We start from the raw sequence: 111,797 nt of genomic DNA, 5'->3' as shown, positions 1-111,797 counted from the left end.
TCGTCGCCGTCGAGATCGACGACCGGGTTGGCTACCTTGATCTTTTGCATGGAATTCCTCTTGGACGTAGAAGGGACCTCAAGGTCCCGACGGGTGGACACCAGTGGGTGCGCTATAACATCGCCGGGCCGGAACGCAAAGGTATTGAGGCCATCATATGCGGCTTTTCATGCGAGAAATCGCGGTGCGTCCGGACCGGCGGACGATTGCCCTTGCCAAACCATAATGCCTGATTAATGTCCGGCCAAATCGCTCTCCAACTGCCGGATTTGATCTCATGCGGACCTTGCCGCTTGCCCTTGCCTTTTCATTGATCTCGACCTTCGTTGCGGCGGCTGATGTGACCGATCCCGTGAAGGAGGTGATGAAGATCACCGAGGACAACTGGAATACCGTCGACAGCGAATGGAAATACATCTTCGATACCGATCCGTTGTCGCGCCTGTTCAGCAAGAAATTCCAGGGCGCCTATGCGGAAGCCGCCAAGCACCCGGCATACGACACGGAGAACAACCAACCCGGCGATCCCTTCGGCTACGACGTGATCACCTCGTCGCAGGACGGCTGTCCGCTGAAGGACATCAAGACGACCTCGGCACAGGGCGCCAACGGCATGACCGATGTTACCGTGACCTTCAAGATGTGGACCTGCGTCGATGAGGCGGCGGTGAAGGACAGTGTCAACGAACTGCATTTCGACATCATCCAGGAAGCCGGCAAGCCGGTCATCGACGACATCCACCGCGTTGCAGATGGCGAGCGGGATTCGGTGATCGAAGAGATGCAGTCGATCGCCAAGGGCGAGTAAGCCGCCGGTGATCGGGCGGCCCGCCGCTCTCTCGATCGTAGCCCCCGGGCCTATGCACGGTATCGCCAAACTCTGTCCAGGCGATATATTCGGCGGCCAGAAGCGGGTGTCGTCATCCGCCCGGGGTGATCGATGACCTTTGCCGCTAAGATCCGAGACTGGCTGCTCGCCAACGACCCGGCGCTGTCGCGCCTGCGCATGGGCGGACGCGTGACGCTGACCGTCATCGCCTCGGTGGCATGTCTTGCGCTCGTCCACATCGCGGGGCTCGCGCTACCGACGATCGCCTACGGGCTTGCGATCATCCTCTCGATCGAAGGCGGCGTCGCGGTGCGCGACCGGCTGCCGTCCGACCAGTTGAAGACGCGGCTGATCGGCGGCGTGGTCAGCCTCGCCTGCGTCGGGTTGGCTGCGGTGCTCGAAGACTACCGCTACATTTCAGATCCGATGTTCCTGGTCGTCATCACCGGCGCAACCGTCGGGCGCGTCTACGGGCCGCGTGGGTTTGCGGTCGGCATGTTCGCGTTCACGTCCTATTTCATGGGCGCCTATCTGAAGCCGAACCTTTCCGACCTTCCTTTGGGAGCCATCGGTCCGGTGATCGCGGTTGTCACAGGCCATCTGGTTCGCACCTATCTCCTGCCGGACGATTGGCGGCGCGATCTTCTGCAGTCGCTGGTGGCGATCCGGGGCAGGGTGGGCGATATCCTGATGAAGCTCGCGGTTCTGTCGAGCGGCGGGACCATGACCGACAATGACCGGCGCGACCTGCGGCAGCTCGAGGAGCGGCTGAAAGACGTGGTGCTGATGGCGGAAGGGTTCCTGCCGCGTACCGGTGACGGCACGATCGATCCGGAGGATGAGGCGGTCACCGCCCTCACCATGAAGATTTTCGACGTCCATCTCGCTGCGGAAAGCGCGATCGTTCTGTCGTTCGAAGCGCTGCCCCCCTTCATGCTCGTCCACGCGCTGATCGAAGAGGATCAGGATATGGCCGAGAAGATCGCGGCCAGCCCCGCGGTTACTGGCGACGACCGGATGACGGAGAGCGCCCGCGCCCTGATGTGGCTGCAGAAGGCAAGGGTGGGGCTGACGGAAACGATCGAGGAGGGGCGGCGCGATCGGTTCCGGTCGATCGAGGACGCCCGCGCGGCGCCGGCGCCGGCCAGGATCGATTTCTCGCTCAAGAACCCGGTGATGCGGTCCGCGGTCCAGATCACTGTCGCATCTAGCCTTGCGATGGTCTTCGGCCTGATGCTGTCGCGCGACCGCTGGTTCTGGGCTGTTTTGACCGCCTTCCTGATCTTCACCAACACCAAGTCACGCGGCGATACGGCGATCAGGGCCCTGCAGCGCTCGGTGGGTACGCTGCTCGGCATCGCAACCGGTCTGGTGCTTGCGACACTGATCGGCGGTTATCCGCTTCTCGCCGCACCGATCGCGGTGCTCTGCATCTTCCTCGGCTTCTATTGCCTGCAGATCTCCTATGCGGGGATGACCTTCTTCATCTCGATCGTGCTTTGCCTGATCTACGGCATGACCGGCGTGCTGACCCTCGACCTCCTGCAGCTTAGGATCGAGGAAACGCTGATCGGCGCGCTTGCAGGCACGGTCGTTGCCTTCCTCGTCTTCCCGGCGCCGACCCGCTCGACCCTCGATCTCGCGCTCGGGCGCTGGTTCGACGGGCTGCGCGAGCTTCTTTCCGCGGTGAAGGAGGGCAGGAGCGATTTCGAGATCATCGCTATCTCCCGCAAGCTCGATGTCGCCTATCGCGAAGTCACGCTCGCAGCCCGCCCGCTCGGCACGAGCTGGTCGGTGGTCACCCGGCCGGGACAGGTCCGCCAGACGCTCGCCATCTTCCTCGGCGCTACCTATTGGGCGCGGATCTTCGCCCGCAACGCGGTTCAGGCGGGACACAAGCCGGAAGGCGAGGTGTTGGCCGCGCTGGAGGATGCGTTGGGCACCATTGACACGCTTTCGGCCCGCGGTTCCGAATGTTTCGTGGTCAAGCGCAGGACGGGCAGAAGCGCCGGCCGGCACCTGCCGATCTTCAAGCATGGCAGCCGCGTTGGCGTCGAAATGATCGGCACCATGCTGGGCAGGCTTTATCCCGCAACGGCATAAGGCTTGCCGATTGCCCCGGTCACCGCTATTCCGGCCTTGGATTTGAATACGGAATTAGAGATGTCAGGCACGAACAGCGAGCGCGAACTCATAGCCGAGGGGCCGGCAATCATTCTGGTCGAGCCGCAGCTCGGCGAGAATATCGGCATGGTGGCGCGCGCCATGGCCAATTTCGGCCTCGCCGAACTGCGCCTCGTCAAGCCGCGCGACGGCTGGCCGAGCGAAAAGGCCCGTTCCGCCGCCTCCAAGGCCGACCACGTCATCGACGGCACGAAGGTGTTCGATACGCTCGAAGAGGCGATCGCCGACCTCAATTTCGTTTACGCGACGACCGCGCGCGAACGTTACGGCTTCAAGCCGGTGCGTTCGCCGGTGACCGCTGCCGAGACGCTCCGCACCAAGTTCAAGGCCGGTGAAAGGACCGGCATTCTTTTCGGCCGTGAGCGCTGGGGCCTCACCAACGAGGAGGTGGCGCTCGCCGACGAGATCGTCACCTTTCCGGTAAACCCTGCCTTCGCCTCGCTCAACATCGCCCAGGCTGTGCTGTTGATGTCCTATGAATGGATGAAATCCGGCATGGACGATCTGGCCGAAACAGTTTTTCTGCCGATCGAGCAGCGTCCTTCCACCAAGGAACAGGTGATCGGCTTGTTCGAGCACCTGGAAGAGGCGTTGGACGCCCGCAATTATTTCCATCCGCCCGCGAAAAAGCCAAGAATGATCGACAACCTCCGCGCCGTCATCTCGCGGCGGGGTTTTACGGAGCAGGAGATCAGCGTGTTCCGGGGCGTCATCAACTCGCTCGACCGTTTTCCCCGCGGATGGTCGAAAAAGGACGGGCCGAAGCCTGAAAAGGCTGATCTGCCCGAAGGGGTATCAGGGGAGACTACGGGGAATGACGCAGACGAATGAATCGAAGCCCGTGCTGATGTTCGATTCGGGCATTGGCGGGCTGACGGTGCTGCGCGAGGCGCGCGTGCTGATCCCGGAACGCGGCTTCATTTATGTCGCCGACGATGCCGGTTTTCCCTATGGCGATTGGGAGGAGGCGGCATTGCGCGAGAGGATCATCTCGCTCTTCGCAAAGCTCCTCGACGAATACGATCCCGAAGTCTGCGTCATCTCCTGCAATACCGCCTTCACCCTGGTCGGCGCCGACCTGCGCGAGACCTTTCCGAAGATGACCTTCGTGGGCACGGTACCGGCGATCAAGCCGGCCGCCGAACGCACCCGCTCTGGCCTCGTCTCGGTGCTTGCCACGCCGGGCACCGTCAAGCGCGCCTATACCCGCGACCTCATCCAGTCCTTCGCCAGCCAATGTCATGTGCGCCTGGTCGGTTCGCAGAACCTGGCCCGCATGGCGGAAGCCTATATCCGCGGCGAAACGATTTCCGACGAGGCCGTGCTGGCCGAGATCGCGCCGTGTTTCGTCGAAAAGGACGGCCGGAAAACCGATATCGTCGTGCTCGCCTGCACCCATTACCCCTTCATGGCTAATGTCTTCCGCCGGCTTGCCCCCTGGCCGGTCGATTGGCTCGACCCCGCCGAAGCGATAGCCCGGCAGGCGCGCCGAAAAGTGCCGCTGGTCGAGGGCGCCGAGCATCCCGACAATTATGATTTCGCCGTGTTCACCTCCGGCAATCCCGACTTCGCCACCCGCCGCCTGATGCAGGGCTTTGGTCTCAGGGCCTGAGCGCTACCGAGCAATGTGGCTTATTTGCCACGTTTTTTGGTGATGAGTGCAATTCGCGATTGTGCGCTTGCTCATCCGGCGATCTCGTGTATTATTTATCTATTCCGCAAATCGAACACAGGAGGCGTGAAATGAAGTTCATTACCATGTTTATGCGCCTATCTGGCGGAACGGCTATTGTGGCCTCGGTGTCTCGCACATCGATGCCGGCCGGCATGTGCTTCCAGTCTCTATAAGACTGGATTTCCGCCGTTTTCGGCATTTTTCCCATTGATCTGACGTGACCGGCTGACGACGCGGTTTACCGCGTTTCCTCGTCCGCATCCGCACGTCTTTCTTCATCTCAGAGGACCTGGTCGCGACATGCGCCGGGACGGAAAATCATGCGTGAATCACAATTTATAGTTGCTGATACGCTTTCGGCTGCGGTTCATGAACTCTGCCGCGAACATGGCGTCTGGAAGACTGCCGGTGCACTGCTCCTGGCAGCCTGGAGAGGTCGTCAAGAACGGAACCAAGTCTCTGATCTCTCCAATCGGATGCGCCGCGATATCGGGTTCCCCGAACTCGAGGACGACCGCCGAAATGTCCGGTTCAGCCCCTGGGATATCCGGCTGTGAAACAATCTGCATAGGGTCTCCGGCGGTTTGCCGCCGGGGCCGCTCCTGCAGGGATACGAGTTTGGAGCTTAAGGAATGGTCGTATTTCGCAAACTTGGCCATGACGATATGCCGGCTGCGGCTGGGGTTCATCGCACGTCTTTTGATACGCGGCTGCCCTGGTTGGCTCAGCTTCACACGCCGGAGGAGGATCGCGGATACTGGAGCGGACCCCTCTTCGCCACTTGCGACATCTGGGGTGCCGAAAGGGACGGCGCTTTGCTCGGCATCATCGCCTTCCGCAAGGACTGGATCGACCAGCTCTATATCCTGCCGAACGCACAAGGGCAGGGGATCGGCTCCCGGCTGCTGGACATCGCCAAGGGAGCCCATCCGCAGCTCTTTCTCTGGACCTTCCAGCGCAATACCGCAGCCCGCCGTTTCTACGAGACGCGTGGTTTCGTCGCGATCGAGGAGAGCGATGGCTCAGGCAACGAGGAGAAGGAGCCGGACGTGCTCTATCGCTGGGTGCGCGAGGACTGAATAAACACCGCTTGCAAACTGAAAAAATCGGTGGCTTGCTCCCTCCATTCGGTGGAGGAACATTCGCATGTCGCTTGAACACTGGCTCGCTTTCGTCGCCGCCTCGTCGGTTCTCTTGGCAATTCCGGGGCCGACGATCCTGCTCGTTATTTCCTATGCGCTGAGCCATGGCCGCAAGGTGGCGTCCGCCACGGTCGCCGGCGTAGCGCTCGGCGATTTCACGGCGATGACCGCCTCCATGCTCGGTCTCGGCGCACTGCTCGCGACCTCCGCGGCGCTCTTCACGGTGCTGAAATGGGTGGGGGCCGCCTACCTTGTCTATCTCGGCATCAAGCTGTGGCGCGCGCCGGTTTCAGAACAGACGGCCGAGGTGGGAGAGGGGGAGGCGGACGCGGCTTCGGCAAAGCCCCTCCGGATTTTCCTGCACACCTATGTGGTGACAGCATTGAATCCGAAGAGCATCGTCTTCTTCGTGGCCTTCCTGCCGCAGTTCCTGGACCTCGGCCAGCCGCTGTTCTTCCAGATGGCCGTCTTCGAAGTCACCTTTCTGGTGCTCGCGACACTGAACGCCACGCTCTACGGCGTGCTTGCCTCGATGGCCCGCAACACCATCCGCAAGCCGAAGGTCCAGCGGATCGTCAACCGCACCGGCGGTTCGCTGATGATCGGCGCCGGCCTGCTGTCGGTCGGCTTGAAGCGCGCAGCCGCCTGAGCTTTATCGGGGAGGAATAGCTGATGATCACCGGACGTTGCCATTGCGGCGAGACCGTTTTCGAGATCAAGGGAGAACTGCCGCAGGCGCTCACCCGCTGCACCTGCACCTTCTGCTCCAGGCGCGGCGCATTGCATGCCTATTACGAGCCGAAGCAGGTGAAGGTCACCGCCGATGCCGCGAGCGACAGGGTCTATCGCTGGAATTCGAAAATGGTGGCGCATCATTTCTGCGGCACCTGCGGCTGCACCACCTATAGCGACAGCCCGGATTTCCAAATGGACGGTACCTGGGACGGCAAGACCCGGCGTATCGGCGTGAATGCCCGCCTGTTCGACGATTTCGACGCCGAGGAATGGCCTCACACGGTCATCGACGGCCGGAACCTCTGGTAGGAGAGATATATGAGTGACGTTACCCTGCTTGCCTTTGCGATCGTCGCATTGATTGGCATCGCCACACCCGGACCGACCGTGCTGTTGGCTCTCACCAACGGCTCGCGTTACGGCCTGCGCCGCGCTCTGCCGGGCATGGCCGGCGCGATGATCTCCGACTTCGTGCTGATCGGTGCCGTGGCGCTCGGCCTCGGCGCGCTGCTGGCGGCCTCCGAATTCTGGTTTTCGGTCGTCAAATGGCTGGGCGCCGGTTATCTCGCGTTTCTCGGGTTCATGCTTCTGCGTTCGAAAGGCTCGCTTGACGTAACGGCAGGCGATGCTGCGGCCGGTTCGGGTTCCGCAACGTCGATCTTCCTGAAGAGCTTCCTCGTCGCGGTCACCAATCCCAAGGGCTACCTGTTCTTCTCGGCTTTCCTGCCGCAGTTCATCGCGCCGGACGCACCGCAATTTCCGCAATACGTGGTCCTGGCGCTCGTCTTCGCGCTGATCGATTTCGCCGTCATGTTCGGTTATGCGCTGCTCGGCTCGCGGGCAGTGCACCTGTTGAAGAAGAAAGGCGCGCTCTGGCTCGACCGGCTCTGCGGCGGCGCGCTTCTGGCGCTCGCGGGGTCGCTGGCACTCTACCGAAGGGCAGCTTCGTAAAGGAGGAACATGATGTCGGATCCTGTGAAATCCGTCCGGCCGTTCCTGATGTTTCAGAACGGTCATTGCGAGGAGGCGATTACCTTCTACACTTCGGTGCTGCCGGCCGGCAGGATCACCGACATGAAGCGTTACCGGCCGGGCGAGGCGGGGCCGGAGGGCAGCGTGTTTCGAGCCACCTTCGAGCTTGCCGGCCAGCAGGTGGTCTGCATCGACAGCCCCGTCAAGCATGTGTTCGATTTCACGCCGTCCTTTTCCTTTTTCGTGGAATGCGGAACGGAGGAGGAGCTCGGGCGGTTGGCCGAGGCTCTGAGCGAGGGCGGGATGTTCCTGATGCCGCTCGACAATTATGGTTTCAGCCGGAAATTCTGCTGGCTGCAGGATCGTTTCGGCATCTCCTGGCAGCTCAATTTCGAGTAGTCGCCAAAGGTCTGTGCATTTTCGATCTTGCCCGGCGAAACGAATCCCGATCTCTGTTAGAGTTCCGGAGTCGCGGCCTCAACGGTCACCGCGAAGAGACAGCATACGGGGTAAGTGCATTGCAGGTCGGCATCGATATGGGAATTGTGTCCGGGGGGGATCCGGCCAAGCTCGATATCGAGGAGCTTCTGGCGACCCGCCTGCTCGTGCAGGGAAATTCCGGCTCCGGCAAGTCGCATCTCCTGCGCCGCCTGCTGGAACAGTCCGCGCCCTGGGTGCAGCAGGTGGTGATCGATCCGGAAGGCGATTTCGTCACGCTCTCTGAAAAATTCGGCCATGTCGTGGTGGATGGCGAGCGCAGCGAGGCGGAGCTTGCCGGCATTGCCAACCGTATCCGCAAGAATCGCGTCTCCTGCGTCCTGACGCTGGAAGGCCTCGATCTCGAAGAGCAGATGCGCGCCGCCGCCGCCTTCCTGAACGGCATGTTCGATGCCGACCGCGAATACTGGTATCCGGTCCTGGTCGTCGTGGACGAGGCGCAGATGTTCGCGCCGTCGGTCGGTGGCGATGTATCGGAAGATGCCAGGAAGCTTTCACTTGGTGCGATGACCAACCTGATGTGCCGTGGCCGAAAGCGCGGGCTTGCCGGCGTCATCGCCACCCAGCGGCTGGCAAAGCTCGCCAAGAACGTCGCTGCGGAAGCCTCGAACTTCCTGATGGGCCGCACCTTTCTCGATATCGACATGGCCCGCGCCGCCGACCTGCTTGGCATGGACCGCCGCCAGGCGGAAATGTTCCGTGACCTGAAGCGCGGCAATTTCGTCGCCCTCGGCCCGGCTTTGTCGCGCCGCCCGTTGCCGATCATCATCGGCGCGGTCGAGACCTCGGCGCGCTCTTCGAGCCCGAAGTTGATGCCGCTGCCGGATGCGCCTCAGGACGTCGAGGACTTGATCTTCACGCCGGATCCGGAAGAATTCACCCGGCCTCTCGTCCGCCGAGCCCCGCCGGCGCCGCGGCCGACGACCGATATTCTGGCCGAACTGTCGCGCTCGACACCCGCCGCCGTGCCGGCGCCGCAGGAGCCGCGTGTCGCCCAGCCGGAATTGTCCGCCGAAGAGCGCGAAGAACGGCTGTCCGCCGTGCTGTCGGAGATTCTCGACGATCCGCAATCCGCCTACCGGACGGATTCCGTTCTCTATCAGGATTTTCTGGTGCGCGCCCGGATGCGGCGCCTGCCCGGACCGCCGCTGTCGCTCGGTGAATTCCGCCGGCGCGTGGCGATCGCCCGCTCGGGCGTCGATGTGGAAACCGCTTCAAGCGAGGCCTGGGCGACGGCGCTGTCGCTGTCGTCGGGCGTTTCGGATGACCTGCAGGGCGTTTTCCTGCTGATGGCGAAGGCGGCGATATCAGGGGAACCATGCCCCTCGGACGCCAGGATCGCCCGGGCCTACGGCACCCACTCGGCGCGTCGCGCCCGTCGCCTGCTCGGTTATTTCGAGGAACAGGGACTGATCGTCGTGCACGCGGATTTCACGGGCAAACGTATCGTCGCCTTCCCGGATCTCCAAGCCGAAACCGCCCCCGGTAGCGCCGACGCGCCGGATGAGGGCGAGGCGAGGGCCGCTGCCGAATAAGCCGTCAATGGATGTGAAAATGCGCTTCCACCGCCGCGGCGATAAAGGCGCGCCGCGCTTCCGAAGGCTTCGATTTTCCCTTTAATGCCTCGTCGCAGACCTGCTCGGCCAGATGATGCTGGCTGCCGTGATAGGCCGGCCAGAAACGGTCGAGGACGGTTTTTGCATCGCGTGCCGTCTTGACGGTGCGGACCATGCCGGTTTCGGGGTTTTCGATCCTGATCGGGCTGCTCCAGAGTTTCGATTTCATGACACAACACCTCCTTTCTTTAAGATGGTGCTAAGTCTTGCCTCGTCAAAAAAAGCCTGCAGACAGCCTTGCCGAGAGGTTAAGACGCAGGCGCAGTTGACATTCCTGTGACATCCGCCTAAACACCGCGCCAACGCCGGGCCGAAAGACCCGGTGTTTCACTGACATGTCCCGTGGTTTTCTCCGGACGCTTTCGTGAGAGACCTGTCAGAGCTCTTGAACCAGGGCTCAGAGGAGGGCGTGTTTCCTTGATCCGGCTTGGCAACAAGTCGGTGTAACCGTTTGATAAGGAAATACGATGAGCAAGCGCGAATCGTCCAAATACAAGATCGACCGCCGTATGGGCGAAAACATCTGGGGCCGTCCGAAGTCCCCGGTGAACCGCCGCGAATACGGCCCGGGCCAGCACGGCCAGCGCCGCAAGGGCAAGCTTTCCGACTTCGGCGTGCAGCTGCGCGCCAAGCAGAAGCTCAAGGGCTATTACGGCGATCTGCGCGAAAAGCAGTTCCGCGCCATCTATGACGAAGCCAACCGCCGCAAGGGCGACACTTCGGAGAACCTGATCGGCCTGCTCGAATCGCGTCTCGACGCGATCGTCTACCGCGCCAAGTTCGTCCCGACGGTCTTTGCTGCCCGCCAGTTCGTCAACCATGGCCACGTCACCGTCAACGGCATCCGCGTCAACATCGGTTCCTACCGTTGCAAGGCCGGCGACGTTATCGAAGTCCGCCAGAAGTCCAAGCAGCTCGTCACGGTTCTCGAAGCCGTTTCGCTCGCTGAACGCGACGTTCCGGATTATATCGAAGTCGACCACAACAAGATGGTTGCCACTTTCGCCCGCGTTCCGGGCCTGACGGACGTTCCCTACGCCGTCATCATGGAACCGCAGCTGGTCGTCGAATTCTACTCGCGTTGATGAATTGCCCTTCGGGGCGGTTCTGCGACACCAAAGAAAAGCCGCCTTTCGGGGCGGCTTTTTTCGTTTGATCGGACGGTTTGGTTGGAGCTACCGCCTCACTTTGAGGCGGCTTTTTTCTTCTCGAAGGCAGGTTCCGTGGTCGTCGCGGCCGTGTCTGTGGACTGCGAAGTTGCGACCGGCGCTTCCTTCGGACCTTCGCCCATGCGGTTCCAGGCGTCGAGGCCGGCGATCTTGTAGGCTTCGGCGAGCGTCGGATAGTTGAACGTGTTCTCGACGAAATATTCGACCGTGCCCTTGAGGTTCAGGACTGCCTGGCCGATGTGGACGAGTTCGGTAGCGCCTTCGCCGACGATATGGACGCCGAGCAGGCGGCGGGTCTTCAAGGAGAAGATCAGCTTCAGCAGGCCGGTGTCGAGGCCCATGATATGGCCGCGCGAGGTCTCGCGGAAGCGGGCGATGCCGCATTCATAGGGAATGCCGCGCTCCTTCATTTCCTCTTCGGTCAGGCCGCAGGTGGAGATTTCCGGCACGGCATAGATGCCGTAGGGGAAATATTTCTGCGGTTCCTTGGCGATCGCGCCGACGGCGACGCGCGCGGCGACGCGTCCCTGTTCCATCGAGGTCGAGGCAAGACTCGGAAACCCGACGACGTCGCCGGCGGCATAGATGTTGGGAACGGAGGTCTCGAAGGTTTCCGGATTGACCTTGAGGCGGCCGCGGCTGTCGGCCTCGAGGCCGGCTGCTGCGAGGTTCAACGTATCGGTCGCGCCCATGCGGCCGGCGGCGAACAGCACCATGTCGGTGGCGATGCGACGACCGCTGTCCACGTGCACCAAAACCTTGCCGTCCGGCAGGCGCTCCACCTTGTCCGCCTTCTGGCCGAGCAGCAGCTTCATGTTGCGGTCGCGCAGCTGGTAGGTGAAGTCCTCGACGATTTCCTTGTCGATGAAGTCCAGCATGGTCGATTTCGGGTCGATGACGGTGACGGCGGTATCGAGGGCACTGAAGATCGTCGCATATTCGATGCCGATAACGCCGGCGCCGATGACCACCATCGAACGGGGGAGCTGTTCGATTTCGAGCAACTCGTCGCTGTCGAGAACCGTCTTGCCGTCGAAGGGAATGTAGTCGGGGCGGAAGGGCTTCGTGCCGACCGCAAGCAGGATCGACTTGCCCATGACGTGCATGACGTCGCCGTCGTCCTTGGTAATCGCCATCGTGTCGGGCGTGACGAAAGTCGCCTTGCCACGGATACTCTGGACGCGATTGCGGGCGAACTGGTGTTCGAGCACTTCGACTTCATGATCGAGCGTGATCAGCAGGCGACGGCGCAGGTCCTCTGCGCTGATCTCCTGCTTGACCCGGTACGCCTTGCCGTAAAACCCGCGTTCGCGCCAGCCGGACAGGTTGAGGGCCGTTTCGCGCAGGGTCTTGGACGGGATCGTGCCCGTATGGACGGAAACGCCGCCGACCCTTTTGCCCTGTTCAACGACCAGAACCTTCTTGTCGAGCTTGGCTGCCTGGATGGCGGCGCGGCGACCGGCCGGTCCGCTGCCGACGACGATGAGGTCGTATTGGTTCATGGGGATGCTCCGCTCCAAATCTGACGGCTGCCGCGATGCAGCAGCACTCACGAATCCCTTTGTAGCCGCCTATTCTAAAGTTTTGATTGCGGCTCGTCCAAGCCTTGATTTCAACCTCTATGCATCAATTTTGTGCATTGCAAAAATTGCCGAAAAATTAACTTGACGGAGGTCGGGAAATACCGTCCATTCGGACCAATTAAAAATTGGTACGACAAATGGTACAGGATAAGGCCGGCGAGGCTCATGACAATTCGAGCTACGCGCTGGATCGTTTGAGAGAGCTTCTAAAGGCGGGGGAATTCGGTTCCGAGGGCCGCCTGCCGACCGAACGCGCTTTGAGCGATATGCTCGGCATCAGCCGGCGCGCGGTCCGGCGAGCACTCGAAGTGCTTGAATCCGAAGGCCTCATCTGGCGCCGCCAGGGCTCAGGCACCTTTCTCGGCGAAAGACCGAGCGAATGGAGCAACCATGTGGGCGCAATCGTCGCCGGCACGGATTTCATGGAGATCATGGAAGTCCGTTTGAGGATCGAACCGCAACTCGCCCAGCTGGCGGCAATGCGGGCCAAGCCGGCGGATATCGCCAAGATGCACGACATCGCCTTGAAGATCATCGAGAGCAGCGATGCCGACGCCCGCGAATTGTGGGACGGGACGTTGCACCGGCTGATCGCCCAGAGCGCCGGCAACCAGCTTTTCCTGTCGATCTTCGATGTCATCAATCGTGTCCGCCAGGACGAGGCATGGCAGGCGATCCGCGAGCGCGCCCGTTCGAGCGGCAACGCGGTCAACATCTCGTTTGCCCAGCACAAGACCATCATCGAGGCGATCGCCGCCCGTGATCCGGTGCGGGCGGGGGAGGCGATGCGCGAACATCTGCTGATGCTTCAGGAGCGGCTGATCCGGGCGACGTCCCTCGGCCCAACGGAGCCGGGGCCGCTGAGCCAGGTAAGTTGATCGGCCGTCGCTACCAGAAGCCGGAAAACCGGCCAAGACTAAAAACAGGAACCTGAAAACAAGAGAGGAATGTTCATAATGATGCGACTTACCAAGCTTACGACCGCGCTGCTGGCCGGCGCGCTTTTCGCCTTTCCGGCGCTCGCGGTCGATTTGCGCATCGGCCTCCAGGATGATGCCGACGTTCTCGACCCGGCCCAGTCCCGCACCTTTGTCGGACGTATCGTCTACACCGCGCTGTGTGACAAGCTGGTCGATGTTTCCCCTGACCTGAAGATCGTTCCCCAGCTCGCCACCGAGTGGAAATGGTCCGCCGACGGCAAGGAACTGACGATGAAGCTCCGCGAGGGCGTCAAGTTCCATGACGACACCCCGCTCGACGCCGCAGCCGTCGTCGCCACCATCGAACGCAACATGACCCTGCCGGAATCCCGCCGCAAAAGCGAGCTGACCTCCGTCGCCAAGGTCGAGGCGTCCGGCCCGCTGGAAGTCAAGTTCACGCTGAAGGCCCCGGACGTGACGCTGCTCGCCCAACTTTCCGACCGCGCCGGCATGATCGTATCGCCGACCGCCGCCAAGGCGCTTGGCGCCAATTTCGGCTCCAAGCCGGTCTGCGCCGGCCCGTTCAAGTTCGTCGAGCGCGTCCAGCAGGACCGTATCGTGCTCGAAAAATTCAAGGATTACTGGAACAAGGACAAGATCTTCGTCGACAAGGTCACCTATCTTCCGATCCCGGATACGACCGTGCGCCTCGCCAACCTGCAGTCGGGCGACCTCGACTTCATCGAGCGCCTGGCTCCGACCGATGTTGCTGCCGTCAAGGGCAATTCGGGCCTGAAATACGATGCGACCGTCAATATCGGCTACATGGCTCTCTACGCCAACGTCGGCAATGGTCCGCGCGCCGACAACCCGTTCGGCAAGGACAAGCGCCTGCGCCAGGCCTTCTCGCTGGCGATCGACCGCGATGCAATGAACCAGATCGTCTACGAAGGCACGGCCGTCGGCGGCAACCAGCCGTTCCCGCCGAACAGCCCGTGGTTCAACAAGGCGATCCCGGTTCCGGCCCGCGACGTCGCCAAGGCCAAGGCCCTCATCAAGGCCGCCGGCTTCGACCGTGTCCCGGTCGAACTGCAGATCCCGAACAACCCGGTCGCCCAGCAGATGATGCAGATCCTGCAGTCGATGGTCGCCGAAGCCGGCTTCGACGTCAGCCTGAAGTCGACCGAGTTCGCCACCCTGCTTGAAGAGCAGACCCGCGGCAACTTCCAGCTCAGCCGCTCCGACTGGTCCGGCCGCGTCGATCCGGATGGCAATATCCATCAGTTCATCACCTGCAAAGGTGGCATCAACGACGTGAAATACTGCAATCCGGAGGTCGACAAGCTGCTCAACGAAGCACGCGCCTCGACCGACGATGCGGTCCGCAAGCAGAAATACGATGCAGCGGGCGTAATCCTCAACGAAGACCTGCCGGTCATCTATCTCGGCCATCAGTCGTGGATCTGGGCCTACAAGAAGAATGTCACAGGGTTCGTGCCCAGTCCTGACGGCATGATCCGCCTGCAAGGCGTCAAGAAGGGCTAAGCTCCTCGTGCCGCATGGGAGTGGACCCATGCGGCACTTTTCCGCATCGCTTCGTAACAATGTTGCTCAACGGGGGACGGCGTCATGCCTGTCTACATCGGAAAGCGTCTGCTGGTCGCCATCCCGACCTTGCTGATCATCTCCATTTTTGTCTTTTCACTGCAGAAATTGTTGCCCGGCGATCCGATCCTGGCCATGGCCGGCGAGGAGCGCGACCCTGCGGTCATCGAATTCCTGCGCGACAAGTACCGGCTGAACGATCCGGTCGTGGTGCAATATTTCTACTGGCTCGGCGGCGTGCTGGTGGGCGATTTCGGCATCTCGTTGCGCACCAACCAGCCGGTCCTGGAACTGATCCTCCAGAAGCTGCCGGTGACGATACAGCTTGCCGTCATGGCGATGGTCTTCGCCATGCTGATCGGCATTCCGATTGGCATCCTTGCGGCGGTCAAGAAGAATACGTTCATCGACTACATCGCCAACGTGCTGGCGCTGACCGGCCTGTCGATCCCGAATTTCTGGCTCGGCATCATGCTGATCCTGCTGATCTCGGTGCAGCTCGGATGGCTGCCGGCCTCAGGCTACGAGTCGATCTTCGTCGATCCGGTCCGGTCCCTGCAGACCATGGTCATGCCGGCCTTCGTGCTCGGCAATGCGCTGGCGGCGACGCTGATGCGCCATACCCGCTCGGCGATGATCGGCGTGCTCAGCGCCGACTATATCCGTACCGCCCGTGCCAAGGGCCTGTCGCCGCGCGAAGTGGTGCTCAGCCACAGTTTCCGCAATGCGCTTCTGCCGGTCGTGACGCTGTCGGCGCTGCTGTTCGGGGAACTGCTCGCCGGTGCGGTGTTGACCGAACAGATCTTCACCATTCCAGGCTTCGGCAAGCTCATCGTCGATGCCGTCTTCAACCGCGACTATGCGGTGGTGCAGGGCGTCGTTCTGTGCACGGCCGTCGGATTCATCCTGATGAACCTGATTGCCGACGTGCTTTATGTCCTGCTCAATCCGCGTCTGAGGGCCACCCTATGACCACGATCGACCAAGCGCAGCCGGTGGCGGCGGCAAAGCGCGACAAGAGCCGCGCCTGGCGCAAGATGAAGAAGAACCGAAGTGCGCTTGTCGGCGCCGTCATCGTCCTGTTCTTCGCAATCCTGGCAGCCTGCGCGCCGATCCTGCCGATCATCGATCCGGTCGCCACGAGCTGGACGGCGATCCGCAAGGCGCCCTCGGCCATGTACTGGCTCGGGACCGACGACCTCGGCCGCGATATCCTGTCCCGCATGATCTGGGGCGCCCGGGCATCGCTGATGGCAGGCGTGTTCTCCGTCGCCATCGCGGTCGGCATCGGCGTGCCCTTTGGCCTGATCTCGGGCTATTTCGGCGGCTGGGTGGACATGGTGATCTCGCGGATCACCGAGGCGCTGCTCGCCATGCCCTTCCTGATCATGGCGATCGCGCTCGCGGCATTCCTGGGCCCGAGCCTGATGAACGCGATGATCGCCATCGGCCTGTCCGCTATGCCGATCTTCGTGCGGCTGACCCGCGGCCAGGTTCTGGCGGTCAAGACCGAGGATTATGTCGAAGGCGCGCGCGCCGTCGGCCTGAACCACTTCGAAATCATGACCCGTTACATCCTGCCGAACGTGGTGGCGCCAATCATCGTCCAGGCGACGCTGACGATCGCAACCGCGATCATCGCCGAGGCGAGCCTTTCCTTCCTTGGCCTCGGCCAGCAGCCGCCGGCTCCATCCTGGGGCTCGATGCTGAACGTTGCCAAGAATTTCCTGAGCCAGGCTCCCTGGATGGCGATGTGGCCGGGTGCGGCGATCTTCCTCGTCGTCATTGGCTTCAATCTCCTCGGCGATGGCCTGCGCGATGCGCTCGACCCGCGCGAAGCATGATCTGAAAGGATTTATACCCATGACTGAATTCACAACACGGCCGGAAATTCTCGGCACATTCGGGGTCGTTACCTCGACCCACTGGATCGCTTCGGCCGTCGGCATGGCAATCCTCGAAAAGGGCGGCAACGCCTTCGATGCGGCGGTTGCGACCGGCTTCGTGCTGCAGATCGTCGAACCGCATCTCTGCGGCCCTGGCGGCGACATGCCGGCCGTCTTCTATTCGGCAAAAAAGGACAAGGTTGAAGTCATCTGCGCCCAGGGGCCTGCGCCGGCTGGTGCCACCATCGAGCACTACACGTCGGAAGGCCTGAAGCTGATCCCCGGCGACGGCCTGTTGGCGACTGTCATCCCAGGCGCCTTCGACGGCTGGATGCTGATGCTGCGCGACTACGGTACGATGAGCGTCCGCGACGTGCTGGAGCCGGCGATCTACTACGCTGAGCACGGCCACCCGATGCTCGCCCGCGTTTCCGCCACCATCAAGGGATTGGCGAACTTCTTCGAGACCGAGTGGCCGACCTCCTACGCGACCTGGCTACCGGGCGGCGTGGCGCCCGGGGCGCAGAGCAATTTCAAAAACCCGGTGCTTGCCGAGACCTGGAAACGCGTCATCGCCGAGGCCGAAGCCAGGACCGGCCGCGAAAACCAGATCGAAGCCGCCCGCGACGCCTTCTACCGCGGCTTCGTGGCCGAGGCGATCGACCGTTATGTCTCGACGGCTGAGGTGATGGATGCGAGTGGCGTCCGCCACAAGGGCGTGCTGACGGCCGACGACATGGCAAACTGGCAGGCGACCGTCGAGGCGCCGCAGACCTATGACTATCACGACTGGACCGTTGCCAAGACGCCGGCCTGGGGACAGGGGCCGGTGCTGCTGCAATCGCTGGCGCTGCTGAAGGGCTTTGATCTCTCGGCGATGGATCCGGCCGGACCGGATTTCGTGCATGTCGTCGTGGAAGCCATGAAGCTCGCCTTCGCCGACCGCGAAGTTTATTACGGCGATCCGGATTTCGCGCAGATCCCGACCGAATACCTGCTGTCGGAAGGCTACAATGCCGAGCGCCGCAAGCTGATCGGCAGCCAAGCCTCGCTGGAGCTGCGGCCGGGCCGGGTTCCCGGTTACGACCACCAGTTCGACCTCACCATGGGCATGCTCGCCGAAGTCAGCGGCAAAGGCGCGGTTTACGAGCCGACCATGTCGCACCTCACCGAAAAGCGCGGCGACACGGTGCATATCGACGTCATCGACCGCTGGGGCAACATGGTGTCGACCACGCCCTCCGGCGGCTGGCTGCAGTCCTCGCCGATCGTGCCCGGCCTCGGTTTCGCGCTGAATTCCCGTGCCCAGATGTTCTGGCTGAAGCCCGGTCTGCCGACCTCGCTGGAACCGGGAAAACGCCCGCGCACGACGCTCACCCCATCGCTCGCCCTGCATCAGGGTCGCCCGACGCTGGTGTTCGGCACGCCCGGCGGCGACCAGCAGGATCAATGGCAGCTGCCCTTCTTCCTGCGTTACGTTCACCACAAGCCGAACCTGCAGGCGGCGATCGACATGCCGCTGTTCCACACCACCCATTTCCCCGGCTCCTTCTATCCGCGCACCAGCCAGCCGGGAAACATCATGGTGGAAAGCAATATCGGTGCCGACGTGCTCGCCGAGCTGCGCAGCCGCGGCCACCAGATCACGGTCGCGGATCCCTGGAGTGTCGGCCGTTTGACCGCGGCGCGCCGCGATGCGGACGGTTTGATGCGGGCAGCCGCAACGCCGCGCCTCATGCAGGCCTATGCGGTCGGGAGATAAGCCATGACCTGGTCCATTGTCGCGCGCGATCCGGAGACGGGTCACTTGGGGATCTCGGTTGCCAGCCGCTTCTTTGCGGTCGGCGCCGCGGTGCCGCATATCAAGGGCAGGGTGGGCGCCGTCGCCACCCAGGCCTTTGTCAGCCCGCTCTACGGCACCGACGGACTGAAGCTTCTGGAAGAGGGCAAATCGCCGGAAGAGATCATCGAGGTAATGACGGCGCGCGATGACGGCCGTCGCCAGCGCCAGTTTCATCTGATCGACGCCAATGGCCGCAATGCCGCCTATACCGGCGAGATCTGCGTCGATTGGGCCGGCCATCTGGTCGACGACAACGTCTCGGTTGCCGGCAACATGCTGGCCGGACCGCAGGTGATCGCCGAGACGCTGCGGGTCTACAAGGAAAAGGCGGCCGAAGGCGCGCCGCTCGCCGAACGCCTGCTCACGGCCATGGATGCCGGAGAGGCAGCCGGCGGCGACAAGCGTGGCAAGCAGTCCGCCGCGATGGTTCTCTATCGCGATCAGGATTATCCCTGGCTGCGCATCAACGCCGACGACCACGCCGATCCGCTCGGCGAACTGCGCCGGCTCTACGCGGTGGCGCAGGAGCGTTTCCTGCATGTCGCCGAAACCATGCCCACCCGCGAAAACCCGCACGGCATGATCGACCGCCGGATCATCGACCAGAAGATCGCCGAGCTGGAAGCCGCCCGCGAGGCGGAAGGCCGCGCATCGGCCTCCTTTGCCACCCCCTGGAAGCCCCAATGACGGAAGCACTGATGACCGAGACTCCTGTTCTTTCCGTCAGGAACCTGACGACATCCTTCCTGGTCGACGGCGAATGGAAAAGCGTCGTCCGCGACGTCTCCTTCGACGTGCACCCGGGCGAGACGGTGGCGATCGTCGGCGAAAGCGGCTCCGGCAAGAGCGTCACCTCGCTGTCGATCATGCGGCTTTTGGCGGCCAATACCAGCCGCATCGAAGGCAGCATCCTGCTCTCGGGCCGGGATCTCCTGGCGATCTCCGAAAAGGAGATGCGCGGGGTGCGCGGCAACGATGCCTCGATGATCTTCCAGGAGCCGATGACCTCGCTCAACCCGATCTTCACGATCGGACGGCAGATCTCGGAAGTCCTGACGCGCCACAAGGGCTTATCGAAATCGCAGGCACGAGCGGAAACCGTGCGGCTCCTTGAAAAGGTCCGCATTCCGAATGCCGGCGCCCGGTTCGACGATTATCCCCACCAGTTCTCCGGCGGCATGCGCCAGCGCGTCATGATTGCCATGGCGCTTGCCTCCAAGCCGAAGCTGCTGATCGCTGACGAACCGACCACCGCGCTCGATGTCACCATCCAGGGACAGATCCTCGACCTGATCAAGGTTCTGCAGGAAGAGGAGGGCATGTCGGTCCTCTTCATCACCCATGACATGGGCGTGGTCGCCGAGATCGCCGACCGCACCATCGTCATGTATCGCGGCGAGGCGGTCGAGAGCGGTCCCACCGAAGAAATCTTCCATCGCGGCAAACATCCCTATACCCGTGCGCTCCTTTCTGCCGTGCCGCGGCTCGGCTCGATGCAGAACCGCAAATGGCCGACGCGTTTCCCGGTCGTCGACATCAATACTGGCGAGACCGCCGAGCCGAAGGAAGTCGCCGGTACCGTCGATACCCGCAAGACCCCGGTTCTGGCCGTGAAGAACCTCGTTACCCGCTTCGCGGTCCGCTCCGGCCTCTTTGCAACGCAGACAGGGGCGGTCCACGCGGTCGAGAACGTTTCCTTCGATCTCTTCCAGGGCGAGACCTTGTCACTGGTCGGTGAATCCGGCTGCGGCAAGTCGACGACCGGCCGCTCGATCATGAGGCTGATCGAGCCGACCGGCGGCGACGTGGCACTCGACGGCTACGATGTCCTGCGCCTCGATCAGACCGGCCTGCGCAATATGCGCAAGACCATCCAGATGATCTTCCAGGATCCGTTCTCGTCGCTCAACCCACGCATGACGGTCGGCGCCGCAATCTCCGAACCCTTCGTCAAGCACAAGCTCGGCAACGCGAAGGACGCCAAGGAAAAGACCGCCGATCTTCTCCGCAAGGTCGGTCTGTCGCCCGACATGGCGGGCCGCTATCCGCATGAGTTCTCCGGCGGCCAGCGCCAGCGCATCGCCATCGCCCGTGCTTTGTCCCTCGATCCGAAGGTGATCGTCGCCGACGAAAGCGTCTCGGCGCTCGACGTCTCGATCAAGGCGCAGGTCTGCAACCTGCTGCTGGACCTGCAGCAGAGCCTCAATCTGGCCTTCCTGTTCATCAGCCATGACATGGCGGTGGTCGAGCGCGTCAGCCATCGCGTCGCTGTGATGTATCTCGGCGAGATCGTCGAGATCGGCCCGCGCGCCGCGGTCTTCGACAACCCGCAGCATCCTTATACGAAAAAGCTGATGGCCGCCGTTCCCGTGCCGGATCCGGCCCGCCGCGGCATCCGCCGGGGCATTTCCAACGACGAGCTGAAGAGCCCGGTCCGCCCGATGGGTTTCCAGCCGCCGGCGCGCCAGTATCGCGAGGTTTCCGAAGGCCATATGGTGCAGGTGACGTGAGTGGTCACGAAACGGCGGTTATCTGGCCGCCCTGCGGCTCGCGATCAGCGCCTTCAGCCGCTCCGCATCGTCAACGGTTGCCGGCGTGAAAATAACCAGGCCCAGATCAGGTCGGCCATCCACGGCAAAGGATGAATATTCGAGTGCGAGGTCTCCTGCCGTCGCATGGCGGACGTGCTTGAGACCTTCTCCGTAGTTCTGAACCGCGTAGTCCCGCCATATGGCCTCGAATTCCGGGCTCGATCGGCTGATGTCGGCGACAAGCGCCTGGATTTTTTCTGTATTTCCGGCCCGTGCCGCTTCCGACCGGAAAGCCGCGACCGCGGAGCGGGCATCTCTCTCCCAATGGATCATATGCGCGCGGGCAGGCGAATTGCCGAACAGAAGTTTCAGGATGTTGCGTTGTTCCGGCGCAAGCTTCGCATAGTCGGTGAGCGTAGTCGCGGCGGCATCGTTCCAGGCGACGACGTCCCACAGCGCTGTCCTGACGATAGCCGGGCTGAACTCCAGCGAATCCAGCACCCGTTGCAGCTGCGGCGTGATCGGTTCAGAGTGTTCGTATCGCACTTCGGGCGGCCGGTGCTGCGCCAGCAGAAAAAGGTGCTCGCGCTCGGCGTCGTTCAGCGAAAGTGCCTTGGCGAGCCGGTCCAGCACGTCCGCGGAAGGAGCGCCGCCGCGGCCCTGTTCGAGCCAGGTGTACCAGGTGGCACTGACATTGGCGCGCTGCGCCACCTCCTCGCGTCGGAGACCGGGCGTGCGCCTGCGCGTCGAAGGAATGCCGAACGCGGCCGGGCTAAGTTTCGCGCGGCGGTCCTTCAGATAGTTTCCGAGAAGGTTTTCGTCCTCAAGTGTCGGCATGCTCAGCCTGTTAGTGCGTATACCGGTAAAACGTCACGGCTTTTTCGCCATTTGGAAAACCCTATCACAGCCTCGTCAGACAACTGAAGAGGACAGTCATGCGTGTTTTTGTAACCGGCGCGACCGGGTTTGTCGGCTCGGCCGTCGTCAGGGAACTAATCGAGGCGGGCCATCAGGTTCTCGGCCTTGCCCGTTCGGATTTTTCCGCCGCAGCGTTGACTACCGCCGGCGCCGACGTCCATCGCGGCACGCTGGAGGATTTGGACAGCCTGAAAAGCGGAGCTGCCGCCTCGGATGCCGTCATCCATACCGGCTTCATCCACGACTTCTCGAAATTTAAGGAAAATTGCGAGATCGACCGGTGCGCCATCGAAGCGCTCGGCAACGCACTCGCTGGCACCGACCGTCCTCTGATCGTCACGTCCGGCACCGGCCTTCTGTCGCCGGGCCAGCTGGCGACCGAAGAAACGCCGCCCGCCTCCGGCTCGCCAGTTCCGCGCGTCTCGGAACAGACGGCATTTTCGGTGACGTCAGGCCCACGCATCTCGGTCATCCGCCTGCCGCCTTCGGTGCATGGCGACGGCGACCATGGGTTCGTCCCGATCCTCATCAACATGGCGCGTCAGAAAGGTGCCTCAGCCTATGTCGGCGATGGGGCCAACCAGTGGCCCGCCGTGCACCGGTTCGATGCCGCCCGCCTTTACAGGCTCGTGCTGGAAAAGGGTGTCGCGGGCGCCCGGTATCATGCGGTTGCGGAGGAGGGCATTCCGTTCCGGGACATCGCGGGCGTGATCGGAAAACGCCTGAACCTGCCGGTTGTCGCAGAGACCCGCGACGAGGCTGCCGAACATTTCGGCTGGTTTGCACATTTCGCGGAAATCGACAACCGGGCTTCAAGCGCAGCTACCCGGGAACAGCTCGGCTGGGAACCCACCGGACCGGGACTGCTCGCCGATCTCGATCGGGAAGCTTATTTCGCCGGTTGAGGCTGCGGGAACTCAGATCAGCCTGAGACCCTTCAGGCTGACATGCCCGTCCTTGCCGATGATGATGTGGTCGTGCACCGTGATACCCAGGGGTTTCGCGGTGTCGACGATCGTCTTGGTCATGTCTATATCGGCGCGGGAAGGGGTGGGGTCGCCGCTCGGATGATTGTGGACGAGGATGATCGCGGTGGCCGACAGTTCAAGCGCCCGGCGCACGACTTCGCGCGGATAGACCGGCGTATGGTCGACGGTACCATGGCCCTGCACCTCGTCGGCGATCAGCGCATTGCGCTTGTCGAGGAAGAGGATGCGGAACTGTTCGCGGGGCTCGTAGGCCATGATCGCATGGCAGTAATCGATGACGGAAGACCACGACGACAGGACCTGCTTGCCGCGCAGCTCGCTCTTCAGCATCCGATGACCGACGGTCGCGACGAGTTTCAGGTCGAGCGCCACCGCTTCGCCGACGCCCTTGACCTCCTGCAGCAATCCGAGCGGCGCTCCCAGAACGCCGGCAAGCGTTCCAAACCGGGCGATCAGCGCCTTGGCAAGCGGTTTCGTATCGCGGCGCGGGATCGACCGGAACAGCAGGAGTTCAAGGATTTCGTAGTCGGCAAGCCCGGTGTCGCCATGTTCGCGATACTTGGTTTTGAGGCGCTCGCGGTGACCGTGGTAATGCGCGCCCGGCTCTTCGTCGTCCATCGAGGCCGGTTTCTTGATGGCTTTCGGCTTGGTCAGCTGTTCGGCGAAAAAGCCGCGCTCGTCCTGGGTGAAGGACGTCTGTTCGTCCGGTGGAGGAGCGGAGCGGCTGGCCATCCGTTACCTCGAAAGCGGTGGCAGGCCGGGTCGGTCGAAACCGCCGGGCGACAAGGTGAAGATTTCGCAGCCGGTGGCAGTGACGCCGATCGCATGTTCGTATTGCGCTGACAGCGACCGGTCGCGGGTGACCGCCGTCCAGCCGTCGGACAGCACCTTCACATGCGGCTTGCCGAGATTGATCATCGGCTCGATCGTGAAGATCATCCCTTCCTTCATCTCCGGGCCTTCGTCGGCGCGGCCGTAATGCAGGATGTTCGGCGAGTCGTGGAAAAGCCGGCCGACGCCATGGCCGCAGAAATCGCGCACCACCGAGCAGCGTTCCGCTTCCGCATAGGTCTGGATCGCTTCGCCGATCGCCCCGGTACGGGCGCCGGGACGCACGGCCTCGATGCCACGCATGAGGCATTCATAGGTGACTTCGAGTAGGCGCTCGGAAGCTCGCTTGATCTGCCCGACCGGATACATGCGGCTCGAATCCCCGTGCCAGCCGTCGAGGATATAGGTGACGTCGATATTGACGATATCGCCTTCCCGCAACGGCTTGTCGTCGGGAATACCGTGGCAGACGACATGGTTGATCGAGGTGCAGGAGGATTTCGTATAACCGCGATAGTTCAGCGTCGCCGGCAGCGCGCCGTGGTCCATGCCGAACTCGAAGACGAAGCGGTCTATCGCGTTGGTGGTGACGCCGGGCCGCACGATCGTTGCAAGCTCGTCGAGGCAGCGCGCGGTGAGCAGGCAGGCCTTGCGCATGCCGGCAAAATCGTCCGCACTGTAGAGGCGGATCGCACCCGTATTCTTCAGGGGGGCGGAAACCGCCTCGATATAGCTGACCATGGTTCTTCTCTCGCAATCTCTCTGTTCATAAAACAGCCGAGCCCCGTTCGTCCATGGCGATCAGCCCCGCGGGCGCGATTTCCTCCGGTGAAACGCGGCAATGGACGGCATAGGCCTCGACGCCGCGGGATTTGGCACGCTCGAAGGCGAGCGCATAGAAAGGGTCGAGATCTCCGCAGATGCGGAAACGCGAGCAGTCGTGGCGCTGGATGAGATAGACCATCACCGCGCGGTGACCGGCCTCCGCCATGTCGCCCAGTTCCTCCAGATGCTTGGCGCCGCGCTTGGTCACGGTGTCGGGAAATTCCGCCAACCCCGGCTCGCGGCAGAAGTGGACGTTTTTCACCTCTACATAGGCATTCGGCAGGTCGCCGCCCTGAAGCAGGAAGTCGATGCGGGAATTGCGGCCGTAGCGCTGTTCGCGCAGGATCGTCTCATAGCCGCCAAGGCTCGGGATCAGCCCGGCGCGGATCGCTTCTTCCGCCAGCCGGTTCGGCAGGCCGGTATTGATCCCGACGCGCTCGCCGTCCACTTCGACCATCTCGAACATGTGCCGGTATTTGCGGGTCGGGCTGTCATGCAGCGACACCCAGATTTTCGAGCCCGGCGTCGTCAGCCCGCGCATCGAACCGGTATTCGGGCAGGAGCCGGTAAACGGCGTGCCATCCTCGAGCACGGCGTCGAACAGGAAACGTTTGTAGCGCTGCAGGAGGGTGGCAGGCACCAGTGGGGGATCGAAGCGCATCTGCGAATAGGATCAGATGCGTTCCAGCACATAGGTGCCGGGCGCATCGGCAATCGCATTCAACGCCTTGCCGCCCGGCTTGCGGGCAGGCACGCGCTCATCGTCCTTGGCCTCGACCCAGGCATGCCAGTGCGGCCACCAGGATCCCTTGTTCTCTTCGGCGCTCGTCATCCAGTCCTCGTATTGGCCTTCGGCCTTGCCGCCGGTCCAGTACTGGTACTTCTGCTTGTCGGGCGGGTTGACGACGCCGGCAATGTGGCCCGAACCGGTCAGCACGAAATCCACAGGTCCGCCGAACAGCGAGGAGCCGAGGAAGACCGATTTCGGCGGGGCAATATGGTCTTCGCGGGTGGCGAGATTATAGACCGGGATCTTGATGTCCTTCAGCGAGATCGTCTTTCCCGCGAGCTTCATTTGGCCCTTGCTCAGGTTGTTGTCGAGATAGCAGTTGCGCAGGTAATAGGCATGGTTGGCCGCCGCCATGCGCGTGCTGTCGGAATTCCAGTAGAGCAGGTCGAAGGGCATCGGTTCCTGGCCCTTCAGGTAGTTGCTGACCACATAGGGCCAGATCAGCTCGGAAGCGCGCAGCATGTTGAAGGCGGTCGCCATCTTCGAACCGTCGAGATAACCGACCGCGTTCATCTGCTTTTCCATGGCGGCGATCTGCTCTTCGTCGACGAAGACCTTGAGATCGCCTGCATAGGTGAAATCCACCTGGGTGGTGAGGAAGGTCGCCGATGCGATGCGGCTGTTCTTCTTCTGGGCATGATAGGCAAGGGTGGCGGCAAGCAGCGTTCCGCCGACGCAATAACCGATCGCGTTGACCTGTTTTTCGCCGGTCGCCTTCTCGATCGTCGTCAGCGCGAAGTCGATCCCCTCGCGCATGTAGGATTCCCAGTCCTTGCTTGCATGCCGCTCATCCGGATTGACCCAGGAGATCACGAACACCGTGTGGCCCTGATCGACACACCACTTGATGAAGCTTTTCTGCGGGTTGAGGTCGAGAATATAGAACTTGTTGATCCAGGGCGGGCAGATGAGGAGAGGGCGCTTCAGCACGGTTTCGGTGGATGGTTCGTACTGGATGACCTCGCAGACCTCGCTCTGTGCGATCACCTTGCCCGGCGTCAGCGCCATGTTGCGGCCGATCGCGAACTTGGTCGCGTCCGTATGGCGCAGCCTCAGATCGCCGCCTCCGGCGGCGATGTCCTCGGCGAACATCTTCATGCCGGCCACCAGGTTGGCGCCGTTGCTGGCGACCGTCTCGCGATAGACTTCCGGATTGGTCAGCGCGAAATTGGCCGGCGAAAGGGCTGCCGTCACCTGCTTCACGTAGAAGGCGGCCTTGTGCCGCGTGTGCTCGTCGAGCCCTTCGGCTTCGTTGACCAGCTTGTCGGCCCAGGAGGCGGTGACCAGATAGAGCTGCCGCAGGAGGGCAAAGAACGGGTTCTTCATCCAGTCGTCGTCGGCGAAACGCTTGTCTTTCGGCAGGGTATCGGCTTCGGGGGCGACCGGTTGGCCGGAGAATTGGCCGAGAGTGCGGGTCCAGATGCCGATATAGCTCGAGAAGAGCAGGGTCTGCGCCTCGAGCGTCCGCTTCGGATCCGAAATCCAGTATTCGGTGACTTTGGAAAGGGTCTTCACGAGATCGGTCACCGGGTCTGCGACCGAATCGCCGATCTCGCCGCGTTCGCGCGGACCGAGCCATTCCGATGCCGCCTTGCCGAGATTTTCAAGCGCCCGGGCGAAGTTCATGGCGAGCGCCTGCGGGTCCTTGACCACGTAGGCCTCGACCGATTTGGGGTCGAATCCCGGAAATTCCTGTCCGGCCTGCCCTTTATCGTCGGTCTTTTCCGCCACGCGCAGCCTCCCCACAGTTTGTTGGTTGTTTTCGTTTGTACATTGTGCCTGAAAGCGAATACAAGTGCCAGCGATCGGCGCCTTCAGGTGCATTGGCCGATGACGGAAACTGGGTTACGGAAATGGAAAAACTGAGGCATCGGGTCGGCAGCTTACCGCTTTTCATCGGTCTTGGCGCGCTCTCTCTGCTGGCCGGCTGCAACGGCAACACCTTTGCTCTGGATGACGGTATTCCCAACACCGCACCGCCGGCCGTCATCGTCCAGAACAAGACTGCGCCGCCGCCAGGCCCTGTCACCAGGCAGAACACCGGCACCTATCCGAGCTTCGATCCGACGCTGCGCGCTGCGGCCGAGCAGATCGAGGACGAGGATTACAACAAGACCGAACCGCGCCTTGCGTCGCTCGCCCGCCTGCGCAGGTCGGGCTCGATCTCGGAAGCCGAATATCAGCGCCGGGTCGCCGAATACCGCAAGCTCGCCGCCGAGCACGGCAAGGACGCATTGGCCAATATCGCCAAATAGTCCGGACAAACCAGATCATCTAGGCGATCGGTATCGGCAATTAGCACTTGCGTTTCGGCGTTTTTGGTCGCAAAGCAAAAAATCGCCAATCATGCGACACCGGCGCGTCGCGTCTGACGTTGCGCGCCCTCCACGGGGAGAAAGATGGAAGAGTTTCATAAAGTCCGACGCCTGCCGCCATACGTCTTCGAACAGGTCAACCGTTTGAAGGCCAGCGCGCGAGCGGGTGGCGCGGACATTATCGATCTCGGCATGGGCAATCCCGACCTTCCGACCCCGAAGGCGATCGTCGACAAGCTGTGCGAAGTGGTACAGGACCCGCGCACCCACCGTTATTCCTCTTCCAAGGGCATTCCCGGCCTGCGCCGCGCCCAGGCGGCCTATTACGCCCGCCGTTTCGGCGTGAAGCTCAATCCGGATACCCAGGTCGTTGCGACGCTCGGCTCCAAGGAAGGCTTCGCCAACATGGCGCAGGCGATCACCGCGCCTGGCGACGTGATCCTCTGCCCGAACCCGACCTATCCGATCCATGCCTTCGGCTTCCTGATGGCTGGCGGCGTGATCCGCTCCATGTCGGTCGAGCCGGACGACAGCTTCTTCCCGCCGCTCGAACGGGCGGTGAAGCATTCGATCCCGAAGCCACTGGCGCTGATCCTCAACTACCCGTCCAACCCGACGGCGCATGTCGCTTCGCTGGACTTCTATAAAGAGGTGGTGAGCTTCGCCAAGAAGCACGACATCATCGTGCTGTCGGACCTTGCCTATTCGGAAATCTATTTCGAAGGTGAGCCGCCACCGTCCGTGCTGGAGGTGCCGGGCGCGATGGATATCGCCGTCGAATTCACGTCGATGTCGAAAACCTTCTCCATGCCCGGCTGGCGCATCGGCTTTGCGGTCGGCAACGAGCGGCTGATCTCTGCGCTGACCCGCGTAAAATCCTACCTCGATTACGGCGCCTTCACGCCGATCCAGGTTGCCGCGACCCATGCGCTCAACGGCGACGGTTCCGACATCGCGGAAGTCCGCAACGTCTACAAGCGCCGCCGCGACGTGATGGTCGACAGCTTCGGCAAGGCCGGTTTCGAAGTGCCGCCGCCGGCCGCCACCATGTTCGCCTGGGCGAAAATCCCGGAAAAGTTCCGCCACCTCGGCAGCCTCGAGTTCTCGAAGCTCCTCGTCGAAAAGGCCGACGTCGCGGTCGCACCGGGCATCGGTTTCGGCGAGATGGGCGACGACTATGTTCGTCTGGCGCTGGTCGAGAACGAACACCGCATCCGCCAGGCGGCACGCAGCATCAAGAAGTTCCTGTCGACCGCCGACGAGACGATGCACAACGTCATCTCGCTCAACACGCGCCGCTGATCGGACCAGCATTTCCGGCGGCCCATGCGGGCCGCCACCTCCCAGGCAATCAGGAAGAATAGCATGGCAGATGCCCTCAAAGTCGGCATTGCGGGTCTCGGCACTGTGGGTGCCTCCCTCGTCCGGATCATCCAGAACCGCGCGAACGAATTGGCGACCACATGCGGCCGTGCGATCGAGATTACTGCGGTCACGGCACGCGACAGGTCCCGCGACCGTGGTATCGATATTTCCGGCATCACCTGGTTCGACACGCCTGAAAGGCTGGCCGCTGAGGCCGATATCGACGTCTTCGTGGAGCTGATAGGCGGTGCCTCGGGCGCTGCCGCCGATTCCGTCAAGGCAGCGCTGACCCGCGGTCTCCATGTGGTGACGGCCAACAAGGCGCTGCTTGCCGCCTCCGGCGTCGAACTCGCCAGGATCGCCGAAGAAAAGAGCGTCCTCCTCAATTTCGAAGCGGCCGTCGCCGGCGGCATTCCGGTCATCAAGGCGCTTCGCGAGTCCTTGACCGGCAACACGGTGTCGCGCGTCTACGGCATCATGAACGGCACCTGCAACTACATCCTGACCCGGATGGAAAAGGAAGGCCTGTCGTTTGCCGATTGCCTCAAGGAAGCCCAGCGGCTCGGTTATGCCGAGGCCGACCCGGCCTTCGACATCGAGGGCAACGACACGGCCCACAAGCTCGCCATCCTGACGACGCTTGCCTTCGGCACGCAGATTGCCGCCGACGAGATCTATCTCGAAGGCATCACCAATATCTCGATCGAGGATATCCACGCCGCGGCCGACCTCGGTTACCGCATCAAGCTGCTCGGCGTCGCCCAGTTGACTGACAGCGGCATCGAGCAGCGCGTACATCCGACCATGGTGCCGCATGACTCGGTCATCGCCCAGGTCGATGGCGTCACCAATGCGGTGGCGATCGAGTCCGATATCCTCGGCGAATTGTTGATGGTCGGCCCCGGCGCCGGAGGCGATGCGACCGCGTCTGCCGTTCTCGGCGATATCGCCGACATCGCCAAGAGCAGCCCGGGCGCGCAGCGCGTTCCGGTCCTCGGCACCCCGGCTGCTTCCCTGGCGCCTTACAAGCGCGCCCGCATGCAGAGCCATGAGGGCGGTTACTTCATCCGCCTGACGGTCGCCGACCGCACCGGTGTCTTTGCCAGCATCGCCGCCTGCATGGCGGAGAACGGAATCTCGCTGGAATCGATCATGCAGCGCCCCAAGCCGGATGCCGCGACCGACACGCCGAAGACGATCATTCTCGTCACCCATGCGACCACCGAGGATTCGGTCCGCAAGGCGGTCGATGCGATCAAGGCCGAGAACTATCTCGTCGGCGAGCCCCAGGTGATTCGCATCGAGCGACCCAAGGCTTTCTAAAAACGGCAGCGCTCCAAAGCCGATCCTGCTGTTTTCTGTGGGAAACGCAGGAACCTTTCGAGAACGTCTGCGAAAACGAATGCCGCAGAGGCTCCTCGACTGGCTGCTGAGGGGCCTCCGGACGTAGATTGTCAGTGGCAATCACCGTCGAGGAGGCTTGCGCGATCGCTATGAATACGCGGGCTATGGATACGCGGAAAATCAGCACGCGGAACAAGGGGTACCGGCTGCAACTCGGCGAGGCCCGACCCAGGCCACATGGCTGCCGGCCCGTTCGTCTTGTCCACGCCAACGATCAGGCGAGCGGCGACGGTTTTGACGGGCGATGGAGTTTTGCCTTCCTGCTTGTCTTCTTCGCGGCTGCGGCCAGCATCAGCGGCTCGGCATTTGTCTGGTCGCTGCTGTGATGGGTCGCCAATCGAAAGACGGCCCGATCCATCCGCCGATCTCGTCAAATCGATTCCTCCCGCACCCGCGATACGCTAGAAGCGCTCCATGACCAGAATTTTCTCCGCGCTTTCATCCTCGGCGGAAACGGTTGATCCCGTCCCGCGCGCATTCCTCGGCGTCGAACGCTCCGCGGGCGATCAGCGGTGGGTATCGCGTCTCGATCAGGCAGCCCAGAACCGGGCCTTGGCGATCGCCCAGATCCACGGCATTCCCGATCTCGTCGCCCGGGTGCTTGCCGGTCGCGGCGTGGCGCTCGATGATGCCCCGGCCTTCCTCGACCCGACGATCCGCTCGCTGATGCCGGATCCTTACACGCTCACCGATTGCGAAAAGGCGGTGCACCGGCTCGCCGACGCGATCGCCAGGCAGGAAAAGGTCGCGATCTTCGGCGACTACGACGTCGACGGCGCGTCTTCTTCGGCATTGCTCTACCGGTTCCTCCGCCATTTCGGCGTCGAGGCGGAAATCTATATTCCCGACCGCATCTTCGAAGGGTACGGCCCTAATCCGACGGCGATCCGCCAGCTGATCGCCAATGGTGCGCGCCTCGTCGTCACCGTCGACTGCGGCTCCACCAGCCATGATGCGCTTGCCGCGGCCCGCGACGAAGGCTGCGACGTCGTGGTCATCGACCATCACCAGCTCGGCCACGAACTGCCGCCGTGCCTGGCGCTCGTCAACCCCAACCGCGAGGACGATCTTTCCGGCCAGGGTCATCTCTGCGCGGCGGGCGTCGTTTTCCTGGTTCTGGTCGCGGCCGCGCGGCATTTGCGTGAAAGCGGCGACCCGCGGGCCAGATCGCTCGACCTGCTCGCCTGGCTCGATATCGTGGCACTGGCGACCGTCTGCGATGTGGTGCCGCTGAAGGGGCTCAATCGCGCCTACGTGGTCAAGGGTCTGATTGCGGCCCGCCATATGGGCAATTCCGGGCTTGCGGCGCTGTTCCGCAAGGCGGGGCTGGGTGGCCCGGTGACGCCCTATCATTTCGGCTTCCTGATCGGCCCCCGCATCAACGCGGGCGGACGGATCGGCGATGCGGCGCTCGGCAGCCGTCTGCTGACGCTGGAGGATCCGATCGAGGCGGAGGTGATCGCCGCTCGGCTGGACGAGCTCAACCGCGAGCGGCAGGCCATGGAGGCGGCCATGCTCGCAGAGGCGGAAGCCGAAGTGCTGGCCGAATACGGCAACGGCGAGGGGGCCAACGTCATCGTCACGGCGCGCGACAAATGGCATCCCGGCATCGTCGGGCTGATCGCGGCGCGGCTGAAGGAGAAATTCAAGCGGCCGGCTTTCGCGATCGCCTTCGATCCCTCCGGCAAGGGTACCGGCTCCGGCCGCTCGATCAACGGCTTCGACATGGGCCGCATGGTCCGCGCGGCCGTCGATACCGGCCTGCTCGTCAAGGGCGGCGGCCACGCCATGGCGGCCGGACTGACGGTCGAGCGCAGCAATCTCGGCCGCCTGCGCGCCTTCTTCGAGGAAATGGCGGGCGAGGGCGTACCGGCACTGGTTGCCAATCACGTGCTGAAGATCGACGGCGCGCTTTCGGCCTCCGGCGCGACGCTCGAACTCTTCGACCAGCTCGAACAGGCTGGCCCCTATGGTTCGGGCCATTCCCAGCCTGTCTTTGCCATCCCCGCCCACCGTTTGAAGGATGCCCGCCTCGTTGGCACGGCGCATATCAAGGTGACGCTGGAGGCAGCCGACGGCTCGCGTCTTGAAGGGATCGCCTTCCGGGCTGCGGAAACGCCGCTCGGCAACATGCTGTTGAACTCGAGGGGCGCGCAGATCCACGCTGCAGGATGCCTCACGGCCGATCAATGGCAAGGCACCCGCCGGATGCAGCTTCGCCTGCTCGACGCTGTGAAGGCGCCATAGGAAGAAATCCGGTTTTTGGGGAAGAATCTGCTTTTGCGGAGAGAGGAAGTGGCACGCCCTAGGGGAGTCGAACCCCTCTTCCCAGAATGAAAATCTGGTGTCCTAACCGATAGACGAAGGGCGCGTGCGCTTCGTGGTGGCGCCCTTATAGTCAGGGTGTTTCTATCCCGCAAGCGCAAAATTGCATTTTTAAGCGCTTGCGAACGCAAAAAATCACGCGGCTGAAAAACGGCGCGCGGAAGCTGGATACGGAAACGAAAACAAAAGCTTGGGGAGATGGAAGTGGCACGCCCTAGGGGAGTCGAACCCCTCTTCCCAGAATGAAAATCTGGTGTCCTAACCGATAGACGAAGGGCGCCTGCGCTTCGTGGCGCTCTTATAGAGAGGGGATTTCTTTCCCGCAAGCGCCAAAGCCATCTTTTTTACAAAAAAATGACGGCTTTTCCGGCGCCGGCTGTTTGAATGAAAATAGCGTCAAATCAGCAGCTTAAAGGAGCGCCCTGAGCGTCGGTCCCGCAGGTTGCGGCGGGCATGGCCTGCGGCATGCTGTAGACGCTGGCGGTGGTGGCGTTGAAATTCCGCCGCGGCAGATTGGCCGGAACCGGTCCGCTGCCGGATGGGGCGGCTGCAGCCATCGGCGGGTTCGCCGAAAAGATCGTGCCGCTATCGGCGCGCACGCCGGTCGCTTGCGTCGAAAGGCCGGCGATCGAGGCCTGCTGCGGCTGTGCGGGTGCCGGCGGGAACGTATTTTCCGCGGTGGGAACGGCGGCCTGCGTGGCTGCGGCCGGTGCCTGGGCTGACTGCGCCTCTGCCTTGGGGATGGCCGGATCGGCACGGCGGTTCGAAGCCGTGATACCGCCCTTGGCAGGGATGCCCTTGGCGCTCGCCGCCACCGTGGTGCGCGGTGCCGGCGTCGTGGCGTCAGCGGTCTTTTTCGTGGTGGTGCAGCCGCTGATCGTCAGCGCGGAAAGGCAGACGATTGCCAGCGTCATGCGGGCGTTCGAACACAGGAAAGGTGTTTTTGGCAAAGGCATGCCCCGTCGGCTCCTATCGCGGGCGTCATGCCGCGAATCATCGTGCCCAAGCATCTCGCGGAAGAGCGCCATGGACAAGCCGGCCGGGGCAGGTGACGTCAGCCTGGGGCAAGGCTGGAGAAAGAACGCGGCGGTTGAATAAAAAGGAAGCCGCCGCGTTGAAAAGTTTTACCAGCTGCCGATATTCGGAGCTGAAGCCCAGGGTTCGGCGACCGGCAGGTTGTCGCCCTTCTGGAGGAGTTCGATGGAAATGCCGTCCGGCGAGCGGACGAAGGCCATCCGGCCTTCGCGCGGCGGACGGTTGATGGTGATGCCGTTGTCGGAAAGGTGCTGGCAGAAATCGTAGATGTTATCGACCTCATAAGCGAGGTGACCGAAGTTGCGACCGCCGGTATAATCCTCGGTGTCCCAATTGTAGGTCAGCTCGACGCAGGGGGCGAGAACGTCCTTGGCTTCGCTGAGATCGTCGGGGGCAGCGAGGAAGACCAGCGTGAAGCGGCCCTTCTCGTTGTCGATGCGCCGGACCTCTTTCAGGCCGAAAACGGTTGTGTAGAAATGAAGCGAGGCGTCCAGGTCTTTCACCCGGACCATGGTATGAAGATAACGCATTATGGTGTCTTCCTCCGATAAATCCAGTCGTCGATAGACCGCGTTCGGGTCCTTGCTGGATATGGCGCAGACGCCAGCCTGGAGCAAGCCACTCTATATAGAGATGAAGGTGGATAAAGCCAAGGCAGGGACTTGCGCTAGATGGTTAGCAGGATGTTAATCTATCCTCTAAGAATCAGTTGATCGTCACGTCGTAACGCGTAATCGAGGGGCCGACAGGATATGGCAGACAGAATGTCATCGAAAGACGTTGGCAGTTTCGAAGAGCTCCCGGGCGAGCCGGTCGAGCTGATCGAAATCACTGGCGTCGTCAAATGGTTCGATGTGGCGAAGGGGTTCGGCTTCATTGTTCCCGACAACGGCATGCAGGATGTGCTTCTGCACGTGACCTGCCTTCGTCGAGACGGATACCAGACCATTCTGGAAGGCACGCGCATCGTCGCGATGATCCAGAAACGGGACCGCGGCTATCAGGCGTTCCGCATCCTGTCCATGGATCAGTCCACCGCCGTCCACCCCTCGGATCTTCCACCGGTGCGCACCCACGTCCAGGTGACTGCAACCAGCGGCCTTGAACGGGCTCTGGTGAAATGGTTCAACCGCACCAAGGGTTTCGGCTTCCTGACGCGCGGCGAGGGAACGGAAGATATCTTCGTCCACATGGAAACGCTGCGCCGCTTCGGCCTTACCGAGCTGCGTCCGGGCCAGGTCGTGCTGGTGCGTTTCGGACCGGGTGACAAGGGCCTGATGGCGGCAGAGATCCACCCCGACAATCCCAATCCCGTGAGCCGGTCGCACTGATGCGTTTCTTGTTTCCATCGTTTCTGAAAAGCGCCCTTGCGGCGCTTTTTCTCATCTTGGCGGGCAGCGCGGTTGCCCAGGATGTGACGTTTCCACGCGACGAGCTTTCGATCAGGACGGCAGCCGGCCAGACCTACAAGTTCTCCGTCGATCTGGCCTTTACCGATGCCCAGCGCGAGCGGGGGCTGATGTACCGCAAGGTGATGGCGCCGGATGCCGGCATGCTCTTCGATTTCGGCATGCCGCGGCCAGTCTCGATGTGGATGGAGAACACTATCCTCGCCCTCGACATGCTGTTCATCCAGGGTGACGGCACGATCTCGCACATCCGCGAGAACGCGGTGCCCTATTCGCGTGACATCATCGATTCGCGCGGGCCGGTGAAATTTGTGCTGGAGCTCAATGCGGGCCGTGCGAAGTCGCTTGGGATCAAGGTGGGCGACAAGGTGATCAGCAAACGCATAGGCAATCAGTGGTGATCGCCTGAGGTTATCCTCGGCTTGTTTGCTTTAGCGTAACCGCGGTTCCATTTTGCTGTTGCGGCACAAGGGGGAACCGTGTATCTCGCAACCAACGTAGGAACGGAGTGTAGCGCAGTCTGGTAGCGCATCTGGTTTGGGACCAGAGGGTCGGGAGTTCGAATCTCTCCACTCCGACCACGCTTTCAGCAGGGGCTCCTCATCCGTTCCACTCCATGGAGCGTTACAGGAATGGCCGCCAAGATCTATCGTCCCGCAAAGACCGCCATGCAGTCCGGCAAGGCCAAGACGCATCTCTGGGTGCTGGAATTCGACCAGGAACAGCCGCGCCGCATCGATCCGATCCTTGGCTACACGTCCTCAGGCGACATGAAGCAGCAGGTCCGGCTGACGTTCGAGAGCCAGGAACAGGCGGAAGCCTACGCCAAGCGCGAGGGCATCGAATACCGCGTCATCCAGCCGAAGGATCCGAATCGCCAGATCGTTTCCTACACCGACAACTTCCGTTTCAACCGCAGCCAGCCCTGGACGCATTGATTTTAGCCGCTCGGGCTTTCCCGGGCGCCGCTGCCGAGATCGGCCCCTTAGCTCAACTGGATAGAGCAGCTGCCTTCTAAGCAGCAGGTCGCAGGTTCGAGTCCTGCAGGGGTCGCCAGCCTTTTTCGAGCCTCACATCTAGGCGGAATAGCTTCAATCGATCCGGAACCTGGTGGCAAATTTTACCGCCTCCCTTCGGCTATTGCTGTTGGGACTTCTCCTGCGCACGATGGGTCGCTCGAACTCGGTTCCCGATCCGATGCCTCTTTGATCGTTCTTACTTTCCTGGCTGCGCTCTATGTTCCTCGGGATTGAAGATCGCGAGTTCCAGCAAACTCTGATTTTGAGAAGGTCATCGATGCCTGCCCAATACTAGGATGGCATGTGTGCGGCCAGCGTGGGAGCGGCCATCATTACCGATTTGTTCGGGTGGTTACGCCGCATTGAAAGCGGTTTCGCGACCGCATCGACGTAGTCGTCGTACCGTGTTCTCGGCATGGACTTACGTTGTGGGCTGCGCGGTCTGTCCAAACCAAACAACCGAGTAACGTTCGCCTGCTGATATCGGCTGCACGCCGTGCAGGAACTCCGAAAAGAACAATAAAAGTGACCCGGCCTTAGGCCTCAATGAAACGCCGAATTTCGGGAAATAGATTTCCCCACCCTCGTACTCTTCGTTGAGATAGTAGACGCCTGTAAAAATCCTGGAGGTGTTATAGAAGTCAGTGTCGGTATGAGGCTTGATGTGACATCCGGGCGTGTACTTCGATGCCACGTAACGTGAGGCGATCACATTCGACAGGCCATATAGAGAGCGAGCTTCTTGCAAAGCCCGGTCGATCCCAAGGCAACTCTCGTTATCTGCTGAAAGAGAGGATCGATTTACTAGGACGTCGCGAAGCTCTTTGACTTCAGTCGATGAAACGAGCTTATCGTCCTTGTACTTCCCAGCATGAGCTGGGAGCCAATCGGACCACCCGTCAATCTCTGTCAATATCGATGACTTATGCGCCGAACTCAGAAAGCTTGGCGCATAGAAGATGTAGGGAGCGAGCTTTTCAAAGGCGTTTAGCTGCAATTTGTGCCACCTGGCAAAATCACCTGATTGAGGTTTTCGGAAAGCTCCTCGGGAAGGGCGATAACAAGGGAAGAGGAAATCGAACCATCAACCTCTATCCCGTTTGCGCTGAACACATCCGAAACAGCGGAATTGAGAGCGCTAAGGGCCTGAGGATTGCTTTTGAGCCTTGCGCGGATAGCTGCGATCTCACCGAGACGTTCTGAGTCATTGAGCGTTGTCATGATCATGCCTCTTCAAGTTGAGTTCGCACATTACGTGAAATCTAAAGGATGTAAATAATCCTTATGGTTGCTTTCTGAAGGTTTGCAACGGTCTCGCCTCATCACTACTGTTAACCATACATTAATCCTCCCGGTCGGGTGGGATTGACTCTAGGACGGTTTTTCCCCGATCTTCCCTCAAGGCGTCCCAAAACAGGACACCTTCCACGGATCGTTTACCGATCCATCGATCTACGCTTGCGCCAACGGCACCGCCTGATCCACAAAGGCAGCCGCTTCGGACTCAACGAACGAGGTGAGACGTGCAGCAGATAGACCGAATATGCTGGCCTTCGCGGGATGACCGCTCGGCTTTTTCGGCTGCCTGACACCACGTCGGCCCAGCCGCTCCTGGCTGTGCTTTTCATCCCACCTTCCGCATGATGCGAAACAGGTGGCCCATGATCTCCAAACCCTACAACTCGTTCGTTATCACGGGACATCTGTCCCATCGCTCCGAGGTGCTCTCCATGTCGTACCACCAGAATATACGCGTCTACCGGCGAAAATGACCGGGTGTGCCACCTCCGCTGTCGGGAGGTGATTGCCCTCGGTTGTTCCGATTGCGGCCCGGATTGCGGCTGCAGCGTAACGCTGGAGGTGTGTTGTGAAGACGCATTTTTATCCGTTCACGGATCAGGCAAAGCCGATTCCGTTGAACGTCCTGCAGGCTCTCGGAGTCCCGGCAACGACCGTGGCGGAGCTTAAGCGCTTTGGTGCCATCCCGGCAGCGGTTCCGTCCGTGAAGGGAGGTAACCGTGGCTAAAACAGCTCCCGATCTCCTGGAAACGATCTTCGCCGACGGCCATAAGCCCGTCCGCAAGGTCGGTCGCGGCATGTATCATAGTGGTCAGGCGATCTCGTTTCCGACAAACAAGGTCGGCAGCGGCATCGTGCGTGCCCGGTCGGCTTTGATGGCCGACGGCCTGCTCCACCTCGACACCGATCCGAACGTCGTCCATCTGTCGCCTTATCCGATGGAAGTGGCCTACTGGTCGACCTTCGATGGCGAAACACCTGCAAAGCGTGACCATATCCCGGACATGGCAATCTTGCTCCGTGGCGGAGACGTCGTCTTCATCGACTACGTACCGTTGCTCGAACAGATCGAGACGCGGCGCTTCCGCAACCGTGTTGTCGAGCGCGTGCGCCATTTCCGCGAGGAATTCGACGCTGCCTATGTCGTTCACGATGAGCGGTCGATCCGCATCGAGCCTCGCCTTTCGAACCTGCGCCTGATGTGGACCCACCGGGCTCGCCGCACCGAACCCGCATCTCTGGCTCACGCACGTCAGATCATCCGCGAGGCTGGGCTGCCGGTCAGCATTCGCGCGATTGCGGACAAAGCAGATTTCGCCCGTCAGGCAATCATCTGGGAGGACGACGAAGCCCCAACCGTGGTGGTGGAAACCAACCTGATCTTCACAGCGGTCATGCAGTTGGCCATGCGGGGCGAAGTCCGCCTTGATCTCGGCAAGCGCCTGACGCTCGACTCCATGATCTTCGAGGTGGCTGCATGACCATCAATTCCAAGCACTTCGAGTTTCTGCTGAAGGGTTCGATGCGCCTGCTGACGACAGAGCAGATGAACATCCCGCAGACGCCGCAGCAGCATGCCAATGCGCCTGCCCAGGATATTATCCCGGGCGACCAGTACGCGATCTATGCGGAGGGCGATCACGGGACCTACGGCATTTATACGGCGCAGGCCTGGGCCAATGGCTCTCCGCAGACACCACGGCGTCTGACGCTGCTCGACGCCCGGTACCAGACGCCGATCTGGTTGTCGCCGTGGCAGATTGATTGGCTTTGCAGCAAGGGACGTATCCGCCCGGTCCATTTGGAACCACGAAGCCATCGCAAGACGGTACTCCCCGGTTGCAGCCTGAGCTTGACGGAAGGGCAGATCAAACGGTCCCACCAGCTGCTGGAATATATCGACCACTATCATCGCCTCTGCCGCGATGAAAATTTCGGTGTCGCCAACGTTGCGGTTCTCGACCGTGCCCGTGACGAGGTGGCCAAGCGCCGTGGCGAAAAGCCTGTTGGCAAGACGGCGCTGTACGAAGCCATGGCGAAGCTGAAGGATCGCCGCAACATGGACCGCGTCCTGGCGCTGGCCCCTTTGCCGAACAACGGCAATGCCATCGAGCGCTTCAACCCGCGCCTGGAAGAAGCGCTGCAGACGGCGGTGAAGACGGCCTGGTCGGACCCTCGCGGCAGCTGGCTGACGGTGAAGGCACAGCTCGAATTCCTCTGCTCGACAGAGGGGCAGTTTTCCGACCAGGCCGAGGCGAGTACCAAGGTGTCAAAGAGCACCCTGCAGCGGCGCTTCGCCAACGTCGATCTCTATACCCGCACGTTCCTGCGGTACGGAGAAGAGGAAGCCAACCGCCTGTCAATGCAGGCTGCGCGTGTCGCCCGGCCGGAGCATCCGTTGGATGTCGTCGATATTGACCACACGGAACTCAATGTCGTGGTCTTCGATGACCTGGTACCGGTCGCATTCGGCAAGCCGGACATCATCGTCTTCCGTGATCGCCATTCCGGCGCGGTGATCGGCTTCCATATCGGTTTCGAAGCACCGTCCTTCGCCGGGTTCGTGGCGGGCCTGAAACACTCGGTCTACCCAAAAGACCCGCGTTCGCTGCCGGAAGGGGTGACGTTCCCATGGTACGGAATGCCGACACGGTTGGGGGTCGACCACGCCAGCCACTTTGTCGGCGGCAGCATGGAGCATGCGGAACGCGAACTTGGTTTCCAGGTGATCGAGTATCGCCCGGGACGGCCGTGGGAAAAGGGCGCGATGGAACATCTGTTCTCCGTCCTTGGAATGCAGCTGACGGACCGCTTGGCCGGGACGACCACTCGCTCACCGGACGAACGCAAGAAGTTCGACAAGGACGACGATATCGGAAAACCGGTGCTGTCGATCCGCGAGCTTTACGGCTTCCTGCTCTACTATTTCGCTGAGGTCTATAACCGGTCCTTGCACGCGGGCCTTGGTGCCTTGCTCACTTTCAAGGACACACCAGACCGGCTTTGGCAGAAGGGGATCGAGCACGCGCCTATGCGGCCGTTGATCGACCAGGCGGTATTTACGCGGCTTGTCGGAATTCCGGAACAGGTGACGATCCAGCCGGACGGAATCCGGATCGACTACCTGCATTATAGCTCGGCGGAGCTGATTGCCCTGCGTGCCCACCCTCAGCACAAGATGGGAACGCGCAAGCATTCCTCGACCAAGTACACGGCAACCCGTGACCCCAACGATCTCGGCCGTGTGTGGGTCTACGACCATTACCGCAAGGTGACGATTGAGGTCCCCGTGGCCGATATCGAGAAGCGCTACGCGTCCGGCCTGACCCTGTTCCAGCACCGTCAGATCGTGAAGTACCACCTGGAGAAAGAAAAGACCCAGCCGAACTCAGACGAGTTGACGGACGCCCGCAAGCGCCTGGAGCTGAAACTCGCCGAGATGCATGCCAAACGTAAGAAACACGAAACGGCTCAGAAGCTGGCGCGGTTCGTTTCGGGGCAGGCGGCGAAACTCCGTAGCGCTCAGATCATCGAATTGGCGGCCAACCCCGATGTCGACGGCTACATGAACTACGCACAGCCGTTCGTGCAGACGCCGGAGAGCAAAACCTCGCCGAAAACGAGGGGCGTCATGCCGGGCTCAGAACTGCCAAAGCCGACCGAGGCGAAATCGGATGACGCTGGTCAGTCCGGAGAGGGCGACGGTCAGCAGGATACGCCCGCAACCGACATCGACGCGCTGAAGGCCCGCCACACCGATTGGGAGGAATAGGATGACTGACGCCCATACGACGATGCCGTTCAATATGGAAAAGCTGACCGATGAGGCGAGGGCGGCAGCCGCTGCCGCTACTCCCGCTGTCCGCCAACGGCTGATCGAGACGCTGATTTATCCGTCACCGCTGTTCAAGGATGGCAACACGTTCATCGGTAACTTCCACCGGCCGGTAAATGGTGGCCTCCACGGCACCGGCAAGATCGGCGGACTGCTGGGTCCGTCACGGGTGGGCAAGTCGGCTATCTGTAGCTTCTATCGGTCCCATCATCCGGGGCGCACCGATGACGAAGGCGAGATTTACCCCGTCGTCTATTTCCAGGCTTCAGACGACATGACACCCCGAACGATGGTAGAGCGCATCTGCGACGCGACCGGAGCGCGGTCGCTGCCTCAGATGAAGGTCAGCGCCCTGATCGACAACTGCATCCAGCGTCTGGTCCGGGCGCGGACTGAATTGCTGATCATCGACGACGCCCAGTTCATGTTCATGGGACGTCGTACCGACCAGGTGCGCAGCTTCAAGAGCTTCATCAAGCTCGCCAGCGACAGCAAGGCTTTCAACGTCCTGCTCGTCGGCGAGGAGGTGATCGGCGACGTCATCGAAGCCGTCGACTACCTGGTCGGCCGTGGTGGCTTCCCGAGCAAGCGACTCTTGCCTCTGGGTGACACGACCAAGGAGTTCGAGCAGTTCACACTGATGCTGGAAGGTATCGACAATCGTCTGCCTTTCGTCATGAAGTCTGGCCTGGCCGACCCGAAAATCACCAGCGATATCCATCGGTACAGTGGCGGCTTGATCGGTCGGGTCATGAACCTGGTCCAGGCGGCAGCCTTTGAGGCGATCAATGCCGGTACCTCCAAGATCATGATCGAGCACCTGCGCTCAGCTGCCACGATGCTGGTCTCGGCAAACGATAGCTACGCGTATTTCCGGTAAGGGCAGGTCGTTAAATAAGGCCGCCCAGCGGCAGACCAAGGAGGACTACATTTGGCTTACGCAGAAAGGCGTGGAGGCGAACGTTTGTCATTTCAGAAACCCTTTGCATCCCGCTCATGCTGCTGCCTGGCGGTAATTGAGTCAAGGGACGCCAAAGCAACCAGTAAGCCGGGCGCGAACGATAGTCACTCGTATTTCCGGTAGGAGCTGCCAATGTCCATCAACCGCGATCTTCCCTTCTCTCAGTGGCGTCTGCGGCCCGAGACCGGCGAACCGTCGTACAGCTACTTTGCCCGCCTGGTGGCTGACGAAGGTCACGGCAGTATGAAGGTGTACGCGACCGAGATCGGCATCAATGGGCGCAACTTCGTTCCCGATGAGTTATTGCATGTTCTGCAACAACTGCCGCTGTCCAAGGAGGAGCACGAACGTCTCGCCAACGCGACGCCAGTCCTTCGCGACGGCATCTATCATATCGGCCGGGAGAAGGTACGCGCGAAACAGCTCTCATTCCGGCAGCGTCGCTTCTGCCCCAACTGCCTTGGCGACAAGCTCTACCACCGCATTCAGTGGGATATCGTCGTTGCGAGCCATTGCCCGATCCACGGTACGCGGCTTATTGATTTGGTCGATGGCAAGAAGCTCGGCTGGTGGTGGCCGCATTTCGATGTGTCGCCCGAAGGTGAGACACTTATCAACCGGCGAAAGGTCGAGCCCGAGCAATTCCGGCCATTCCACGAGATGCTGCGATCCAGGCTGGAGCTTGGCGAGCGGGAGCAGGGGCCGACAGCAGAGTTTGAACTCTTCGACATCATCGAGCCAGCCAGGTTCTTCGGCAGGTACCGTCGCGAGGGACGATTCGTCCATCCACGCGAGAGCCCCACCGGAGATATCGAAGCGGGCTTTGCTCTCCTGACGACACCTCACTCGGAACGCGTTTCCTGGTTCGCCGCCTGGTACGAGACCGTCATCGATCCACAAACCCGACGCCGGGGCTACGCCGCATCGACACCGTCGGTAGCAAAGATGAACGGCGGTCGGGCCAACAACCGCCTTTGGGAAGCCTTGGAGCAGGCGCAGCAGGAAGGTTTCGCTCGGGTTGGCACCTTGGGCCGGAAACGTACCCGTCGACAGCTTGATCGCAGCGACCGAACACTGATTGAGGCCTCAAGAGAACTGAAGGTCCCTCCAAAAGCGCTCAGCAGATTCATCAGCAAACTCGGCTTGCTGCCGGACGCCAAATGGAACGGCGATGCCCTGTCCATCGACCCGGCCACGTTCCAAACGTTGAAATTGATCATCGACGATCTGATCACGCTGCCGCAGACCACTGCGATCACCGGCATCCCTGGGCACGAATTCCGACCGGTCGCGAGGGCAGGTTTCATCCAGGAAATCACCGAACTGCCGATTGCCGGAGTGAAGGGGCCGAAGTACCGGGCAGGTGAAGTGGAACAGTTAGTTGAGCGGCTGCGCACAATGACCGAGGTTTCACCGACCGAGGGAATGAAAACTTTGCTGGGTCTCGCGAGAACGAAGGGCGTGAGCACAGCCGCAATTCTTCTGGCTACCCTCAATGGTGGAATAATCCCTGCGGGCGTTGACCGATCAAGGGTGGGGTTGCGGTCTCTGTATTTTGCAGATTGGGCGTATGCCTGAGCATTGACAATGGCACGGAACGAATGGAACAAATTCGATTATCGGATACGTAGGAAAAGCTTGCATGCGTGCATTTGTGGTAGCCAAAGACGGGACGACTGACGACCTTGAGGGCAACCGCATTTTCTTCTCGTTCCAGAATTTCAAAGAGCAGGTTTGCGTGAAAGGCAGTTGCTTTGTCTGTGGAGCACCTCACAGCAGAAAGAAGTTCAACGACGAGCACGTATTCCCGGACTGGGTAATAAGGCGTTGCGGGTTGCAAAACAGCAAATTCACTCTCACGAATGGGGAACTCGTCCCTTACACGACGTACAAAATTCCCTGCTGCCAGACATGTAATACGCAACTGAGCGCCATCTACGAGACGCCCATCAGCAAGGCTTTTCATCAAGGCTATGAGGGGTTGCTGAAGTTCATGCAGGATGGAAATGCAAGCCTTATCAAAGCCTGGCTCTCGCTGATCTTTCTCAAAGTTCATTTGAGGGACTTCAAAAATAAGGTTGTCCTGGATGAACGTTTAAAACTGGGCATGATCGGAGACCACTACGATCTTCACGAATTACATCACATCCACGCGGTGGCGCGAGCCGCTACGGCTGGGGTCGCAATCAACGATAATGTTTTTGGGACGTTAGCAATCTTTAAAATTGAGTCCTCGGAAGATGATGACGGCTTCGATTATTGCGATAGCCTAACAGGGCGAGGCTTGCTTCTTAGGATCAACGATATTGCACTGCTGCACATCCTAGACGATTGCGGGGGAACAGCTGGTATGTTGAGCAAGAGGCTAGAGGTTCTTCCCCATCCATTGTCACAGCTGCAGCTGCGTGAAGTCTACGCCCACCATATCGCGGCGAACGTTCACATCAGAAATCGACCGGTATTTAGGACAGAGGTCCCGTTGGGGAAGCAGCCCCAAATTTCCGTCGAACTCCCAGATTTCGAATTGCATGAGTACGACCCGTCAGTCTTCGGAAGCCTCTTTGCGGGTGTGATTGGAACCATGATAGCGCACATTGTCGTGGACGGTGCCAAAGGCGATGAAGCCCTCGAAAAAATCGCCACCGGTCAAGTTTCTTTTATCTTTGACGAAAATGGCAACGTACGGAGAGAAAGCAGCGGTCGAGGCCACTGATAGGGTAACCAGAACTTCCTTTTTTGACGGCGGTCCTATGACTTTTGACAAGTCGTCAGAAGTGGAGCAACATCCTCTGACAATGTGTCAGAGGATGTTGCATGGATACCATTTCAATTGAAGCCGTCGGCCAGATTCTTGACCTTCATAAAAGCCGGATTGAGCAATGGATTTCGCGGGGGCAATTCAAACCAAGAGCCAGCGGCCAGGGTAAGAAGCGTGATTGGGACCTCGGAGAGGTTATCCGATTGGCAGTTTTCGCCAAACTCGCCGAAGATGTAAGTCTTCAACCTGCTCAGGCAAGCCCCTCTTCAGCGGAGGAGGCGCGAAGATTAGCGGCCGAAGAAGCTGGACGGATGACGCAGTACGGTGTGCATAGTTTCATCGATGATGGTGCATTCTTCGTCTGCTATAAGACTGACCCGGATTTCGGATGGTGGCACGAAATTGTGCGGAAGCGGGACCTTGCAACGTTCCTCACGAGCGGCTGTGAGATGCCAAAGCTCTTGATGGAAGGTCGTAGCCAGGAAGCCATTCGTCATAATTCAGAGCCCAGTAAAGGGCCTGCAGCAGTGGCGGTCGTGATTGACCTAGACCGCATTGAGCTGCAGGTGCGAGAGGGATGGCCCACGGCGCAAAAATAGATTCCGCTTGGATGTGAGGTTTCGCGACTCCATTCCGGCCGGATGCGAGGTTCATTCCGGAGATCGTTGCCCGAGAGCCGAAATTCCGCAATCTTTTCAGAGCTGACGATTCCGCTTCGATATGATGCTCGTCAGCCTTGATCTGTCCGAACGTTCCAGCTAAGCCGCGCAACTACCTGACGCGGTAGGCAGAGATAGCCACCGGGTAGGCATAGACGCCCCGGTAGAAGAACCCGTTGCGATACAAACAACCCCGCAACCGCACCGCATTCAGACTGGTCTCAGATATTGCTCCAGCCTCCGCCAGGCCGGCTTCAGGGAGGCATCGCGCCAGCGCCCTGTTGTAGGCCTGCATGAGTTGAGGGCTGCTTTCCACAGGCACTGCTCCGTAGAGCCGCAAATCCGACCGGGCTTCGGCCGCCATCGATGTGCAGGCCAGGCCAAGTGCCACGCCCAATGCGAGCTTGAGGTTCATCTGTACGCTCTCCGCTTGATAGGATGCCGCCTTGAACGCGATGTCAGGCGATTTGTTCCTGAGCTGTGTGTGCGCCTATACTCCAAGCCGGCGTGTCTCGGTCCATCGCCGGTCGGCGTGACTTCACCTTGGGAGGGGAAGATGAAATGCATCATCGGGTTTTTCATAACCAAGCCTGGCAAGCGTGAGCAATATCTCGAGGCGGCGCGTGATCATCTGGAGAGGAGCCGGCTCGATCCCGATTGTCTCTATATAGAACTGGTGCCAATGCCGGATCATCCTGACAAGATCCTGCTCGCGGAGGCCTTCACCAGCGAGGAAGCGCATCGCCGACATGAGGATACCGATCATATGCGAGCGCTTTGGGCGGTGGGGCCGATACTTCTGCACCACGTCGTCATCGACAATGTCATATCGGCGTCGGTGCAACACATAGACGAGCGTTTTGAGTAACGCCTGAACGCGGCTGCCGCTGCCGCCCGAAACGGCTGGGACCACGAAACCCCATTCTTGCCGCATTGAGGATTCGGAATTGCCGCATTGTTTCGTATGATGGATGTTGTCAGTTCCGTAGCGTCACGCGAGTGGAAGACAGATTGGCGATTGAGCGTCCACGGCCCTCGGAAAACGCCTCCAACACATTGAAATGGTTTTCATTCGGGCAGTTCGAATTGCCCGGACCCTTTGCTTGTTTTAAGCTTCGAGTGGGGCTTCATATGAAAAGAATATCGTTCGCCGGTGCGGTTTTGGCGCTTGCGTGTTTTTTGACGGCGGGTCCGGGGGGTGCGGAAGACAAGCCGTTGATCTGGAACCCGATCCGCAATTCCGACACCAGCTACTCCGTCAAGCTCGGCCTCAAGCTGCCGACCAGGCTCGAAACCGAAGCCGGCGTGTCGATGGGCGTCGATACGTCGACGAGCGGAACCCCGCTGGATACGCCCATCAAGTTCTGGAGCAATTTCACGGCGGAAAAGATCCAGACGCCCGCCTATCAACTGAACCGCGGCGTCGGTGTCGATCTCGACGGCAATACCGGCAGCGCCGGGATCACCATGAATTATTACGAAAAAGAAATCGCCACGCCGACGATCGATATCGAGAGGCGCAGCAGCTACGGCCTGCGGTATGACGGCGCCTCGGGAGAATGGCGCGGCCTCGATGCGAGCCAGTCGGTTCGCCTGTCGCATAGCCCAAGCAGCACCGCGCTGGTCGGGCGGGCAAGCGGCAGCAACGGGTTTCGCACGCTCGGCGCAGGCGTTGCCGTGGAAAAGAGGCTCGGCCGGTACATGACGGTCAGCGGTGCGCTTGATCGCAGCTCGGATGCGCCCGAACCGGTCACGAGTGTCAATGCTCGCTATTCCTTCCGCTGGTGAAACGAAAACGGGGCGCCGAAGCGCCCCGTGATTGCGTGCCCGTATAGCCGTCAGTGCAGGATCTGGCTCAGGAAGAGTTTCGTGCGCTCGTGCTGCGGGTTGTCGAAGAACTCCGCCGGCGAATTCTGCTCAACGATCTGGCCCTGGTCCATGAAGATCACCCGGTGTGCGACCTGGCGGGCGAAGCCCATTTCATGGGTCACGCACAGCATGGTCATGCCTTCTTCCGCAAGGCTCACCATCGTATCCAGCACTTCCTTGACCATTTCCGGGTCGAGCGCCGAGGTCGGCTCGTCGAACAGCATGATCTTCGGTTTCATGCACAGCGAGCGGGCGATCGCCACGCGCTGCTGCTGGCCGCCGGAGAGCTGGCCCGGATATTTGTTGGCCTGTTCCGGGATCTTGACGCGGGCGAGATAATGCATGGCGATTTCTTCCGCCTGCTTCTTTGGCATCTTGCGCACCCAGATCGGTGCCAGCGTGCAGTTTTCCAGGATCGTCAGGTGCGGAAAGAGGTTGAAGTGCTGGAACACCATGCCGACTTCGCGGCGCACTTCATCGATCTTCTTCAGGTCGTTGGTAAGCTCGATGCCGTCGACGATGATGTTGCCCGCCTGGTGTTCCTCGAGACGGTTGATGCAGCGGATCATCGTCGACTTGCCGGAGCCGGACGGGCCGGCGATGACGATGCGTTCGCCCTTCATCACCTTCAGGTTGATGTCGCGCAGCACGTGGAAATCGCCGTACCACTTGTTCATGCCGATGATTTCGACGGCAACGTCGGTAGCCGAGACGGTCATTTTTTTGGGTTGGGCGTCTGCCATTTTTATCCCCTTAGTTATCGTTTGTGGCTAGGCACAGCTTCAGGTCCGCTATCGCTTCAGGTTGGTGTCGAGATGCCGCTCCATGAAGGCGGAGTAGCGCGACATGCCGAAGCAGAACAGCCAGAAGATGAAGCCTGCGAAGATGAGGCCCGTGATCGGTGTGACGGGGCTGATCCACGTCGTGTCGGTAAAGTTCAGCTGCACGATCCCGAGAAGGTCGAACATGCCGATGATCGACACCAGCGACGTATCCTTGAAAAGGCCGATGAAAGTGTTGACGATGCCCGGGATGACCAGTTTCAGCGCCTGCGGCATGATGATCAGCCGGATCTTCTGCCAATAGCTGAGACCGAGCGAATCGGCGCCCTCGAACTGTCCTTTCGGGATGGCCTGCAGGCCGCCGCGAACCACTTCGGCCATGTAGGCGGAGGCGAAGATCGCCACGCCTACCAGCGCCCGCAGGAAGTTGTCGATCGTCCAGCCGGTCGGCAGGAAGAGCGGCAGCATCACGTTCGCCATGAACAGCACCGTGATCAGCGGTACGCCACGGATGACCTCGATGAAGGTGACGCAGATGACCCGGATCACCGGCATCGTCGAGCGTCGTCCGAGCGCCAGCAGAATGCCGACGGGGAGCGAGACGGCAATGCCGACGAAGGACAGGATCAGCGTCACCATCAGGCCGCCCCAGAGCGGTGTCTCGACCTTCTGGAGCCCGAACACGCCGCCATGCAGAAGGAAGAATGCAACGATCGGCAGGCCGACGAAGAGCAGCAGGGCATTCAGGCCCTTGCGCGGCAGCTTCGGCATCAGGATCGGTACGAGCAGGGCGATGAACAAGATCGCCACCAGCATCGGCCGCCAGCGTTCGTCGATCGGATAACGCCCGAACATGAATTGCTGGAAGCGGTCCCCGACAAAGGCCCAGCAGGCGCCACTCCAGCCATTCGGCTTGATGCCGCCCTGTACCGCGGTGGTGCAGAATGTGCGGTCGGTCCCGAACCACGCCGCCTGGACGAACAGCCAGTTGATCATGCCGGGCAGCGCCCAGACGAGGACGGCGACGGCAAGGATCGTCAGCAGTGCATCCTTCGGCGTCGCCAGAAGATTGGTGCGGATCCAGCCCGAGGCGCTCCTGGTGTTCAGCGGAGCAGGGGTCGGGCCGATCATCTCCTGCCGGACATAGGCAACGTTTTTCGTGTTCATGATCTTACCTCTCCACCAGGGCCATTTTGGCGTTGAACCAGTTCATGAACAGAGAGGTCGTGATACTGATGCTGAGATAGACGACGAGCCAGATCGACACCACTTCGATTGCCTGTCCGGTCTGGTTCATCGTCGTGCCGCCGGTGGCGACCAGTTCCGGAAACCCGACGGCGATGCCGAGCGACGAGTTTTTCGTAAGGTTGAGATATTGGCTGGTGAGCGGCGGGATGATGACCCGCATCGCCTGCGGCACGATGACGAGACGGGTCGTGGTGCTGGGCTGCAATCCGAGTGCTGCCGCCGCTTCGCTTTGCCCCTTGGCCACGGCCCGGATGCCGGCGCGGATCGTCTCTGCGATGAACGAGGCCGTATAAAAGGACAGGGCGAGGTAGAGGGCCACGAATTCCGGGGCGATCACCGATCCGCCCGACAGGTTGAAGCGGCCCGCGATCGGGAAATCGAACGTCAGCGGAGCGCCGACGGCAAGGAAGGCGAGCACCGGAAGGCCGATGATCAGGCCGGTTACCGTCCAGATCGTATGGAACTGCTGGCCCGTGCGCATCTGACGCTGTTTTGCCCAGCGCGCCACGATGAACGCCGCAACGACGGCAATCAGCAGCGCTACGGGGATGACCCATGCGGCGTCACCCCAGACGGGCTTCGGGAAGGCGAGCCCGCGGTTGTTGAGCACCATGCCGAGCGGCAGTTTGACCGAGTCCCGAACCTGCGGCAGGGACGAAAGGACGCCCTTGTACCAGAAGAAGATGATCAGCAGCACCGGGATGTTGCGGAAGACTTCCACATAGACGGTGCAGAGCTTGGCGATCAGCCAGTTCTTCGAAAGGCGGCCGATACCGATGATGAAGCCGATGGCCGTGGCGGTGATGATACCGAAGAACGCCACCAGGATCGTGTTGAGGAAGCCGACGAGGATGGCGCGGCCGTAGGTCGAATCGCTCGAGTATTCGATCAGGGAGGCGCCGATATCGAAACCGGCGCGGCCTTTGAGGAACTGATATCCGGAAGCGGTACCCGAGCGCGCAAGGTTGGCGACGGTGTTGTCGAAAATCCACCAGCCGACGCCGACGACGATGACGAGCGTGAGGACCTGGAAAAAAATCCCCCGAATCTTGGGGTCGTAAACGTAGGATCTGAGAGTTCGCGCTTCGGAAGGCGCAATTGCAGCGTGATCTGTCATGCTGGCCTTTTCCCCTGTGGCCTCATTTTTGAGGCCTTTTTCTTTTTATGCGTCTTGTTTTTATGTGGGGATAAGGCGGCATCGGCCGCCTTATCCCATCATGGTCTGGCCGATCAACGAATCGGCGGAGCGTATTGCAGGCCGCCCTTGGTCCACAGCGCGTTCAGGCCACGCTGGATCTTGAGGGGGGTGTTCTGGCCGATGTTGCGCTCGAACACTTCGCCGTAATTGCCGACCGCCTTGATGATGTTGTAAGCCCAGTCGTTGGTCAGGCCGAGGTCGGTACCGATCTTGGTATCCTTCTCGACGCCGAGGAAGCGGCGGACGTCCGGGTTGGTGGAGGACTTGCGGATGTCATCGACATTCGCCTTGGTGATGCCGAACTCTTCGGCCTGCACCAGCGCGTAGTGCGTCCAGGAAACGATATCGAACCACTGGTCGTCGCCCTGGCGAACGGCCGGGCCGAGCGGCTCCTTGGAGATGATTTCCGGCAGGATGATGTGCTCATCCGGGTTCGAAAGCGACAGGCGCAACGAATAGAGGCCGGACTGGTCGGTGGTGTAAACGTCGCAACGGCCTTCCTGATAGGCCTGGTTCACTTCCGGCAGCTTTTCGTAGACGACCGGCTTGTATTCGAGCTTGTTGGCCTTGAAGTAGTCGGCGAGGTTAAGTTCGGTGGTGGTGCCGGACTGAACGCAGACGGCAGCGCCGGAGAGCTCCAGAGCCGACTTCACGTTGAGGCTCTTCGGAACCATGAAGCCCTGGCCGTCGTAATAGTTGACGGTGCGGAAGTTGAAGCCGAGCGCGGTATCGCGGTTGATCGTCCAGGTCGTGTTGCGGAAGAGGACATCGCCTTCGCCCGACTGCAGCGCCGTGAAGCGGGTCTGCGAAGTGGTCGGGGTGTATTTCGTCTTCGTTGCGTCATTAAAAATGGCAGCAGCAACGGCTTTGCAGTAGTCAACGTCGAAACCGGACCAGTTGCCCGATGCGTCCGGTGCGGCAAAGCCGGCGAGACCGGTGTTGACGACGCACTGAACGAAACCCTTGGACTTGACGGTATCAAGCGTGGCGGCCGATGCTGCCGATGCGAAGCCAAGGACCGCTGCGCCAATCGCGGCTGACAGAAGCGTCTTTTTCATTTTCCCAACCTTTATCTGTGGTTTTCTGTGATCTGGTGACACCGTGCCGCTCCCCTGTCTTTTCGAATACGGCCGGCCGCCCGCTAACCCTCCCGGTGCGGGCGTTGCTATCTCATTCGCAAAACAACGCAGGGTCAAGTGTCGCCTTTTCGAATTGCGTCTGAAATGAGGTAAATTCGTTAACCCGGCTCAGAAAACGACCAGTTACCTAAAGTTTAGGCAGCTCGTGGTCAAAAGAGGTGCGTTTTCCGTGAGATGGCAGGCTCCCTGATGCCCATGATTTGAGCCGCCCGTGCGGGGTTGACCAGGCCTTGCTCCGGCGGCAAAACTTGAAGCCTCGATTGCCAATGAAAGCTCTCCCCGACATGAAAAAGACGAACGAGTCCCTGTTCACCAGCGCTGGCCCCAACACGCGCCTCGCCCATATGGGCAACGATCCGTCCGCCTACCATGGCTTCGTCAATCCGCCGGTCGTGCACGCTTCGACCGTCCTGTTTCCCGATGCTGCGACGATGGAAAAGCGGGCCCAGAAATACACCTACGGAACGCGCAGCACGCCGACCACGGATGCGCTCTGTGCAGCCTTCGACGAACTGGAAGGCTCGGCCGGCACCATCCTCGTTCCTTCGGGGCTTGCGGCTATCTCGGTACCCTTTCTGGCCTATCTCTCGGCCGGCGACCACGCTCTGATCGTCGATTCAGTCTACGCGCCGTGCCGCAATTTCTGCAACACGATGCTGAAGCGCCTGGGCGTCACGGTCGAGTATTACGATCCGGAGATCGGTGCCGGCATCGAGTCGCTGATCAAGCCGAACACCAGGCTGATCCACACCGAAGCGCCAGGCTCCAACACCATGGAGATGCAGGATATCAGGGTGATCGCCGAGGTGGCCCACAGGCATGACTGCGTCGTCACCATGGACAATACCTGGGCGACGCCGCTTTATTTCCGGCCGCTTGATTTCGGCGTCGACGTCTCGATCCATGCGACGACGAAATATCCGTCCGGCCACTCGGACATCATCATGGGCTCGGTTTCGGCCAATGCCAGGCACTGGCCCAAGCTCGAAGAAGCCCGTATTTCCCTCGGGATCTGCGGCGCACCGGATGATTCCTACCAGATCCTGCGCGGCCTGCGCACCATGGGTGTGCGTCTCGAACATCATCAGAAGAGCGCGCTCGATATCGCCACATGGCTGGAGAGCCGCGACGACGTTGCGCGCGTCCTGCACCCGGCGCTGCCGAGCTTTCCCGGCCACGCGATCTGGAAGCGCGATTTCAAGGGCGCCAGCGGCGTCTTCTCTTTCGTGCTGAAGGCGGAGGGCGACAAGGCGAAAGCCAAGGCGCATGCTTTTCTGGATGCGCTGTCCTTCTTCCGCCTCGGTTACTCCTGGGGTGGTTACGAGAGCCTCGCCGTGCCGGTCAACCTGTCGGACCGCACCATCCGCAAGGCGCCGCCGGAAGGTCCGGTCATCCGCCTGCAGATCGGTCTCGAAGATGTGGCGGACCTGAAGAAGGACCTGGAAATCGGTTTTGCGGCAGCGGCCGAGATCTGATCACTTCGCCTTGAAGCCGTAAAGCCAGTCGAAATCCGCCGCGAGCGATTGCGGCGGACGCAGCGACAGGACGATGTCTCGGCCAAGCCGGATCGGACCGCGGGCGTGATAGGCGAAGCGGTTGAACAGGCCGCGGGCACGTACCTTGGCGATCCGCTGCGTGCGTTCGCTCTCGAACTCCGTCAGCGCCTGCGCAAGAGGAAGCGGACCGGCCACCCGGTTTGCCAGCACGAAGGCATCCTCGATCGCCATCGATGCGCCCTGGGCCGCAAACGGCATCATCGCATGCGCCGCATCGCCGATCAGCACCATGTCGCGGCCGTTGTGCCAGCGCCCGGCCGCGACATGGTAAAGTGGCCAGAAGGTCGGCCGTTCGGCCCTTTCGATCAGTTGAACGATGCGCCGGTCCCAGCGATGGAACTGGCCGAGCAGCATGCGTCGCTGCGCATCGCCGGCTTGCGCGTCCCACGTCTTGCCGGGGCTGATGCCCGACGCGATTGCGACGATATTGAACCCATCGATCTCCCTGAGCGGATAGGCAACCACATGGGTCGACGGCCCGAGAAAAGCGGTGACCTGCCCAGCGTCCAGCCAATCGGGCCTGGCGCTGCCGGGAATCGTGAAGCGCCAGGCGACATTGCGCGAAAAATCCGGCTCCGGGCTGTCCGGTATGCCAGCACGCAGATTGGACCAGACGCCGTCGGCGCCGACGATCAGGGGGTAGGTTCTGCCGGTGATCCCGGCCAGCGTCACGTGCGGATCGTTGCGGATAGGCGTATCCAGATGGATGCTGCAGAGCGGGTTCCGTTCGACCGCGGCAAGCAATGCCTGTTGAAGCGTGGCGCGATGGAGGACTCCGTAGGGTGACCCCCAGCGCTCGCGGGCGAAACGCCCCGCTGGAACATGCGCAAGCGGCCTGAGCGACGTCCCGGAAACGAGAGCGATGCGATCGGGCTCGGTCCAGACGGCTTCGAGCGCCGGCAGGACGCCGAGCTCGGAGAGCACGTGTGATGCGTTCGGCGAAACCTGCAGGCCGGCACCCACCTCGATCAGCGCGGCCACTTCCTCGAAAATGTCGCATGCTGTGCCGTGGCGGGCGAAGGCGAGCGCGGCCGTCAGCCCGGCCATGCCGGCACCGATGATCGCTACTCTTTCGATGGACATGTCAGATGCCGATCAGGCGGCCTTGACGTGGAAGACGCAGCCCGGCGGGTCGGTCTGCTCGGCCTTCAGCGTCGGATTGTAGCGGTAGAGGGTCGAGCAGTAGGAGCAGACCTTCTCGTTGTCGTCGCCCATGTCGATGAAGATGTGCGGATGGTCGAAGGGAACCGAAGCGCCGGTGCACATGAATTCCTTGACGCCGATCTGGATCAAGCGATGCCCGCCGTCGTTCTGGAAGTGGGGAATGCTGTGCCCGGCCATGATGGTCTCCGATACTGAAATGCGGCGCGTCTGATTTGCGCCGGACATTAGCCGCCCGCTTGGCGATTGTGTAGTGGGAAAACCGCCGCAGGCGTGTCGATTTCCTGTTGTTCACGGGTTCAAACCCCGCGGTTCATCCCTTATGTTCCGGGCGCCAATAAGGACTGCCCCGATGAATCTCAATGCGCCTGCCTTCTCCAAGTTTTCCCATGATGGTCTCGATCTTGCCTATTTCGACGAAGGCGATCCGTCCGGCGATCCGGTGCTGCTCGTCCACGGGTTTGCCTCGAGCGCGCTGGTCAACTGGGTACATCCGGGTTGGCTGAAGACGCTGGGCGACGCCGGTTACCGGGTGATCGCCATGGACAACCGCGGGCATGGCGCAAGCGGCAAGCCGCTCGATCCGGAAGCCTATCGGCCATGGGTGATGGCCGAGGATTCGATGGCGCTCCTCGACCATCTGAGGATCCCGGAAGCGCATGTCTTCGGATATTCGATGGGCGCCCGCATCTCGGTCTTTTCCGCACTCGCGCATCCGCATCGGGTACGCTCGCTGGTCCTCGGCGGCCTCGGCATCGGCATGACCGACGGGGTAGGGGACTGGGATCCGATCGCCGACGCCTTGCTCGCTCCGTCCCTCGATGACGTCGCCCATGCCCGCGGCCGCATGTTCCGCGCCTTTGCCGACCAGACGAAGAGCGACAAGCAAGCCCTCGCTGCCTGTATCCGCGGTTCGCGGGACCTTGTCAGCCGCGCCGACATGGGGCGTATCGACGCGCCGACGCTGATCGGGGTCGGAACCAAGGACGACATCGCCGGTTCCGCGCAGGAACTCGCCGCCTTGATGCCGCATGCGGTTGCCCTCGATATCCCCGGCCGCGACCACATGCTCGCCGTCGGCGACCGGGTGTTCAAGAAGGCGGTTCTGGAGTTCTACGCCGAACTCTCCGCAAGACCGTAGGTTCTTTCATTCTTACGATCAACGGAATGCGATTTTCCGGGCATTGGTCTTGGCGTAAACTTATTCTATATACTGCCGTAGGAAGCTCTGCCGTACGGCAAACGAGGAGACGGCGATGGCCGCAAGAACTGAAATCCGCCAGGAGTCGCTCGCGACCGTGGATCCCATCTGGGATACGCTGCGCCAGGAAGCGCGCATGGCAACCGAGCAGGATCCGCTGCTCGCCGCATTTCTCTATTCTGCCGTGCTCAACCATCGCTCGCTCGAGGAATGCGTCGTACACCGCATCTGCGAACGCCTTGCCCATGCGGACGTGCCGGACGTCCTTCTGCGCCAGACCTTCATGGAAATGCTGGCCGACTGGCCGGAATGGGGCGCGATCATGCGCGTCGACATCCAGGCCGTCTATGACCGCGATCCCGCCTGCCTGCGGTTCATGGAGCCGGTTCTCTATTTCAAGGGCTTTCACGCGATCCAGACGCACCGGCTGGCGCATTGGCTGTTCATGCGCGGCCGCCGCGACTTTGCCCTCTATCTGCAGAGCCGCTCCTCCAGCGTCTTCCAGACGGACATCAACCCGGCAGCCCGCATCGGCAAGGGCATCTTCCTCGATCACGCCACCGGCCTCGTGGTCGGCGAGACGGCTGTCATCGGCGACAACGTTTCGATCCTGCATGGGGTGACGCTCGGCGGCACCGGCAAGGAGGGCGCCGACCGCCATCCGAAGATCGCCAACGGCGTCCTCATTGGCGCCGGCGCCAAGATCCTCGGCAATATCGAGGTCGGGTCGTGCTCGCGCGTTGCCGCCGGCTCGGTGGTCCTGAAGGCCGTACCGCCGAAGTCCACCGTCGCCGGCGTGCCGGCAAAGGTGGTCGGGAGCGCTGGGTGTTCGGAACCGTCGCGCTTGATGGACCAGCTTCTCGGGGCCGACGACTGATTCGTCTGCGTTTGCCCGCCGCTTGTCGATGTTTGGAGCGCGCTGATCATCGGCCCCAACGAACATCGCAAAAGAGCGGTAAAGGCTATTTCTGGCGGCTTTACTTTCACCTTTGTCCCATGCCAAAAGCGCCGCAACCGAGAACCGCTGACGGAGAGAAACGTGAAACCGGACGAAATCAAGAAGCTCGACGCCTATTTCAAGCGCGTGATCAATCCGCAGGCGATCGTCAAGGCGCGTCCGCGCAAGAACGACTCGGCCGAAGTTTACCTCGGAGACGAGTTTCTCGGTGTCATCTATATCGATGACGAGGACGGCGACCGCTCCTACAACTTTTCCATGGCGATCCTGGACGTCGATCTTTGATCGATCTCCTCCACGTCGATCTCTGACCGGCGTGATCGCAAGGTTTGAAGGCGGGCTCACGGGCCCGTTTTTGATTCGCGGCGAACGGTGGCGCCTCGAAAGAAAATGGCTGCGGCGTTTTTGCGCGGCGGTTTGCCATGTGCTGATATATCTTCGCAAAATCAGAAGCCTGAATCGATCCGTGCATTTGCATGGATTCCGTTGCAACCGAAGGTGATTTTGCGCCGCACAAATCACCCTTGACTTTTATCGGCTGGCCGCCTTCAATCAGCAAATCCGAATAGAACAAAGGGACAGGCGATGTTCAACTTTGATGAAGCCAACAAGAAGAGCAAGGAAGCGATGGACGGGATGCTGAAGAGCTATTCCGAGATCGCCAAGGGTTTTCAGGCGATTGCGACCGAGACGACTGATTATTCCAAGAAGTCCTTCCAGGAGATGGCAGGTTTCGTCGAGGCGCTCGCTTCCACCCGCAGTGTCGAGGCGGTTTTCGAACTCCAGACCAAGTACGTGAAGTCGGCCTATGAAGGCTTTGTTGCTGAGTCGGCCAAGATCACCGACATGTATGCCGATCTCGCCAAGACGGCCTACAAGCCCTACGAAACGCCGGTCGCCAAGTCGACCGCCGTGGTGGCCGCAAAAAACGCGGCGTAACGCGCATAGCGGCCCCTCCAAGCGACGCCTTCACCACAGAAGGCCGGCGGCGTTCAACGCTGCCGGCCTTTTTGATTCATGCCAATGCGGAAATTCCCGATTTTCGGCATGTTCGATGATCTCTTTAGCGGAATAGTGATTGCGTGGCCGCAAAGGGGGCTTAAAATTCGCGTTCAATGAACTAAGTTAGGAAGACTGAAGTCCGGCCGTTCGGCCATTCGGACGAACCCGCCGGATGACTGGGGAATGAATGAAGATGATCGCACTGCCGATCTTGATGCAAGCTGAAAAGGGTGGCGACGGAGACAACGCAAATCGCGGCACCTCCGTCATTACCCGCACGAAGCCAAAAACCAAGAAGCCAAATCTCTACCGCGTACTGCTGCTGAATGACGATTATACGCCCATGGAGTTCGTCATCCACATTCTGGAGCGTTTCTTTCAGAAGGACAGGGAAGCGGCGACGCGTATCATGCTCCATGTCCACAATCACGGCGTGGGAGAATGCGGAATATTTACATACGAAGTAGCGGAAACCAAAGTGTCCCAGGTCATGGACTTCGCCCGGCAACACCAGCATCCGCTGCAATGTGTCATGGAAAAGAAGTGAGGAACCCGACGTGCCAACATTTTCGCCTAGTCTAGAAAAGGCGCTGCATCAGGCACTGACCTTTGCCAACGAGCGGCATCACGAATACGCCACGCTCGAGCACCTGCTTTTGGCGTTGATCGACGATGCCGACGCAGCCGCGGTCATGGGAGCTTGTAACGTCAATTTGGAAACCCTGCGCAAGACCGTCACCGACTATGTCGATAACGAACTTGCCAACCTGATCACTGGTTATGACGAGGACTCCAAGCCGACCTCCGGCTTCCAGCGCGTCATCCAGCGCGCCGTCATCCACGTCCAGTCCTCGGGCCGCGAGGAAGTGACCGGCGCCAACGTTCTCGTCGCGATCTTCGCGGAACGGGAAAGCCATGCGGCCTTTTTCCTGCAGGAGCAGGAAATGACCCGCTACGACGCGGTCAACTACATTTCGCACGGCATCGGCAAGCGCGCAGGTTCCTCCCAGACCCGCACGCCGCGCGGCGCCGACGACAGCGAGCAGGAAGCCAAGCCCTCTTCCCGCGATCAGGAGGAAGGGTCTGCCAAGAAGCCGCAGGATGCCCTCAAGGCCTATTGCGTCAACCTGAACGAAAAGGCCCGCGACGGCCGGATCGACCCGCTGATCGGCCGCCATGCCGAAGTCAACCGCACGATCCAGGTCCTGTGCCGCCGCTCCAAGAACAACCCCCTCTACGTGGGTGATCCGGGCGTCGGCAAGACGGCGATCGCCGAAGGTTTGGCCAAGCGGATCATCGAAGGCAAGGTACCGGAGGCTCTCGCCGACGCTACCATCTTCTCGCTCGACATGGGCACGCTCTTGGCCGGTACCCGTTATCGCGGCGACTTCGAAGAACGTCTGAAGCAGGTCGTCAAGGAACTAGAAGAGTATCCGGGTGCGGTCCTGTTCATCGACGAGATCCACACGGTCATCGGCGCCGGCGCTACGTCCGGCGGCGCGATGGATGCCTCGAACCTGTTGAAGCCGGCTCTGTCTTCGGGTGCGATCCGCTGCATCGGCTCGACCACCTACAAGGAATACCGCCAGTTCTTCGAAAAGGACCGGGCTCTGGTCCGCCGCTTCCAGAAGATCGACGTCAACGAGCCGTCGATCGAGGATGCGATCGAGATCATGAAGGGCCTGAAGCCGTATTTCGAGGACTATCACAAGCTGCGCTACACCAACGAGGCGATCAAGTCGGCCGTCGAACTGTCGGCCCGCTACATCTCCGACCGCAAGCTTCCGGACAAGGCGATCGACGTGATCGACGAGACCGGTGCGGCCCAGATGCTGCTGCCGGCCTCCAAGCGCCGCAAGCTGATCACCGAGAAGGAGATCGAGGCGACGATCGCCACGATGGCGCGGATTCCGGCAAAGACCGTCTCCAAGGATGACGAGATGGTTCTCGCCAACCTGGAAAAGGAACTGCGTTCGGTCGTCTACGGCCAGGATGCGGCCATCGAAGCCCTGTCGACGGCCATCAAGCTCGCCCGTGCCGGCCTTCGCGAACCGAACAAGCCGATCGGCTCCTACGTCTTCTCCGGCCCGACCGGCGTCGGCAAGACGGAAGTCGCCAAGCAGCTTGCCGCCTCGCTCGGCGTCGAGATACTGCGTTTCGACATGTCGGAATACATGGAACGCCACACGGTCTCGCGGCTGCTCGGCGCACCTCCCGGCTATGTCGGCTTCGACCAGGGCGGTCTCCTGACCGATGGCGTCGATCAGCATCCGCACAGCGTGGTCCTGCTCGACGAAATCGAGAAGGCGCATCCGGATATCTACAATATCCTGCTGCAGGTCATGGACCATGGTTCGCTGACCGACCACAACGGTAAGAAGATCGACTTCCGTAACGTCATCTTGATCATGACGACCAATGCGGGCGCGTCGGAAATGGCCAAGGCCGCCATCGGCTTCGGTTCGTCCAAGCGCACCGGCGAAGACGAAGAGGCGATCAACCGCCTGTTCACACCGGAATTCCGCAACCGCCTTGATGCGATCATCCAGTTCGCACCGCTGCCAACGGAAGTCATCCATCAGGTCGTGCAGAAGTTCGTCATGCAGCTCGAGACGCAGCTCTCGGAACGCAACGTCACCTTCGACCTGCATCAGGACGCAGTCGCCTGGCTGGCGGAAAAGGGTTACGACGAGAAGATGGGTGCCCGCCCGCTCTCGCGCGTCATCCAGGAATACATCAAGAAGCCGCTCGCCAACGAGATCCTGTTTGGCAAGCTGCGCAAGGGTGGCGTGGTTCGCGTTACGGTCGGCAAGGGCGAGGATGGCAAGGATAAGCTCATCCTCGACTCGATTTCCGAAGCGACGCCCGTGAAGCCGAAGCCGGAGGCCGAGGTGGAAGAGGCCGCTGAGGAAGCCGAAGCCAAGGTTACCAAGCCCAAGGCGCCGAAGAAGTCGGCCCCGAAGGACAAGGACGGCGGTCACACACGGGCTCGTGCCATGGTCGATGCGGACGTGATCGCATCGGACGACGCGCCCAAGACGCCGCCGCGCAAGGGCACGACGGTGCCGCGCGTGCCGAAGAGCAAATAGGCTTTCGGATGGAACTCTTGCGATGCCGGGCTTGTCCCGGCATCGTCGTTTTTGACGACTTGCCTTCTTTCTTCGCGCATATCCGGAATACCGATGTCTCCAGACAGTGATGACCGCAACGCCCTATCCTGGTTCTTTACCGGCATGCGGGGCCTCCTGTCTCTGCCGGCGCTCATCCTGCTCACCTCGATCGTCGGTTTCAGCGCGTTTGCGCTGGAATCGGGCCTGACGCGCGCGGAGGCCGTGTTCATGTCCTTTGCGATCTGGGCGCTGCCGGCGCAGGTCATCCTGGTCGGCACGATGGCGAGCGGCGCCAACATCGCCGCCTGTTTCCTCGCGGTGACACTCTCCTCGATCCGCATGACGCCGATGGTCGCCTCGGTCATCCCCGAAATGCGCACAAGGCGCACGCCGATCTGGCTGCTGCTGATCCTGTCGCATTTCATCGCCATCACATCCTGGGTCTTCGCGATCACCACGCTTCGCAACGTGCCGCGCGAGCACCGGGCGATTTACTTCGCCGGCTTCGGCGTGACACTGACCCTGACGGGCACGCTGGTGGTCGCGGTCTTCTACGATATCGTCTCGGCCTTTCCGCCGACGGTTGCGGGGGTGCTCTTCTTCCTGACGCCGGTCTATTTCAACGCCTCGATCTGGGCGAGCGCCCGCCAGCCGGTGGTCCAGATCGCCTTCGTCATGGGGGTGGTCCTCGGCCCCACCATGGCGTTGGTCACCCCGGAATTCGACGTGCTGTGCGCCGGCCTCGGCGGCGGCACAGCGGCCTATCTGATCGACAGGGCGCGTCGCAGGAGGAAGCGTGCCGGGCAGGGGATAAAGCGATGATCGCCGAATACTGGACCTTTATCGTCATCGCAGTCGCCGGCTTTCTGGCGACGGACATCTGGCGTTGGCTCGGCGTTTTCACCGGCAATCGCCTCGACGAGGATTCCGAGGCGCTTTACTGGGTGAGGGCGGTTGCGACCGCGCTGGTCATGGCGGTCACCGCCAAACTGATCGTCTTCCCGAACGGCACGCTGGCCGGCTCGCCCCTCTGGCTGAGGCTGGGGGCGGCCGGTATCGGTTTTGCCGTCTTCCTGGCGACCGGCCGCAAGGTCTGGATCGGGGTTGCGGTGCCGATGGCGCTGCTTGTCGCCGGCCTCTGGTGGGTCGGCTTCTGAGACTTAGTTGCCCAGTTCGCCGATGATCTTCTCGGCGTTTGCCGCCAGCACTTCGTTGTTTTCCATCTGGCCCGAATGGGGCTTCAAAGCCTGCCCCTCGTAGCGCGGGATGACGTGGAAATGCAGGTGGAAGACGGTCTGGCCGGAAGCCGGCTCATTGAACTGGATCACGGTGATGCCGTCCGCCTCGAAAGCCTCCTTCGCAGCCTTGGCGAGCTTCTGCACCACGGGAATGAGCTTCGAAAGCACCGCCGGGTCGGCATCGAGAATGTTGCGCGACGGCACTTTCGGAATCACCAGCAGATGACCGGGCGATTGCGGCATGACATCCATGAAGGCAAGCGTATCGGCGTCCTCGTAGACCCGATGGCACGGGATCTCGCCGCGCAGGATTTTTCCGAAGATGTTGTTGCTGTCGTAAGCCTGGCCGCTCATCGCGATGTCCTCTCCTTGTTTCTCCGGCCCGATCTGTCCGGGCTCTAATCCTGTTCCTGCTGGCGCTCGCCCTTGCGGAACGGGCTGTGTTCGGCAAGGTATTCCGTCATCTGCTCCACGTCTTGGCGTTCGTGCTCCAGATAGTCGGCGATCGCGCGCCTCAGTCCCGCGTGGGCGATATAGTGCATCGAATGGGTGGTGACAGGCAGGTAGCCGCGCGCCAGCTTGTGCTCGCCTTGGGCGCCTGCCTCGACGCGCTTCAGGCCCCTGGCGAGCGCGAAATCGATCGCCTGGTGATAGCAGACCTCGAAATGCAGGAAGGGGTGGTCCTCGATACAGCCCCAATGCCGGCCGTAGAGCGCATCCCCGCCGATGAAATTGATCGCGCCGGCGACATATTTGCCCTCGCGTTTCGCCATCACCAGAAGGATGTCTTCCGGCATCCGCTCTCCGATCAGCGAATAGAATTTTCGCGTCAGGTAAGGCCGGCCCCATTTGCGGCCGCCTGTATCCATGTAGAATTCGAAGAACTGGTCCCAGATGTCCTCGGTCAGGTCCTTGCCTGTCAGCCAGTCGATGCTGATGCCGTTTTCCACGGCCGCGCGGCGTTCCTTCTTCAGTGCCTTGCGTTTGCGCGAGGCAAGCGTTTCGAGGAAGGCGTCGTGGTTCTCGTAGCCGTCGTTGATGAAATGGAACTGCTTGTCGGTGCGATGCAGATAGTCGGCCTCTTCGAAGGCGGCGATCTGGTCTTCCGCAATGAAGGTCACATGCGCCGACGAGATGCCGAGCTGACGTGTCACCTCCTGGAGACCGGCCGCAAGCGTTAACTCCGTCGAATCCCTGTCGTAACCTTCGCAGACCAGCAGCCGCGGCCCGCTCGCCGGCGTGAACGGTACGGTGCATTGCAGTTTCGGATAATAACGTCCGCCGGCCCGCTCGAAAGCGTCGGCCCAGCCGTGGTCGAAGACATATTCGCCCTGGCTGTGGCTCTTGAGATAACCGGGAACCGCGCCGATCAGCGTGCCCTTGTCGTCCTCAAGGAGAAGGTGATGGCCGAGCCAGCCGGTCTTGGCGGTGGCGGAGCCGGATTCTTCCAGCGCCGACAAGTAGGCGTGCGACAGGAACGGATTGTAGGGCGTTTCCGAGGAGGATTTGGAGGTGCCCGAAAGGCGCGACCAGCTTGCCGGGCTGATCGCGCAGAAGGACTTTTCGATGCGGATGGTAAGATTGCCGGTCATGCTCTGCTTTACAGGGAGGGGGAGGAAGCCTCCCGCGGATCAAAACCTTCGAAGGTCATCTGGTCCGCATATTTATAGGTATGTTCGCGGCCGTTTGCATCCCTTACGGTCCAGGTAATGACCGGAATTCCGGTCGCTCTCTGGGCTGTGATGAACGTGTTCGGCAGGTGAGGGTAGTGATAGGAAATGAAATCGAGGCCAAGTTGCATGGCTTCGTCATGCTCGAAGAATTCTTCCGGCTTGTCGCCCATGGCGGTCAGGCCAAGCGGGTAGGGTGAGCCGGCATTCCTGAGGTCGCGCAGGATGTGATAGTCGAAGCTCATCAGCGCCACCTTGCCCTGATAGCCTTCGAGAACTTCCAGCACCGCCTCGGCAAACCCGTCGTCCTGGCCGTCCCCTTCGCGTCCCTTGATCTCGATGACCAGAGGCACCTTGCCGGCGACGAGGGCAAGCATCTGCTTCAGGGTCGGCACCTTGTCCTTGGTAGCCCCCACTGAAAGCATGCCGAGTTCGGCGGAGGTCTTTTCGCGAATATCGCCCTTGATGCCGCAAAGCCGTTCGAGATCATGGTCGTGAAAGATCACCGGCACGCTGTCGGCGGCGAGCTGCACGTCGCACTCGATCGCAAAGCCGGCTTCGACTGCCCGGGAAAACGCCGAGAGCGTGTTTTCCCAGACCTGGCGGTTCATGTCGTGGTAGCCGCGATGGGCGACCGGAAGGTCCTTGATCCAGGTGGCGTCGGTCATGCTTCGATCTCGATGATGGCTTCGATTTCCACGGCGGCGTTGAGCGGCAGCGCCGCCATGCCGACGGCGGCCCGGGCATGCTTGCCGGCCTCGCCCAGGACGTTGGCGATCAGGTTCGATGCGCCGTTGGTGACAATATGCTGTTCGGCAAAGCCGGGCGCCGAGGCGACGAAGCTCGAAAGCTTGACCACCCGCTTGATCCGGCCGAGATCGCCACCCAAAGCAGCCTTTGCCTGGGCGAGGATATTGATGGCGCAGAGCTCCGCAGCACGGCTGGCTGCCGCCACATCGACGTCCGCGCCGACAAGGCCCGTGACGGCCACTTTGCCGTTTTCGTTCGGCAGCTGGCCGGAGATGAACAGCAGGTTGCCGGTGATCACATAGGGCAGATAATTGGCCGCGGGTGCTGCCGCGACGGGGAGGACGATCCCCAGTTCCTTCAGGCGGCCTTCGATGGCTTCGGTCATTTTCGACTCCCGTTTTGTTGTAAATTCTTCAAAAATCCTGCATCAAGGCCTTAGCTTGGTCAGATGGCGTTCTTATAACATCCCCAACTGAGTCCAACAGGAGAATGTGAATGTTGCGAATGAGCCTCGGGGTGATCCTTGCCGGCGGTCTGAGCCTTGTGGCTGCCACCTCCGCGGACGCGACTATCGACGCTGCTGCCCGGCTGCTCGTCCCGCATCGCGCCATTTACGACCTGAAGCTCAAGAAGGCCTCGGAACGTTCCGGCATCGAAGGCATGTTTGGCCGCATGGTCTATGAGTTCACGGGCTCGGCCTGCACCGGTTTTTCCACCAATTTCCGGCTGGTGACCAAGATCAATACGGGCGAGGAGACGCGCCTCAGCGACCAGCAGACCACCACCTTCGAGGACATGGCCGCAAACCAGTTCCATTTCGAAACCAAGTCCTTCACCGACGAGCAACTCGACAAGCAGCTGAGCGGCGATGCGTCGATCGTCGACAAGGGCGTCAAGGTGGAAATCACCCAGCCCGACGGTCGTGAGATCGAATTGCCGTCGAGCGATTTCCCAACCAGCCATATGCTCGATGTCATCGCGAATGCCAAGCAGGGCAAGAGTTTCTTCGAGGCGCGGGTCTTCGACGGTTCGGAAAATGGCGACCAGGCGCTGCTGACCACGACGGTGATCGGCAAGTCGCAGACCGCGCAGAAGGACGATGTCGATGCCGACAAGGCCGGCGAGTTTGCAAAGTCTTCCTTCTGGCCGGTGACGATCGCCTATTTCAACGAGAATGCGGTCGGCGACCCGACCCCGGTCTACAACATGTCGTTCAAGCTCTACGAAAACGGCATCACCCGCGATCTCACCATGGACTACGGTGACTTCGTGCTGTCCGGCAGCCTTGCCAAGCTGGAGCTCCTCAAGCCGCAGCAGGACTCGTGCCCGGCGCCGGCGAAATAGCGCACCCGTTGCTGTTTGCCGGCCGTGCCTGTCCGGCGGCGGCGGTGGCCGTCATGAAACTGTCACGCAATCCTCTCTACTGTGAGCCCGCGTCGGGCATGATTTGCGCGGGGCCGTCGTCTTGAGGCCAAGCACTGGCCCTGTGTGGCTCCTCATATCTTCTCGGCGCGACGGCTTTTTGACAAAGGCCTGACGGTGAAACAGAGCGCTGCGGGGGGATGACACGATGGCGGATACCGACTTATCGACCACTTCCAATCTCAATCTGCCCGTGGTTTCTGCCGATCCGGCAGAAATCGCCCGCATCTCCGATAACATCAACCTGACCGACCGCTCGTCGATCTCCGTCTTCGGAGACCGGGCGCAGCAATCGGTGACCGATTATGCGGACCGTATCCTGCGCGAAGTCCGCAATCGCGACATGGGCGAAGTCGGCAAGCTGCTCAACGATATCATCCTGAAGTCGAAGAACCTCGATCCGGCGTCGATCAGCGAGCAGGGGTTTTTCAGCCGCATGTTCCAGTCCGCCCAGGCGAGGTTGGAGCGCTTCAAGGAAGAGTTCGAGGACGTTGCTGGCCAGATCGACCGGATCGGCTTGGAACTTGACCGCCATAAGGATACGCTTCGCCGCGACATCGCCCTGCTCGACGATCTCCACGAGGAGACCAAGCGGTCGATCGTCAAGCTCGACGGCTACGTCCAGGCGGGCAAGGCCTTTGCCGAGAATTTCCGCGCCAACGAGCTGCCGAAGCTGAAGGCCGCCGCCGAAGCGGCAGCAGCCAATCCCGGCGGCGGGCTGATCGAGGCGCAGACCTACCAGGACAGCCTGCAGGCGCTTGATCGCTTGGAAAAGCGCATCTTCTATCTGCAGCAGGCCCGCCAGCTCGGCATCCAGCAACTGCCGCAGATCCGCATCGTCCAGTCGGGCGACGAGACGCTGATCGAGAACCTGCAGGCGACTTCGGCACTGACCGTTCCCGCCTGGAAGCAGAAGATGGTTATCCTGCTCGGCCTCAACCGGCAGAAATCGGCGCTCGAATTGCAGAAGACCGTCACCGATGCCACCAATCAGATGATCCGCGAAGCATCGGCGATGATGAAGGATCAGGCAATCGCCATCGAGGAACAGTCGCAGCGCGGCATCGTCGACATCGGCACGCTGGAACAGGCAAACCGCGATCTGATCGATACGATCAGCGGCGTGCTGCGCGTCCAGGAAGACGGCCGCAAGAAGCGCGCCGAGGCGGAGAGCCGCATGGAACAGCTGACTGTCGAGCTCAAGAAAGCGATGGCAGGGGCGTGACCTTGGCGATCAGGCAGGCGCGTTACCTGGTTTTGACGCTGCTGGCGGTGGTCCCGCTTGCAGGCTGCAATATCGGCAAGGGGCCGGATTTCTCGATCGTCTCCGGATCGGAAAACACGGTCCTGCAGCCGATCGTGGAAGAATTCTGCAAGCAGAAGAATGCCGCCTGCACCTTCAAGTACGAGGGCACGCTCGATATCGGCCTGGCGCTGCAGAGTGAGGCCGGCGTCTCCCAGGATGCGGTCTGGCCGGCTTCCAGCGTCTGGGTCGAGATGTTCGATACCCGCCGCCGCGTCAAGAACCTCACCTCGATCGCCCAGACGCCGGTCACATTGGGCGTCCGCAAATCGAAGGCGCAGGCACTCGGCTGGATCGGCCGGGACGTCTTCATGAAGGATATCCTCACCGCGGTGAATTCCGGCTCGCTGAAATTCCTGATGACGTCGGCGACGCAGTCCAATTCCGGCGCCAGCGCCTATCTCGCCATGCTGTCGAGCGCGCTCGGCAACAAGCCGGTGATCGAGCCCGGCGACCTCAAGGACAAGACGGTGCAGGACACAGTCAAGGCGCTGCTGTCGGGCGTCGAGCGCTCCTCGGGCTCCTCCGGCTGGCTCGCCGATCTTTATGTGGACCAGGCTCGCCGCGGCACGCTTTACGATGCGATGTGGAACTACGAGGCGGTGCTGAAGGAGACCAACGACAAGCTGGCGGGCATCGGGCAGCAGGATCCGCTTTATGCCATCTATCCGGCCGATGGCGTGGCGGTCGCCGATTCACCGATCGGTTTTGTCGATCATGGCCGCGGCGCGGAGGTCCAGGCCTTCTTCAACGACCTGCTCGCCTATCTGCGCACCCCCGACATCCAGAAACGCATCGCTGCGACCGGCAGGCGCATTCCGCTCGCCGATGTGGCCGCGACGCCGGAACCGCTCTGGAATTTCGATCCGAAGCGGCTGGTGACCGCGATCCGCATGCCGGAACCGGCCGTCATCGGCGAGGCGCTGACGCTCTACCAGGCCGCCTTGCGCAAGCCTTCGCTGACCGCGCTCTGCCTCGATTTTTCCGGCTCGATGAGCGGCGATGGCGTAACCCAGTTGAAACAGGCCATGCGTTTCCTGCTGACGCCGGCCGAAGCGAGCCGGGTTCTGGTGCAATGGTCACCGGCCGACCGCATCATCGTCATTCCCTTCGACGGCAGCGTGCGCCGCTCGCTGACGGGAAGCGGCGATCCGCTCGAACAGGAAGGGCTTCTGAATGCCGTGCTCGGCGAGCAGCCGGGCGGCGGCACCAACATGTATGCCTGCGCTGCCGAGGCCATGCGGCAGATCGGTGCCACCAAGGGCCTTTCGAACTATCTGCCTGCCGTGGTCATCATGACCGACGGCAAGTCGGATGATGAAAGCCGGCGGTTCATAAGCCAGTGGGCTGCGACGCAGCCGCATGTTCCGGTCTTCGGCATTACCTTCGGCGATGCCGACAAGACCCAGCTCGACAGCCTTGCGGAAGCCACCTCAGCCCGCGTGTTCAATGGCGGATCGGATCTCGCGGCGGCATTCCGCACCGCGCGCGGCTACAACTAAGGCCGAAAATGCGCAGATGGTTCGGCAATGATTGGAACTGGGTCGTGGCGGGGCTTGTCGCTGCGATCGTGGTGCCCGTGCTGAGTTTCGTGTTCCTGATGCCGGTGCTGGTCGCGGCCGGTATCGGCGCCTTCGTCTTTGCCGGTCTCGTATTTCTTCTGGCGCCGCGTCGGTTGTTCGACGGGCTCGACGAGAAGACGATCGGCCGCGGCAGGTTGGAATTCGTCCGGGAACTGATGGCGGTCGCCGTGCCCGCCGCCGAACGGCTCGAAGCCGCCGCCGGCCGCATAACCGACAAGCCGACCGCCGCCCGGGTAGAACATCTCGCCGAGATTGCCGCCGATGTCTTCGCAAAGCTGGAGGCCGATCCGCAAAGTGTGGGCGCTGTGCGCCGCTTTCTCAGCTATTACCTGCCGCGCGCCGCCGAAGTCGCGGAAGGTTTCGCGATCATCGAGGCGAAACGTGCACCCGACAGCAAGCAGTTGCAGGAGGTCGGCGGCGTGCTGGTCAAGCTCGAGGATGCCTTCGTGCACTATGCCGACAGCCTGGTCGACGAACAGCTCGACAGCCTGAACACCGACCTTCGCCTCATCCAGGCATCGCTCAAAGAGGACCTTGAACGCTGATGGCGATTTCCAGACGCGCCTTTGGAGTGGGATTGCTGGCAACCGGCGTTGCCGGCACCGGCGGATATTTCGCGGTCAAGGATCGCCCGGAACTGCAGGGCCTGCTCGGCAACCGCACAACGCTCACCGGCTTCATCGGCGGCGAGAAGGAAGCCTTTCTTGCCGATCCAGATGTCATCCGTGCGCTCGGCAGCCGTGGCCTGACCGTCCAGAGCCGGGTGGCCGGCTCGGTGGAAATGGTGCGCGAACAGGCGCTTTTGTCCCAGAACCCGCAATTCCTCTGGCCGTCCTCGTCGATCATGGTTGATATCGGCCGCCAGAACGGCGTGAAGATCAGGAACGACCGGGTAGTGCTGAATACGCCCGTCGTCGTTTATTCCTGGCAGCCGGTCGCAGACGGGTTGATGAAGGCGGGCCTGGTGACCCGCACGGGCGAGGGGCACTATCAGCTCGACCTGAAAGCGCTGCTCGATGCCATCCTTGCCGGCACCGACTGGTCGAAGCTCGACGTCAACATGCTCTATGGCCGGGCACGGATCATCTCCACCGACCCCAACCGGTCGAATTCCGGCTTCATGTTCGCCGGCCTCGCGCTGAGCCTCCTGAGCGGCAATCTGGCCACCTCAGAATCGCTTGCCGAATTCGGCCCCAAGGCGCAGGCGATCTTCCGCAACATGGGCTTCAAGTCGCCGTCCTCGGGAAAACTGTTCGAACAATATCTGGCCGGCGGCATCGGCGGCGAGCCGATGATCGTCGGTTACGAGAACCAGCTCGTCGAGTGGATCCTTGCCGATCGCGCCCGCTGGGACCGCATCATGGCAGGCGCTGGCGCCAAGCCCGTCGTCCTTTATCCGCGCCCCACCGTCTATTCCGCCCATCCGCTGATCGTCATCGACGAGGCGGCGAACCGGCTGGTCGATGCGCTGACGACGCCTGCGCTGCAGCAGCTCGCCTGGGAAAAGCACGGGTTTCGCGGTCCCCTGGGGACACCGGCGGGCAACGCGTCGGGAGCGGTCGCCGGCCTGCTGCCTGCCGATGTTGACGCGGTCCTGCCGATGCCGGACGCCGGCACCATGCTGACGCTGCTCGATCTCCTGGCCCGCTGAGGTAATTTCGGCAAAGCTCTTGCTTTTGCGGCAAATCGAATGTATGGCCAGCCGCATTCCACACGTAAGGCATGGGATCGTCCGGGAGAAATCCGGACCGTTCCGCCCGGTGGCATTCTCGAAGAGGGTGCTGTTCGCCTTGCGGAGGTTCAACCGGAAAAGGATAACAAGGCATGGCATTGCCCGATTTCTCTATGCGCCAGCTTCTCGAAGCAGGCGTCCACTTCGGCCACCAGACTCACCGCTGGAACCCGAAGATGAAGCCGTACATCTTCGGCGACCGTAACAACATCCACATCATCGATCTGGCCCAGACCGTTCCGATGCTGTCGCGCGCCCTTCAGGTCGTGTCCGACACCGTCGCCCGCGGCGGCCGCGTTCTGTTCGTCGGCACCAAGCGCCAGGCGTCCGAACTGATCGCCGACTCTGCCAAGCGTTCGGCCCAGTACTACGTCAACTCCCGCTGGCTCGGCGGCATGATGACCAACTGGAAGACCATTTCGAACTCGATCCAGCGCCTGCGCAAGCTCGACGAGATCCTGAACTCGGAACAGTCCGGTTATTCCAAGAAGGAACGCCTGAACCTCGAGCGCGAACGCGAGAAGCTGGACAAGGCTCTCGGCGGTATCCGCGACATGGGCGGCACTCCGGACCTGATGTTCATCATCGACACCAACAAGGAAAAGATCGCCATCGACGAAGCCAAGCGCCTGGGCATCCCGGTCGTCGCTATCATCGATTCGAACTGCGATCCGGACCTCATCGACTACCCGATCCCGGGTAACGACGACGCCTCGCGCGCCATCGCCCTCTACACCGACCTGATCGCCCGCGCTGCCATCGACGGCATCGCTCGCCAGCAGGGCGCTTCGGGCCGCGATATCGGCGCATCTGCCGAAGCACCGATCGAGCCGGCGCTCGAAGGCGAAGCAGAAGCAGAAGCTTAAAGGCCGGATGGAGCGGCCTGGCCGCTCCTCCTTTCTGAATTCGATCGAGGCCAGAGATACCGATCCCTGGCCTTGGTCGTTTCAAGGCGAGCCGCCACCGCTTGGTCGTCGAGGCGATCGCTTTCGTGATGTCTTCATCACGCTGTCATACTTCCGGGTACATTCGTCCCAAAACTTTTGAGTCCGCCGACGTTTTTCCGGCGAGAAGCACTTGAACCGACAAGAGGCAAAACAATGGCTGAAATCACCGCTGCACTGGTAAAGGAACTGCGCGAAAAGTCCGGCGCAGGCATGATGGACTGCAAGAAGGCGCTGACCGAAACGAACGGCGACATCGAAGCGGCGATCGACTGGCTGCGCGCCAAGGGCATTTCCAAGGCCGACAAGAAGTCCGGCCGCACCGCAGCCGAAGGCCTGATCGGCATTGCCAGCGCCGGCCACAGGGCCGTCGTCATCGAGCTTAACTCGGAAACCGATTTCGTTGCCCGCAACGACGCGTTCCAGGACCTCGTCCGCGGTATCGCCAGCGTCGCCCTGGCGACGGACGGTTCCGTCGAGGCAATCTCGGCTGCTACCTACCCCGCTTCCGGCAAGCCGGTTGCCGACACGATCAAGGACGCGATCGCCACGATCGGCGAGAACATGACGCTGCGTCGCTCCGCCCTGCTGCAGGTCGAGCACGGCGTCGTCGCGACCTACGTCCATAACGCTGCCGGCGACGGCATTGGCAAGCTCGGCGTTCTGGTCGCCCTGAAGTCGGTCGGCGACAAGGAAGTCCTGACCTCGCTCGGCCGTCAGGTTGCCATGCACATCGCCGCTACCAACCCGCTCGCCATCCGCGCCGAAGAAGTCGACGCGACTGTGGCCGAGCGCGAGCGCAATGTCTTCATCGAGCAGTCGCGCGCTTCCGGCAAGCCGGACGCGATCATCGAAAAGATGGTCGACGGCCGCATGCGCAAGTTCTTCGAGGAAGTTGCCCTTCTGTCGCAGGCCTTCGTCATCAACCCGGATGTGACCGTCGGCCAGGCTGTCAAGGATGCTGAAAAGCTCGCTGGCGCTTCGATCGAAGTCACCGGCATGGCCCGTCTCCTGCTCGGCGAAGGCGTCGAGAAGGAAGAATCGGATTTCGCCGCTGAAGTCGCGGCAGTCGCCAAAGGCTGATATTCGTTAGCTAAAGCTGTCGAAAGCGCAAGGGCACCGGTGACAAGCCGGTGCCCTTCGTGTATCCGCAACCCGTTTGACCCTCCGCATTGCATTTCGATTTCAAGGAGCCCCCATGTCGCCTCAGCCTCTCTACAAGCGTGTCTTGCTCAAGGCCTCCGGTGAAGCTCTGATGGGCAGCCAGGGTTTCGGCATCGATGTTGAAGTTGCCGACCGGGTCGCCTCCGATATCGCCGAAGCGCGCGCCATGGGCGTCGACGTCGGCGTGGTCGTCGGCGGCGGCAATATCTTTCGCGGCGTCGCCGTCGCGTCCAAGGGTGGCGACCGGGTGACCGGCGACCACATGGGCATGCTCGGCACGGTGATCAACGCGCTGGCGCTCGCCACCTCGCTGCGCAAGCTGAACGTCGACACCGTGGTTCTGTCGGCGATCTCCATGCCGGAGATCTGCGAGAGCTTCTCGCAGCGCCAGGCGGTGCACCACATGGCGCAGGGCAGGGTGGTGATCTTCGCCGGCGGCACCGGCAATCCGTTCTTCACGACCGATTCGGCGGCAGCGCTTCGTGCGGCCGAAATCGGTGCGGAAGCGATCTTCAAGGGCACCCAGGTGGACGGCATCTATTCGGCCGATCCCAAGAAGGACCCGACGGCAACCCGGTTCGACACGCTGACGCATGGCGAGGTGCTCGAAAAGGGTCTGGCGGTGATGGACGTGGCGGCGGTGGCGCTTGCCCGCGAAAACTCAATCCCGATCATTGTTTTTTCGATCCATGAGAAGGGCGGCTTCGCCCAAATCTTGACCGGCGGCGGCCGCAAGACCATCGTAGCGGACAATTGAGGCGCGGCGTCGCGGGCCGCCCAGACAACATACGGGAGTAGACGGATGAGTGGAATCGACCTCAACGACATCAAGCGCCGCATGGAAGGCGCGATCAACGCGTTCAAAAGCGATATCGCGTCGCTGCGCACCGGCCGCGCCTCGGCCAACATTCTCGATCCGGTGATGGTCGAAGCCTATGGTTCGCGCGTGCCGCTCAACCAGGTGGCCAACATCACCGTGCCGGAAGCGCGCATGCTCGGCGTGTCCATCTGGGATAAGTCGATGGTCGGCGCCGTCGACCGTGCAATTCGCGAATCAAACCTCGGCCTCAACCCGATCGTCGATGGCCAGAACCTGCGCATTCCGCTTCCCGAGCTCAACGAAGAGCGCCGCAAGTCTCTGGTCAAGGTTGCGCATGACTATGCGGAAAAGGCCAAGGTTGCCGTGCGCCACGTCCGCCGCGATGGCATGGACGGCCTGAAAAAGGCCGAAAAGGACGGCGACATCGGCCAGGACGAGAGCCGCTCGCAGTCGGAAAAAGTGCAGAAGATGACGGACGATACGATTTCCGAAGTCGACCGCTTGCTTGGCGACAAGGAAAAGGAAATCATGCAGGTCTAATTTAGGCCTGGTTTGCCGCCATATTCCGGCGGCCAAAGGAGCCGCGTAGAATATGGTGAACCCCGAGCTTGCAATCATCCCTCAACACGTTGCCATCATCATGGATGGCAATGGACGCTGGGCCAACAAGCGCGGGCTTCCTCGTACGGTCGGACACAGCAAGGGCGTCGAAGCGGTTCGCGAAACGGTGCGGGCTGCCGGCGACGCTGGCGTCAAATATCTGACGCTCTTTGCGTTTTCGTCGGAGAACTGGAGCAGGCCTGAAACCGAGGTGAGGGATCTCCTTGGTCTTCTCAGGCGCTTCATCCGCCAGGATCTGGCCGAACTGCACCGCGAGAATGTCCGCATCCGGGTGATTGGCGAACGCGAGAAGCTGCGCAGCGACATTCTTCCGCTTCTCCTCGAGGCCGAGGAAACGACGAAGTTCAATACGGCACTCACCCTGATCATCGCCTTCAATTACGGCGCCCGAGACGAGATCGCCCGTGCCGTCGCCATGCTTGCCCGCGACGTCGAGGCCGGTATTCTCAAGTCCTCCGAGATCGGCCCGGACGAGATCAGCGCAAGGCTGGACACCGCCGGCATCCCCGATCCGGACCTCATCATCCGCACCAGCGGCGAGGAGCGGCTATCGAACTTCCTGCTCTGGCAGGCGGCTTATTCCGAACTTGTCTTCCTGCCGGACTACTGGCCCGATTTCGATCGGAAACTCTTCCTCGACGCCCTGAAGATCTATGCGTCCCGCGACCGGCGCTTCGGCGGCCTGTCGAACAAGACGATAGCGGTGGGCGGTTGATGAGCGCTGAACTGAAGCGCCGCATCGCATCCGCGCTGGTTCTGGCGGTCGTGGTCCTGACGGCCACCTGGTATGGCGGCCTGCCGTTCCGCGTCGTGGCCGCCGCCATCACAGTTCTGATCTATTACGAATGGTCGACGATCACCCGGCTGGCAGAACGCGATTTTCGTGCGAACGCCTTCGGCTGGGTTGCCATCTTTCTGATCGCCATCGACCTGCTGGTTGACGAAGGTGAGCTCTCGGTGCCGATCCTCGGCGGCGCGATCGTCACCGCCCTTCTTCTCGTGCTGCTGCGCAAGGGCAGCTGGTGGCTGCCGGGCGGCATCTTTTACGCAGGCTTGAGCGGCATCTCGCTGGCGGCGATCCGTGCCGAGGACCAGGCGGGGTTCGTCGCGACCCTCTTCATCTTCGCGGTCGTCTGGGCAACCGATATCCTCGCCTACTTCGTCGGCCGCGCCCTCAAGGGACCGAAACTTGCGCCGCGCATTTCGCCGGGCAAGACCTGGTCCGGCGCGATCGGCGGCACGGTATCGGGCGTGATCGCAAGCTCCGCCCTGACACTCGGCGTCTTTTCCCGGCTGTCGATCTGGACGGTGACGATCGCGTTTCTGCTTTCCGTCGCAAGCCAGGTCGGTGACCTGTTCGAGTCCTTCATCAAGCGCCGGTTCGGCGTGAAGGATTCCAGCCATCTCATTCCGGGGCACGGCGGCGTCATGGATCGCGTCGATGGCCTCGTTTTCGCCTGTTTCGCAGCGTTCCTGCTGACGCTTGTTTATACGGCCACGACGGGCCATCTTAATGTATCGGTTGCGGGCTTCCTCTTCGGGTTTTGATGTCTGGGCGGCCGGTACAATGTTGAAACGGAAATTTTGATGGCCATCCTCAGCTTCCTTACCGGCTATATCATCCCCTTCGTGCTGGTCCTGTCCTTGCTCGTCTTCGTGCACGAGATGGGCCACTATCTTATCGGACGCTGGTGCGGCATCCGGGTCACCGCCTTTTCGGTCGGCTTCGGCCCGGAACTCGTCGGCTTTACCGACAGTCACGGCACCCGCTGGAAACTCTCGGCGATCCCGCTTGGCGGCTACGTCAAGTTCTTCGGCGACGAGGACGCCGCGAGCATGCCGGATGCGAGCGGACTTGCGGGCATGGGCGAGGAAGACAAGGCCCAGACGCTCGCCGGCGCCAAGCTCTGGAAGAGGGCCGCCACCGTCGCGGCCGGCCCGATCGCCAATTTCATCCTTGCGATTGCCATCTTTGCCGTGCTTTTCAGCGTCTATGGCAAGGTTGTCGCCGATCCCGTGGTCGCAGAAGTCCAGCCGGGCAGCGCCGCCCTTGCCGCCGGCGTGCAGCCCGGCGATCGACTGGTGGCGCTTGACGGTTCGCGAATCCGCACTTTCGATGACGTGCGTCGTTATGTCAGCATCCGGCCCGAGACCCCGATCATCGTGACGGTCGAGCGCAACGGCCAGGATCTCGATCTGCCGATGGTGCCGAAGCGCTCCGAGGTCACCGACCAGTTCGGCAACAAGGTCGAGCTCGGCCTGATCGGCATCGTTACCAACGAACAGCGCGGCAATTTCCGCCTCGAGACCTTCACGCCGCTGCAGGCCGTTGCCGAAGGCGTCACCGAGACCGGCCATATCGTCACCGGCACCTTCCGCTATATCGGCAATCTGGTGACCGGCCGGATGAAGGCGGACCAGCTCGGCGGACCGGTCAGGGTCGCACAGGCGTCCGGCCAGATGGCGACGCTGGGCTTTGCGGCGGTGGTTCAGCTGGCTGCGGTTCTGTCCGTCTCGATCGGGCTTTTGAACCTCATGCCTGTGCCAGTTCTGGACGGCGGCCATCTCGTCTTCTACGCCATCGAGGCCATCCGTGGCCGTCCGCTCGGCGCCGGCGCGCAGGAAATCGCCTTCCGCATCGGGCTTGCGATGGTTTTGAGCCTGATGGTGTTCGCGACCTTCAACGACATCAGCAATCTGATCGGTTGATGTCCTTCAAATCGTAAAAGAAACTGTTTATTCACCATGTTTCCAACAGTTGCGTGGCCATTGGGTCACGCAAGGGAAGTAAGTAAACAGAAATTAACACGATGCCTTGCTTGTAGGTCAAAAGAAGGTAAAACGACACACGTGGCCGGAGTCGGGCACCACCCGCCGAGGGACAACGGGAAAAGGTAAGAATTGAAATGAAGGCTGGTTCAAAGTTTTTGAACGCAGTGTCGGCGTTTGCGCTGTCTGCTAGTGTTGTTGCATCGGGCGCAGGTGTACTGGTACTTGCTTCCGCACTTTCTGCCGAAGCGGCGGTTATCCGGAGCGTTCAGGTCCGCGGCGCACAGCGCGCCGGCGAAGAGGCCGTCCGTTCCAACCTGACCATCCGCCCGGGTGTCAACTTCTCCAACAACGACATCGATGAATCGGTCCGCAAGCTCTATTCGACCGGCTATTTCTCGGATGTCAAAATCAGTGTTTCCGGCAGCACGCTCGTCGTGTCGGTGAGCGAGAACCAGCTCATCAACCAGGTCGTGTTCAACGGCAACCGCAAGATCACGGACGACAAGCTTCAGGCAGTCGTTCAGACCCAGCCGCTCGGCCCGTACAATCAGGCATTGGTCGATGCAGATATCCAGCGCCTGCGTGAAGCCTATCGCGCGATCGGCCGCAGCGACGTTCAGATCACCACCCAGACCGCCGACGTTGGCCAGGGGCGCGTCAACCTTGCCTTCGTCATCAACGAAGGTGACCGCACCAAGATCGCCGACATCAATTTCGTCGGCAATCAGGCTTATGGCGATGGCCGCCTGCAGTCGGTGATCATCACCAAGGAATCCGGTCCGCTGTCCTTCCTGACCCGCAAGGACGTCTACAGCGAGGACAAGCTGCGCGCCGACGAGGAAGCGCTGCGTCAGTTCTACTACAACCATGGTTATCCGGATTTCCGCGTCATCTCGTCGGAAGCCGTGCTCGACGCATCGGGCAACAAGTACAACATCACCTTCACGGTTGAAGAAGGCCAGCGTTACGAGTACGGCAACATCTCGGTGGAATCCACGGTCCAGGGCATCAGTGGCCAGGACCTTGAAGGTCTGGTCGAGACCCGCGCCGGCAGCGTCTACAATGCCCGCGAAATCCAGAAATCGATGGAAGCGATCTCCAAGCGCGTCGCTGCGGCCGGTTATCCGTTCGCTCGCGTCACGCCGCGCGGCGACCGCAACATGCAAAACCACACGGTCGGTGTTTCCTACCTGGTCGATCAGGGCGAGCGTGCCTATGTCGAGCGCATCGAGATCCGTGGCAACACCCGCACGCGTGACTATGTCATCCGTCGCGAATTCGATTTCAGCGAAGGCGACGCCTTCAACCAGGAAATGATCTCGCGCGCCAAGCGTCGCCTCGAGGCACTCGGTTACTTCACCTCGGTCAACATCTCGACCTCGCAGGGCACCTCGCCTGACCGTGTCGTCATCGTTGTCGACGTGGAAGATCAGCCGACCGGTTCGTTCGGTATCGGCGCCGGTTACTCGGCGGGCGGCGACGGCTTCCTGCTCGAAGCTTCGATCGAAGAAAAGAACTTCCTCGGGCGCGGCCAGTTCATCCGCGTCGCAGTCGGCGGTGGTCTCGACGAAGCCCGCAGTTACAATCTTTCGTTCACCGAGCCCTACTTCCTCGGTTACCGCCTTGCAGCCGGTTTCGACCTGTTCAAGAACAAGACCTCTTCGAACAGCTACTACGATTACGACGAACAGGGCGTCACCCTGCGCGTGACGGCGCCGATCACCGAAGATCTGGCGACGACATTCCGCTACACCTACAAGGAAATTAACTACGACAACGACGGCGCCTTCGGTGCTGACGGCGTTCCTGGCACGGTGGACGATAACCTTTCGTCGCCCTACATTTCGATGATCGACCAGGGCAAGTTCGTCCAGTCGTCGGTTTCGCAGACGCTGACCTACAACACGCTCGACAGCCAGACACTGCCGCGCGAAGGCATCTACGCGACGATCACGCATGAATATGCGGGTCTCGGCGGCGACTCCGATTTCTACAAGATTTCTGGTCGTGCCCGTTACTTCCAGCTGCTGTCGACCGAGGCCGATCTGATCGGCTCCATAGCGGTCGGTGCAGGTCATGTGGTGTCCACCGGCGACAATCTGCATGTCTTCGACCAGTTCACGATCGGCGGCCGTCAGATCCGCGGCTTCGAGAACGACGGTATCGGTCCACGCACGACCGATCACGGCGACGCGCTCGGCGGTACGACCTACTTCACGGCTTCCGCCGAAATGTCGATGCCGATGCCGGCTGTTCCGGAAGACTTCGGTCTGCGTGCTGCCGTCTTCGCCGATGCCGGTACCCTTTACGGCAATGATGTCCCGCTCGGCACCAGCACCGCGCAGGGCACCAGCATGAACTGGCGCGCTTCGGTCGGTGCGGGCATCATGTGGGCGTCGCCGTTCGGCAACATCCGCTTCGACTACGCGCATCCGGTCATGAAGGAAGACTTCGACGAAACCCAGGAATTCCGGTTCAGCATGGCGAACCAGTTCTGATTATTTCCGCTCGCGATGGCGGGCGGAAATCTGTTCTGGAGCTCTGGCTTTATGGACCACAATGAATTCTTTCCGCCCCATGATGGCGTGAGCCTGCGCGAGTTGGCCGCCCTTCTTGGGGCTGAACTGCTTGATGGCAGCGCCGGCGATCGGCTGATCCGTTCCGTTGCACCCGTTGCGCGGGCCGGGGAGGGCGAAGTCTGTTATATCCTGTCCCGGAAAAGCCGTCACGAACTGGAAAGCTGCAAGGCTTCCGCGATTATTTGTGACACGGCGATCCGTTCGATCATTCCGGCTCATATTCCGGTTCTGCTGACCAGGACGCCACACACGGCGTTTGCACAGGCGGGTGCTCTCCTGCACCCGATCGCGATGCGGCCGTCTCCAATCACTTCGTTTCCGCCGGGTATTTCGCCGGCTGCGTTCGTGGATCCAACCGCCAGGCTCGAACCCGGTGTCGAAATCGAGCCCATGGCCGTGATCGGCGCGCGGGCGGAAATCGGCGCCGGCACCCGCATCGGCGCCGGGACTGTCATCGGTGCCGACGTCAAGATCGGCCGGGATTGCACGATCGCCGCAGGGGCGAGTGTGGTCGCGGCTTTGATCGGCAATGGCGTGATCATCCACAATGGGGTTCGCATCGGCCAGGACGGTTTCGGTTTTGCGCCAGGCCCGAGAGGCATGCTGAAGATCGTCCAGATCGGCCGCGTCATCATCCAGGACAATGTCGAGATCGGCGCCAACACGACGGTCGATCGCGGTGCCATGGACGATACGGTGATCGGTGAAGGTACCAAGATCGACAATCAGGTCCAGGTCGCCCACAACGTACGGATCGGCCGTCATTGCGGCATTGCGAGCGGTGCCGGCATTGCCGGCTCGACACGGATCGGCGACGGCGTATTGATCGGCGGCGCATCCGGTATTAATGGACACATCTCGATTGGTGACGGCGTTCAGATTGCTGCGATGAGCGGAGTGGTGTCGGATATTCCGGCTGGCGCGCGTTATGGTGGTATTCCCGCCCGCCCGATGCCGGATTTCCTCCGCGATACCGCGGAAGTCTTGATGCGTTCGGATGAGCGGGCGAAACGCAGAGGAGAGAAGAAGAATGACTGATGAGACCAAGCCGGTGCTCGGTGCGGCCGATATTCAGGAAATCATGAAGCTGCTGCCGCACCGCTATCCTTTTCTCCTGGTCGATAAGATCGTCGAGATCGATGGCGACAATTCCGCGATCGGCATCAAGAACGTCACCGCCAATGAACCGCATTTCACCGGGCATTTCCCGGAGCGGCCGATCATGCCGGGCGTGCTTCTGATCGAAGGCATGGCGCAGACCGCCGGTGCCATCTGCGCCAGGAAAGAAGGCGAGGGCGGCAATCTCGTCTACTTCATGACCATCGACAATGCTCGCTTCCGCAAGCCGGTCGTGCCGGGCGATCGGGTCGAATTCCACGTCACCAAGCAGAAACAGCGCGGCAATATCTGGAAATTTCATTGTGACGCGAAGGTGGACGGCGTACTTGTTGCCGAAGCCGATATCGGCGCGATGATCCGGCGCAAGGAAGAAGAATGAGCAGCATTGCAGCCAGCGCGCGCATCCATCCGTTAGCTTTGATCGAGGACGGCGCCGTCATCGGCGAGAACGTCGTCGTCGGACCGTTTTCGCATGTGGGCCCGCAGGTGGTGCTGAAGGATGGCGTCGAACTGCTGTCGCATGCCGTGGTGAGCGGCCGCACCGAGATCGGCCGCAACTGCCGTATTTTTCCGATGGCCGTGATCGGCGGCGTTTCCCAGAGCCTTCATGAGGCAGGCGCGGATTCGACACTGACGGTCGGCGACAATTGCGTCATGCGCGAAGGCGTGACGATGAATTGCGGCACGGTCGGCGGCGGCGGCAAGACGGTGGTCGGCAACAACTGCCTTTTCCTCGCCAATTCGCACGTGGCGCATGACTGTCAGCTCGGCAGCGACATCATCATGTCGAACAATGTCATGCTCGCCGGCCACGTGCATGTGGCGGACCGGGCGATCCTCGGTGGCGGCTGTGCCGTGCACCAGTTTACCCGCATCGGCCGCCAGGCCTTTATCGGCGGGCTTTCGGCCGTCAACTACGACGTCATTCCCTACGGCATGCTGAACGGCAATCCGGGCGTCCTCGGCGGCCTGAACGTGGTCGGCATGACCCGGGCCGGCATCGAGCGCGCAACGATCCATACCGTCCGCCGCGCCTTCAAGCAGATCTTCGAGGGCGAGAGCAATATCCGCGCCAACGCGGCGGCGATCCGTAACGACTACGCCGATTGCAAGGAAGCGATGGAGATCCTTGATTTCATCGCGGCCGATAGCGATCGTGCCATTTCCTCGACCTTCCGCGGCAAGGGCTGATTTCGCATGGCCGGCCTCCCGAGCCTTGCGCCGAAGGGCCGGCTGGCGATCATCGCCGGGAAAGGTTTCTTGCCCCTCTATGTGGCGAAAGCCGCCCGGGCGGCTGGCGAAACACCTCTGATCGTAGCGCTCGCAAATGAATCCGATCAGAGCTTCGATGGTTTCGAAGCGGTTTCCGTTGGCGTCGGCGATCTTTCGGCAATCGAACGCCTGTTTCGCGAAAAGGGTATCACCCGCGTCATCCTGTCGGGCGGTGTCGCCCGAAGGCCCGACTGGCGCGACATCCATCCGACCTTCCGGACGATCCTGAAAGTCCCCTCGGTTGTCCGCACGCTTCTTTCCGGCGGCGACGACTCGGTGCTCCAGATGGTCATCAAGCTCATCGAGGCGATGGGCTGCGAGGTGCTGGGCGCCCACGAGATCGTGCCCGGCCTGCTTGCCAAGACCGGACCGCTCGGCGCTCATGCGCCCTCGGACGATGACCACCGCGATATCGACCGGGCGTCCGAAGCCGCCAAGCGTCTCGGCGAACTCGACATCGGCCAGGGCGCGGTCAGCGTCGGCGGACGTGTCGTGGCTTTGGAAGGCGTCGAGGGCACGGACCGGATGCTGGAACGGGTGACTGCATTGCGCGCCGAAGGCCGCATCTCCGCCCGCCGCAAAGGCGTACTCGTCAAGCTCTGCAAACCGCAGCAGGACATGCGCGCTGATTTGCCGACAATCGGCCCGTCGACCATCGAAAACGCCATCAAGGCCGGTCTCGCCGGCATCGCCGTGGAGGCGGGACGCGCTTTGGTGCTGGAAGAATCCAAGATGATTGCCGCGGCCGATGCTGCCGGTATTTTCGTTTGCGGCATCGATCCCGGCCTGCCGCAAGGAGGATTGTGATGGTCAGGACCTTGAAGGTCGGCGTCATCGCCGGCGAAGTATCCGGCGATCTTCTCGGCGGCGATCTGATCGCGGCCTTGAAGGCAGCCCATGACGGCCCGGTCGAGCTCGTCGGCGTCGGTGGCGAAGCGTTGGAAGCGCAAGGTCTCGCCTCGCTCTTCGACTTCTCCGAACTGTCGATCATGGGGCTTACCCAGGTGATCACCCGCCTGCCGAACCTGATCAAGCGGATCAACCAGACGGCGGCTGCCATCATTGCGGCAAAGCCGGATGTGCTGATCATCATTGACAGCCCCGATTTCACTCATCGCGTCGCCAAAAAGGTGCGCGCCGCTTTGCCGGACCTGCCGGTCGTCAATTACGTCTGCCCGAGCGTCTGGGCGTGGAAGGAATATCGCGCCAAGGCGATGCTTCCCTATGTCGATCATGTCCTGGCCGTGCTGCCCTTCGAGCCTGAGGCCATGAAGCGTCTCGGCGGGCCGGAAACCACCTTCGTCGGCCACCGTCTGACGGCCGACCCGTCACTCCTCAAGGTCCGCGGCATACGGGCCGGGCGCCCGGTGAAGGCTCCGGGTGAGGAAAAGACGATCATGCTTCTGCCGGGCTCCCGCTCGGCGGAGATCAAGGCGCTGCTGCCGGTCTTCGGCGAAGCGGCCCGCGAGTTCGTCGCCCGCAACGGGCCGACCCGCTTTGTGCTGCCGACGGTGCCCCGCCAGGAAAAGCTGGTGCGCGAGATCGCCGCCGGTTTCGAAGTGAAGCCCGAGATTACCGCCAACGCCGATGGCAAATGGGCGGCATTCGCCGAGGCCGATGCAGCGCTTGCTGCCTCCGGCACCGTGATCCTCGAACTTGGCCTTGCCGGAATTCCGGTCGTCTCGGCCTACAAGACCGACTGGCTGATCACCATGCTCGCAAAACGGATCAAGACCTGGTCCGGCGCGCTGCCGAATCTGATCGCCGATTACGCGGTCGTGCCGGAATACGTCAACGACGTGGTGCGTCCGGCAAGTCTTTGCCGCTGGGCCGAACGCCTGTCCTCCGACACTTTGCAACGTCGCGCGATGATCGAAGGTTTCGATCTCACCTGGGAGCGGCTGCAGGTGCCCGTGCCGCCCGGCGAGGCCGCCGCCGGCATCGTTCTCCAGGTTCTGGACACTAAAAAACCCGGTCATCGCTGACCGGGTTTTTTGTTGGATACCGTGTTCGATTAACGCTTGGAAACCGGAACGTAGTCCCGCTGCGCTTCGCCGGTATAGAGCTGGCGCGGGCGGCCGATGCGCTGCTGCGGATCTTCGATCATTTCGGCCCACTGGGCGATCCAGCCGACGGTGCGGGCGAGAGCGAAGAGCACGGTGAACATGGTGGTGGGGAAACCCATCGCCTTCAGCGTGATGCCCGAATAGAAGTCGATATTCGGGTAGAGCTTCTTCTCGATGAAGTAATCGTCGGTGAGCGCGATGCGCTCGAGTTCCATCGCGACCTGCAGGAGCGGATCGTCCTTGTGGCCGAGTTCGCCGAGAACTTCATGCGTGGTCTTCTGCATGATCTTGGCGCGCGGATCGTAGTTCTTGTAGACGCGGTGACCGAAGCCCATCAGACGGAACGGATCGTTCTTGTCCTTGGCGCGGGCGATATATTCCGGGATCTTGTCGACCGTGCCGATTTCCATCAGCATGTTGAGCGCGGCTTCGTTGGCGCCGCCGTGGGCCGGGCCCCAGAGGCAGGCAATGCCGGCCGCGATGCAGGCGAACGGGTTGGCGCCCGAGGAACCGGCGAGGCGGACCGTCGAGGTCGAAGCGTTCTGCTCGTGGTCGGCATGCAGGATGAAGATGCGGTCCATGGCGCGCGACAGCACCGGATTGACCACATACTCTTCGCAGGGAACGGCAAAGCACATACGCAGGAAGTTCGACGCATAGTCCAGGTTGTTCTGCGGATAAACGAAGGGCTGGCCGATGTGATACTTGTAGGCCATCGCGGCAAGCGTCGGCATCTTGGCGATCATGCGCAGCGAAGCGACCATGCGCTGGTGGGGATCGGTGATGTCGGTCGAGTCGTGATAGAAGGCAGACAGCGCGCCGACGCAGCCGCACATGACGGCCATCGGATGGGCGTCGCGGCGGAAGCCGGTGAAGAAGCGGCTCATCTGCTCATGCACCATCGTGTGATGGGTCACGCGATAGTCGAAGTCCTTCTTCTGGGCTGCGGTCGGCAGTTCCCCGTAAAGCAGCAGGTAGCAGGTTTCCAGGAAGTCGCCATGCTCGGCCAGCTGTTCGATCGGATAGCCGCGATGCAGCAGGATGCCCGCGTCGCCGTCGATATAGGTGATCTTGGATTCGCAAGACGCCGTCGAGGTGAAGCCCGGGTCGTAGGTGAAGGTGCCGGTGTGTTTGTAGAGAGCGCCGATGTCGACCACGTCAGGACCGATGGTACCCGACTTGACCGGCAGATCGACTTGTCTGTCACCGATTACCAGATTTGCGCTTGTTTCCGTCATGCTGATCCTCCAACCTTTTGGCGGCATGGCGCCCTAAAAGCGCCACAAGAATTAAGCGTCCACAGCTTTGCTATATGATCCGAAAGCTGATGCCAAGCTGTCGTGACGGCATTTTGTGCAGCGCGAAAGATTATTGGGCAGCGGCTTTTGCTTGGATGTCCAACTTCCTGTTGCAACTCTTGTTCGCCCCCTGGAATTCCCGATATTTAACCGCCAGTTGACGGCTGCGGGGGAAACGCGCAGGTTGCATTGCCGCATGTTTGGCGGTGGGGCGGACAGAGCGTTTCATGAAGGAGGAAGATGCATTTCCGACGCGTGTCGAGGCAGGGAGGCTGATATCCCGGCAGCCGGCTTCCCGCATAAACGGAGGTGCATCCGACTCGGTCAAGGTCCATGATCTGGCGGAGCTCTTTCCGGCGATCGAAAGCCGCCCGCCGGTTCATACGTCCGGCGGCCCCTTTCGCCGCTCAACGAGCCGACGGCTTGACCGACTGCGGCGCCGTCTCCCGGTCATGCTGGAGGAGGAGGCGGTCCATGGCCATGGCTTCCTTTTTCTGCCCGTAGTCGTCGGGGCAGGGGCCGCCTGCTGGTTCGCGCTGCCGCAGACCCCGGCTTTCTGGCCGTATTTCCTCCTCTTTTGCGTCAGCGCGATATTTGTGATCGTCTCGCGCCACCGGTCCGGTACCACGCACCTGTTGCCGCTCGCTCTCACGCTCTTTCTCGGAGGCATGATGCTGGCGCAGTTGGAGACCTGGAGGCGGTCCACCGTCATTCTCGATACGCCGGTGACGACCGAGCTTGCCGGCGTGGTCGAGCGCAGGGAGAGCGACGCCCAGGGCCGCTGGCGTTATATCGTCCGCATCGAGCGGACCTCCAATCCGCAAGTCAGGCGCCCACCGCAGCGTGTATCTCTGCTTTCAAGGTCCCGCCATGAGCCCGCCCAGACCGGCGAGACGATCAGCGGCCGCGCCCGCATTTCACCCCCGTCGGGACCCGCCCTGCCGGGCCTCAACGACTTTGCCTTTTCGTCCTATTTCGACGGCATCGGCGCGGTCGGATTTTTCTATGGAGCGCCGAAAAAGCAGGCTGTTCTCCCTTCAACCCGGAGCTGGATGGAGGACATCGAAATCCAGCTTTTCGATCTGCGCAGCGCAATCGCAACCCGTATCCGGGAGACCGTGCCCGGAGATCCCGGCGCCTTTGCCGCGGCGATCGTCACGGACGAGCGCCGGGCGATTTCCGAAGATACCACCGAGGCGCTGCGATTGTCAGGCCTCGCCCATATTGTTGCCATTTCCGGGTTGAACATGGCGCTCGCCGCCGGCATCTTCTTTGTCGGCGTGCGCAGCGTGCTTTCCGTCTTCACGGGCTTCGCCCAGGCCTATCCGGTCAAGAAGATCGCCGCACTCGGCGCGCTGATGATGGCGACGGCCTATTACCTGATCTCCGGTTTCGGCGTTTCCGCCGAGCGGGCCTATATCATGATGGCGATCATGCTGGTCGCCGTCCTCTTCGACCGGCCATCGATCAGCCTGCGCAATGTCGCGCTGTCCGCACTGGTGATCATCGCCATGTCGCCCTCGGAAATACTGGGCCCGAGCTTCCAGATGTCATTTGCCGCCACCGCCGCCCTGGTCGCCGGCTATGCACTCTGGAAACACAGGGCGGAACGCCGCGATCCCGAACCCCTGCCGTTCCGTCACCCTGTGGTGACGCCGGTGCTGGCATCCTGGAATTTCGCGGCCGGCATCTTCGTGACCTCGCTGATCGGCGGCATCTCGACCGCCGTGTTCTCGGTCGAGCATTTCCACCGTATCGCCACCTACGGCCTTGCCGCCAACCTCGCCGCCATGCCGATCATCTCCTTCGTGGTCATGCCGGCCGGGCTGGCCGGCATGCTGCTGATGCCGTTCGGCCTCGATGCCCCCTTCATGAAGCTCATGGGCCTCGGCCTGGAGTGGGTGATCGCCATCGCCAAACACGTCGCCGCCTGGGGCGGCGATGTCGGCATGGGGCGACAGCATCCCTGGTTCCTGTCCGTCTCGACGGCAGGTTTTCTGCTGCTGACACTACTGAGGACGAAACTGAGACTGATAGGCGTGCCGCTGATGGTGACCGCTCTGCTGCTTTCCTGGCATGAGCGGTCGATGCCCCTGCCGGACATCCTGATCTCGGAAGACGGGACCACGGTCGCCCTTGTAGACGGGGAAGGAGTCGCCACCAATCGCGCCCGCCCGCCCGACTTCGTCTACGATCAGTGGAAGAGGGCGCTTTTGCTCGGCGATCCCACCAAGCCTGAAATGTCGCCACCCAGGGACAAGCCGCCCGACGACAAGCCACCCGGCGCGAAAACCAACGAGCGCCTCGAACTGACCCCGCAGCAACTCGAAACGGCAAAGTCGCAAATGAAACAAGCGCCTGCCGGCCGCTTCACCTGTGAGTCGACGGCCTGGTGTGCGGCAAGTATGGGCAAGGGCATCGTTATCGCTGTCGAGGACGGCCGCTATGCGGGTGCCGCCTGCGACGCCGCCAATCTTGTCATTGCGCCGCGTGCCCGCTTCGATCAATGCCGGTCCGGCGCCCTGATGATCAATGCTGCCACGCTTCGCAAGGCGGGCGCCCTGGAGATTTCCCTCAACGGCGCGACCGACATCCGCCGCTGGCAAATCCGCGCCGCCATGGCGGGCGGAAACCGTCCCTGGAGCAGGCACCGCCACTACGATTGGCGAAGCCAGGGTTTCGACAGGTCATTGCCGGAACCGCTCCGGCAGATGATCAATGATACCGGCGGATGAGGCCGACGAGCTTGCCCTGGATCTTCACCCGGTCAGGCCCGAAAATCCGGGTTTCGTAGGCGGGGTTGGCCGCTTCGAGCGCGATCGAGGCGCCGCGGCGGCGAAAACGCTTCAGCGTCGCTTCCTCGTCGTCCACCAGCGCCACGACGATGTCGCCCGGATTGGCCGTATTGCTGTTGCGGATGATCACGGTATCGCCGTCGAGAATGCCAGCCTCGATCATCGAATCGCCCTTGACCTCCAGCGCATAATGTTCGCCGGAACCGAGCATCTCGGCCGGCACGGCGATGTCATGCGTGTTGTTCTGGATCGCCGAGATCGGCACGCCGGCAGCGATGCGGCCCATGACCGGAACGGTCGTGGCGTTCGACGGGTCGTCGTTGGCGGCGGGCTTCGGAGGCACCGCGACGGGCTGCGGCTTGCCGAGGCTGCCCTCGATGACACTGGGCGAGAAGCCGCGTCGCGGCTGCATGCTAGGAGAGTACGCTTCCGGCAGCTTGATGACTTCGAGCGCCCGGGCCCGGTTCGGCAGGCGGCGGATGAAGCCGCGCTCCTCGAGCGCGGTGATCAGGCGGTGGATGCCAGACTTGGACGCGAGGTCGAGAGCGTCCTTCATTTCGTCGAATGACGGCGGGACGCCGGATTCCTTCATGCGTTCGTGAATGAACAGAAGCAATTCCTGTTGTTTGCGCGTGAGCATCTTTTGGCACCCTCAGAGTCGGAAACAAATCCAGAACGGACACTATATGTTCCATATGTGTTCTGCAAGTCCCTAAATTTCTGTGAAGTATGATGATTTTTTCTTCATAGATGCGTGCCAGATATCTCGAGTCTCACCACTTGCGCGGCGCGAGCCCGCTGCCAAAGTAGCTTTGCGATTCCAATTCCGGGGGCCCTCGCTTGAACGCAAGACCGATCGATCATCTCGTGCTGCCGGTGGCGGGACTTGCCGCTGCGCGTTCCCGACTCACGAAGCTTGGTTTTACAGTTGCGCCCGACGCTTTTCATCCTTTCGGCACAGCCAATGCTTGTGTGTTCTTCTCGGATGGCAGCTATCTGGAGCCGCTGGCCGTTGCCAATCGCCGTCATGCAAGCGCTGCTGCCAAACGGGGCAACGTTTTTACCGCACGCGATCTGGCCTTCCGCAAGGGACGCGACAGGCAGGGCTTTTCGGCACTCGTTGTCGCCACGGGCGACGCGATGGCCGATCACGCGCGGTTCAAGATGCGTGGCGTTTCAGCAGGCGACGTGCTGGAATTTTCTCGCGGGATGACCTTGGCCGACGGTTCCGAAACCCAGGCGAGCTTCCGGCTGGCTTTTGCGGGTGACGACCGGGCGCCCGACTTCCTGATGTTTTCGTGCCAGCGGATCACACCCCTGCCGGCCGGTCGCGACGAACTGGAGCGCCATTCCAATGCGGTCATGGGGCTGAGCGAGATCATCCTGTCGGCATCGGCGCCCTTCGATTTCGCAGCCCTTGCCGAGCAGGTGCTGATGACAAAGGCCAAGCAGGAGGCTGCATCGCTCGAGCTTGCCGCGGCTAATGCCCGCATTCGCATCCTGCAGGATCACGAACTCGAAGCGGAATTCGCCCTGCCGTCGGCGCCGGGTGCAGAGGGGCTGCGCGGCCGGCTGATCATCTTCAAGACGGCCGATCTTGCCGTGACAGAGATCACCCTTGCTGCTAATGACGTCGCATTCGTCCGCCGGGAGGGCCGTGTTCTCGTCTCGGCGGCGCCCGGCCAGGGTGTTTTGTTCGGCTTCGAGGAATAGATTCATGGAAGTTACCGCAAATTCCAGCGTCTCCGTCGGCGAAGGAGACGGCAAGGTGGTTTTCGCGCAGGACGCAAAACTGTCGCTGATCGCCGGCCCCTGCCAGATGGAAAGCCGCGACCACGCCTTCATGATGGCAGGCGCGCTGAAGGAACTCTGCGGCAAGCTCGGCATCGGCCTCGTCTACAAGTCCTCGTACGACAAGGCCAACCGCACGTCGATTTCCGGCAAGCGCGGCATCGGGCTCGAAACCGCCATGGAAATCTTCGCCGACCTCAAGAAGGAATTCGGCTTTCCGGTCCTGACCGACATTCACACGGAAGAGCAGTGCGCCGTCGTGGCGGAGACGGTCGACATCCTGCAGATACCGGCCTTCCTCTCCCGCCAGACAGACCTGCTTGTGGCAGCCGCCAAGACGGGCCGTGTCATCAACGTCAAGAAGGGCCAGTTCCTGGCCCCCTGGGACATGAAGAACGTCCTTGCCAAGCTCACCCAGAGCGGCAATCCGAACGTGCTGCTCTGCGAGCGCGGCGCCTCCTTCGGCTACAACACGCTCGTCTCCGACATGCGCTCGCTGCCGATCATGGCGTCGCTCGGCGCCCCGGTCATTTTTGATGCGACGCATTCGGTGCAGCAGCCGGGCGGGCAGGGCGCCTCCACCGGCGGCGACCGCACAATGGTGCCGGTACTCGCCCGAGCAGCCGTCGCGGTCGGTGTCGCCGGCGTCTTTCTGGAAACCCACCAGGACCCGGACAACGCGCCCTCGGACGGCCCCAACATGGTGTATCTGAAGGACATGCCGCGGCTCCTCGAAAAGCTGCTCGCCCTCGATGCCGTTGCCAAGGCGGCTTGAGCCCGCCCACAAAAAGCGCGCAAACTGCTTCGATTGTAATTTTCGTGTCATTGATTATGAGACATTTTCAGTGACCTCGTGACGTCAAGTCCAAACCAGGGAGAGACCCTTGACCGCCATCACCGATATCATCGCCCGCGAAATCCTCGACAGCCGCGGCAATCCGACCGTCGAGGTGGATGTCTATCTGGAAGACGGTTCGATGGGCCGTGCGGCCGTTCCGTCGGGCGCCTCCACCGGCGCCCATGAAGCCGTCGAACTGCGTGACGGCGGCAAGCGCTATCACGGCAAGGGCGTCGAAAAGGCTGTCGAAGCCGTCAACACCGAGATCTTCGATGCGATCGGCGGTTTTGATGCCGAAAGCCAGATCCATATCGACAAGACGATGATCGCGCTCGACGGTACGCCGAACAAGTCGCGCCTCGGCGCCAACGCCATCCTCGGCGTGTCGCTCGCCGTCGCCAAGGCGGCCGCAGAAACCTCCGGCCTGCCGCTCTACCGGTATGTCGGCGGCCCGAACGCCCATGTCCTGCCGGTCCCGATGATGAACATCATCAACGGCGGCGCCCATGCCGACAACCCGATCGACTTCCAGGAATTCATGGTCATGCCGGTCGGCGCCGACACGCTGAAGGATGCCGTGCGCATGGGCTCGGAAATCTTCCATGTCCTCAAGAAGGAACTGGCAGCCCAGGGCCACAACACCAATGTCGGCGACGAAGGCGGTTTCGCACCGGGCCTGAAGAGCGCGTCGGAAGCCCTCGACTTCATCATGAAATCGGTCGAAAAGGCCGGTTACAAGCCGGGCGACGACGTCTGCCTGGCGCTCGACTGCGCCTCGACCGAGTTCTTCAAGAACGGCAAGTACGAGATGGAAGGCGAAGGCCGCACGCTCGAGCCGGAAGCCATGGCCGATTACCTCGCCGAGCTTGCAGCCAAGTACCCGATCATTTCGATCGAGGACGGCATGGCCGAAGACGATTGGGCCGGCTGGAAGTACCTGACCGACAAGATCGGCGCCAAGTGCCAGCTGGTCGGCGACGACCTGTTCGTCACCAATTCGGCCCGCCTGCGTGATGGCATCAAGATGGGTGTGGCCAACTCCATCCTCGTCAAGGTCAACCAGATCGGCTCGCTGTCGGAAACCCTGGACGCCGTCGAGACCGCTCACAAGGCGAGCTACACGGCGGTCATGTCGCACCGCTCGGGTGAAACCGAAGACTCGACGATCGCCGATCTCGCCGTCGCCACCAATTGCGGACAGATCAAGACCGGCTCGCTGTCGCGCTCCGACCGGCTTGCCAAATACAACCAGCTCATCCGCATCGAGGAGATGCTGGGTCCGCAGGCCACTTATGCCGGCCGCGGCATCCTGAAGGCCTGATGGCCTCCCAGGTTCGAGATTTTCATGGAAGCCCGCGCCGAAAGACGCGGGCTTTTTCCGGACTCGATTCTGGTCAACGATTGCTTAAGCAAGTTCTGCGAATTTGAAGCTCTGGTTTGGATCTGATTTGAGATCCCGTAAGCGTGGCAAGGCGTTAGAGCGGCATGTGGACAAAGCACCATAAGAAAAGAAAATTCGGCCGTTTTGTCCTTCCCGCCATCACAGTCGCGTTTCTGTCCTACTTCGGCTATCATTCCGTCCATGGTGATCTCGGCCTGATCGCCACGGAGGAATTCGAGCGCCAGCGACAGGCGCGGGCAGGGGAGCTGGCCAAGCTGACCGCCCGGCGGGAAACGCTTGAGCGGCAGGTTCAGCTGATGAGCGACGGATCGCTCGACAAGGACATGCTGGACGAGATCGCCCGCTATCAGCTGAATATTTCCCGCGGCGACGAAATCGTCATCTTCAACAACTATTTCTAAATTAACCGAATTTTGGTTGATTTCACATTTCGCTAACCTTTTCAGTGGGTTGCGCGGAATGTGAGCCATGCATTTATGGCATTGCTGGGGCAGCTTTTCTTGCCTATGGTACGCCCCGACACCAGAGTGGGAATCTGGCGATACACGTCAGGGCGCAGTCTCGCTCTCAACGCAGAACTCAAAGGGAGGGATGAATGGCGCCGACCAAGACCGCGTCTGTATCCGGCCGCAAACCAGCGGCAAAGTCTGCAATCAAATCGGCCTCGAAATCCTCCGCCAAGGAGTTTACGGGCAAGAACACCCCGGATTTCGGCAAGGACCAGGATCTTCACGCCTATCGTGAAATGCTGCTCATCCGCCGTTTCGAGGAAAAGGCCGGCCAGCTCTATGGCATGGGCTTCATCGGTGGTTTCTGTCATCTCTATATCGGCCAGGAAGCTGTCGTCGTCGGCATGCAGATGGCACAGCAGGACGGTGATCAGGTCATCACCGCCTATCGCGACCATGGGCACATGCTGGCAACCGGCATGAGCGCGCGTGGCGTCATGGCGGAACTGACGGGGCGCAAGGGCGGCTATTCCCGGGGGAAGGGCGGCTCCATGCACATGTTCTCCAAGGAAAAGAACTTCTATGGCGGCCACGGCATCGTCGGTGCCCAGGTTTCGCTTGGAACGGGGCTGGCATTCGCCAACCGCTACCGGAACAACGACAGCGTCTCCGTCGCCTATTTCGGCGATGGCGCCGCCAACCAGGGCCAGGTCTACGAGAGCTTCAACATGGCGGCCCTCTGGAAGTTGCCGATCGTCTATATCGTCGAGAACAACCGTTATGCGATGGGCACCTCGACGGCCCGCGCCACGGCGCAGTCGAACTACTCGCTGCGCGGTTCCAGCTTCGGCATCCCCGGCATCCAGGTCGACGGCATGGACGTTCGCGCCGTGAAGGCCGCCGGCGACGAAGCGCTCGAGCATTGCCGTTCCGGCAAGGGCCCGATCATTCTTGAAATGCTCACCTACCGCTATCGCGGCCACTCGATGTCCGACCCGGCGAAGTATCGCTCGAAGGACGAAGTGCAGAAGATGCGCTCCGAGCACGACCCGATCGAGCAGGTGCGTCTGCGCCTCATCGAAAAGGGCTGGGCCACCGAGGACGAGCTGAAGGCGATCGACAAGGATATCCGCGACGTCGTTTCGGATAGCGCCGATTTCGCCCAGGCCGATCCGGAGCCGGATGCGTCCGAGCTCTACACCGACATTCTGCTCTGATCGCGGGAGGGAACTTAAATGCCAATCGATATCCTGATGCCCGCGCTTTCTCCGACCATGGAGGAAGGCACGCTCAGCAAGTGGCTGAAAAAAGAGGGTGACAAGGTCACCTCCGGCGACGTGATCGCCGAAATCGAAACCGACAAGGCGACCATGGAAGTGGAAGCCGTCGATGAAGGCGTGATCGGCAAGCTGTTGGTCGAAGCCGGCACCGAAAACGTCAAGGTCAACACCAAGATCGCGGTGCTCCTGCAGGACGGCGAGAGTGCAGATGCGATCGGTTCTTCGGCGCCTGCCAAGGAGGCTCCGAAGGCTGAAGCTCAGGCTGCGCCGGAAGAAAAGCCGGCTGCCGCCGCTTCGGCTGCTCCCGTCCCGGCCCAGCCGATTGCCTCCGTCGCTGCCGACCCGGATATTCCGGCCGGCACCGAAATGGTCATGACCACCGTTCGCGAAGCGCTCCGTGACGCCATGGCCGAAGAAATGCGCCGCGACGAAGACGTCTTCGTCATGGGCGAGGAAGTCGCCGAATACCAGGGCGCCTACAAGATCACGCAAGGGCTGCTGCAGGAATTCGGACCGCGCCGTGTGGTCGACACGCCGATCACCGAACACGGCTTTGCCGGCGTCGGCGTCGGTGCCGCGATGGCGGGCCTGAAGCCGATCGTCGAGTTCATGACCTTCAACTTCGCCATGCAGGCGATCGACCAGATCATCAACTCGGCCGCCAAGACGCTTTACATGTCCGGCGGCCAGATGGGTGCGCCGATCGTGTTCCGCGGACCCAACGGTGCCGCCGCCCGCGTCGGCGCGCAGCACAGCCAGGACTATGCCACCTGGTACAGCCAGATCCCGGGCCTCAAGGTCGTCATGCCCTACACGGCGGCAGACGCCAAGGGCCTGCTGAAGGCCGCCATCCGCGATCCGAACCCGGTCGTCTTCCTGGAAAACGAAATCCTCTATGGTCACCAGTTCGAGGTGCCGAAGCTCGACGATTTCGTCCTGCCGATCGGCAAGGCGCGCATCCACAAAAAGGGCAACGACGTCACCATCGTTTCCTTCGGCATCGGCATGACCTATGCCGTGAAGGCGGTCGCCGAACTGGAAAAGGAAGGCATTGACGTCGAACTGATCGACCTTCGCACGCTGCGCCCGATGGACCTTCCGACGGTCATCGAATCGGTCAAGAAGACCGGCCGCCTCGTCACCGTTGAGGAAGGGTATCCGCAGAACTCGATCGGTACCGAAATCGCCACGCGCGTCATGCAGCAGGCCTTCGATTATCTCGATGCGCCGATCCTGACGATCGCCGGCAAGGACGTTCCGATGCCTTATGCGGCCAATCTTGAAAAGCTGGCGCTGCCGAATGTCGGCGAAGTCGTCCAGGCGGTGAAAACCGTCTGCTACAAATAAGGGGAGGATGTTTCGATGCCGATCAACATCACCATGCCTGCCCTGTCTCCGACCATGGAAGAGGGCAATCTTTCCAAGTGGCTGGTCAAGGAAGGCGACAAGGTCAAGTCCGGCGACGTGCTCGCCGAGATCGAGACCGACAAGGCGACCATGGAAGTCGAATCCGTCGATGAGGGCACCGTTGCCAAGCTCGTCGTTGCGGCCGGCACTGAGGGCGTCAAGGTCAACGCGCTGATCGCCATCCTCGCCGCCGATGGCGAGGATGTCTCGGCCGCCGCCGCCGGCGGTGGTTCTGCCCCGGCTCCCACGGCCGAGGTTGCACCCGCCCCGAAGGCGGAAGCCGCACCTGCTCAGAAGGCTTCCGAACCGGCTCCGGCACCTGCTGCGGCCGCTCCGGCTCCGGCTGCTGCCCCGGCATCATCGGGCGGCGCAAAGACGTTCTCATCCCCGCTCGCCCGTCGCCTCGCAAAAGAAGCCGGCCTTGATCTTTCCGCCGTTGCCGGCTCCGGCCCGCACGGCCGCGTCGTCAAGGCCGATATCGAAAAGGCCGTCGCTTCCGGTGGTGCGAAGGCAGCTCCGGCTGCCGCTCCGCAGGCTGCTGCAGCAGCGGCTCCGGCCCTTGCGAAGGGTCCGGCAGACGATACCGTCCTGAAACTCTTCCCCGAGGGTTCCTACGAGCTTCTGCCGCATGACGGCATGCGCAAGACGATCGCCTCGCGCCTCACCGAGTCGAGCCAGACGGTTCCGTCCTATTTCGTCTCGATGGATTGCGAGCTCGATGCGCTGATGACGCTGCGCGCCGAGATCAACAAGTCTTCGCCGATGAAAAAGACGGACAAGGGCGATGTTCCCGCCTTCAAGCTGTCGGTCAACGACTTCATCATCAAGGCGATGGCGCTCGCTCTGCGCGATGTCCCGATGGCGAATGCCTCCTGGACCTCTACGGCCCGCGTGCTGCACAAGCATGCGGACGTCGGCGTGGCGGTGTCGATCCCTGACGGCCTGATCACCCCGATTGTCCGCAAGGCTGAAACGAAGACGCTGTCCGTCATCTCCAACGAGGTGAAGGATCTCGCCAGGCGCGCCCGCGACAAGAAGCTGAAGCCGGAAGAGTACCAGGGCGGCACGACATCCGTGTCGAACCTCGGCATGTTCGGTGTCTCCAACTTCACCTCGATCGTCAATCTTCCGCAGGCCTCGATCGTTTCGATCGGCGCAGGCGTCGAGAAGCCGATCGTCAAGAACGGCGAGATCAAGATCGGCACGGTCATGACCGCAACCTTCGCCTTCGACCACCGCGTCATCGACGGCGCGCTCGGTGCGGAACTCGCGTCCGCCTTCAAGCGCTACATCGAAAACCCGATGGCGATGCTGGTCTAGCACGGTCTTTCCCTCCCCCTTGCGGGGAGGGTGTCCGCGGAGCGGGAGGGGAATCGGAGATGCGTGCATGAAAACCGTCCTCTGCTATGGCGATTCACTGACCTGGGGCACGGATGCCGCGACCGGCGGCCGCCATGCCTTCGAGGATCGCTGGCCGAGCGTGCTTCAGGCGGCGCTCGGGTCGTCCGTCAACGTGGTTGCTGAAGGTCTCGGCGGCCGCACCACGGCCTATGACGACGGGCTTGCCGATTGCGACCGCAACGGCGCGCGGCTGCTGCCGACCGTCCTTCATAGCCATGGTCCGCTCGAGCTGGTGATCGTCATGCTCGGCACCAACGACCTGAAGCCGATTATCCATGGCACGGCGATCGGCGCCCGGGCAGGCGTGAAAAAGCTGGTCAGCCTCGTTCGCTTCCACGACTGGGGGCGCGAATGCGAAACGCCGGAAATCCTCATCGTCGCGCCGCCGCGGCTCTGCGAAACCGCAAATCCGCTGACCGGCGCATCGTTCAGGGGCGGCATCGAGCAGTCGGAAATGCTCGCTTCGCTTTATCGCGATCTCGCCGATGAGATGGGTTGCGGCTTCTTTGATGCAGGATCCGTCGCCAGAACGACGCCGGTCGACGGCGTGCATCTCGATGCAGAAAATACCCGTGCCATCGGGCGCGGCCTCGAACCCATCGCGCGAATGATGCTGGGGCTATGATGAGTGCGAAGCGGTTGACCAGGGTCAAGGAGTAGCGGGAAGGGGTGGGTTCTACCTCTCCATGTCATCAGCATGGAGTTGATAGAAATGTCGAGCACGCCACACCATCTTGCGGAAGAATTTCCGGAATATCTCGTCCAGATGCGCCACCTGCGCGAAACGGACGGGCATTTCCACCGGATTTGCAGTGAATACGAGGATGTGAACCACGAGGTCCACAAGGCCGAGACAGGAATGGAACCATGCGACGATATTAGCATGGTCGAGCTGCGCAAGCGGCGGCTGGCCCTGAAGGACGAGATATACGGGATGCTGACGCGGGTGGAACCGGTCGTCGAAGAGACCGACGCCTGACACCGGAAAGGCCGGCGCTTCGCTCCCGAAGAAACAAAAGCAGGGCTTGCGGTCTATCCCGCGCCCGCTGAAACCAAGGAGTGAAGCGCCTATGGCCAATGCTTACGACGTCATCGTTATCGGTTCCGGTCCGGGCGGTTATATCGCCGCCATCCGTGCATCCCAATTGGGCCTGAAGGTCGCCGTCGTCGAGCGCGAGCACCTCGCCGGCATCTGCTCCAACTGGGGCTGCATCCCGACCAAGGCGCTGCTGCGCTCGGCCGCCGTCATGCACACCGCGACCCACGCCAAGGATTACGGCCTGACGCTGGAAGGCACGATCAAGCCGGACGTCAAGGCGATCGTCGACCGTTCGCGCGGCATCGCCCACCGCATGAACAACGGTGTTGGCTTCCTGTTCAAGAAGAACAAGGTCGACATCATCTGGGGCGAGGCGAAACTCACCAAGCCCGGCGAGATCGTTGTCGGAAAGTCGACCAAGCCGGTTGTTCAGCCGCAGGGGCCGGTACCGAAGAACACGCTGGGCGAGGGAACCTATACCGCCAAGCACATCATCATCGCCACCGGCGCCCGTCCGCGCGCGTTGCCCGGCATCGAGCCGGACGGCAAGCTGATCTGGACCTATTTCGAGGCGATGAAGCCGGAGGAGATGCCGAAGTCGCTGCTGGTCATGGGCTCGGGCGCGATCGGCATCGAGTTCGCGAGCTTCTACCGCACCATGGGCGTCGAGGTCACGGTCGTCGAGATCATGAGCCAGGTCATGCCGGTCGAGGATGCGGACATCTCCGCACTCGCCAAGAAGCAGTTCGAACGCCAGGGCATGAAGATCCTGCTCGAAGCCAAGGTCGCCAAGGTCGTGAAGGGTGCCAACTCGGTCACCGCGACGATCGAGCTCAAGGACGGCAAGACGCAGGAGATCACCGCCGACCGGATGATCTCCGCCGTCGGCGTCCAGGCCAATATCGAAGGGATCGGCCTTGAGGCCGTTGGCGTGAAGACCGACCGCGGCTTCATCGTCATCGACGGCTACGGCAAGACCAATGTGCCCGGCCTCTATGCGATCGGCGACGTCGCCGGCCCGCCGCTGCTTGCCCACAAGGCCGAACACGAAGCGGTCATCTGCGTCGAGAAGATCGCCGGCCTGCCGAACGTCCATCCGATGGACAAGCTGAAGATCCCGGGCTGCACCTATTGCAACCCGCAGGTCGCCTCGGTCGGCCTCACCGAAGCCAAGGCGAAGGAGCAGGGCCGCGACATCCGCGTCGGCCGTTTCCCGTTCGTGGCCAACGGCAAGGCTATCGCGCTCGGCGAGGACCAGGGCCTCGTCAAGACAATCTTCGACAAGAAGACGGGCGAACTCATCGGCGCCCACATGGTCGGTGCCGAAGTCACCGAACTGATCCAGGGCTTCGTCGTCGCCATGAACCTGGAGACGACGGAAGAGGAGCTGATGCACACGATCTTCCCGCATCCGACGATTTCCGAGACGATGAAGGAAAGCGTGCTGGATGCGTATGGCCGGGCGCTGAATGCGTAATAGGCACTGCATTGCTCGCTGCCAGCGTTTGGGATGGGTGGGGAGGTGCCACATCCGCCGTCATCCTCGGGCTTGACCCGAGGATCCACTCTTCCCTCGCAGGACGTGGCCTGGATCCTCGGGTCAAGCCCGAGGATGACGATTTAGGTGGGGCCGGCCTGTCCACCAATATTGCGAACGGGCGAGCGGTCGCCCATATCTTTCAAACTTGGTTTCAACGGGGGTTCTCATGGGTGTAGGTTGGATTGCGGCGATCATCATCGGCGGCCTGGCGGGTTGGCTCGCCGGCAAGCTGATGGATGTCCGTTTCGGCATTTTCATGAACATCGTCATCGGCATCGTCGGCGCGGTTCTCGCCAACGGCATCTTCAACAGGTTCAACATCCATGTTGCAGACGGATGGCTGGGTTACCTGGTTGCAGGTTTCATCGGCTCCTGCATTTTGCTATTTGTCGCCAAGCTCGTCAGGCGTTGACGAAACCCGCGTTCCGAGCGGTTGAAAGCAGGTATCTATGGTCACCATTCTCGACACGATCGCATCCGGCGATGAAAAGCGCGTCCGTCATCCGGAAAAGGCGCATCGTCCCGACCAGGAAGTGATGCGCAAGCCCGAATGGATCCGCGTTCGCGCGCCGGTCTCCAAGGGTTATCAGGAAACCCGTGCGATCGTGAAGGAAAACAAGCTGGTAACGGTCTGCGAGGAAGCGGGCTGCCCCAATATCGGCGAGTGCTGGGACAAGAAACACGCCACCTTCATGATCATGGGCGAGATCTGCACCCGCGCCTGCGCCTTCTGCAATGTCGCGACCGGCAAGCCGAACGCGCTCGACATGGAAGAGCCCGAAAACGTCGCCAAGGCCGTCAAGCAGATGGGCCTGTCCCACGTGGTCATCACCTCCGTCGACCGCGATGACCTGGCGGATGGCGGCGCCGAGCATTTCGAAAAGGTGATCTGGGCGATCCGCGCGGCATCGCCGATGACGACCATCGAGATTCTGACGCCCGACTTCCTGAAGAAGCCCGGTGCGCTGGAGCGCGTCGTCGCCGCCAAGCCGGATGTCTTCAACCATAATATGGAAACCGTGCCCGGCAACTATCTGACGGTGCGCCCCGGCGCCCGGTATTTCCACTCCGTCCGGCTGCTGCAGCGGGTGAAGGAGCTGGATCCGACCATGTTCACCAAGTCGGGCATCATGGTGGGGCTGGGCGAGGAACGCAACGAAGTGCTGCAGCTGATGGACGACCTGCGCACCGCGGACGTCGATTTCCTGACGATCGGCCAGTATCTGCAGCCGACCCGAAAGCACCATAAGGTAGAGAGCTTCGTCACCCCGGACGAATTCAAATCCTACGAGACGGTGGCCTATGCCAAGGGTTTCCTGATGGTGTCGTCGAGCCCGTTGACCCGGTCTTCGCATCATGCCGGAGACGATTTCGCTCGCCTCAGGGCTGCACGCGAGAAGAAGATCCTGGCCGCCGCCGAGTAGGGCGGCGAGCCGGGTGTAAGCCTTATTCGGCGGCCTGGACCTTTTCGTGTCTGTCCTGGCCACGCCGGCGTTCGCGCAGCGTGAAGCGGTGTCCGCGCGCCTCACTCTTCGCCATTTCAATAAGATAGACCAGCATCGGGAGCTGGTTCATGTCTGCGAGCTGCTTTGCGGATTCGAGCAGCTTTATCATCTGCGAGAAATCGTCCATGGATGCTTCTTTCGGGTGCGCCCGCTCTGCTGTCGGTCGAATATTGCTATTGTACGCTCATGAGCGGCAATAGATCATACAACCGGATGAATCCTACATTAAATCTTATCAATCTGAATGCCATCTGACATCAACAAATTGACTGACGGTTGAACCGGCCGATTGAGGCCTTGTCAACGGCCTGTCACAATCGCATTCGGCAATCTCTATAGCGTCGTCTGCCTGACATTGAAATCCTCCTGTCATCATCGGCGGCTACCGCCAGTCACGATACTGCGCCTGGTTCACGGGAGATCATGATGGACATAGAATCTGGCCCGAATGCGATCCGTTACGTAGGAATTACGGCAGCGGCCGACAAGGTCCGGAATGCCGACCGAATCCTGGTCATCGGCTGTTCCGGTGGCGGTAAATCGACGCTGTCGCAGAAGATCGCCCGCCGCTTCGGGCTCGCCTATATTTCGATCGACCGCGACGTGCTCTGGCTGCCGGGCTGGGTGCAGAGGGAAAAACTGGAACAGCACCGGCTCATCGTCGCGCTGACCGCCGGCGAACGCTGGATCATGGACGGCACCAATACCTCTACGTTCGACATTCGCGTGCCGCGCAGCGATCTCGTCATCTGGGTGCGCATGCCGCGCTGGCTGTGCGTCTGGGGTATCCTCAGCCGCTGGATCACCAACAGGGGCGGTACCCGCCCGGAGATGGCGCCAGGCTGCCCGGAGAAGATCGATTTCGACTTCCTCCGCTTCGTGTGGACCTGGGAGAAAGTTTATGGCCCGCGCGTGCTTGCCGGGTTGGCGGCGCACGCTGCCGGAAAACCGGTTCTGGTGTTGAAATCCCGTCGTGAGACGCGCGATCTTCTTGATCTTGTCGGAGCGGGCGCTTAACTGAAAATCATGCCAAAGTTTGAAATCCGCCGTCCCGTCAAGCACAGCGCTGAGCAGATGTACGCGCTCGTTGCCGACGTCGAAAAATATCCGCAATTCCTGCCGCTCTGCGAAGCGCTGACGGTACGCTCCTCCAAGGAGCGCGACGGCAAGACGCTTTTGGTCGCCGACATGACGGTTGGCTACAAGGCGATCCGGGAGACCTTCACCACCCAGGTCCTGCTCAATCCCGCCGAGCGGATCATCGACGTGAAATATATCGAGGGACCGTTCAAATATCTCGACAACCGCTGGAGCTTCGAGCCAGCGGCGGGCGGCTCCCCGAATGCCGGCCCGGAGGGGTGCATCGTGCATTTCTACATCGATTACGAGTTCAAGAGCATGATCCTCGGCGCCCTGATGGGCTCGATGTTCGACCGCGCCTTTCGCATGTTCGCGGAAGCCTTCGAGACAAGGGCCGACAAGATCTACGCCTGAGCCGCCACCTCGGCCAGCATCGCGAGCGCGGTGCGCACCGTCGCCAGCCTTACCTCGGTCCTGCCGATATCGCCGTAGCGCATTTCCCGATGCAGGATTTTCCCCGAGCGGCTTTTCGCAGCCAGATGCACCAGCCCGACCGGCTTTTCCGCCGATCCGCCGCCGGGTCCCGCGATGCCGGTCACCGCGACCGCCACGGCGGCTTGTGAGCGATAAAGCGCACCATGCACCATCTGCAGCGCCGTTTCCTTCGACACCGCCCCATGCGTCGCCAGAGTGGCGGGCATTACCCCGAGCATGTCCATCTTCGCCTGGTTCGTATAGGTGACGAAACCGCGGTCGACGACGGCGGACGAGCCAGAGATCTCGGTCAGCGCCCCGGCGATCAGCCCGCCGGTGCAGGATTCGGCAGTCGCGACCATCAACCCGCGCGCCGTGAAATCGGCAACGATCTTCCGGGCCTGGTCTTGGACATCGGCGGGAAACAGGCTCATGCGGCGTCTCCGCGATAAACCACGGTCGCCGTGGCGATCGCGGCAATACCCTCGCGGCGGCCGATGAAGCCGATTTTCTCGTTGGTGGTCGCCTTGACCGAGCAGCGGTCGAGCGAAATGCCGAGAATGTCTGCGAGGTTTTGACGCATCACCTGGCGATGCGGGGCGATCTTGGGTGCCTCTGCAATCAGCGAGATATCGGCGTTCATGATCGTACCGCCATGTTCGCGGACGATCTTCGCAGCGTGGTCGAGAAAGATCTTTGACGCCGCGCCGCGCCACTGCATGTCGGACGGCGGAAAATGGTCGCCGATATCGCCGGCGCCACAGGTGGCGAGCAGCGCGTCGGTCAGGGCATGCAGCGCGACATCGGCATCCGAATGCCCGCTGAGCTTCTGGTCGTGGGGAATGAACACGCCGCAGAGCGTCACGCCTTCGCCGGGTTCCAGCTGGTGCACGTCATAACCGTTGCCGGTCCGCACATCGGGTAGCGCGGCCGGGGGCCGGGTCTGCGAGAGTTTTTCGTCGGCCATGGCGATATCCCGCTTCACGGTGAGTTTGATATTGTCGACCGATCCTTCCACCAGCGTCACCGGCAGGCCGGCCCATTCGGCGATCGAAGCATCGTCGGTGAAATCCTCGCGGCGCAGTGCCGCCGCCTTTTCATGGGCGGTGCGGATTTCCGAGAGACGAAAGCTCTGCGGCGTCTGGGCGGCATAGAGGCCGGAGCGCGGCACGGTTTCGTGCACCAGCCCGTCGGAACCGCCGCGTTTCAGCGTGTCGCTGACCGGAACGGCCGGCAGCACGCCGTCCTGCCCCTCGTCGAGCGCCTGCGCCACCCGCTCGAGCACGCCGTGGTCGACGAAGGGACGCGCTGCGTCGTGGATCATCACGTGGGTGGCCTCGGTGCCGGAGAGGGCGCGCAGGCCCTCATAGACCGAGCGCTGCCGCGTTTCTCCGCCGAACGTGGTGATCAGCCCGGCCGCTCCCTTGACGCCGACGGTTGCCGCCGCGAACAACGCCTCGTCGTCCGGATGGATGACGACGACGATCGGGCCACTGCGGGACCAGGTCAGAAACCGTTCGAGCGTATGGGCAATGACCGGTCTGCCGCCGATCCGCCGATACTGTTTGGGGCCGTCCTCAGGAGAGCCTGCCCGTTCCCCGCGGCCTGCGGCGACGATGACGATACCGATTGTCTTGGAACCGATTGTCATGGATTTGTCGTCCCCGACCCGTAACTCGTTTTGGATTGACAGGCGGAGAACTATAGGACCAAAAGCCTGAATTCCAGCATGCCGCTCAAAAATAACGCAGTTCAGGAATTGCTCTTGGCAAATGCCCGAGACCTGAATAAAAATAGTGCAACTATCTCATGTGCCCGAAAGATCATCATTTGAGTTTTCAAGATCTTGCCAAGCCTTTTCAGATCGGGCCTGTCGCCATTCGCAATCGCGTCGTCCTGGCGCCGATGTCCGGCGTCACCGATCTGCCCTTCCGGCAGCTTGCCTGGCGCTATGGCGCCGGGCTGGTCGTGACGGAAATGGTCGCCAGCGGCGAGCTCATTCTCAACCGCGGCGAATCATGGGCGCGGCTGAAGGGCGCCGGCATCTCGCCGCACATGGTACAGCTCGCCGGCCGCGAGGCGCAGCCGATGGCATTGGCCGCGAAGATCGCCGCCGATAACGGCGCCGATATCATCGACATCAACATGGGATGTCCGGCCAAGAAGGTGACGGGCGGTTATTCCGGCTCGGCGCTGATGCGCGATCCGGACCACGCCCTGTCGATGATCGAGGCGACCGTCAATGCCGTCAAGGTGCCGGTAACGCTGAAGATGCGGCTCGGCTGGGACGAGAACTCCATCAACGCGCCGGAGATCGCCCGCCGCGCCGAACAGGCCGGCATCCAGCTGGTGACCATCCACGGCCGCACCCGCATGCAGTTCTACGAGGGCAGGGCGGACTGGGATGCGATCCGCGCGGTGCGCGACGCGATCTCCATCCCGCTGATCGCCAATGGCGACGTCGAATCGCCCGAGGACGCTCAGGACATCCTGGCGCGCTCCGGTGCCGATGCGGTCATGGTCGGGCGCGGTGCTCAGGGGCGTCCCTGGCATGTCGGCTGGCTCGCCGGCCATGCCGCACCGTCTCAGGCCGAGATCGCCGATCTGGTCATCGAACACTATGAAGCAATGCTGGAGCTCTACGGCCGCGAGGCCGGCCTCCGCCATGCGCGAAAACAGCTCGGCTGGTATCTCGACCGTTATGCGTCGGGTCTGCCCGTCGAAGAAAAGGCCTCCATCATGATTTCGAAAGACCCGGCCGATGTCTCGTGCCGGATGATTGCAGCGCTCGGCGGCCAATCCTTCGACGCCCAAAAGCCCGCCGTCGCCCAGAAGGAGGCCGCATGAGCAAGTCCCAGGCGCAGGATGCCACGATCGGCAACGCGCTCGCCATGGCCGTCCTCAACTCGGTGCAGAACCCGGTGATCCTGGTCGATGCGGCGGGCAAGGTCGCGTTTGCGAACTGGGAGGCGGAGGCCTTCTTCGGCGCCAGCGCCCCCCATCTCGCCAAGAACAAGATCTCCACCTTCATCCCGTTCGGCAGCCCGCTTCTCGCCCTGATCGACCAGGTGCGCGAGCGTAAGGCGCCCGTCAACGAATACCGCGTAGACCTGTCTTCGCCGCGCCTCGGCCAGGACAAGCTGGTCGATCTCTATGTCGCGCCCGTGGTCAGTGAACCGGGCTCGGTGGTCGTCGTCTTCCAGGAACGATCGATGGCGGACAAGATCGACCGCCAGCTCACCCATCGCGCCGCCGCGCGTTCGGTGACGGGCCTGGCCTCCATGCTCGCCCACGAGATCAAGAACCCGCTGTCGGGCATCCGCGGCGCCGCCCAGCTTCTGGAAAGCGTCGTTCCCGACGACGACCGGGCGCTGACCCAGCTGATCTGCGACGAGACCGACCGCATCGTCTCGCTGGTCGATCGCATGGAAGTGTTTTCCGACGAACGGCCTGTCGATCGCATAGCCCTCAACATCCATTCGGTGCTCGATCACGTGAAGGCGGTCGCCAAGGCCGGTTTTGCACGCAACATCAAGATTTCCGAAATGTACGATCCGTCGCTGCCGCCGGTCTTTGCCAACCGCGACCAGCTGGTGCAGGTCTTCCTCAATCTCATCAAGAACGCGGCCGAAGCCGTCGGCGACCAGCCGGACGGCGAAATCATGCTGACCACCGCCTATCGTCCCGGCATCAAGCTGTCGGTCGCCGGCACCCGGGACAAGATCTCCCTGCCGCTCGAATTCTGCGTCATCGACAACGGACCGGGCGTTCCGAGCGACCTCGTGCCGCATCTTTTCGATCCCTTCATCACCACCAAGACGAACGGCTCGGGCCTGGGCTTGGCCCTGGTCGCCAAGATCATCGGCGGCCACGGCGGCATCGTCGAATGCGACAGCCAGGCGCGCCGTACGATATTCCGTGTTCTAATGCCCATGCACAAGGAAGAGGCCATGGACGGCCGCGCCTTGAACTCCACAGGAAACGTAAAATGACTGCCACGATCCTTGTCGCCGACGACGACGCGGCCATCCGCACCGTTCTGAACCAGGCCTTGACCAGGGCAGGCTACGAAGTGCGCATCACCTCCAATGCCGCCACCCTGTGGCGCTGGATTTCGGCCGGCGAGGGGGATCTCGTCGTCACCGACGTGATCATGCCGGACGAGAACGCCTTCGACCTCCTGCCGCGCATCAAAAAAGCCAGGCCCGAGCTGCCGGTGCTCGTCATGAGCGCCCAGAACACCTTCATGACCGCCATCAAGGCGTCAGAAAAAGGCGCCTATGACTACTTGCCCAAGCCCTTCGATCTGACCGAACTGATCGCCATCATCGGCCGGGCGCTGGCTGAGCCGAAGCGTAAGCCCGCCCGCCTCGACGACGACATGCAGGACGGCATGCCGCTGGTCGGCCGCTCCGCCGCCATGCAGGAAATCTACCGCGTGCTCGCCCGTCTGATGCAGACCGACCTGACGCTGATGATCACCGGCGAGTCCGGCACCGGCAAGGAACTGGTCGCCCGCGCGCTCCACGACTACGGCAAGCGCCGCAACGGTCCGTTCGTGGCGATCAACATGGCCGCCATCCCGCGCGACCTGATCGAATCGGAACTCTTCGGCCACGAGAAGGGCGCCTTTACCGGCGCCCAGAACCGCTCCACCGGCCGCTTCGAGCAGGCCGAGGGCGGCACGCTTTTCCTCGACGAGATCGGCGACATGCCGATGGACGCCCAGACGCGCCTCCTGCGCGTCCTGCAGCAGGGCGAATACACCACCGTCGGCGGCCGTACGCCGATCCGCACCGACGTGCGCATCGTCGCGGCCACCAACAAGGATTTGAAGCATCTGATCAACCAGGGCCTCTTCCGCGAGGACCTCTATTACCGCCTCAACGTCGTGCCGCTGCGCCTGCCTCCCTTGCGTGACCGTGCCGAGGACATTCCGGATCTGGTGCGCCACTTCATGCAGATGGCCGAGAAGGAAGGGCTGGATGCCAAGCGTTTCGACAGCGAGGCGCTGGATCTGATGAAGGCCTATGCCTGGCCGGGCAACGTGCGCGAGCTGGAAAACCTGGTTCGGCGCCTGATGGCGCTTTATCCGCAGGAGGTCATCAGCCGCGAGATCATCGAATCGGAGCTGCGCTCGGATGTTCCCGATAGCCCGATCGACAAGATGGGCACCCGCAGCGGTTCGCTCACCATCGCGCAGGCCGTGGAAGAAAACATGCGCAGCTATTTCGCGAGCTTCGGCGAAAACCTGCCGCCGCCGGGTCTCTACGATCGCGTCCTGACGGAGCTGGAATATCCGCTCATCCTGGCGGCGTTGACCGCCACCCGCGGCAACCAGATCAAGGCGGCCGATCTCCTCGGCCTCAACCGCAACACGCTGCGCAAGAAGATCCGGGAACTGGGCGTCTCGGTCTATCGCAGCTCTCGCGGCGCTTGATGGTTAGTTTGTTCCCGACTGCTTGACACCTTCCGCTCATCGTTGCATTTTCGCCACATTGCGTTGCTTAAAGGTCACGCAGGGTTTGGTGAATGCTCGACGGAGTGGCGGCCGTTGATGGGGTAGGGCCAGCCCTTTTCTGGAAAGTGGCTGTCGCTTCGCCCGGTCTGACCGGGTTGGATCGGTCTCCCGCGAGGGTTTTGGGGATCGGAGTGGATTCGATGACGGAAGGCGTAACAGCGCCGATGGCCGAAGACGAGCCAGCGGTGTCAGTGCAGGATCGGCGCGCATCGTTCGCGCTTCCCGGCCTTCTGCTCGCCGGCGGAGCTTTGATCTGCGCGTCGGTGACGCTGTTCATCCTGCTCGGCCTGACGCCGATCGCGCCGACTACCAATGTGGTGATCGCCTCGGCGGCGCTCAATTCGCTGTTCATCCTCGGCCTGATGTATCTGATCGGCCGCGAGATCCTCCGGCTGATCAAGGCCCGCAACCGCGGTCGTGCCGCCGCCCGCCTGCATGTCCGCATCGTCGTGCTGTTCTCGATCGTGGCGATCACGCCGGCGGTCCTGGTGGCGATCTTCGCGAGCCTCACGCTCAATGTCGGCCTTGACCGCTGGTTCTCGCTGCGGACGCAGTCGATCGTGCAGTCGTCCCAGGACGTCGCCCGTGCCTATATGCTCGAGAATGCCAGCTATCTTCAGGGCCAGACCGTGTCGATGTCGAACGACCTCGAGCGCAACCGGCCGATGTTCTATCTCGACCGGACGGGGTTCGTGGACCTGATGACCCGCCAGGCGCGGGGTCGCGGAATGCTCGGAGCCTTCCTGGTGCGAGAAGACGGTCAGGCGATCGCCCAGGCCGACATCAAGACGGAAAAGCCGCTGCCGGCGATCCCGGAGGATGCGCTGAAGACGGCGGCGGCCGGCCAGCCGACGCTGATCCCGCCAGGCGTCACCAACCTCGTCGGCGCTGTCATCAAGCTCGACGCCATTCCGGGCTCCTATCTCTATACGATCCGCGCAGTCGATCCGAAAGTCATCTCGGCGATGCGGCTGATGGAGGAGAACGCCGCCGAATACCAGGCGATGGAAGCCGGCCGCACGTCGTTGCAGATCGCCTTTGCGGTGCTCTATCTCGGTTTCGCGCTGATCGTGCTGCTCGCGGCGATCTGGACGGCGATCGCGGTCGCCGACCGCATCGTCCGGCCGATCCGGCTGCTGATCAGCGCCGCCGACAGCGTGGCGACCGGCAATCTCAATGTCGTCGTGCCGGTGCGCGCCGCCGATGGCGACGTCGGCAGCCTGTCGCGCACTTTCAACAAGATGATTTCGGAAATCCGCAGCCAGCGCGACGAGATCCTTGAGGCCAAGGATGAAGTGGACGACCGCCGCCGGTTCATCGAGGCCGTGCTATCGGGCGTCACCGCCGCCGTCATCGGGGTCGAGGAAGACCGCCGCATCACCATCGTCAATCCGTCGGCGGAGCATTTCCTCGGCGTTCCCGCCGAACAGCTGATGGGCGAGAAGCTTGAGGACGTCGCGCCGGAGATCGACCATGTCCTCACCGAGGCGCGCACCAGAGCGCGCGGCGAGTTCCGCAAGCAGGTGAACCTGATCCGCGGCGGCAAGGAGCGGACGCTGTCGGTCCAGGTCACCCGCGAGGAACAGCGCGCCGCGCACGATTCCTATGTGGTGACGCTCGACGATATCACCGATCTCGTCATCGCCCAGCGCTCGACCGCCTGGGCGGACGTCGCCCGCCGCATCGCCCACGAGATCAAGAACCCGCTCACCCCGATCCAGCTTTCGGCCGAACGCCTCAAGCGTCGCTACGGCAAGCAGATCGCCGAGGACGACCGCGCCGTCTTCGACCAGTGCACCGATACGATCGTGCGCCAGGTCGGCGATATCGGCCGCATGGTCGACGAATTCTCCTCCTTTGCCCGCATGCCGAAACCCGCCAAGGAAGAGGCCGACCTGCGCGATATCCTGCGCGACGCGATCTTCCTGCGCGAGATGGGCACCACCCATGTGGATTTCATCCGCGAGCTTGGCGACGAGCCGCTGAAGGGCATGTTCGATGCGCGCATGCTCGGCCAGGCCTTCGGCAACCTGATCAAGAACGCCGTCGAGGCGATCGAGGCGGTGCCGAGCGATCAGGAGCGCGACGGCCGCAAGGTCAAGGTCCGCTCGGTCTACGACGCGGAGCGCGACACCTATGTGGTCGACATCATCGACAACGGCAGCGGCCTGCCGACCGAAAACCGGCACCGCATCCTCGAGCCCTACATGACCATGCGCGACAAGGGCACGGGCCTGGGGCTCGCCATCGTCAAGAAGATCATCGAAGAACACGGCGGGCAGCTCGAACTGCACGATGCTCCCGCCGATTTCGATCATGGCAAGGGCGCCATGATCAGGGTGCTGCTGCCGCATCTGGCGCAGGTGGCGGTGCCGGGAACGGATAATAACAAGGAATTGGCTTATGGCGTCTGATATTCTGGTCGTAGATGACGAGGCGGATATCCGCGATATCGTTTCAGGTATTTTGTCCGATGAGGGTCATGAAACCCGCACGGCTCACGACAGCGACAGCGCGCTGGCAGCGATATCCGATCGCGTGCCGCGGCTGGTTTTCCTGGATATCTGGATGCAGGGCTCCAGGCTCGACGGCCTGGCGCTGCTCGACGAGGTCAAGAGCCGGCACCCCGATCTGCCCGTCGTGATGATCTCCGGCCACGGCAATGTCGAGACGGCGGTGTCGGCGATCAAGCGCGGCGCCTTCGACTTCATCGAAAAGCCTTTCAAGGCCGACCGGCTGATCCTGATCGCCGAGCGGGCACTCGAAAACTCCAAGCTGAAGCGCGAGGTGAACGAGCTCAAGAAGCGCACGGGCGACGCCGCCGAGCTGGTCGGCACGTCGGTTGCCGTCTCGCAGCTCCGCCAGACCATCGAGAAGGTCGCGCCGACCAACAGCCGCGTGATGATCCTCGGCCCTTCCGGTTCCGGCAAGGAACTGGTGGCTCGGATGATCCACAAGCGCTCGTCGCGCGTCGCCGGCCCCTTCGTGGCGCTGAACGCTGCGACGATCACGCCTGATCGCATGGAGATGGCACTTTTCGGTACCGAAGGCGCTCCCGGCCAGGCGCGCAAGATCGGCGCCCTGGAAGAGGCCCATCGCGGCATCCTTTATCTCGACGAAGTCGGCGAAATGCCGCGCGAGACCCAGAACAAGATCTTGCGCGTACTGGTGGACCAGCAGTTCGAACGTGTCGGCGGCTCCAAGCGCGTCAAGGTCGATGTCCGCATCATCTCGTCGACCGCCTACAATCTCGAAAGCCTGATCGCCGACGGTTCCTTCCGCGAGGATCTCTATCACCGGCTGGCCGTCGTGCCGGTCAAGGTGCCGGCGCTCGCCGAACGCCGCGAGGACATTCCTTTCCTGGTCGACATGTTCATGCGCCAGATTTCCGAGCAGGCCGGCATCCGTCCCCGCAAGATCGGCGAGGACGCCATGGCCGTCCTCCAGGCCCATGACTGGCCGGGCAATATCCGCCAGCTGCGCAACAATATCGAACGGCTGATGATCCTTGCCCGTTCCGACGGTCCGGATTCGCCGATATCCGCCGACATGTTGCCGACCGATCTCGGCGACATGCTGCCCAAGGTTTCCGCCAAGGGCGACTACCACATCATGACGCTGCCGCTGCGCGAAGCCCGCGAAATGTTCGAGCGCGACTACCTGATCGCCCAGATCAACCGTTTCGGAGGCAACATTTCCCGCACGGCGGAATTCGTCGGCATGGAACGTTCGGCTCTGCATCGCAAGCTCAAGTCGCTCGGTGTGTAGCCTAT

Annotated in this window: 113 protein-coding genes and 4 tRNA genes (2 of these 117 only partly in view); 86 read left to right on the top strand and 31 right to left on the bottom strand. The window is 61.7% G+C overall.

Annotation, left to right across the window (positions count from 1 at the left end):
• Positions 1 to 50: the 5' end (the start) of an NADP-dependent isocitrate dehydrogenase gene (locus tag J2857_RS09885; RefSeq protein WP_210009905.1), read on the bottom strand. 1,165 nt of this gene lie to the left of the window's left edge; only the first 50 of its 1,215 coding nucleotides appear in the window; it begins with the start codon at positions 48 to 50; the stop codon falls past the left edge of the window.
• A gap of 227 nt (positions 51 to 277) precedes the next feature.
• On the opposite strand from J2857_RS09885, the gene J2857_RS09880 reads away from it, so the two are divergent.
• The 4 genes from J2857_RS09880 to murI all read left to right on the top strand — a co-directional run bounded on the left by J2857_RS09880 (position 278) and on the right by murI (position 4,625).
• On the top strand, positions 278 to 808 hold the full coding sequence (locus J2857_RS09880; RefSeq protein ID WP_210009904.1) for a hypothetical protein: 531 nt from the start codon (positions 278 to 280) through the stop codon (positions 806 to 808).
• Between the two features lie 132 nt (positions 809 to 940).
• Positions 941 to 2,932, top strand: coding sequence for an FUSC family protein (locus J2857_RS09875; protein ID WP_210009903.1), 1,992 nt, complete (start codon positions 941 to 943; stop codon positions 2,930 to 2,932).
• A 60-nt stretch (positions 2,933 to 2,992) separates the two neighbouring features.
• Entirely contained in the window at positions 2,993 to 3,844 is an 852-nt protein-coding gene (locus tag J2857_RS09870; RefSeq protein WP_210009902.1) for an RNA methyltransferase, read from the top strand.
• Entirely contained in the window at positions 3,828 to 4,625 is a 798-nt protein-coding gene (gene murI / locus J2857_RS09865) for a glutamate racemase (protein WP_210009901.1), read from the top strand. The genes J2857_RS09870 and murI overlap by 17 nt, the downstream gene beginning before the upstream one ends.
• A gap of 392 nt (positions 4,626 to 5,017) precedes the next feature.
• Here the strand turns inward: murI and J2857_RS31480 are convergent, their stop codons facing one another.
• Positions 5,018 to 5,257 (bottom strand): hypothetical protein, encoded by a 240-nt coding sequence (locus J2857_RS31480; RefSeq protein ID WP_210009900.1) that lies wholly within the window; start codon positions 5,255 to 5,257, stop codon positions 5,018 to 5,020.
• A gap of 63 nt (positions 5,258 to 5,320) precedes the next feature.
• Here J2857_RS31480 and J2857_RS09855 point away from each other — a divergent pair, with 63 nt between their 5' ends.
• From J2857_RS09855 to J2857_RS09830, 6 genes are all read left to right on the top strand, one after another.
• Positions 5,321 to 5,767: a GNAT family N-acetyltransferase gene (locus J2857_RS09855; RefSeq protein WP_210009899.1), complete on the top strand. Its 447-nt coding sequence runs from the start codon at positions 5,321 to 5,323 to the stop codon at positions 5,765 to 5,767.
• Positions 5,768 to 5,834: 67 nt separating this feature from the next.
• The gene (locus J2857_RS09850; RefSeq protein WP_210009898.1) at positions 5,835 to 6,479 is read left to right on the top strand and encodes a LysE family translocator; all 645 of its coding nucleotides are present in this window, start codon (positions 5,835 to 5,837) and stop codon (positions 6,477 to 6,479) included.
• Positions 6,480 to 6,502: 23 nt separating this feature from the next.
• Positions 6,503 to 6,874: a GFA family protein gene (locus tag J2857_RS09845; RefSeq protein WP_210009897.1), complete on the top strand. Its 372-nt coding sequence runs from the start codon at positions 6,503 to 6,505 to the stop codon at positions 6,872 to 6,874.
• Between the two features lie 9 nt (positions 6,875 to 6,883).
• Positions 6,884 to 7,516 carry a LysE family translocator gene (locus J2857_RS09840; RefSeq protein ID WP_210009896.1) on the top strand — a complete coding sequence of 211 codons (633 nt, stop codon included), beginning with the start codon at positions 6,884 to 6,886 and terminating at the stop codon, positions 7,514 to 7,516.
• 9 nt (positions 7,517 to 7,525) lie between these two features.
• A complete protein-coding gene (locus J2857_RS09835) occupies positions 7,526 to 7,936 on the top strand; it encodes a VOC family protein (RefSeq protein ID WP_210009895.1) in 411 nt (136 codons plus the stop codon).
• A gap of 119 nt (positions 7,937 to 8,055) precedes the next feature.
• Complete coding sequence (locus J2857_RS09830; protein WP_210009894.1) at positions 8,056 to 9,570, top strand: ATP-binding protein; 1,515 nt, start codon at positions 8,056 to 8,058, stop codon at positions 9,568 to 9,570.
• Between the two features lie 4 nt (positions 9,571 to 9,574).
• Here J2857_RS09830 and J2857_RS09825 read toward each other — a convergent pair whose 3' ends face one another.
• Entirely contained in the window at positions 9,575 to 9,820 is a 246-nt protein-coding gene (locus J2857_RS09825; RefSeq protein ID WP_210009893.1) for a DUF982 domain-containing protein, read from the bottom strand.
• 298 nt (positions 9,821 to 10,118) lie between these two features.
• On the opposite strand from J2857_RS09825, the gene rpsD reads away from it, so the two are divergent.
• Positions 10,119 to 10,736, top strand: a complete 618-nt coding sequence (gene rpsD / locus J2857_RS09820; RefSeq protein WP_210009892.1) for a 30S ribosomal protein S4 — start codon at positions 10,119 to 10,121, stop codon at positions 10,734 to 10,736.
• 98 nt (positions 10,737 to 10,834) lie between these two features.
• Here the strand turns inward: rpsD and sthA are convergent, their stop codons facing one another.
• Positions 10,835 to 12,322, bottom strand: a complete 1,488-nt coding sequence (gene sthA, locus J2857_RS09815) for a Si-specific NAD(P)(+) transhydrogenase (protein ID WP_245363058.1) — start codon at positions 12,320 to 12,322, stop codon at positions 10,835 to 10,837.
• Here sthA and J2857_RS09810 point away from each other — a divergent pair.
• The 8 genes from J2857_RS09810 (at position 12,321) to J2857_RS09775 (ending at position 21,167) form a co-directional block, all read left to right on the top strand.
• A complete protein-coding gene (locus tag J2857_RS09810) occupies positions 12,321 to 12,488 on the top strand; it encodes a hypothetical protein (RefSeq protein ID WP_210009891.1) in 168 nt (55 codons plus the stop codon). The genes sthA and J2857_RS09810 overlap by 2 nt on opposite strands.
• 52 nt (positions 12,489 to 12,540) lie before the next feature.
• The gene (locus tag J2857_RS09805; protein ID WP_210009890.1) at positions 12,541 to 13,281 is read left to right on the top strand and encodes a FadR/GntR family transcriptional regulator; all 741 of its coding nucleotides are present in this window, start codon (positions 12,541 to 12,543) and stop codon (positions 13,279 to 13,281) included.
• An 81-nt stretch (positions 13,282 to 13,362) separates the two neighbouring features.
• Positions 13,363 to 14,868: an ABC transporter substrate-binding protein gene (locus J2857_RS09800; RefSeq protein ID WP_210010100.1), complete on the top strand. Its 1,506-nt coding sequence runs from the start codon at positions 13,363 to 13,365 to the stop codon at positions 14,866 to 14,868.
• A gap of 84 nt (positions 14,869 to 14,952) precedes the next feature.
• Positions 14,953 to 15,900, top strand: coding sequence for an ABC transporter permease (locus J2857_RS09795; RefSeq protein ID WP_210009889.1), 948 nt, complete (start codon positions 14,953 to 14,955; stop codon positions 15,898 to 15,900).
• A complete protein-coding gene (locus J2857_RS09790) occupies positions 15,897 to 16,772 on the top strand; it encodes an ABC transporter permease (RefSeq protein ID WP_210009888.1) in 876 nt (291 codons plus the stop codon). The genes J2857_RS09795 and J2857_RS09790 overlap by 4 nt, the downstream gene beginning before the upstream one ends.
• A 19-nt stretch (positions 16,773 to 16,791) precedes the next feature.
• Entirely contained in the window at positions 16,792 to 18,576 is a 1,785-nt protein-coding gene (locus J2857_RS09785; protein WP_210009887.1) for a gamma-glutamyltransferase family protein, read from the top strand.
• Positions 18,577 to 18,579: 3 nt separating this feature from the next.
• Complete coding sequence (locus J2857_RS09780; protein WP_210009886.1) at positions 18,580 to 19,344, top strand: DUF1028 domain-containing protein; 765 nt, start codon at positions 18,580 to 18,582, stop codon at positions 19,342 to 19,344.
• 11 nt (positions 19,345 to 19,355) lie between these two features.
• The gene (locus J2857_RS09775) at positions 19,356 to 21,167 is read left to right on the top strand and encodes an ABC transporter ATP-binding protein (protein WP_210009885.1); all 1,812 of its coding nucleotides are present in this window, start codon (positions 19,356 to 19,358) and stop codon (positions 21,165 to 21,167) included.
• Positions 21,168 to 21,185: 18 nt separating this feature from the next.
• Here J2857_RS09775 and J2857_RS09770 read toward each other — a convergent pair whose 3' ends face one another.
• On the bottom strand, positions 21,186 to 22,025 hold the full coding sequence (locus J2857_RS09770; RefSeq protein WP_210009884.1) for a helix-turn-helix transcriptional regulator: 840 nt from the start codon (positions 22,023 to 22,025) through the stop codon (positions 21,186 to 21,188).
• A 98-nt stretch (positions 22,026 to 22,123) separates the two neighbouring features.
• Between J2857_RS09770 and J2857_RS09765 the strand changes: the two genes are divergently transcribed.
• Entirely contained in the window at positions 22,124 to 23,011 is an 888-nt protein-coding gene (locus J2857_RS09765) for an SDR family oxidoreductase (RefSeq protein ID WP_210009883.1), read from the top strand.
• Positions 23,012 to 23,023: 12 nt separating this feature from the next.
• On the opposite strand, the gene radC is transcribed toward J2857_RS09765, so the two are convergent.
• From radC to J2857_RS09745, 4 genes are read right to left on the bottom strand one after another with little or no spacing between them, the layout of a single operon-like run.
• A complete protein-coding gene (radC, locus tag J2857_RS09760) occupies positions 23,024 to 23,827 on the bottom strand; it encodes a RadC family protein (RefSeq protein WP_210009882.1) in 804 nt (267 codons plus the stop codon).
• A gap of 3 nt (positions 23,828 to 23,830) precedes the next feature.
• Entirely contained in the window at positions 23,831 to 24,667 is an 837-nt protein-coding gene (gene map, locus J2857_RS09755) for a type I methionyl aminopeptidase (RefSeq protein ID WP_210009881.1), read from the bottom strand.
• Positions 24,668 to 24,692: 25 nt separating this feature from the next.
• Complete coding sequence (gene sfsA, locus J2857_RS09750; protein ID WP_210009880.1) at positions 24,693 to 25,412, bottom strand: DNA/RNA nuclease SfsA; 720 nt, start codon at positions 25,410 to 25,412, stop codon at positions 24,693 to 24,695.
• Between the two features lie 12 nt (positions 25,413 to 25,424).
• Positions 25,425 to 27,272, bottom strand: a complete 1,848-nt coding sequence (locus J2857_RS09745; RefSeq protein ID WP_210009879.1) for a PHA/PHB synthase family protein — start codon at positions 27,270 to 27,272, stop codon at positions 25,425 to 25,427.
• Between the two features lie 122 nt (positions 27,273 to 27,394).
• Between J2857_RS09745 and J2857_RS09740 the strand changes: the two genes are divergently transcribed.
• From J2857_RS09740 to recJ, 5 genes are all read left to right on the top strand, one after another.
• Complete coding sequence (locus tag J2857_RS09740; protein ID WP_210009878.1) at positions 27,395 to 27,796, top strand: hypothetical protein; 402 nt, start codon at positions 27,395 to 27,397, stop codon at positions 27,794 to 27,796.
• Positions 27,797 to 27,940: 144 nt separating this feature from the next.
• Positions 27,941 to 29,158 (top strand): LL-diaminopimelate aminotransferase, encoded by a 1,218-nt coding sequence (locus J2857_RS09735; RefSeq protein WP_210009877.1) that lies wholly within the window; start codon positions 27,941 to 27,943, stop codon positions 29,156 to 29,158.
• A 63-nt stretch (positions 29,159 to 29,221) separates the two neighbouring features.
• A complete protein-coding gene (locus tag J2857_RS09730; RefSeq protein WP_210009876.1) occupies positions 29,222 to 30,544 on the top strand; it encodes a homoserine dehydrogenase in 1,323 nt (440 codons plus the stop codon).
• Positions 30,545 to 30,714: 170 nt separating this feature from the next.
• Complete coding sequence (locus J2857_RS09725; RefSeq protein WP_210009875.1) at positions 30,715 to 30,951, top strand: hypothetical protein; 237 nt, start codon at positions 30,715 to 30,717, stop codon at positions 30,949 to 30,951.
• An 88-nt stretch (positions 30,952 to 31,039) separates the two neighbouring features.
• Positions 31,040 to 32,872 carry a single-stranded-DNA-specific exonuclease RecJ gene (recJ, locus tag J2857_RS09720; protein WP_210009874.1) on the top strand — a complete coding sequence of 611 codons (1,833 nt, stop codon included), beginning with the start codon at positions 31,040 to 31,042 and terminating at the stop codon, positions 32,870 to 32,872.
• 49 nt (positions 32,873 to 32,921) lie between these two features.
• Here recJ and J2857_RS09715 read toward each other — a convergent pair.
• The 4 genes from J2857_RS09715 to gloA all read right to left on the bottom strand — a co-directional run bounded on the left by J2857_RS09715 (position 32,922) and on the right by gloA (position 34,515).
• Positions 32,922 to 32,996 (bottom strand) — tRNA-Glu (locus tag J2857_RS09715).
• 159 nt (positions 32,997 to 33,155) lie between these two features.
• Positions 33,156 to 33,230 (bottom strand) — tRNA-Glu (locus J2857_RS09710).
• A 121-nt stretch (positions 33,231 to 33,351) separates the two neighbouring features.
• Positions 33,352 to 33,906 (bottom strand): hypothetical protein, encoded by a 555-nt coding sequence (locus tag J2857_RS09705; RefSeq protein ID WP_210009873.1) that lies wholly within the window; start codon positions 33,904 to 33,906, stop codon positions 33,352 to 33,354.
• Between the two features lie 168 nt (positions 33,907 to 34,074).
• Positions 34,075 to 34,515 carry a lactoylglutathione lyase gene (gloA, locus tag J2857_RS09700; RefSeq protein WP_046608935.1) on the bottom strand — a complete coding sequence of 147 codons (441 nt, stop codon included), beginning with the start codon at positions 34,513 to 34,515 and terminating at the stop codon, positions 34,075 to 34,077.
• A gap of 222 nt (positions 34,516 to 34,737) precedes the next feature.
• Here gloA and J2857_RS09695 point away from each other — a divergent pair, with 222 nt between their 5' ends.
• The 5 genes from J2857_RS09695 to J2857_RS09675 all read left to right on the top strand — a co-directional run bounded on the left by J2857_RS09695 (position 34,738) and on the right by J2857_RS09675 (position 36,450).
• On the top strand, positions 34,738 to 35,316 hold the full coding sequence (locus tag J2857_RS09695) for a cold-shock protein (protein WP_037084473.1): 579 nt from the start codon (positions 34,738 to 34,740) through the stop codon (positions 35,314 to 35,316).
• Positions 35,316 to 35,795: a DUF192 domain-containing protein gene (locus J2857_RS09690; RefSeq protein ID WP_210009872.1), complete on the top strand. Its 480-nt coding sequence runs from the start codon at positions 35,316 to 35,318 to the stop codon at positions 35,793 to 35,795. Before J2857_RS09695 ends, J2857_RS09690 begins: the two co-directional genes overlap by 1 nt.
• A gap of 103 nt (positions 35,796 to 35,898) precedes the next feature.
• A tRNA-Pro gene (locus J2857_RS09685) sits at positions 35,899 to 35,975 on the top strand.
• 51 nt (positions 35,976 to 36,026) lie between these two features.
• Positions 36,027 to 36,332, top strand: coding sequence for an ETC complex I subunit (locus J2857_RS09680; protein ID WP_210009871.1), 306 nt, complete (start codon positions 36,027 to 36,029; stop codon positions 36,330 to 36,332).
• 41 nt (positions 36,333 to 36,373) lie between these two features.
• Positions 36,374 to 36,450: transfer RNA gene (locus J2857_RS09675), tRNA-Arg, on the top strand.
• A 384-nt stretch (positions 36,451 to 36,834) separates the two neighbouring features.
• Here J2857_RS09675 and J2857_RS09670 read toward each other — a convergent pair.
• Positions 36,835 to 37,410 (bottom strand): prolyl hydroxylase family protein, encoded by a 576-nt coding sequence (locus J2857_RS09670; RefSeq protein ID WP_210009870.1) that lies wholly within the window; start codon positions 37,408 to 37,410, stop codon positions 36,835 to 36,837.
• On the bottom strand, positions 37,401 to 37,634 hold the full coding sequence (locus J2857_RS09665; RefSeq protein WP_210009869.1) for a hypothetical protein: 234 nt from the start codon (positions 37,632 to 37,634) through the stop codon (positions 37,401 to 37,403). The genes J2857_RS09670 and J2857_RS09665 overlap by 10 nt, the downstream gene beginning before the upstream one ends.
• A gap of 797 nt (positions 37,635 to 38,431) precedes the next feature.
• Between J2857_RS09665 and J2857_RS09660 the strand changes: the two genes are divergently transcribed.
• The 6 genes from J2857_RS09660 to J2857_RS09635 all read left to right on the top strand — a co-directional run bounded on the left by J2857_RS09660 (position 38,432) and on the right by J2857_RS09635 (position 45,865).
• Positions 38,432 to 39,193 carry a hypothetical protein gene (locus tag J2857_RS09660; RefSeq protein ID WP_210009868.1) on the top strand — a complete coding sequence of 254 codons (762 nt, stop codon included), beginning with the start codon at positions 38,432 to 38,434 and terminating at the stop codon, positions 39,191 to 39,193.
• Positions 39,190 to 41,484: a Mu transposase C-terminal domain-containing protein gene (locus tag J2857_RS09655; RefSeq protein WP_210009867.1), complete on the top strand. Its 2,295-nt coding sequence runs from the start codon at positions 39,190 to 39,192 to the stop codon at positions 41,482 to 41,484. Before J2857_RS09660 ends, J2857_RS09655 begins: the two co-directional genes overlap by 4 nt.
• A gap of 1 nt (position 41,485) precedes the next feature.
• Positions 41,486 to 42,427 (top strand): TniB family NTP-binding protein, encoded by a 942-nt coding sequence (locus J2857_RS09650; protein WP_210009866.1) that lies wholly within the window; start codon positions 41,486 to 41,488, stop codon positions 42,425 to 42,427.
• Between the two features lie 213 nt (positions 42,428 to 42,640).
• The gene (locus J2857_RS09645; RefSeq protein ID WP_210009865.1) at positions 42,641 to 44,086 is read left to right on the top strand and encodes a TniQ family protein; all 1,446 of its coding nucleotides are present in this window, start codon (positions 42,641 to 42,643) and stop codon (positions 44,084 to 44,086) included.
• Between the two features lie 64 nt (positions 44,087 to 44,150).
• Positions 44,151 to 45,221, top strand: a complete 1,071-nt coding sequence (locus tag J2857_RS09640; RefSeq protein ID WP_210009864.1) for a hypothetical protein — start codon at positions 44,151 to 44,153, stop codon at positions 45,219 to 45,221.
• Between the two features lie 101 nt (positions 45,222 to 45,322).
• A complete protein-coding gene (locus J2857_RS09635) occupies positions 45,323 to 45,865 on the top strand; it encodes a hypothetical protein (protein ID WP_210009863.1) in 543 nt (180 codons plus the stop codon).
• Between the two features lie 172 nt (positions 45,866 to 46,037).
• Here J2857_RS09635 and J2857_RS09630 read toward each other — a convergent pair whose 3' ends face one another.
• Positions 46,038 to 46,340 carry a hypothetical protein gene (locus tag J2857_RS09630; protein ID WP_210009862.1) on the bottom strand — a complete coding sequence of 101 codons (303 nt, stop codon included), beginning with the start codon at positions 46,338 to 46,340 and terminating at the stop codon, positions 46,038 to 46,040.
• Positions 46,341 to 46,481: 141 nt separating this feature from the next.
• Here J2857_RS09630 and J2857_RS09625 point away from each other — a divergent pair, with 141 nt between their 5' ends.
• Together J2857_RS09625 and J2857_RS09620 are read left to right on the top strand one after the other, a co-directional pair.
• Positions 46,482 to 46,793 carry a putative quinol monooxygenase gene (locus J2857_RS09625; RefSeq protein WP_210009861.1) on the top strand — a complete coding sequence of 104 codons (312 nt, stop codon included), beginning with the start codon at positions 46,482 to 46,484 and terminating at the stop codon, positions 46,791 to 46,793.
• A 263-nt stretch (positions 46,794 to 47,056) separates the two neighbouring features.
• Positions 47,057 to 47,713, top strand: coding sequence for a hypothetical protein (locus J2857_RS09620; protein ID WP_210009860.1), 657 nt, complete (start codon positions 47,057 to 47,059; stop codon positions 47,711 to 47,713).
• 50 nt (positions 47,714 to 47,763) lie between these two features.
• On the opposite strand, the gene J2857_RS09615 is transcribed toward J2857_RS09620, so the two are convergent.
• The 4 genes from J2857_RS09615 to J2857_RS09600 all read right to left on the bottom strand — a co-directional run bounded on the left by J2857_RS09615 (position 47,764) and on the right by J2857_RS09600 (position 52,080).
• On the bottom strand, positions 47,764 to 48,537 hold the full coding sequence (locus tag J2857_RS09615) for an amino acid ABC transporter ATP-binding protein (RefSeq protein WP_038542553.1): 774 nt from the start codon (positions 48,535 to 48,537) through the stop codon (positions 47,764 to 47,766).
• 48 nt (positions 48,538 to 48,585) lie between these two features.
• The gene (locus J2857_RS09610) at positions 48,586 to 49,707 is read right to left on the bottom strand and encodes an amino acid ABC transporter permease (RefSeq protein WP_373426809.1); all 1,122 of its coding nucleotides are present in this window, start codon (positions 49,705 to 49,707) and stop codon (positions 48,586 to 48,588) included.
• Between the two features lie 40 nt (positions 49,708 to 49,747).
• Positions 49,748 to 50,941, bottom strand: coding sequence for an amino acid ABC transporter permease (locus J2857_RS09605; RefSeq protein ID WP_210009858.1), 1,194 nt, complete (start codon positions 50,939 to 50,941; stop codon positions 49,748 to 49,750).
• 113 nt (positions 50,942 to 51,054) lie between these two features.
• Positions 51,055 to 52,080, bottom strand: a complete 1,026-nt coding sequence (locus tag J2857_RS09600) for an amino acid ABC transporter substrate-binding protein (protein ID WP_210009857.1) — start codon at positions 52,078 to 52,080, stop codon at positions 51,055 to 51,057.
• A 365-nt stretch (positions 52,081 to 52,445) separates the two neighbouring features.
• Here J2857_RS09600 and J2857_RS09595 point away from each other — a divergent pair, with 365 nt between their 5' ends.
• On the top strand, positions 52,446 to 53,636 hold the full coding sequence (locus tag J2857_RS09595) for a cystathionine beta-lyase (protein WP_210009856.1): 1,191 nt from the start codon (positions 52,446 to 52,448) through the stop codon (positions 53,634 to 53,636).
• Here J2857_RS09595 and J2857_RS09590 read toward each other — a convergent pair whose 3' ends face one another.
• Positions 53,637 to 54,800, bottom strand: coding sequence for an FAD-dependent monooxygenase (locus tag J2857_RS09590; protein ID WP_210009855.1), 1,164 nt, complete (start codon positions 54,798 to 54,800; stop codon positions 53,637 to 53,639). It lies immediately after the preceding gene.
• Positions 54,801 to 54,812: 12 nt separating this feature from the next.
• Positions 54,813 to 55,058, bottom strand: coding sequence for a zinc-finger domain-containing protein (locus tag J2857_RS09585; protein ID WP_210009854.1), 246 nt, complete (start codon positions 55,056 to 55,058; stop codon positions 54,813 to 54,815).
• A gap of 172 nt (positions 55,059 to 55,230) precedes the next feature.
• Between J2857_RS09585 and J2857_RS09580 the strand changes: the two genes are divergently transcribed.
• The 8 genes from J2857_RS09580 (at position 55,231) to J2857_RS09545 (ending at position 62,306) form a co-directional block, all read left to right on the top strand.
• Positions 55,231 to 56,019 carry an alpha/beta fold hydrolase gene (locus J2857_RS09580; RefSeq protein ID WP_210009853.1) on the top strand — a complete coding sequence of 263 codons (789 nt, stop codon included), beginning with the start codon at positions 55,231 to 55,233 and terminating at the stop codon, positions 56,017 to 56,019.
• A gap of 115 nt (positions 56,020 to 56,134) precedes the next feature.
• Positions 56,135 to 56,956 carry a serine O-acetyltransferase gene (gene cysE / locus J2857_RS09575; RefSeq protein ID WP_210009852.1) on the top strand — a complete coding sequence of 274 codons (822 nt, stop codon included), beginning with the start codon at positions 56,135 to 56,137 and terminating at the stop codon, positions 56,954 to 56,956.
• A 162-nt stretch (positions 56,957 to 57,118) separates the two neighbouring features.
• Positions 57,119 to 57,322: a DUF3126 family protein gene (locus J2857_RS09570; protein WP_037087332.1), complete on the top strand. Its 204-nt coding sequence runs from the start codon at positions 57,119 to 57,121 to the stop codon at positions 57,320 to 57,322.
• 300 nt (positions 57,323 to 57,622) lie between these two features.
• Positions 57,623 to 57,976: a phasin family protein gene (locus J2857_RS09565; protein ID WP_210009851.1), complete on the top strand. Its 354-nt coding sequence runs from the start codon at positions 57,623 to 57,625 to the stop codon at positions 57,974 to 57,976.
• A 256-nt stretch (positions 57,977 to 58,232) separates the two neighbouring features.
• Entirely contained in the window at positions 58,233 to 58,586 is a 354-nt protein-coding gene (clpS, locus tag J2857_RS09560; RefSeq protein ID WP_007758328.1) for an ATP-dependent Clp protease adapter ClpS, read from the top strand.
• 10 nt (positions 58,587 to 58,596) lie between these two features.
• Complete coding sequence (clpA, locus tag J2857_RS09555) at positions 58,597 to 61,128, top strand: ATP-dependent Clp protease ATP-binding subunit ClpA (RefSeq protein WP_210009850.1); 2,532 nt, start codon at positions 58,597 to 58,599, stop codon at positions 61,126 to 61,128.
• A gap of 93 nt (positions 61,129 to 61,221) precedes the next feature.
• Positions 61,222 to 61,971, top strand: a complete 750-nt coding sequence (locus J2857_RS09550; protein WP_210009849.1) for an AzlC family ABC transporter permease — start codon at positions 61,222 to 61,224, stop codon at positions 61,969 to 61,971.
• Positions 61,968 to 62,306 (top strand): AzlD domain-containing protein, encoded by a 339-nt coding sequence (locus J2857_RS09545; protein ID WP_210009848.1) that lies wholly within the window; start codon positions 61,968 to 61,970, stop codon positions 62,304 to 62,306. The genes J2857_RS09550 and J2857_RS09545 overlap by 4 nt, the downstream gene beginning before the upstream one ends.
• 3 nt (positions 62,307 to 62,309) lie before the next feature.
• Here J2857_RS09545 and J2857_RS09540 read toward each other — a convergent pair whose 3' ends face one another.
• From J2857_RS09540 to J2857_RS09525, 4 genes are read right to left on the bottom strand one after another with little or no spacing between them, the layout of a single operon-like run.
• Positions 62,310 to 62,741 (bottom strand): HIT family protein, encoded by a 432-nt coding sequence (locus tag J2857_RS09540; RefSeq protein ID WP_210009847.1) that lies wholly within the window; start codon positions 62,739 to 62,741, stop codon positions 62,310 to 62,312.
• Between the two features lie 44 nt (positions 62,742 to 62,785).
• Positions 62,786 to 63,979, bottom strand: a complete 1,194-nt coding sequence (locus J2857_RS09535; RefSeq protein WP_210009846.1) for a GNAT family N-acetyltransferase — start codon at positions 63,977 to 63,979, stop codon at positions 62,786 to 62,788.
• Between the two features lie 8 nt (positions 63,980 to 63,987).
• Positions 63,988 to 64,725 (bottom strand): glycerophosphodiester phosphodiesterase, encoded by a 738-nt coding sequence (locus tag J2857_RS09530; RefSeq protein ID WP_210009845.1) that lies wholly within the window; start codon positions 64,723 to 64,725, stop codon positions 63,988 to 63,990.
• Positions 64,722 to 65,192: a RidA family protein gene (locus J2857_RS09525; RefSeq protein WP_210009844.1), complete on the bottom strand. Its 471-nt coding sequence runs from the start codon at positions 65,190 to 65,192 to the stop codon at positions 64,722 to 64,724. The genes J2857_RS09530 and J2857_RS09525 overlap by 4 nt, the downstream gene beginning before the upstream one ends.
• Positions 65,193 to 65,302: 110 nt before the next feature.
• Here J2857_RS09525 and J2857_RS09520 point away from each other — a divergent pair, with 110 nt between their 5' ends.
• The 18 genes from J2857_RS09520 to lpxB all read left to right on the top strand — a co-directional run bounded on the left by J2857_RS09520 (position 65,303) and on the right by lpxB (position 84,123).
• Positions 65,303 to 66,151, top strand: coding sequence for a cell envelope integrity EipB family protein (locus J2857_RS09520; RefSeq protein WP_210009843.1), 849 nt, complete (start codon positions 65,303 to 65,305; stop codon positions 66,149 to 66,151).
• A 226-nt stretch (positions 66,152 to 66,377) separates the two neighbouring features.
• A complete protein-coding gene (locus J2857_RS09515; protein WP_210009842.1) occupies positions 66,378 to 67,454 on the top strand; it encodes a toxic anion resistance protein in 1,077 nt (358 codons plus the stop codon).
• Positions 67,455 to 67,456: 2 nt separating this feature from the next.
• On the top strand, positions 67,457 to 69,034 hold the full coding sequence (locus tag J2857_RS09510; protein WP_245363057.1) for a VWA domain-containing protein: 1,578 nt from the start codon (positions 67,457 to 67,459) through the stop codon (positions 69,032 to 69,034).
• 8 nt (positions 69,035 to 69,042) lie between these two features.
• Positions 69,043 to 69,660, top strand: coding sequence for a 5-bromo-4-chloroindolyl phosphate hydrolysis family protein (locus tag J2857_RS09505; protein ID WP_210009841.1), 618 nt, complete (start codon positions 69,043 to 69,045; stop codon positions 69,658 to 69,660).
• Positions 69,660 to 70,766 carry a substrate-binding domain-containing protein gene (locus J2857_RS09500; RefSeq protein ID WP_210009840.1) on the top strand — a complete coding sequence of 369 codons (1,107 nt, stop codon included), beginning with the start codon at positions 69,660 to 69,662 and terminating at the stop codon, positions 70,764 to 70,766. Before J2857_RS09505 ends, J2857_RS09500 begins: the two co-directional genes overlap by 1 nt.
• Before the next feature lie 173 nt (positions 70,767 to 70,939).
• Positions 70,940 to 71,713: a 30S ribosomal protein S2 gene (gene rpsB, locus J2857_RS09495; protein ID WP_007758342.1), complete on the top strand. Its 774-nt coding sequence runs from the start codon at positions 70,940 to 70,942 to the stop codon at positions 71,711 to 71,713.
• A gap of 234 nt (positions 71,714 to 71,947) precedes the next feature.
• Complete coding sequence (gene tsf / locus J2857_RS09490) at positions 71,948 to 72,874, top strand: translation elongation factor Ts (protein WP_210009839.1); 927 nt, start codon at positions 71,948 to 71,950, stop codon at positions 72,872 to 72,874.
• Positions 72,875 to 72,989: 115 nt separating this feature from the next.
• Positions 72,990 to 73,712 (top strand): UMP kinase, encoded by a 723-nt coding sequence (gene pyrH, locus J2857_RS09485; protein ID WP_210009838.1) that lies wholly within the window; start codon positions 72,990 to 72,992, stop codon positions 73,710 to 73,712.
• A gap of 45 nt (positions 73,713 to 73,757) precedes the next feature.
• Positions 73,758 to 74,315 carry a ribosome recycling factor gene (frr, locus tag J2857_RS09480; RefSeq protein ID WP_007758351.1) on the top strand — a complete coding sequence of 186 codons (558 nt, stop codon included), beginning with the start codon at positions 73,758 to 73,760 and terminating at the stop codon, positions 74,313 to 74,315.
• Positions 74,316 to 74,367: 52 nt separating this feature from the next.
• Positions 74,368 to 75,111 carry an isoprenyl transferase gene (locus J2857_RS09475; protein WP_210009837.1) on the top strand — a complete coding sequence of 248 codons (744 nt, stop codon included), beginning with the start codon at positions 74,368 to 74,370 and terminating at the stop codon, positions 75,109 to 75,111.
• Entirely contained in the window at positions 75,111 to 75,944 is an 834-nt protein-coding gene (locus tag J2857_RS09470) for a phosphatidate cytidylyltransferase (RefSeq protein WP_210009836.1), read from the top strand. The genes J2857_RS09475 and J2857_RS09470 overlap by 1 nt, the downstream gene beginning before the upstream one ends.
• 39 nt (positions 75,945 to 75,983) lie before the next feature.
• Complete coding sequence (gene rseP / locus J2857_RS09465; protein ID WP_210009835.1) at positions 75,984 to 77,105, top strand: RIP metalloprotease RseP; 1,122 nt, start codon at positions 75,984 to 75,986, stop codon at positions 77,103 to 77,105.
• A gap of 197 nt (positions 77,106 to 77,302) precedes the next feature.
• The gene (bamA, locus tag J2857_RS09460; protein WP_210009834.1) at positions 77,303 to 79,666 is read left to right on the top strand and encodes an outer membrane protein assembly factor BamA; all 2,364 of its coding nucleotides are present in this window, start codon (positions 77,303 to 77,305) and stop codon (positions 79,664 to 79,666) included.
• Between the two features lie 51 nt (positions 79,667 to 79,717).
• Positions 79,718 to 80,785 (top strand): UDP-3-O-(3-hydroxymyristoyl)glucosamine N-acyltransferase, encoded by a 1,068-nt coding sequence (gene lpxD, locus J2857_RS09455; protein ID WP_210009833.1) that lies wholly within the window; start codon positions 79,718 to 79,720, stop codon positions 80,783 to 80,785.
• A complete protein-coding gene (gene fabZ, locus J2857_RS09450; RefSeq protein WP_038542613.1) occupies positions 80,778 to 81,245 on the top strand; it encodes a 3-hydroxyacyl-ACP dehydratase FabZ in 468 nt (155 codons plus the stop codon). Before lpxD ends, fabZ begins: the two co-directional genes overlap by 8 nt.
• Positions 81,242 to 82,057 carry an acyl-ACP--UDP-N-acetylglucosamine O-acyltransferase gene (gene lpxA, locus J2857_RS09445; RefSeq protein ID WP_210009832.1) on the top strand — a complete coding sequence of 272 codons (816 nt, stop codon included), beginning with the start codon at positions 81,242 to 81,244 and terminating at the stop codon, positions 82,055 to 82,057. Before fabZ ends, lpxA begins: the two co-directional genes overlap by 4 nt.
• A 6-nt stretch (positions 82,058 to 82,063) precedes the next feature.
• The gene (locus tag J2857_RS09440; RefSeq protein ID WP_210009831.1) at positions 82,064 to 82,945 is read left to right on the top strand and encodes an LpxI family protein; all 882 of its coding nucleotides are present in this window, start codon (positions 82,064 to 82,066) and stop codon (positions 82,943 to 82,945) included.
• Positions 82,945 to 84,123 (top strand): lipid-A-disaccharide synthase, encoded by a 1,179-nt coding sequence (gene lpxB, locus J2857_RS09435; protein ID WP_210009830.1) that lies wholly within the window; start codon positions 82,945 to 82,947, stop codon positions 84,121 to 84,123. The genes J2857_RS09440 and lpxB overlap by 1 nt, the downstream gene beginning before the upstream one ends.
• Positions 84,124 to 84,152: 29 nt before the next feature.
• Here lpxB and gltA read toward each other — a convergent pair whose 3' ends face one another.
• The gene (gene gltA, locus J2857_RS09430) at positions 84,153 to 85,442 is read right to left on the bottom strand and encodes a citrate synthase (RefSeq protein WP_210009829.1); all 1,290 of its coding nucleotides are present in this window, start codon (positions 85,440 to 85,442) and stop codon (positions 84,153 to 84,155) included.
• Between the two features lie 287 nt (positions 85,443 to 85,729).
• Between gltA and J2857_RS09425 the strand changes: the two genes are divergently transcribed.
• The gene (locus tag J2857_RS09425) at positions 85,730 to 88,237 is read left to right on the top strand and encodes a ComEC/Rec2 family competence protein (protein WP_210009828.1); all 2,508 of its coding nucleotides are present in this window, start codon (positions 85,730 to 85,732) and stop codon (positions 88,235 to 88,237) included.
• Here J2857_RS09425 and lexA read toward each other — a convergent pair.
• A complete protein-coding gene (lexA, locus tag J2857_RS09420) occupies positions 88,218 to 88,937 on the bottom strand; it encodes a transcriptional repressor LexA (RefSeq protein ID WP_210009827.1) in 720 nt (239 codons plus the stop codon). The genes J2857_RS09425 and lexA overlap by 20 nt on opposite strands.
• Before the next feature lie 200 nt (positions 88,938 to 89,137).
• Here lexA and J2857_RS09415 point away from each other — a divergent pair, with 200 nt between their 5' ends.
• The 12 genes from J2857_RS09415 (at position 89,138) to lipA (ending at position 100,868) form a co-directional block, all read left to right on the top strand.
• Positions 89,138 to 90,010 (top strand): VOC family protein, encoded by an 873-nt coding sequence (locus J2857_RS09415; RefSeq protein WP_210009826.1) that lies wholly within the window; start codon positions 89,138 to 89,140, stop codon positions 90,008 to 90,010.
• Between the two features lie 4 nt (positions 90,011 to 90,014).
• Positions 90,015 to 90,863, top strand: coding sequence for a 3-deoxy-8-phosphooctulonate synthase (gene kdsA / locus J2857_RS09410; RefSeq protein WP_210009825.1), 849 nt, complete (start codon positions 90,015 to 90,017; stop codon positions 90,861 to 90,863).
• A gap of 109 nt (positions 90,864 to 90,972) precedes the next feature.
• Positions 90,973 to 92,247 (top strand): phosphopyruvate hydratase, encoded by a 1,275-nt coding sequence (eno, locus tag J2857_RS09405; RefSeq protein ID WP_210009824.1) that lies wholly within the window; start codon positions 90,973 to 90,975, stop codon positions 92,245 to 92,247.
• 164 nt (positions 92,248 to 92,411) lie between these two features.
• Positions 92,412 to 92,729, top strand: a complete 318-nt coding sequence (locus J2857_RS09400; RefSeq protein WP_210009823.1) for an FtsB family cell division protein — start codon at positions 92,412 to 92,414, stop codon at positions 92,727 to 92,729.
• A gap of 194 nt (positions 92,730 to 92,923) precedes the next feature.
• Positions 92,924 to 93,994 (top strand): pyruvate dehydrogenase (acetyl-transferring) E1 component subunit alpha, encoded by a 1,071-nt coding sequence (gene pdhA, locus J2857_RS09395; protein ID WP_210009822.1) that lies wholly within the window; start codon positions 92,924 to 92,926, stop codon positions 93,992 to 93,994.
• 18 nt (positions 93,995 to 94,012) lie between these two features.
• The gene (locus J2857_RS09390) at positions 94,013 to 95,404 is read left to right on the top strand and encodes a pyruvate dehydrogenase complex E1 component subunit beta (protein WP_210009821.1); all 1,392 of its coding nucleotides are present in this window, start codon (positions 94,013 to 94,015) and stop codon (positions 95,402 to 95,404) included.
• Positions 95,405 to 95,419: 15 nt separating this feature from the next.
• Positions 95,420 to 96,784: a pyruvate dehydrogenase complex dihydrolipoamide acetyltransferase gene (locus tag J2857_RS09385; protein ID WP_210009820.1), complete on the top strand. Its 1,365-nt coding sequence runs from the start codon at positions 95,420 to 95,422 to the stop codon at positions 96,782 to 96,784.
• Positions 96,785 to 96,851: 67 nt separating this feature from the next.
• Positions 96,852 to 97,490, top strand: a complete 639-nt coding sequence (locus J2857_RS09380) for an SGNH/GDSL hydrolase family protein (protein WP_210009819.1) — start codon at positions 96,852 to 96,854, stop codon at positions 97,488 to 97,490.
• Positions 97,491 to 97,577: 87 nt separating this feature from the next.
• The gene (locus J2857_RS09375; protein WP_210009818.1) at positions 97,578 to 97,844 is read left to right on the top strand and encodes a YdcH family protein; all 267 of its coding nucleotides are present in this window, start codon (positions 97,578 to 97,580) and stop codon (positions 97,842 to 97,844) included.
• 91 nt (positions 97,845 to 97,935) lie between these two features.
• Positions 97,936 to 99,381: a dihydrolipoyl dehydrogenase gene (lpdA, locus tag J2857_RS09370; RefSeq protein WP_210009817.1), complete on the top strand. Its 1,446-nt coding sequence runs from the start codon at positions 97,936 to 97,938 to the stop codon at positions 99,379 to 99,381.
• Positions 99,382 to 99,610: 229 nt separating this feature from the next.
• Positions 99,611 to 99,856, top strand: a complete 246-nt coding sequence (locus J2857_RS09365) for a GlsB/YeaQ/YmgE family stress response membrane protein (protein ID WP_210009816.1) — start codon at positions 99,611 to 99,613, stop codon at positions 99,854 to 99,856.
• Between the two features lie 37 nt (positions 99,857 to 99,893).
• Positions 99,894 to 100,868 (top strand): lipoyl synthase, encoded by a 975-nt coding sequence (lipA, locus tag J2857_RS09360; RefSeq protein WP_210009815.1) that lies wholly within the window; start codon positions 99,894 to 99,896, stop codon positions 100,866 to 100,868.
• Positions 100,869 to 100,890: 22 nt separating this feature from the next.
• Here lipA and J2857_RS09355 read toward each other — a convergent pair whose 3' ends face one another.
• Entirely contained in the window at positions 100,891 to 101,076 is a 186-nt protein-coding gene (locus tag J2857_RS09355) for a hypothetical protein (RefSeq protein WP_210009814.1), read from the bottom strand.
• Positions 101,077 to 101,372: 296 nt separating this feature from the next.
• Here J2857_RS09355 and J2857_RS09350 point away from each other — a divergent pair, with 296 nt between their 5' ends.
• The gene (locus tag J2857_RS09350) at positions 101,373 to 101,966 is read left to right on the top strand and encodes an AAA family ATPase (RefSeq protein WP_210009813.1); all 594 of its coding nucleotides are present in this window, start codon (positions 101,373 to 101,375) and stop codon (positions 101,964 to 101,966) included.
• A gap of 9 nt (positions 101,967 to 101,975) precedes the next feature.
• Entirely contained in the window at positions 101,976 to 102,443 is a 468-nt protein-coding gene (locus J2857_RS09345) for a type II toxin-antitoxin system RatA family toxin (protein ID WP_210009812.1), read from the top strand.
• Here J2857_RS09345 and J2857_RS09340 read toward each other — a convergent pair.
• Positions 102,434 to 102,937, bottom strand: a complete 504-nt coding sequence (locus tag J2857_RS09340) for a CinA family protein (protein ID WP_210009811.1) — start codon at positions 102,935 to 102,937, stop codon at positions 102,434 to 102,436. The genes J2857_RS09345 and J2857_RS09340 overlap by 10 nt on opposite strands.
• On the bottom strand, positions 102,934 to 104,154 hold the full coding sequence (locus J2857_RS09335; protein WP_210009810.1) for a bifunctional 2-C-methyl-D-erythritol 4-phosphate cytidylyltransferase/2-C-methyl-D-erythritol 2,4-cyclodiphosphate synthase: 1,221 nt from the start codon (positions 104,152 to 104,154) through the stop codon (positions 102,934 to 102,936). The genes J2857_RS09340 and J2857_RS09335 overlap by 4 nt, the downstream gene beginning before the upstream one ends.
• A 158-nt stretch (positions 104,155 to 104,312) precedes the next feature.
• Between J2857_RS09335 and dusB the strand changes: the two genes are divergently transcribed.
• The 6 genes from dusB to trkA all read left to right on the top strand — a co-directional run.
• Positions 104,313 to 105,350 (top strand): tRNA dihydrouridine synthase DusB, encoded by a 1,038-nt coding sequence (dusB, locus tag J2857_RS09330; RefSeq protein WP_210009809.1) that lies wholly within the window; start codon positions 104,313 to 104,315, stop codon positions 105,348 to 105,350.
• Positions 105,347 to 106,495, top strand: coding sequence for a two-component system sensor histidine kinase NtrB (locus J2857_RS09325; RefSeq protein ID WP_210009808.1), 1,149 nt, complete (start codon positions 105,347 to 105,349; stop codon positions 106,493 to 106,495). Before dusB ends, J2857_RS09325 begins: the two co-directional genes overlap by 4 nt.
• Positions 106,492 to 107,943 carry a nitrogen regulation protein NR(I) gene (ntrC, locus tag J2857_RS09320; RefSeq protein WP_037087225.1) on the top strand — a complete coding sequence of 484 codons (1,452 nt, stop codon included), beginning with the start codon at positions 106,492 to 106,494 and terminating at the stop codon, positions 107,941 to 107,943. Before J2857_RS09325 ends, ntrC begins: the two co-directional genes overlap by 4 nt.
• Positions 107,944 to 108,164: 221 nt before the next feature.
• Entirely contained in the window at positions 108,165 to 110,438 is a 2,274-nt protein-coding gene (locus J2857_RS09315) for a sensor histidine kinase NtrY-like (RefSeq protein ID WP_210009807.1), read from the top strand.
• Positions 110,428 to 111,792: a sigma-54-dependent transcriptional regulator gene (locus J2857_RS09310; RefSeq protein ID WP_210009806.1), complete on the top strand. Its 1,365-nt coding sequence runs from the start codon at positions 110,428 to 110,430 to the stop codon at positions 111,790 to 111,792. Before J2857_RS09315 ends, J2857_RS09310 begins: the two co-directional genes overlap by 11 nt.
• A 3-nt stretch (positions 111,793 to 111,795) precedes the next feature.
• Positions 111,796 to 111,797, top strand: a 2-nt sliver of a protein-coding gene (trkA, locus tag J2857_RS09305) for a Trk system potassium transporter TrkA (RefSeq protein ID WP_210009805.1). The gene runs 1,375 nt beyond the window's last position; just 2 of its 1,377 coding nucleotides fall inside the window; only part of the start codon is in view: it crosses the right edge, with 2 bases visible at positions 111,796 to 111,797; its stop codon lies off the right edge, out of view.

This window comes from Neorhizobium galegae (assembly GCF_017877055.1).
GTDB classification, from domain to species: Bacteria; Pseudomonadota; Alphaproteobacteria; order Rhizobiales; family Rhizobiaceae; genus Neorhizobium; species Neorhizobium galegae_D.
This window is presented reverse-complemented; position numbering and strand designations above follow the sequence as displayed.

Coding starts and splice junctions, on each gene's coding strand:
- J2857_RS09880 (WP_210009904.1), top strand. CDS start 278: ATGCGGACCTTGCCGCTTGCCCTTGCCTTTTCATTGATCTCGACCTTC.
- J2857_RS09875 (WP_210009903.1), top strand. CDS start 941: ATGACCTTTGCCGCTAAGATCCGAGACTGGCTGCTCGCCAACGACCCG.
- J2857_RS09870 (WP_210009902.1), top strand. CDS start 2,993: ATGTCAGGCACGAACAGCGAGCGCGAACTCATAGCCGAGGGGCCGGCA.
- murI (WP_210009901.1), top strand. CDS start 3,828: ATGACGCAGACGAATGAATCGAAGCCCGTGCTGATGTTCGATTCGGGC.
- J2857_RS31480 (WP_210009900.1), bottom strand. CDS start 5,257: ATGCAGATTGTTTCACAGCCGGATATCCCAGGGGCTGAACCGGACATT.
- J2857_RS09855 (WP_210009899.1), top strand. CDS start 5,321: ATGGTCGTATTTCGCAAACTTGGCCATGACGATATGCCGGCTGCGGCT.
- J2857_RS09850 (WP_210009898.1), top strand. CDS start 5,835: ATGTCGCTTGAACACTGGCTCGCTTTCGTCGCCGCCTCGTCGGTTCTC.
- J2857_RS09845 (WP_210009897.1), top strand. CDS start 6,503: ATGATCACCGGACGTTGCCATTGCGGCGAGACCGTTTTCGAGATCAAG.
- J2857_RS09840 (WP_210009896.1), top strand. CDS start 6,884: ATGAGTGACGTTACCCTGCTTGCCTTTGCGATCGTCGCATTGATTGGC.
- J2857_RS09835 (WP_210009895.1), top strand. CDS start 7,526: ATGATGTCGGATCCTGTGAAATCCGTCCGGCCGTTCCTGATGTTTCAG.
- J2857_RS09825 (WP_210009893.1), bottom strand. CDS start 9,820: ATGAAATCGAAACTCTGGAGCAGCCCGATCAGGATCGAAAACCCCGAA.
- rpsD (WP_210009892.1), top strand. CDS start 10,119: ATGAGCAAGCGCGAATCGTCCAAATACAAGATCGACCGCCGTATGGGC.
- J2857_RS09810 (WP_210009891.1), top strand. CDS start 12,321: ATGGGGATGCTCCGCTCCAAATCTGACGGCTGCCGCGATGCAGCAGCA.
- sthA (WP_245363058.1), bottom strand. CDS start 12,322: ATGAACCAATACGACCTCATCGTCGTCGGCAGCGGACCGGCCGGTCGC.
- J2857_RS09805 (WP_210009890.1), top strand. CDS start 12,541: ATGGTACAGGATAAGGCCGGCGAGGCTCATGACAATTCGAGCTACGCG.
- J2857_RS09800 (WP_210010100.1), top strand. CDS start 13,363: ATGCGACTTACCAAGCTTACGACCGCGCTGCTGGCCGGCGCGCTTTTC.
- J2857_RS09795 (WP_210009889.1), top strand. CDS start 14,953: ATGCCTGTCTACATCGGAAAGCGTCTGCTGGTCGCCATCCCGACCTTG.
- J2857_RS09790 (WP_210009888.1), top strand. CDS start 15,897: ATGACCACGATCGACCAAGCGCAGCCGGTGGCGGCGGCAAAGCGCGAC.
- J2857_RS09785 (WP_210009887.1), top strand. CDS start 16,792: ATGACTGAATTCACAACACGGCCGGAAATTCTCGGCACATTCGGGGTC.
- J2857_RS09780 (WP_210009886.1), top strand. CDS start 18,580: ATGACCTGGTCCATTGTCGCGCGCGATCCGGAGACGGGTCACTTGGGG.
- J2857_RS09775 (WP_210009885.1), top strand. CDS start 19,356: ATGACCGAGACTCCTGTTCTTTCCGTCAGGAACCTGACGACATCCTTC.
- J2857_RS09770 (WP_210009884.1), bottom strand. CDS start 22,025: ATGCCGACACTTGAGGACGAAAACCTTCTCGGAAACTATCTGAAGGAC.
- J2857_RS09765 (WP_210009883.1), top strand. CDS start 22,124: ATGCGTGTTTTTGTAACCGGCGCGACCGGGTTTGTCGGCTCGGCCGTC.
- radC (WP_210009882.1), bottom strand. CDS start 23,827: ATGGCCAGCCGCTCCGCTCCTCCACCGGACGAACAGACGTCCTTCACC.
- map (WP_210009881.1), bottom strand. CDS start 24,667: ATGGTCAGCTATATCGAGGCGGTTTCCGCCCCCCTGAAGAATACGGGT.
- sfsA (WP_210009880.1), bottom strand. CDS start 25,412: ATGCGCTTCGATCCCCCACTGGTGCCTGCCACCCTCCTGCAGCGCTAC.
- J2857_RS09740 (WP_210009878.1), top strand. CDS start 27,395: ATGGAAAAACTGAGGCATCGGGTCGGCAGCTTACCGCTTTTCATCGGT.
- J2857_RS09735 (WP_210009877.1), top strand. CDS start 27,941: ATGGAAGAGTTTCATAAAGTCCGACGCCTGCCGCCATACGTCTTCGAA.
- J2857_RS09730 (WP_210009876.1), top strand. CDS start 29,222: ATGGCAGATGCCCTCAAAGTCGGCATTGCGGGTCTCGGCACTGTGGGT.
- J2857_RS09725 (WP_210009875.1), top strand. CDS start 30,715: ATGAATACGCGGGCTATGGATACGCGGAAAATCAGCACGCGGAACAAG.
- recJ (WP_210009874.1), top strand. CDS start 31,040: ATGACCAGAATTTTCTCCGCGCTTTCATCCTCGGCGGAAACGGTTGAT.
- J2857_RS09705 (WP_210009873.1), bottom strand. CDS start 33,906: ATGCCTTTGCCAAAAACACCTTTCCTGTGTTCGAACGCCCGCATGACG.
- gloA (WP_046608935.1), bottom strand. CDS start 34,515: ATGCGTTATCTTCATACCATGGTCCGGGTGAAAGACCTGGACGCCTCG.
- J2857_RS09695 (WP_037084473.1), top strand. CDS start 34,738: ATGGCAGACAGAATGTCATCGAAAGACGTTGGCAGTTTCGAAGAGCTC.
- J2857_RS09690 (WP_210009872.1), top strand. CDS start 35,316: ATGCGTTTCTTGTTTCCATCGTTTCTGAAAAGCGCCCTTGCGGCGCTT.
- J2857_RS09680 (WP_210009871.1), top strand. CDS start 36,027: ATGGCCGCCAAGATCTATCGTCCCGCAAAGACCGCCATGCAGTCCGGC.
- J2857_RS09665 (WP_210009869.1), bottom strand. CDS start 37,634: ATGACAACGCTCAATGACTCAGAACGTCTCGGTGAGATCGCAGCTATC.
- J2857_RS09655 (WP_210009867.1), top strand. CDS start 39,190: ATGACCATCAATTCCAAGCACTTCGAGTTTCTGCTGAAGGGTTCGATG.
- J2857_RS09650 (WP_210009866.1), top strand. CDS start 41,486: ATGACTGACGCCCATACGACGATGCCGTTCAATATGGAAAAGCTGACC.
- J2857_RS09645 (WP_210009865.1), top strand. CDS start 42,641: ATGTCCATCAACCGCGATCTTCCCTTCTCTCAGTGGCGTCTGCGGCCC.
- J2857_RS09640 (WP_210009864.1), top strand. CDS start 44,151: ATGCGTGCATTTGTGGTAGCCAAAGACGGGACGACTGACGACCTTGAG.
- J2857_RS09635 (WP_210009863.1), top strand. CDS start 45,323: ATGGATACCATTTCAATTGAAGCCGTCGGCCAGATTCTTGACCTTCAT.
- J2857_RS09630 (WP_210009862.1), bottom strand. CDS start 46,340: ATGAACCTCAAGCTCGCATTGGGCGTGGCACTTGGCCTGGCCTGCACA.
- J2857_RS09625 (WP_210009861.1), top strand. CDS start 46,482: ATGAAATGCATCATCGGGTTTTTCATAACCAAGCCTGGCAAGCGTGAG.
- J2857_RS09620 (WP_210009860.1), top strand. CDS start 47,057: ATGAAAAGAATATCGTTCGCCGGTGCGGTTTTGGCGCTTGCGTGTTTT.
- J2857_RS09615 (WP_038542553.1), bottom strand. CDS start 48,537: ATGGCAGACGCCCAACCCAAAAAAATGACCGTCTCGGCTACCGACGTT.
- J2857_RS09610 (WP_373426809.1), bottom strand. CDS start 49,707: ATGATCGGCCCGACCCCTGCTCCGCTGAACACCAGGAGCGCCTCGGGC.
- J2857_RS09605 (WP_210009858.1), bottom strand. CDS start 50,941: ATGACAGATCACGCTGCAATTGCGCCTTCCGAAGCGCGAACTCTCAGA.
- J2857_RS09600 (WP_210009857.1), bottom strand. CDS start 52,080: ATGAAAAAGACGCTTCTGTCAGCCGCGATTGGCGCAGCGGTCCTTGGC.
- J2857_RS09595 (WP_210009856.1), top strand. CDS start 52,446: ATGAAAAAGACGAACGAGTCCCTGTTCACCAGCGCTGGCCCCAACACG.
- J2857_RS09590 (WP_210009855.1), bottom strand. CDS start 54,800: ATGTCCATCGAAAGAGTAGCGATCATCGGTGCCGGCATGGCCGGGCTG.
- J2857_RS09585 (WP_210009854.1), bottom strand. CDS start 55,058: ATGGCCGGGCACAGCATTCCCCACTTCCAGAACGACGGCGGGCATCGC.
- J2857_RS09580 (WP_210009853.1), top strand. CDS start 55,231: ATGAATCTCAATGCGCCTGCCTTCTCCAAGTTTTCCCATGATGGTCTC.
- cysE (WP_210009852.1), top strand. CDS start 56,135: ATGGCCGCAAGAACTGAAATCCGCCAGGAGTCGCTCGCGACCGTGGAT.
- J2857_RS09565 (WP_210009851.1), top strand. CDS start 57,623: ATGTTCAACTTTGATGAAGCCAACAAGAAGAGCAAGGAAGCGATGGAC.
- clpS (WP_007758328.1), top strand. CDS start 58,233: ATGATCGCACTGCCGATCTTGATGCAAGCTGAAAAGGGTGGCGACGGA.
- J2857_RS09550 (WP_210009849.1), top strand. CDS start 61,222: ATGTCTCCAGACAGTGATGACCGCAACGCCCTATCCTGGTTCTTTACC.
- J2857_RS09545 (WP_210009848.1), top strand. CDS start 61,968: ATGATCGCCGAATACTGGACCTTTATCGTCATCGCAGTCGCCGGCTTT.
- J2857_RS09540 (WP_210009847.1), bottom strand. CDS start 62,741: ATGAGCGGCCAGGCTTACGACAGCAACAACATCTTCGGAAAAATCCTG.
- J2857_RS09535 (WP_210009846.1), bottom strand. CDS start 63,979: ATGACCGGCAATCTTACCATCCGCATCGAAAAGTCCTTCTGCGCGATC.
- J2857_RS09530 (WP_210009845.1), bottom strand. CDS start 64,725: ATGACCGACGCCACCTGGATCAAGGACCTTCCGGTCGCCCATCGCGGC.
- J2857_RS09525 (WP_210009844.1), bottom strand. CDS start 65,192: ATGACCGAAGCCATCGAAGGCCGCCTGAAGGAACTGGGGATCGTCCTC.
- J2857_RS09520 (WP_210009843.1), top strand. CDS start 65,303: ATGTTGCGAATGAGCCTCGGGGTGATCCTTGCCGGCGGTCTGAGCCTT.
- J2857_RS09515 (WP_210009842.1), top strand. CDS start 66,378: ATGGCGGATACCGACTTATCGACCACTTCCAATCTCAATCTGCCCGTG.
- J2857_RS09505 (WP_210009841.1), top strand. CDS start 69,043: ATGCGCAGATGGTTCGGCAATGATTGGAACTGGGTCGTGGCGGGGCTT.
- J2857_RS09500 (WP_210009840.1), top strand. CDS start 69,660: ATGGCGATTTCCAGACGCGCCTTTGGAGTGGGATTGCTGGCAACCGGC.
- rpsB (WP_007758342.1), top strand. CDS start 70,940: ATGGCATTGCCCGATTTCTCTATGCGCCAGCTTCTCGAAGCAGGCGTC.
- tsf (WP_210009839.1), top strand. CDS start 71,948: ATGGCTGAAATCACCGCTGCACTGGTAAAGGAACTGCGCGAAAAGTCC.
- pyrH (WP_210009838.1), top strand. CDS start 72,990: ATGTCGCCTCAGCCTCTCTACAAGCGTGTCTTGCTCAAGGCCTCCGGT.
- frr (WP_007758351.1), top strand. CDS start 73,758: ATGAGTGGAATCGACCTCAACGACATCAAGCGCCGCATGGAAGGCGCG.
- J2857_RS09475 (WP_210009837.1), top strand. CDS start 74,368: ATGGTGAACCCCGAGCTTGCAATCATCCCTCAACACGTTGCCATCATC.
- J2857_RS09470 (WP_210009836.1), top strand. CDS start 75,111: ATGAGCGCTGAACTGAAGCGCCGCATCGCATCCGCGCTGGTTCTGGCG.
- rseP (WP_210009835.1), top strand. CDS start 75,984: ATGGCCATCCTCAGCTTCCTTACCGGCTATATCATCCCCTTCGTGCTG.
- bamA (WP_210009834.1), top strand. CDS start 77,303: ATGAAGGCTGGTTCAAAGTTTTTGAACGCAGTGTCGGCGTTTGCGCTG.
- lpxD (WP_210009833.1), top strand. CDS start 79,718: ATGGACCACAATGAATTCTTTCCGCCCCATGATGGCGTGAGCCTGCGC.
- fabZ (WP_038542613.1), top strand. CDS start 80,778: ATGACTGATGAGACCAAGCCGGTGCTCGGTGCGGCCGATATTCAGGAA.
- lpxA (WP_210009832.1), top strand. CDS start 81,242: ATGAGCAGCATTGCAGCCAGCGCGCGCATCCATCCGTTAGCTTTGATC.
- J2857_RS09440 (WP_210009831.1), top strand. CDS start 82,064: ATGGCCGGCCTCCCGAGCCTTGCGCCGAAGGGCCGGCTGGCGATCATC.
- lpxB (WP_210009830.1), top strand. CDS start 82,945: ATGGTCAGGACCTTGAAGGTCGGCGTCATCGCCGGCGAAGTATCCGGC.
- gltA (WP_210009829.1), bottom strand. CDS start 85,442: ATGACGGAAACAAGCGCAAATCTGGTAATCGGTGACAGACAAGTCGAT.
- J2857_RS09425 (WP_210009828.1), top strand. CDS start 85,730: ATGAAGGAGGAAGATGCATTTCCGACGCGTGTCGAGGCAGGGAGGCTG.
- lexA (WP_210009827.1), bottom strand. CDS start 88,937: ATGCTCACGCGCAAACAACAGGAATTGCTTCTGTTCATTCACGAACGC.
- kdsA (WP_210009825.1), top strand. CDS start 90,015: ATGGAAGTTACCGCAAATTCCAGCGTCTCCGTCGGCGAAGGAGACGGC.
- J2857_RS09400 (WP_210009823.1), top strand. CDS start 92,412: ATGTGGACAAAGCACCATAAGAAAAGAAAATTCGGCCGTTTTGTCCTT.
- pdhA (WP_210009822.1), top strand. CDS start 92,924: ATGGCGCCGACCAAGACCGCGTCTGTATCCGGCCGCAAACCAGCGGCA.
- J2857_RS09390 (WP_210009821.1), top strand. CDS start 94,013: ATGCCAATCGATATCCTGATGCCCGCGCTTTCTCCGACCATGGAGGAA.
- J2857_RS09385 (WP_210009820.1), top strand. CDS start 95,420: ATGCCGATCAACATCACCATGCCTGCCCTGTCTCCGACCATGGAAGAG.
- J2857_RS09380 (WP_210009819.1), top strand. CDS start 96,852: ATGAAAACCGTCCTCTGCTATGGCGATTCACTGACCTGGGGCACGGAT.
- J2857_RS09375 (WP_210009818.1), top strand. CDS start 97,578: ATGTCGAGCACGCCACACCATCTTGCGGAAGAATTTCCGGAATATCTC.
- lpdA (WP_210009817.1), top strand. CDS start 97,936: ATGGCCAATGCTTACGACGTCATCGTTATCGGTTCCGGTCCGGGCGGT.
- J2857_RS09365 (WP_210009816.1), top strand. CDS start 99,611: ATGGGTGTAGGTTGGATTGCGGCGATCATCATCGGCGGCCTGGCGGGT.
- lipA (WP_210009815.1), top strand. CDS start 99,894: ATGGTCACCATTCTCGACACGATCGCATCCGGCGATGAAAAGCGCGTC.
- J2857_RS09355 (WP_210009814.1), bottom strand. CDS start 101,076: ATGGACGATTTCTCGCAGATGATAAAGCTGCTCGAATCCGCAAAGCAG.
- J2857_RS09350 (WP_210009813.1), top strand. CDS start 101,373: ATGATGGACATAGAATCTGGCCCGAATGCGATCCGTTACGTAGGAATT.
- J2857_RS09345 (WP_210009812.1), top strand. CDS start 101,976: ATGCCAAAGTTTGAAATCCGCCGTCCCGTCAAGCACAGCGCTGAGCAG.
- J2857_RS09340 (WP_210009811.1), bottom strand. CDS start 102,937: ATGAGCCTGTTTCCCGCCGATGTCCAAGACCAGGCCCGGAAGATCGTT.
- J2857_RS09335 (WP_210009810.1), bottom strand. CDS start 104,154: ATGACAATCGGTTCCAAGACAATCGGTATCGTCATCGTCGCCGCAGGC.
- dusB (WP_210009809.1), top strand. CDS start 104,313: ATGTGCCCGAAAGATCATCATTTGAGTTTTCAAGATCTTGCCAAGCCT.
- J2857_RS09325 (WP_210009808.1), top strand. CDS start 105,347: ATGAGCAAGTCCCAGGCGCAGGATGCCACGATCGGCAACGCGCTCGCC.
- ntrC (WP_037087225.1), top strand. CDS start 106,492: ATGACTGCCACGATCCTTGTCGCCGACGACGACGCGGCCATCCGCACC.
- J2857_RS09315 (WP_210009807.1), top strand. CDS start 108,165: ATGACGGAAGGCGTAACAGCGCCGATGGCCGAAGACGAGCCAGCGGTG.
- J2857_RS09310 (WP_210009806.1), top strand. CDS start 110,428: ATGGCGTCTGATATTCTGGTCGTAGATGACGAGGCGGATATCCGCGAT.